The organism is Microbispora catharanthi (genome assembly GCF_006334915.2).
Taxonomy (GTDB): Bacteria; Actinomycetota; Actinomycetes; order Streptosporangiales; family Streptosporangiaceae; genus Microbispora; species Microbispora catharanthi.
Genome location: NZ_VDMA02000018.1, coordinates 1 through 115343 on the forward strand (window position 1 = coordinate 1; position 115343 = coordinate 115343).

100 protein-coding genes (1 of these 100 running past the window's edge) are annotated in these 115343 nt (G+C 71.9%); 46 read left to right on the forward strand and 54 right to left on the reverse strand.

Annotation, left to right across the window (positions count from 1 at the left end; all coding sequences use genetic code 11):
* On the forward strand, positions 1-641 hold a 641-nt coding region (locus FH610_RS29255; RefSeq protein ID WP_139578255.1), incomplete at its 5' end, for a sugar phosphate isomerase/epimerase family protein.
* Between the two features lie 74 nt (positions 642-715).
* On the opposite strand, the gene FH610_RS29260 is transcribed toward FH610_RS29255, so the two are convergent.
* From FH610_RS29260 to FH610_RS29280, 5 genes are all read right to left on the reverse strand, one after another.
* Positions 716-2161, reverse strand: a complete 1446-nt coding sequence (locus tag FH610_RS29260; RefSeq protein WP_139578256.1) for an AAA family ATPase — start codon at positions 2159-2161, stop codon at positions 716-718.
* A 184-nt stretch (positions 2162-2345) separates the two neighbouring features.
* Positions 2346-2840, reverse strand: coding sequence for an MSMEG_6728 family protein (locus FH610_RS29265; RefSeq protein ID WP_139578257.1), 495 nt, complete (start codon positions 2838-2840; stop codon positions 2346-2348).
* A 70-nt stretch (positions 2841-2910) separates the two neighbouring features.
* A complete protein-coding gene (locus FH610_RS29270; RefSeq protein WP_139578258.1) occupies positions 2911-3996 on the reverse strand; it encodes an alcohol dehydrogenase catalytic domain-containing protein in 1086 nt (361 codons plus the stop codon).
* 37 nt (positions 3997-4033) lie between these two features.
* Positions 4034-4228, reverse strand: coding sequence for a ferredoxin (locus FH610_RS29275; RefSeq protein ID WP_030506197.1), 195 nt, complete (start codon positions 4226-4228; stop codon positions 4034-4036).
* Between the two features lie 21 nt (positions 4229-4249).
* Complete coding sequence (locus FH610_RS29280; RefSeq protein WP_139578259.1) at positions 4250-4732, reverse strand: pyridoxamine 5'-phosphate oxidase family protein; 483 nt, start codon at positions 4730-4732, stop codon at positions 4250-4252.
* Between the two features lie 82 nt (positions 4733-4814).
* Here FH610_RS29280 and FH610_RS29285 point away from each other — a divergent pair, with 82 nt between their 5' ends.
* Positions 4815-5444 carry a class I SAM-dependent methyltransferase gene (locus FH610_RS29285; RefSeq protein ID WP_139578260.1) on the forward strand — a complete coding sequence of 210 codons (630 nt, stop codon included), beginning with the start codon at positions 4815-4817 and terminating at the stop codon, positions 5442-5444.
* Positions 5445-5466: 22 nt separating this feature from the next.
* Here the strand turns inward: FH610_RS29285 and FH610_RS29290 are convergent, their stop codons facing one another.
* Entirely contained in the window at positions 5467-5874 is a 408-nt protein-coding gene (locus tag FH610_RS29290; protein ID WP_139578261.1) for a RidA family protein, read from the reverse strand.
* Positions 5875-5972: 98 nt separating this feature from the next.
* Between FH610_RS29290 and FH610_RS29295 the strand changes: the two genes are divergently transcribed.
* Positions 5973-6353, forward strand: a complete 381-nt coding sequence (locus FH610_RS29295) for a winged helix-turn-helix transcriptional regulator (protein ID WP_139578262.1) — start codon at positions 5973-5975, stop codon at positions 6351-6353.
* A 23-nt stretch (positions 6354-6376) separates the two neighbouring features.
* Here FH610_RS29295 and FH610_RS29300 read toward each other — a convergent pair whose 3' ends face one another.
* From FH610_RS29300 to FH610_RS29310, 3 genes are all read right to left on the reverse strand, one after another.
* Positions 6377-7438 carry a prenyltransferase gene (locus tag FH610_RS29300; RefSeq protein WP_139578263.1) on the reverse strand — a complete coding sequence of 354 codons (1062 nt, stop codon included), beginning with the start codon at positions 7436-7438 and terminating at the stop codon, positions 6377-6379.
* Complete coding sequence (locus tag FH610_RS29305; RefSeq protein WP_139578264.1) at positions 7435-8148, reverse strand: class I SAM-dependent methyltransferase; 714 nt, start codon at positions 8146-8148, stop codon at positions 7435-7437. The genes FH610_RS29300 and FH610_RS29305 overlap by 4 nt, the downstream gene beginning before the upstream one ends.
* A gap of 77 nt (positions 8149-8225) precedes the next feature.
* Positions 8226-9467, reverse strand: coding sequence for a glycosyltransferase family 4 protein (locus FH610_RS29310; protein ID WP_240809265.1), 1242 nt, complete (start codon positions 9465-9467; stop codon positions 8226-8228).
* A 255-nt stretch (positions 9468-9722) separates the two neighbouring features.
* Between FH610_RS29310 and FH610_RS29315 the strand changes: the two genes are divergently transcribed.
* Positions 9723-10748: a GDP-mannose 4,6-dehydratase gene (locus tag FH610_RS29315; RefSeq protein ID WP_139578266.1), complete on the forward strand. Its 1026-nt coding sequence runs from the start codon at positions 9723-9725 to the stop codon at positions 10746-10748.
* Between the two features lie 26 nt (positions 10749-10774).
* On the opposite strand, the gene FH610_RS29320 is transcribed toward FH610_RS29315, so the two are convergent.
* Complete coding sequence (locus FH610_RS29320; RefSeq protein WP_205826160.1) at positions 10775-11215, reverse strand: hypothetical protein; 441 nt, start codon at positions 11213-11215, stop codon at positions 10775-10777.
* Between the two features lie 463 nt (positions 11216-11678).
* Here FH610_RS29320 and FH610_RS29325 point away from each other — a divergent pair, with 463 nt between their 5' ends.
* A complete protein-coding gene (locus FH610_RS29325) occupies positions 11679-12911 on the forward strand; it encodes an ROK family transcriptional regulator (protein ID WP_240809266.1) in 1233 nt (410 codons plus the stop codon).
* Here FH610_RS29325 and FH610_RS29330 read toward each other — a convergent pair.
* Positions 12898-14097 carry a cytochrome P450 gene (locus FH610_RS29330; protein WP_205826161.1) on the reverse strand — a complete coding sequence of 400 codons (1200 nt, stop codon included), beginning with the start codon at positions 14095-14097 and terminating at the stop codon, positions 12898-12900. The genes FH610_RS29325 and FH610_RS29330 overlap by 14 nt on opposite strands.
* Positions 14098-14296: 199 nt before the next feature.
* Between FH610_RS29330 and FH610_RS29335 the strand changes: the two genes are divergently transcribed.
* On the forward strand, positions 14297-14638 hold the full coding sequence (locus FH610_RS29335; RefSeq protein WP_139578270.1) for an MmcQ/YjbR family DNA-binding protein: 342 nt from the start codon (positions 14297-14299) through the stop codon (positions 14636-14638).
* Between the two features lie 13 nt (positions 14639-14651).
* Here the strand turns inward: FH610_RS29335 and FH610_RS29340 are convergent, their stop codons facing one another.
* Both FH610_RS29340 and FH610_RS45335 read right to left on the reverse strand, forming a co-directional pair.
* The gene (locus tag FH610_RS29340) at positions 14652-15323 is read right to left on the reverse strand and encodes a FadR/GntR family transcriptional regulator (RefSeq protein ID WP_139578271.1); all 672 of its coding nucleotides are present in this window, start codon (positions 15321-15323) and stop codon (positions 14652-14654) included.
* 96 nt (positions 15324-15419) lie between these two features.
* Entirely contained in the window at positions 15420-18275 is a 2856-nt protein-coding gene (locus FH610_RS45335) for a helix-turn-helix transcriptional regulator (RefSeq protein ID WP_139578272.1), read from the reverse strand.
* A 432-nt stretch (positions 18276-18707) separates the two neighbouring features.
* Between FH610_RS45335 and FH610_RS29350 the strand changes: the two genes are divergently transcribed.
* The 5 genes from FH610_RS29350 to FH610_RS29370 are packed head-to-tail and all read left to right on the forward strand — an operon-like array spanning position 18708 to position 28534.
* Positions 18708-20966: a TOMM precursor leader peptide-binding protein gene (locus FH610_RS29350; protein WP_161628103.1), complete on the forward strand. Its 2259-nt coding sequence runs from the start codon at positions 18708-18710 to the stop codon at positions 20964-20966.
* Between the two features lie 17 nt (positions 20967-20983).
* Complete coding sequence (locus FH610_RS29355; RefSeq protein WP_139578274.1) at positions 20984-22489, forward strand: SagB/ThcOx family dehydrogenase; 1506 nt, start codon at positions 20984-20986, stop codon at positions 22487-22489.
* Positions 22486-23298: a DUF2118 domain-containing protein gene (locus FH610_RS29360; RefSeq protein WP_161628104.1), complete on the forward strand. Its 813-nt coding sequence runs from the start codon at positions 22486-22488 to the stop codon at positions 23296-23298. The genes FH610_RS29355 and FH610_RS29360 overlap by 4 nt, the downstream gene beginning before the upstream one ends.
* Positions 23299-23309: 11 nt before the next feature.
* Positions 23310-25562, forward strand: coding sequence for an NHLP family bacteriocin export ABC transporter peptidase/permease/ATPase subunit (locus tag FH610_RS29365; RefSeq protein WP_139578276.1), 2253 nt, complete (start codon positions 23310-23312; stop codon positions 25560-25562).
* Positions 25559-28534 (forward strand): NHLP bacteriocin export ABC transporter permease/ATPase subunit, encoded by a 2976-nt coding sequence (locus FH610_RS29370; protein WP_139578277.1) that lies wholly within the window; start codon positions 25559-25561, stop codon positions 28532-28534. The genes FH610_RS29365 and FH610_RS29370 overlap by 4 nt, the downstream gene beginning before the upstream one ends.
* A gap of 60 nt (positions 28535-28594) precedes the next feature.
* On the opposite strand, the gene FH610_RS29375 is transcribed toward FH610_RS29370, so the two are convergent.
* The 3 genes from FH610_RS29375 to FH610_RS29385 are packed head-to-tail and all read right to left on the reverse strand — an operon-like array spanning position 28595 to position 30929.
* Positions 28595-28780 (reverse strand): hypothetical protein, encoded by a 186-nt coding sequence (locus tag FH610_RS29375; RefSeq protein WP_030506179.1) that lies wholly within the window; start codon positions 28778-28780, stop codon positions 28595-28597.
* Positions 28777-29613 carry a class I SAM-dependent methyltransferase gene (locus FH610_RS29380; RefSeq protein ID WP_161628105.1) on the reverse strand — a complete coding sequence of 279 codons (837 nt, stop codon included), beginning with the start codon at positions 29611-29613 and terminating at the stop codon, positions 28777-28779. Before FH610_RS29380 ends, FH610_RS29375 begins: the two co-directional genes overlap by 4 nt.
* Complete coding sequence (locus tag FH610_RS29385; protein WP_139578279.1) at positions 29610-30929, reverse strand: cytochrome P450; 1320 nt, start codon at positions 30927-30929, stop codon at positions 29610-29612. Before FH610_RS29385 ends, FH610_RS29380 begins: the two co-directional genes overlap by 4 nt.
* A gap of 237 nt (positions 30930-31166) precedes the next feature.
* Between FH610_RS29385 and FH610_RS29390 the strand changes: the two genes are divergently transcribed.
* From FH610_RS29390 to FH610_RS29400, 3 genes are read left to right on the forward strand one after another with little or no spacing between them, the layout of a single operon-like run.
* Entirely contained in the window at positions 31167-31553 is a 387-nt protein-coding gene (locus tag FH610_RS29390; protein WP_079320571.1) for a hypothetical protein, read from the forward strand.
* 28 nt (positions 31554-31581) lie between these two features.
* Complete coding sequence (locus tag FH610_RS29395) at positions 31582-32526, forward strand: ABC transporter ATP-binding protein (protein WP_139578280.1); 945 nt, start codon at positions 31582-31584, stop codon at positions 32524-32526.
* Positions 32526-33383, forward strand: coding sequence for an ABC transporter permease (locus FH610_RS29400; protein ID WP_139578281.1), 858 nt, complete (start codon positions 32526-32528; stop codon positions 33381-33383). Before FH610_RS29395 ends, FH610_RS29400 begins: the two co-directional genes overlap by 1 nt.
* Positions 33384-33386: 3 nt before the next feature.
* Here FH610_RS29400 and FH610_RS29405 read toward each other — a convergent pair whose 3' ends face one another.
* The gene (locus FH610_RS29405) at positions 33387-34550 is read right to left on the reverse strand and encodes a cytochrome P450 (RefSeq protein WP_139578282.1); all 1164 of its coding nucleotides are present in this window, start codon (positions 34548-34550) and stop codon (positions 33387-33389) included.
* A 90-nt stretch (positions 34551-34640) separates the two neighbouring features.
* On the opposite strand from FH610_RS29405, the gene FH610_RS29410 reads away from it, so the two are divergent.
* From FH610_RS29410 to FH610_RS29425, 4 genes are read left to right on the forward strand one after another with little or no spacing between them, the layout of a single operon-like run.
* Positions 34641-35867, forward strand: coding sequence for a flavin monoamine oxidase family protein (locus tag FH610_RS29410; protein WP_139578283.1), 1227 nt, complete (start codon positions 34641-34643; stop codon positions 35865-35867).
* Positions 35864-36793, forward strand: coding sequence for a Rieske 2Fe-2S domain-containing protein (locus FH610_RS29415; RefSeq protein WP_139578284.1), 930 nt, complete (start codon positions 35864-35866; stop codon positions 36791-36793). Before FH610_RS29410 ends, FH610_RS29415 begins: the two co-directional genes overlap by 4 nt.
* Positions 36793-37578 (forward strand): alpha/beta fold hydrolase, encoded by a 786-nt coding sequence (locus FH610_RS29420; RefSeq protein ID WP_139578285.1) that lies wholly within the window; start codon positions 36793-36795, stop codon positions 37576-37578. Before FH610_RS29415 ends, FH610_RS29420 begins: the two co-directional genes overlap by 1 nt.
* Entirely contained in the window at positions 37565-38278 is a 714-nt protein-coding gene (locus tag FH610_RS29425) for a VOC family protein (protein WP_139578286.1), read from the forward strand. Before FH610_RS29420 ends, FH610_RS29425 begins: the two co-directional genes overlap by 14 nt.
* Here FH610_RS29425 and FH610_RS42990 read toward each other — a convergent pair.
* From FH610_RS42990 to FH610_RS29435, 3 genes are all read right to left on the reverse strand, one after another.
* Entirely contained in the window at positions 38238-38408 is a 171-nt protein-coding gene (locus tag FH610_RS42990; RefSeq protein ID WP_161628106.1) for a hypothetical protein, read from the reverse strand. The two genes, FH610_RS29425 and FH610_RS42990, sit on opposite strands and share 41 nt — an antisense overlap.
* A 124-nt stretch (positions 38409-38532) precedes the next feature.
* Positions 38533-39381, reverse strand: coding sequence for a zinc metalloprotease (locus FH610_RS29430; protein ID WP_139578287.1), 849 nt, complete (start codon positions 39379-39381; stop codon positions 38533-38535).
* 192 nt (positions 39382-39573) lie between these two features.
* A complete protein-coding gene (locus tag FH610_RS29435; RefSeq protein ID WP_139578288.1) occupies positions 39574-40230 on the reverse strand; it encodes a TetR family transcriptional regulator in 657 nt (218 codons plus the stop codon).
* Positions 40231-40437: 207 nt separating this feature from the next.
* Here FH610_RS29435 and FH610_RS29440 point away from each other — a divergent pair, with 207 nt between their 5' ends.
* Positions 40438-41505, forward strand: coding sequence for an acyl-CoA dehydrogenase family protein (locus tag FH610_RS29440; RefSeq protein ID WP_139578289.1), 1068 nt, complete (start codon positions 40438-40440; stop codon positions 41503-41505).
* Positions 41505-42677, forward strand: a complete 1173-nt coding sequence (locus tag FH610_RS29445; RefSeq protein ID WP_139578290.1) for an acyl-CoA dehydrogenase family protein — start codon at positions 41505-41507, stop codon at positions 42675-42677. Before FH610_RS29440 ends, FH610_RS29445 begins: the two co-directional genes overlap by 1 nt.
* Positions 42678-42708: 31 nt before the next feature.
* Here the strand turns inward: FH610_RS29445 and FH610_RS29450 are convergent, their stop codons facing one another.
* Positions 42709-44613, reverse strand: a complete 1905-nt coding sequence (locus FH610_RS29450; protein ID WP_139578291.1) for a hypothetical protein — start codon at positions 44611-44613, stop codon at positions 42709-42711.
* Positions 44614-44896: 283 nt separating this feature from the next.
* Here FH610_RS29450 and FH610_RS29455 point away from each other — a divergent pair, with 283 nt between their 5' ends.
* The 6 genes from FH610_RS29455 to FH610_RS29480 all read left to right on the forward strand — a co-directional run bounded on the left by FH610_RS29455 (position 44897) and on the right by FH610_RS29480 (position 53016).
* The gene (locus FH610_RS29455; protein WP_139578292.1) at positions 44897-45982 is read left to right on the forward strand and encodes an ABC transporter ATP-binding protein; all 1086 of its coding nucleotides are present in this window, start codon (positions 44897-44899) and stop codon (positions 45980-45982) included.
* Positions 45979-46653: an ABC transporter permease gene (locus FH610_RS29460; protein ID WP_205826162.1), complete on the forward strand. Its 675-nt coding sequence runs from the start codon at positions 45979-45981 to the stop codon at positions 46651-46653. The genes FH610_RS29455 and FH610_RS29460 overlap by 4 nt, the downstream gene beginning before the upstream one ends.
* Positions 46650-47312 (forward strand): ABC transporter permease, encoded by a 663-nt coding sequence (locus tag FH610_RS29465; protein WP_139578293.1) that lies wholly within the window; start codon positions 46650-46652, stop codon positions 47310-47312. The genes FH610_RS29460 and FH610_RS29465 overlap by 4 nt, the downstream gene beginning before the upstream one ends.
* A gap of 39 nt (positions 47313-47351) precedes the next feature.
* Complete coding sequence (locus FH610_RS29470) at positions 47352-48272, forward strand: ABC transporter substrate-binding protein (protein ID WP_139578294.1); 921 nt, start codon at positions 47352-47354, stop codon at positions 48270-48272.
* Between the two features lie 255 nt (positions 48273-48527).
* Positions 48528-49727: a cytochrome P450 gene (locus tag FH610_RS29475; RefSeq protein ID WP_139578295.1), complete on the forward strand. Its 1200-nt coding sequence runs from the start codon at positions 48528-48530 to the stop codon at positions 49725-49727.
* Positions 49728-49872: 145 nt separating this feature from the next.
* Complete coding sequence (locus FH610_RS29480) at positions 49873-53016, forward strand: AfsR/SARP family transcriptional regulator (RefSeq protein WP_167538791.1); 3144 nt, start codon at positions 49873-49875, stop codon at positions 53014-53016.
* Here the strand turns inward: FH610_RS29480 and FH610_RS29485 are convergent.
* The 16 genes from FH610_RS29485 to FH610_RS29560 all read right to left on the reverse strand — a co-directional run bounded on the left by FH610_RS29485 (position 53000) and on the right by FH610_RS29560 (position 69246).
* Positions 53000-53749 carry an ABC transporter permease gene (locus tag FH610_RS29485; RefSeq protein ID WP_205826163.1) on the reverse strand — a complete coding sequence of 250 codons (750 nt, stop codon included), beginning with the start codon at positions 53747-53749 and terminating at the stop codon, positions 53000-53002. The genes FH610_RS29480 and FH610_RS29485 overlap by 17 nt on opposite strands.
* Positions 53746-54690 carry an ATP-binding cassette domain-containing protein gene (locus FH610_RS29490; RefSeq protein ID WP_139578297.1) on the reverse strand — a complete coding sequence of 315 codons (945 nt, stop codon included), beginning with the start codon at positions 54688-54690 and terminating at the stop codon, positions 53746-53748. Before FH610_RS29490 ends, FH610_RS29485 begins: the two co-directional genes overlap by 4 nt.
* A gap of 233 nt (positions 54691-54923) precedes the next feature.
* Positions 54924-55697: a Cof-type HAD-IIB family hydrolase gene (locus FH610_RS29495; RefSeq protein ID WP_205826164.1), complete on the reverse strand. Its 774-nt coding sequence runs from the start codon at positions 55695-55697 to the stop codon at positions 54924-54926.
* On the reverse strand, positions 55694-56518 hold the full coding sequence (locus FH610_RS29500) for an inositol monophosphatase family protein (RefSeq protein ID WP_139578298.1): 825 nt from the start codon (positions 56516-56518) through the stop codon (positions 55694-55696). The genes FH610_RS29495 and FH610_RS29500 overlap by 4 nt, the downstream gene beginning before the upstream one ends.
* On the reverse strand, positions 56509-57273 hold the full coding sequence (locus FH610_RS29505) for an HAD family hydrolase (protein ID WP_139578299.1): 765 nt from the start codon (positions 57271-57273) through the stop codon (positions 56509-56511). Before FH610_RS29505 ends, FH610_RS29500 begins: the two co-directional genes overlap by 10 nt.
* The gene (locus FH610_RS29510) at positions 57270-58400 is read right to left on the reverse strand and encodes an ABC transporter ATP-binding protein (RefSeq protein WP_139578300.1); all 1131 of its coding nucleotides are present in this window, start codon (positions 58398-58400) and stop codon (positions 57270-57272) included. Before FH610_RS29510 ends, FH610_RS29505 begins: the two co-directional genes overlap by 4 nt.
* A complete protein-coding gene (locus FH610_RS29515; protein ID WP_139578301.1) occupies positions 58401-60227 on the reverse strand; it encodes an ABC transporter permease in 1827 nt (608 codons plus the stop codon).
* 143 nt (positions 60228-60370) lie between these two features.
* Positions 60371-61030 carry a DUF47 domain-containing protein gene (locus FH610_RS29520; protein ID WP_205826165.1) on the reverse strand — a complete coding sequence of 220 codons (660 nt, stop codon included), beginning with the start codon at positions 61028-61030 and terminating at the stop codon, positions 60371-60373.
* Complete coding sequence (locus FH610_RS29525; RefSeq protein ID WP_139578303.1) at positions 61027-62007, reverse strand: inorganic phosphate transporter; 981 nt, start codon at positions 62005-62007, stop codon at positions 61027-61029. The genes FH610_RS29520 and FH610_RS29525 overlap by 4 nt, the downstream gene beginning before the upstream one ends.
* Entirely contained in the window at positions 62007-63857 is a 1851-nt protein-coding gene (gene iolD, locus FH610_RS29530; RefSeq protein ID WP_139578304.1) for a 3D-(3,5/4)-trihydroxycyclohexane-1,2-dione acylhydrolase (decyclizing), read from the reverse strand. Before iolD ends, FH610_RS29525 begins: the two co-directional genes overlap by 1 nt.
* Positions 63854-64666, reverse strand: coding sequence for a 5-deoxy-glucuronate isomerase (iolB, locus tag FH610_RS29535; protein ID WP_139578305.1), 813 nt, complete (start codon positions 64664-64666; stop codon positions 63854-63856). Before iolB ends, iolD begins: the two co-directional genes overlap by 4 nt.
* On the reverse strand, positions 64663-65538 hold the full coding sequence (locus FH610_RS29540) for a Cgl0159 family (beta/alpha)8-fold protein (protein ID WP_139578306.1): 876 nt from the start codon (positions 65536-65538) through the stop codon (positions 64663-64665). The genes iolB and FH610_RS29540 overlap by 4 nt, the downstream gene beginning before the upstream one ends.
* Entirely contained in the window at positions 65531-66538 is a 1008-nt protein-coding gene (gene iolC / locus FH610_RS29545) for a 5-dehydro-2-deoxygluconokinase (protein WP_139578402.1), read from the reverse strand. The genes FH610_RS29540 and iolC overlap by 8 nt, the downstream gene beginning before the upstream one ends.
* A gap of 35 nt (positions 66539-66573) precedes the next feature.
* Positions 66574-67425, reverse strand: coding sequence for a sugar phosphate isomerase/epimerase family protein (locus FH610_RS29550; protein WP_139578307.1), 852 nt, complete (start codon positions 67423-67425; stop codon positions 66574-66576).
* Positions 67422-68393, reverse strand: a complete 972-nt coding sequence (locus FH610_RS29555; RefSeq protein WP_139578308.1) for a Gfo/Idh/MocA family protein — start codon at positions 68391-68393, stop codon at positions 67422-67424. The genes FH610_RS29550 and FH610_RS29555 overlap by 4 nt, the downstream gene beginning before the upstream one ends.
* 109 nt (positions 68394-68502) lie before the next feature.
* Entirely contained in the window at positions 68503-69246 is a 744-nt protein-coding gene (locus FH610_RS29560) for a GntR family transcriptional regulator (protein ID WP_139578309.1), read from the reverse strand.
* A 202-nt stretch (positions 69247-69448) separates the two neighbouring features.
* Here FH610_RS29560 and FH610_RS29565 point away from each other — a divergent pair, with 202 nt between their 5' ends.
* Positions 69449-70618: an ABC transporter substrate-binding protein gene (locus tag FH610_RS29565; protein WP_139578310.1), complete on the forward strand. Its 1170-nt coding sequence runs from the start codon at positions 69449-69451 to the stop codon at positions 70616-70618.
* Positions 70619-70673: 55 nt separating this feature from the next.
* On the opposite strand, the gene FH610_RS29570 is transcribed toward FH610_RS29565, so the two are convergent.
* A complete protein-coding gene (locus tag FH610_RS29570) occupies positions 70674-71948 on the reverse strand; it encodes a phytase (RefSeq protein WP_139578311.1) in 1275 nt (424 codons plus the stop codon).
* Between the two features lie 196 nt (positions 71949-72144).
* On the opposite strand from FH610_RS29570, the gene FH610_RS29575 reads away from it, so the two are divergent.
* Positions 72145-72606, forward strand: a complete 462-nt coding sequence (locus FH610_RS29575; protein WP_139578403.1) for a flavin reductase family protein — start codon at positions 72145-72147, stop codon at positions 72604-72606.
* 76 nt (positions 72607-72682) lie between these two features.
* On the opposite strand, the gene sppA is transcribed toward FH610_RS29575, so the two are convergent.
* From sppA to FH610_RS29590, 3 genes are all read right to left on the reverse strand, one after another.
* A complete protein-coding gene (gene sppA, locus FH610_RS29580) occupies positions 72683-74374 on the reverse strand; it encodes a signal peptide peptidase SppA (protein WP_139578312.1) in 1692 nt (563 codons plus the stop codon).
* Positions 74375-74465: 91 nt separating this feature from the next.
* The gene (locus FH610_RS29585) at positions 74466-76112 is read right to left on the reverse strand and encodes a glycosyl hydrolase family 18 protein (RefSeq protein ID WP_139578313.1); all 1647 of its coding nucleotides are present in this window, start codon (positions 76110-76112) and stop codon (positions 74466-74468) included.
* A gap of 319 nt (positions 76113-76431) precedes the next feature.
* Positions 76432-76923, reverse strand: a complete 492-nt coding sequence (locus FH610_RS29590; RefSeq protein WP_139578314.1) for a winged helix-turn-helix transcriptional regulator — start codon at positions 76921-76923, stop codon at positions 76432-76434.
* Positions 76924-77017: 94 nt separating this feature from the next.
* On the opposite strand from FH610_RS29590, the gene FH610_RS29595 reads away from it, so the two are divergent.
* The gene (locus tag FH610_RS29595) at positions 77018-77515 is read left to right on the forward strand and encodes a tautomerase family protein (RefSeq protein WP_139578315.1); all 498 of its coding nucleotides are present in this window, start codon (positions 77018-77020) and stop codon (positions 77513-77515) included.
* A gap of 635 nt (positions 77516-78150) precedes the next feature.
* Here FH610_RS29595 and FH610_RS29605 read toward each other — a convergent pair.
* Complete coding sequence (locus tag FH610_RS29605) at positions 78151-78531, reverse strand: MerR family transcriptional regulator (RefSeq protein WP_139578316.1); 381 nt, start codon at positions 78529-78531, stop codon at positions 78151-78153.
* Positions 78532-78741: 210 nt separating this feature from the next.
* Here FH610_RS29605 and FH610_RS29610 point away from each other — a divergent pair, with 210 nt between their 5' ends.
* From FH610_RS29610 to FH610_RS29620, 3 genes are all read left to right on the forward strand, one after another.
* A complete protein-coding gene (locus FH610_RS29610) occupies positions 78742-79683 on the forward strand; it encodes an alpha/beta hydrolase family protein (protein ID WP_139578317.1) in 942 nt (313 codons plus the stop codon).
* Between the two features lie 106 nt (positions 79684-79789).
* Positions 79790-80932: a sensor histidine kinase gene (locus FH610_RS29615; protein ID WP_139578318.1), complete on the forward strand. Its 1143-nt coding sequence runs from the start codon at positions 79790-79792 to the stop codon at positions 80930-80932.
* Positions 80929-81615, forward strand: a complete 687-nt coding sequence (locus FH610_RS29620; protein ID WP_139578319.1) for a response regulator — start codon at positions 80929-80931, stop codon at positions 81613-81615. The genes FH610_RS29615 and FH610_RS29620 overlap by 4 nt, the downstream gene beginning before the upstream one ends.
* On the opposite strand, the gene FH610_RS29625 is transcribed toward FH610_RS29620, so the two are convergent.
* On the reverse strand, positions 81605-82585 hold the full coding sequence (locus FH610_RS29625; RefSeq protein ID WP_139578320.1) for a LysR family transcriptional regulator: 981 nt from the start codon (positions 82583-82585) through the stop codon (positions 81605-81607). The genes FH610_RS29620 and FH610_RS29625 overlap by 11 nt on opposite strands.
* 134 nt (positions 82586-82719) lie before the next feature.
* On the opposite strand from FH610_RS29625, the gene FH610_RS29630 reads away from it, so the two are divergent.
* Both FH610_RS29630 and FH610_RS29635 read left to right on the forward strand, forming a co-directional pair.
* Complete coding sequence (locus FH610_RS29630) at positions 82720-83988, forward strand: MFS transporter (RefSeq protein ID WP_139578321.1); 1269 nt, start codon at positions 82720-82722, stop codon at positions 83986-83988.
* Between the two features lie 46 nt (positions 83989-84034).
* Positions 84035-84667: a cysteine hydrolase family protein gene (locus FH610_RS29635; RefSeq protein WP_139578322.1), complete on the forward strand. Its 633-nt coding sequence runs from the start codon at positions 84035-84037 to the stop codon at positions 84665-84667.
* 118 nt (positions 84668-84785) lie between these two features.
* Here FH610_RS29635 and FH610_RS29640 read toward each other — a convergent pair whose 3' ends face one another.
* From FH610_RS29640 to FH610_RS29655, 4 genes are read right to left on the reverse strand one after another with little or no spacing between them, the layout of a single operon-like run.
* Positions 84786-85940 carry an alpha/beta hydrolase family protein gene (locus FH610_RS29640; protein ID WP_139578323.1) on the reverse strand — a complete coding sequence of 385 codons (1155 nt, stop codon included), beginning with the start codon at positions 85938-85940 and terminating at the stop codon, positions 84786-84788.
* 12 nt (positions 85941-85952) lie between these two features.
* Positions 85953-87371 (reverse strand): S41 family peptidase, encoded by a 1419-nt coding sequence (locus FH610_RS29645; RefSeq protein ID WP_139578324.1) that lies wholly within the window; start codon positions 87369-87371, stop codon positions 85953-85955.
* Complete coding sequence (locus tag FH610_RS29650) at positions 87368-88441, reverse strand: ABC transporter permease (RefSeq protein WP_139578325.1); 1074 nt, start codon at positions 88439-88441, stop codon at positions 87368-87370. The genes FH610_RS29645 and FH610_RS29650 overlap by 4 nt, the downstream gene beginning before the upstream one ends.
* Entirely contained in the window at positions 88438-89328 is an 891-nt protein-coding gene (locus FH610_RS29655; RefSeq protein ID WP_139578326.1) for an ABC transporter ATP-binding protein, read from the reverse strand. Before FH610_RS29655 ends, FH610_RS29650 begins: the two co-directional genes overlap by 4 nt.
* 275 nt (positions 89329-89603) lie before the next feature.
* Between FH610_RS29655 and FH610_RS29660 the strand changes: the two genes are divergently transcribed.
* Together FH610_RS29660 and FH610_RS29665 are read left to right on the forward strand one after the other, a co-directional pair.
* Positions 89604-90959 carry a sensor histidine kinase gene (locus tag FH610_RS29660; protein ID WP_240809269.1) on the forward strand — a complete coding sequence of 452 codons (1356 nt, stop codon included), beginning with the start codon at positions 89604-89606 and terminating at the stop codon, positions 90957-90959.
* On the forward strand, positions 90956-91627 hold the full coding sequence (locus FH610_RS29665) for a response regulator (protein WP_139578327.1): 672 nt from the start codon (positions 90956-90958) through the stop codon (positions 91625-91627). The genes FH610_RS29660 and FH610_RS29665 overlap by 4 nt, the downstream gene beginning before the upstream one ends.
* 79 nt (positions 91628-91706) lie before the next feature.
* Here FH610_RS29665 and FH610_RS29670 read toward each other — a convergent pair whose 3' ends face one another.
* Entirely contained in the window at positions 91707-92432 is a 726-nt protein-coding gene (locus tag FH610_RS29670) for a DUF2306 domain-containing protein (RefSeq protein ID WP_240809270.1), read from the reverse strand.
* A gap of 162 nt (positions 92433-92594) precedes the next feature.
* On the opposite strand from FH610_RS29670, the gene FH610_RS29675 reads away from it, so the two are divergent.
* On the forward strand, positions 92595-93578 hold the full coding sequence (locus FH610_RS29675; RefSeq protein ID WP_139578329.1) for an NAD(P)-dependent alcohol dehydrogenase: 984 nt from the start codon (positions 92595-92597) through the stop codon (positions 93576-93578).
* A 103-nt stretch (positions 93579-93681) separates the two neighbouring features.
* Here FH610_RS29675 and glgB read toward each other — a convergent pair whose 3' ends face one another.
* From glgB to FH610_RS29695, 4 genes are read right to left on the reverse strand one after another with little or no spacing between them, the layout of a single operon-like run.
* A complete protein-coding gene (gene glgB, locus FH610_RS29680) occupies positions 93682-95913 on the reverse strand; it encodes a 1,4-alpha-glucan branching protein GlgB (RefSeq protein WP_139578330.1) in 2232 nt (743 codons plus the stop codon).
* 47 nt (positions 95914-95960) lie between these two features.
* Positions 95961-97310 carry a maltokinase N-terminal cap-like domain-containing protein gene (locus FH610_RS29685; RefSeq protein WP_139578331.1) on the reverse strand — a complete coding sequence of 450 codons (1350 nt, stop codon included), beginning with the start codon at positions 97308-97310 and terminating at the stop codon, positions 95961-95963.
* Entirely contained in the window at positions 97307-99058 is a 1752-nt protein-coding gene (gene treS, locus FH610_RS29690; protein ID WP_240809271.1) for a maltose alpha-D-glucosyltransferase, read from the reverse strand. Before treS ends, FH610_RS29685 begins: the two co-directional genes overlap by 4 nt.
* A gap of 31 nt (positions 99059-99089) precedes the next feature.
* Positions 99090-101138: an alpha-1,4-glucan--maltose-1-phosphate maltosyltransferase gene (locus tag FH610_RS29695; RefSeq protein ID WP_167538793.1), complete on the reverse strand. Its 2049-nt coding sequence runs from the start codon at positions 101136-101138 to the stop codon at positions 99090-99092.
* 380 nt (positions 101139-101518) lie between these two features.
* On the opposite strand from FH610_RS29695, the gene glgP reads away from it, so the two are divergent.
* The 3 genes from glgP to FH610_RS29710 all read left to right on the forward strand — a co-directional run bounded on the left by glgP (position 101519) and on the right by FH610_RS29710 (position 106036).
* Positions 101519-104116, forward strand: coding sequence for an alpha-glucan family phosphorylase (gene glgP / locus FH610_RS29700; RefSeq protein WP_139578332.1), 2598 nt, complete (start codon positions 101519-101521; stop codon positions 104114-104116).
* 65 nt (positions 104117-104181) lie between these two features.
* Positions 104182-105240 (forward strand): glycosyltransferase family 4 protein, encoded by a 1059-nt coding sequence (locus FH610_RS29705; RefSeq protein ID WP_139578333.1) that lies wholly within the window; start codon positions 104182-104184, stop codon positions 105238-105240.
* Positions 105241-105262: 22 nt separating this feature from the next.
* Positions 105263-106036, forward strand: coding sequence for an enoyl-CoA hydratase/isomerase family protein (locus tag FH610_RS29710; RefSeq protein WP_139578334.1), 774 nt, complete (start codon positions 105263-105265; stop codon positions 106034-106036).
* Positions 106037-106074: 38 nt separating this feature from the next.
* On the opposite strand, the gene FH610_RS29715 is transcribed toward FH610_RS29710, so the two are convergent.
* Positions 106075-106950 (reverse strand): alpha/beta fold hydrolase, encoded by an 876-nt coding sequence (locus FH610_RS29715; RefSeq protein WP_139578335.1) that lies wholly within the window; start codon positions 106948-106950, stop codon positions 106075-106077.
* A gap of 3 nt (positions 106951-106953) precedes the next feature.
* Positions 106954-109680, reverse strand: a complete 2727-nt coding sequence (locus tag FH610_RS29720; protein ID WP_139578336.1) for a helix-turn-helix transcriptional regulator — start codon at positions 109678-109680, stop codon at positions 106954-106956.
* 169 nt (positions 109681-109849) lie between these two features.
* On the opposite strand from FH610_RS29720, the gene FH610_RS29725 reads away from it, so the two are divergent.
* The 6 genes from FH610_RS29725 to FH610_RS43930 all read left to right on the forward strand — a co-directional run.
* Positions 109850-110209, forward strand: coding sequence for a hypothetical protein (locus tag FH610_RS29725; protein ID WP_240809272.1), 360 nt, complete (start codon positions 109850-109852; stop codon positions 110207-110209).
* A gap of 6 nt (positions 110210-110215) precedes the next feature.
* Entirely contained in the window at positions 110216-111442 is a 1227-nt protein-coding gene (locus FH610_RS29730; protein ID WP_139578337.1) for a DUF6395 domain-containing protein, read from the forward strand.
* Positions 111427-112281, forward strand: coding sequence for a M55 family metallopeptidase (locus FH610_RS29735; RefSeq protein WP_240809273.1), 855 nt, complete (start codon positions 111427-111429; stop codon positions 112279-112281). Before FH610_RS29730 ends, FH610_RS29735 begins: the two co-directional genes overlap by 16 nt.
* 85 nt (positions 112282-112366) lie before the next feature.
* The gene (locus FH610_RS29740) at positions 112367-113950 is read left to right on the forward strand and encodes a flavin monoamine oxidase family protein (RefSeq protein WP_338104593.1); all 1584 of its coding nucleotides are present in this window, start codon (positions 112367-112369) and stop codon (positions 113948-113950) included.
* Positions 113951-114466, forward strand: coding sequence for a YbaK/EbsC family protein (locus FH610_RS29745; protein ID WP_139578338.1), 516 nt, complete (start codon positions 113951-113953; stop codon positions 114464-114466).
* A 106-nt stretch (positions 114467-114572) separates the two neighbouring features.
* Positions 114573-115343, forward strand: partial view of a serine/threonine-protein kinase gene (locus tag FH610_RS43930; RefSeq protein ID WP_205826166.1) — the 5' portion only. 1527 nt of this gene lie beyond the right edge of the window; 771 of the gene's 2298 nt are visible here — the first part of the coding sequence; it begins with the start codon at positions 114573-114575; its stop codon lies beyond the right edge, outside the window.

The window sequence follows — 115343 nt, forward strand, 5'->3', positions numbered from 1 at the left end:
GCGTCACGACCGTCGTCGGCTTCACCGGCTCGTCGATCTGGCACACGCTGGCGATGTTCCCGCCGGTGCCGCCGTCGATGATCGAGGCGGGTTACCAGGACTTCGCCGACCGGTGGCACCCGATCCTCGACGTCTTCGACGAGGTGGGGGTGCGCTTCGCGCACGAGGTGCACCCCAGCGAGATCGCCTACGACTACCACACCACGGTGCGGACACTGGAGGCCATCGGGCACCGGCCGGCTTTCGGGCTGAACTGGGACCCCTCGCACATGGTGTGGCAGGGCCTGGACCCGGCGAACTTCATCCTCGACTTCGCCGACCGGATCTACCACGTCGACTGCAAGGACGCCCGGGTCGCCACCCGCGACGGCCGGCGGGGCCGCCTGGCCTCCCACCTGGCCTGGGCCGACCCCCGCCGCGGCTGGGACTTCGTGTCCACCGGCCGGGGCGACGTGCCGTGGGAGGAGTGCTTCCGGGCGCTCAACCACATCGGCTACGACGGCCCGATCTCCATCGAGTGGGAGGACGCGGGTATGGACCGGCTGCACGGCGCGCCGGAATCCCTCGCCTACATCCGCTCGCTCAACGCCATCACCCCACCGGCCGCAGCCTTCGACGCCGCCTTCTCCTCCGAGAGCTGACCTCTCTCTCCCCAGCTCTCGCGAGGCCAAGGGCCGGGTGCTCCGTCAGGTGCGCCCGGCCCTCCGGCGTGGCCTCACCCCCACGCCGCGACCACGTCGTCGGCGTCCCACGCCAGGCCGACGCCCTCCACCGAGGGATGGACCCCGGACAGCGACACCACCACGAGGCCGCCCGCCTCCGCGTCGAAGCCCGGCACCTGTACGGCGTCGCGGCGCAGCGCGGCCAGGTCGTGGCCGTCGAACGGCGTGCCGAGCCACTTGATCGAGCCCGCGAACAGCACCCGCCGTGCCACCGGTGCCCGGTCCGCGCCGACCAGGTCCACCTCGGGGGAGAACCGGCGGTTCCACCATCCGCCGACGGCCTCCGCGTCCGGCCAGGGCAGTTCTCCCGCCGCGGCGGCCATGCCCAGCGCCTGTCTGACGATCGGTTCGACGGCCCGCCCCCGCAGGCTCGCCCAGCGTCGCCGTACGAGTCCGAAGGCGAGATCCGGCCGCCCTCGATGCGAATGTTCCGCCGCGGCGCGCAGGACGCCCAGGTACATCCGCAGGTTGTGATCGCGGATGCGGTACAGCGCCGGTTTTCCCGGCTGGACGGACAGCGGCTCGTCCATCGCCAGGACGCGCTTCTCGTCGGTGAGCCTGCGCAGGAGAGGAGAGAGCGAACCGGACTGCAGCGGTCCCTCGCGCCCGCCCGCCGTCGCGGCGACGGCGGCGTGCGTCCTGTCACCGCTGCCGACCGCTTCCAGCACCCGGCGGGCCTGGTCGGGCGACGGGAATTCCGCGAGCAGGACGGATTCGGGCACGCCGAACAGGGCGGACGCCGGATCCTCGCACTCCTGCCGGATGAACTCCAGCGGTGGAGTGCCGTGCGGCCAGGCGCGCAGGATCCCGGGCAGCCCTCCGCTGGCGAGGTACGCGTCGATCGCGTCACCTCCGGTCAGGCCCAGCGCCCCGGCGGTCTCTGCGGGATCGAGCGGGTCGAGCGCCATGGTGTCGGCGCGCCCGTAGAACGGCCGGTCGTAGGCGGTCAGCCGCTCCATCATGTGCAGGTCGCTGCCGAGCAGGAGCAGGAGAACGGGCTTGGCCGACAGGAGTCGGTCCCAGGCCGTCTGCAGCGCGCCGTCGAACAGGTCGTCCTGTTCCGCCAGCCAGGGCATCTCGTCCACGACGACGATCGAGGGGGTCTGCGGGATCGCCGAGTGCAGCACGCGAAAGCCCTCCGGCCAGCTTCCGCTGGTGACGTGGACGACCTGCTCGGGATCGGTGGGCAGGCACGACTCCTTGAGTTCGGCGCAGAACGCCTCGACCGCCTCGACCGGCGACATCCCCTTGGTCGCGGTGAAGAAGAGGTACGGCACCTCGGCCTTGTCGCAGAACTCCTGCACGAGCCGGGACTTGCCGACCTGGCGGCGTCCCCTTATGGCCATGGCGGAGCCGGCGCCCGTCCGGCGGACCCGGTCGAGGCGCTTGGTCAGGGCGGCCAGCTCCCGCCGCCTGCCGATGAAAGGAACCGCACTCATCGTGCCCCTTATGTAGATGACATCTACGTAGATGCAATCTACACACTGACGGTGGGGCGACGGTGCGCGCACCACCGGCGCAGGCACCGTCAACTGCAGCCCACGCTCGTCGAGCTCGAAGAAGCATGGTGATCAGCGCGAGGTCTCCCCGTGCGACCTCCGAGACCAGGATGGTGTCCAGGACTTACACACTGCGGCGGGGTGGGAGCAGGGCGTTGACCCGGTCGGAGTCGGGCCAGACGTAGGGGAGGTCGTCGGGGTCTCCGGGGAACTTCGGGCCGTAGAACTCCGGGTCCTTGCGCAGCAGGGCCGAGCGGTGGCTGAGGTGGAGGGCGGGATCGCCGAGCCACGGCGGCAGTTCGCCCGCCTCCGCGAGTGCCGCCTGGGTGCGGGGCGTCGCGATGCCCCGGCAGTCGAGCAGTTCTCCGGTCATCGTGGCGGCGCAGGTGTCGGCGCGGCCCAGGTCGCACCAGACCATCACGATCTCCAGTCCGTAGCGGACCAGCGCCTCCTCGTATCCGGCCCACATGTGCGCCACCGGATGGTGCCGCCAGCCGTACCCGGGAACGGTGAGCGTGCGCAGGACCTGCAGGGCCTCGACCCGCTGCTTGCCGAGGCGGAGCGGGTCGAGGACGCGGGCGGTGGCCGCGAAGTCCGGGTACGGCAGGAACGTCTGCATGTCGCCGCTCGGGTTACCCCGGCCCGCCGGAGATATCCCCCGCGCCGGGGAGATCTCCGGCGGGGCGGTGTCAGTCGAACAGCACGATCTGCCGGAGCACCTCGCCGCCGCGCAGGGCGTCGACGGCGTCGTTCAGGTCGCCGATCCGGATACGGGAGCTGATCATGCTGTCCAGGTCGAGCTTGCCCGCCTTGTAGAGGTTCACGAAGCGCGGGAAGTCCCTGCGGACGTCGGCGTCGCCGTACAGCGAGCTGAGGATGTTCTTGCCCTCGAACAGCAGGTTGAAGGCGGTCAACGGCACCTGGTCGTCCATGGCGCCCGCGCCGACGACGATGACGTCGCCGCCGCGCCTCGTCGCCTGCCAGGCCGTCATGATCGCGGCCGACTTGCCGACCACCTCGAAGCCGTGGTCGAAGCCTTGGCCGCCGGTCAGCGTGCCGATGGCGTCCATGAGCTGGTCGGGGGTGCAGGCGTGGGTGGCGCCGACCTTCTTCGCGAGCGCGTGCTTGGACTCCAGCGGGTCGATCGCGAGGATCGTGGTCGCGCCGGAGACGCGGGCGCCCTGGATCACCGACAGGCCGACGCCGCCGCAACCGACGACCGCGACGGTCGCGCCGGGGCGCACCTTCGCGGTGTTGAGCACCGCGCCGACGCCCGTCGTGATGCCGCAGCCGATCAGCGCCGCCACCTCGTACGGCACGTCGGGATCGACCTTGATCGCCCCCTGCCACGGCACGATGATCTCCTCGGCCCAGGTGCCGCACCCGGCCATGCCGAACGCCGGGGTCTCGCCGCCGAACAGGAAGCGCGGCTCGGTGAAGCTCTTCATCATGTACGTCATGCAGAGGTTCGGCTGGCCGCCCACGCAGCTCGGGCAGTCGCCGCAGGCGGGCGTCCAGTTGATGATGACGTGGTCGCCCGGCTGCACGGTGGTCACGCCGTCGCCCACCTCGACGACCTCGCCCGCGCCCTCGTGACCGGGGATGATCGGGAGCGGCATGGGGAGCACGCCGGTGAGCACCGAGAGGTCGGAGTGGCAGACGCCGGTGGCCTTCACCCGCACGCGGACGTCACCCGGGCCCACCGGCGTCAGCGTGAAGTCGTCTCTGATGTCGAGCTTTTCGTCGCCGACCGCGTGGAGAAGCGCGCCGCGCATGGGGACCTCCTGGTCTTTCAGTGTTGGGTGCCGCGCGTCACTCGTCCTCGAGCGACAGCGCGGCCTTGGGGCAGGACCGGACCGCGTGGCGGACCCGGTCGAGCAGTTCGGCGGGCGGCTCGGGCATCAGGACGTGGAGGTTGTCCTCGTCGTCGACCTCGAAGACCTCGGGCGCCAGGCCCATGCAGACGGCGTTGGCCTCACACACGTCGTAGTCGACCTTGATCTTCATGGCGCGTCCTCCTCCTGTGCGTCACGTCGCGCTGGAGTTCACGCTATCGCCGCCGAGCTTGCGGTGATCCCAGGAGACGACGCGGGCCGGCTCGACCAGGTAGGCCACGCGCTTGCGCGCGGTGTGCTCGACGTATGCCCGCGCCTCGGGGCCGTCGACGGGCATGCCGGTCATCCGCCGGGTGACGTCCAGGCCGACCTCCAGGACGGCCGCCGGGTCGTCGATCAGCCGCGCCTTGCCGTAGACGAGCACGCCGCGCAGCTGCGCGTACTCGTCCCCGGTCTCGATCAGGCAGCTCACCCGCGGGTCGCGTTCGATGTTGCGGGCCTTCTGCGACTTGGCGTACGTCCAGAATGTGACGCGGCCGTCGTCGAGTCCGTAGAACATCGTGACCAGGTGAGGCGTGCCGTCGGGATTGATCGTGCCGAGCTGGAGCTTGCGGGCGTCCCGCAGGAGCCCGGCGATCTCTTCCTCGCTCATCGCGATGCGGGCGCGCTGGTTCACGAAGCAAAGTAGAACATGTTCCATCAGGGCGGACAAGGGGCAGTCCCGAACATCGTTCGGCTTGTTGGGTAGGGTGCCCGACATGGTGACCCCGATGCCCGACGACCTGCGCCGCGCCGCCGAAGAGGCGCGCGGTTTCATGCCGCCCGCCGAGGGCGAGGCCCTGTACGAGACCGCCTGCGCGTACGGCTCCCGCGGGCCGATCTGTGAGGTCGGCACCTACTGCGGCAAGTCGGCGATCTACCTGGGCGCCGGGGCGCGGCGGGCGGGCACGGTGGTTTTCACCGTGGACCACCACCGGGGGTCTGAGGAGATCCAGCCGGGCTGGCCGCACCACGACCCCGAACTGGTGGACCCGAAGACCGGGCGGATGGACTCGCTGCCGTTCTTCCGCGACACGATCGCCGCCGCCGGCCTGGAGGACGAGGTGATCGCGGTCGTGGGCGCGTCGGCCACGGTCGCCCGTCACTGGTCCACCCCGCTGGCCGTGCTGTTCATCGACGGCGGCCACTCGGAGGAGCCGGTGACGGCCGACTACGAGGGATGGGCGCCGCACGTCATGAAGGGCGGCGCGCTGGTCTTCCACGACATCTACCCCGACCCTGCCGACGGCGGGCAGGCGCCCTACCGGGTCTACCTGCGCGCGCTGGAGTCGGGCGGCTTCCGCGAGGCGCGGGTCGTCGGGTCGCTGCGCGTACTGGAACGCGTCTGACGGCGCGTCCCGCCGGGCGTTCTCAGTCGACGACCGCGGTGGCCTCGACCTCGACCAGATGGTCGGGTACGTCCAGCGCCGCGACGCCCAGCAGCGTGGCCGGCGGCACGGGCGTGATCCCCAGCTTCGCGGCCGCCCGGGCGATCCCCTCCAGCAGCAGGGGCATCTTACGGGGAGTCCAGTCGACGACGTGGACGGTCAGTTTCGCCACGTTCTCGAAGGAACCGCCGGCCGCGGCCAGTGCGGTGGCGACGTTGAGGTAGCACTGCTCGACCTGCGCGGCGAGGTCGCCTTCGCCGACCGTGACCCCGTCGGCATCCCAGGCGACCTGTCCGGCGATGAAGACCAGTTTCGACCCGGTCGCGATCGACACCTGCCGGTAGGCATCGATCTGCGGCAGTCCATCGGGGTTCACCAGAGTGACGGTCATGCGTCCGCCTCCTTCACACTCTCTTGCGGTTACTCGGGAACTGTAGGAGAGTGGCCGCTGACAAGGAAGAACGCACTTTTCAGTGACTGGGGAACCTCATGGTGACCAAGCAGTTCACGGGCTCGCCGGAGGAAGCGGACCTGACGCGCGCGGACTCCCTGGCGCGGGAGATCTTCTCGGACATCGCCAACAAGTGGGCTCTGCTGATCATCGAGTCCCTGGGGGAACGCACCCTGCGCTTCAGCGAGTTGCGGAGCGAGATCGAGGGCATCAGCCACAAGATGCTCACGCAGAATCTGCGCATGCTGGAGCGCAACGGCCTGGTCGAGCGGACCGTGCACCCCACCGTGCCGCCGCGGGTCGACTACGTCCTCACCGAGCCGGGCCGGGCCCTGCGGGCGGTCGTCGACGGAATGTGTGACTGGACCCACCGCTACCTCGGTGACATCGAGGTCTCCCGCAGCCGCTTCGACGCCTGACAAGTGGCGCGGGCGACCGGCTGTCAGGCTCGGGCGCGCTCGCAGCCGCACTCGCCGGTGATGCGGGCCTCCCGGCCGCCGGCGTCGCGGAAGATCCCCGAGCCGGGGGTCGCGCGAGCGAGGGCGTCCGCGGCGAGCACCACCGCGGCGGCCGTGTATCCCGAGCGCTCGTTGGGGAAGTGCCGCTCGTTCACGAACTGCCAGCCGGTCCAGTAGGAGCCGTCCTCGTGGCGCAGGTGCTGCATGTCGGCGAACACCGCCAGCGCGCGGTCCCGCTGCCCGGCGGCGTCGAGCGCGAGCACCAGTTCGCACGACTCCGCGCCGGTCACCCAGGGCTGGTCGGAGACGCAGCGCGCGCCGAGGCCGGGCACGACGAAGGTGTCCCACTCCAGGTCGAACCGCCGGGCCGCCGCCGCCCCGCGCACGGCGCCGCCGAGCACGGGGTAGTACCAGTCCATCGAGAACCGGCTCTTGTCGGCGAACGCCTCCGGATGGTCGGCGATCACGTGGCCGAGCTGGTCGGCGGCGAGCTCCCAGTCGGGCTGCGGGTCGCCCAGCCGCTCGGCGAGCAGCGCCCCGCACCGCAGGCCCTGGTGGATGGACGAGCACCCGGTGAGCAGGGCGTACTCCGCCGGACGCCCTTCGGCGTCGCGCTGCCAGAGGATCTCGCCGCGCGCGGTCTGCAGGCCGATGACGAAGTCGAGGGCCCGCGCCACCACCGGCCACATCGACCGGGCGAAGTCCTCGTCGCCGGTCACCAGCAGGTCGTGCCAGACCCCCACGGCGATGTACGCCGCGTGGTTCGACTCGCCGGCCGCCTCGGCGGGCTCGCCGTCGCGGACCTTCATCGGCCAGGAGCCGTCCGGGCGCTGGTGCCGTACGAGCCAGTCGTAGCCCTTGCGGGCCTCCTCGCGCAGCCCGGCCACGGTCAGCGCCATCAGGCACTCGATGTGGTTCCAGGCGTCGATGTGGCCCTCGGGCCAGGGCACGCCGCCCTGGTCGTCCTGGATCGCGACGATGCTCTCGGCCGTACGTACGACCTGTTCGGCGGTGATGATCCCTGGAACGTCCGGCACCCGCCTCATGCGGGCTTCCGGACGTAGACCACCACGCTCTTGCCGATCAGGGGGTTGAGCACGGCCTCGGCCAGCCGGGTGGCGAGGGGGCGCTTCATGATGTCCCAGACGAGAAGCTCGTGGTAGGCCTTGGCCAGCGGGTGCTGGTCGTCGTTCACCCCGACCGCGCACTTGATCCACCAGTACGGCGAGTGCAGGCCGTGGGCGTAGTGGTGGCCGCCGACCTCAAGTCCGGAGGACTTCAGCTTCGCCTGGAGCTCCGCCAACGTATAAATCCGGATATGTCCGCCGGGGGCGGTGTGGTAGTCCTCCGACAGGGCCCAGCAGATCCGCTCGGGCAGGAAGCTCGGCACCGTGATCGCGGCCCGGCCGCCCGGCTTCAGCACGCGCACGATCTCGCGCATCGCGGCCATGTCGTCGGGGATGTGCTCCAGCACCTCGGCGGCGATGACACGGTCGAACGACGCGTCGGGGAACGGCATGTCGAGGGCGTCGCCGACGACCGTGTCCCCGGTCGCACCCGACGGCACCTCGCCCTCCTTGTCCATCGCCGCGAACATGGCCGCCACGCTCTCCATCTCGGCGGCGTCCATGTCGAAGGCGACCACGTCGGCGCCCCGCCGCAGCACCTCGAAGGCGTGCCGGCCACCGCCGGCCCCGAGGTCGAGGACGCGGTCGCCCGGTCCGACGGGCAGCCGGTTGAAGTCGACGGTCAGCACTCGGTGCCTGCCTTTCGTGAGTTCTGGGGAGTCACCGGTCGTCGAGACGTCACCGGGAGACGCTCATGGGGAGACGCTCATCGGGAGACGCGGCGTGCGGCGATGGCCTCGTGGTAGGCCTCGACCGTGCGGCGGGCGACGACCGGCCACGCGTAGCGCTCCATCACGCGGTCGTAGCCGCGCCGGCCGAACTCCGCGCGCTCCTGCGGGGAGTCGAGCAGGCGGCGCAGCACGGCGGCCAGCTCCTCGGGGTCTCCCGGGGTGACCTGCACGGCCGCGTCGCCGACCACCTCGGGCAGGGCGCCCGTACGCGAGGCGACCAGCGGCGTGCCGCACGCCATGTGCTCGACGGCGGGGAGCGAGAACCCCTCGTAGAGCGAGGGGACCACCGCGACCTCGGAGGTGGCGATCAGCTCGGCCAGCTCCTCGTCCGGGATGCCGTGCACGAACCGCACACGGTCGTGCAGCGACAGCTCGTTGACGAGCTGTTCCGTGGGTCCTCCGGGGGTGGGCCTGCTCACCACGGTGAGGTTGACCTCGCGCTCGGTGGCGAGCTTGGCGACCGCCCGCAGCAGGGTCGCCACGCCCTTCATGGGCGAGTCGGCGCTGGCCACGGCCACGATCGAGTTCTCCCGCTTCGGCAGCTCCGGCCGGGGGTGGAAGAACCGCGTGTCGACGCCGAGCGGGATCAGCCGCATGTTGGACTGCGGCACGTTGAAGTCGCGGTGGATGTCGGCGAGCGACGACTCGCTGACGGTCAGGATCGGGCTCAGCCGGGGCGCGACGATGCTCTGCATGCGCACGAAGCCGTACCAGCGGCGCATCGACAGCCGCTTCCAGCCCTTGGCGGCCTTCAGCTCGATCCGCCGGTCCACGCTGATGGGGTGGTGGATGGTGCCGACCACGGGGAACAGCCGCTGGATGCCGAGCAGGCCGTAGCCCAGCGTCTGGTTGTCCTGGACGACGTCGAAGTCGCCCCGCCGCCTCTTCAGCTCCCGGTAGGCCCGCAGGCTGAACGTCAGCGGCTCGGGGAAGCCCGCCGTCCACATCGTGGCGACCTCGAGCGCGTCGATCCAGTCGCGATATTCGTCGAGCTTCGGCGTGCGGAACGGGTCCTCGTCGCGATAGAGGTCCAGGCTCGGCACCTTGTTGAGGATCACGCCGTCGTCCAGCTCCGGGTAGGGCTGGCCGGAGAGGACCTCGACGTGGTGGCCCAGAGCGACGAGCTCGCGGCTTATGTGGCGCAGGTACACCCCCTGGCCGCCGCAGGTGGGCTTGCTGCGGTAGGACAGCAGCGCGACTCGCAGCCTCTCCGCCAAGAGGCACCCCTTTCCAGCCGGTTTCCAGCCGTGCCCCCGCGGGGCTGCTGCCAGGAACACTACCATTTGACCTTAGATGGGGTAGGTGAGGTGGAAAGGGTCCTCGATCGACTCTCACCCTGCCCGACCTGGGGTGTTAGCTTACTCGAACGAGATTCGGTGTAACACGTTCTAGCGGCGCCTATGTGGGCACGGCCGGGCAGGGCGGTACATTCGCCTCTCATAGGCCAAGTTGGGCGCTACGAGGAGGATCCGTTGGCCAGGCGTGCGCTGATCACCGGCATCACCGGTCAGGACGGCTCCTATCTCGCAGAGCACCTGCTGAGCGAGGGATACGAGGTCTGGGGCCTGGTCCGCGGGCAGGCCAACCCGCGCGTCCCGCGCGTGCGCCGGCTCCTGCAGGACGTACGGCTGGTCCGCGGCGACCTGCTCGACCAGGGATCGCTGATCTCGGCGGTGGAGAAGGTGCAGCCGGACGAGGTCTACAACCTGGGGGCCATCTCGTTCGTGCCGATGTCATGGGAGCAGGCCGAGCTGACCGCCGAGGTGACCGGCATGGGTGTGCTCCGCGTGCTGGAGGCCATCCGCGTCTGCTCGGGGATCACCGCCTCGCGCGGCTCGTCGGCCGGGCAGATCCGCTTCTACCAGGCGTCGTCCTCGGAGATGTTCGGCCAGGTCAGGGAGACGCCGCAGACCGAGCGCACGCCCTTCCACCCCAGGTCGCCGTACGGCGTGGCCAAGGCGTACGGGCACTTCCTCACGCAGAACTACCGCGAGTCGTACGGCATGTTCGCGGTGTCGGGCATCCTGTTCAACCACGAGTCGCCCCGGCGGGGGGCCGAGTTCGTCACCCGCAAGGTCTCGCTCGGCGTCGCGCGGATCAAGCTCGGCATGGCCGCCGAACTTCGCCTGGGCAACCTGGAGGCGCGCCGCGACTGGGGGTTCGCCGGCGACTTCGTCCGCGCCATGCACATGATGCTGTCGGCCGCCGGGCCCGAGGACTACGTCATCGGCACCGGGCGCACGCACTCGGTGCGCGAGCTGGTCGAGGCGGCGTTCGCCGCCGCCGATCTGGACTGGGAGCGGTACGTCGTCTGCGACGCGTCCCTGCACCGTCCGGCGGAGGTCGACCTGTTGTGCGCGGACCCGAAGAAGGCCCGCACCCAGCTCGGCTGGGAGCCGACGGTGTCGTTCGAGGAACTCGTGGCGATGATGGTCGAAGCCGACCTGCGCCTGCTCGCCGACGGCGGCGACCCCGAACAGGACTCCTCCTGGGCCTGACACCCCCGGGAGGGGGCTGGCGGGGGCTACGGCGGAGTGAGAGCCCGGCTCACCGCCTCCGCGACCTTGCCGATGCCGTGTTCGAGACGGCGGAAGTAGGTGGCCCTGGACAGGTGGAGGCGATGCGCGAGGAGGTCGTGGCCTCCGGCGCGGGCGAGGTAGTACAGGCGGAGGATCTCCCCGGCTTCGGCGTCCACGGCGGACGCCGACGACGCGAGTGCCTCCACGGCCTGCCGCAGGAGGTCGGCGAGCGCGGGCGCCGGCCCCGGGCCTGAGACGGCCGTCCGGGCCGGCGTGTGAAGGTCCCGCAACGCGGCGCGGACGAGTTCGGCCGTCCGGCCGGGTTCCTCGGCGCGGGGGTCCTGCATCCGCCGCAGCCACGCGGGCAGGTTCCGTGCCGTGAACGTGCGGGCGAACAGGGCGCTCGGCCGGCCGCACCGATAGAGATCGTGCCTCGTGTCGCCCATGCGGCGCAGGCCGAAGCGCGCCGCCACAGATCGCGCATCCGCACCACCTGGCGTTCCGCCAGGCCCTCGGCGTCGCCCCACAACCGGATCAGGCGGCCGATCGCCTCGTCGTCGCCGTCGCCGGCGCGCCGGACCGAGAACTCGCCGCGCTCGTCGGCGTACAGGTCACGGCGCGCACGCCGGCTCCCCGACAGGTAGAGGACCTGGTCGGCGAGCCGGGCCCGCAGCGGTGGGTCGGCGGTGCGGGCCAGCTGGCGGTGCCGATGCTCGACGGCCCGCGCGGCCATGTCGTCGCGCAGGACCGGGTGGCGCCAGCGATAGGCGAGATCGAAGAGCGTGCGGTAGGGCTCGGCGACGGTCAGCCCGTGACGCCCTCGCCGGGGTCGTCCAAGATTGACATAAAACCTACCAAGTGTGCATGCTTTTCCGCATGTGGCAACCCAGGCCAGATGTCGTGTCTCCGGTGCGGCGCGGGCACGAGCAGACCGTGCTCGGCCTGCTGCGCGCGCACGGCCCGCTCAACCGGGGCGAGCTCAGCCGGCGGTGCGGCCTGTCGCGCACGACCCTGCACGACACTCTCAGCGGACTGCTGGCCACGGGCGCGGTGGTCACGGCGATGCCGGACGAGGCGCCGCGCGGCCGGGGCCGTCCCGCCGAGCGACTGGCCCTCAATCCCGCGGTCGGCCAGGCCCTCGGCATCGACTTCGCCCGCCGCGCGGTGCACGTCGCGGCCGTCGGCGTGACGTACGAGATCGTGGGCGCGGCGGGGGAGGCGCACCCGCCCGGCCTGCCGTGGCCCGACCGGGTGGCGCTCGCCGAACGGCTCGTCCGCGGGCTCGTCGGCGGCGGGTTGTGGCACAGAGCGCTCAAGGGCGTGGGCGTGGGCGTCGTGGGCCCGCTGGCAGGGGCGCGGGACGGGACCCTCTCCGGTGTCGAGGCCCTGCTCGGGGAGCGCTTCGGCGGGCCGGTGCTGCTGGACAACAACACCAGGCTCGCGGCACTCGCCGAGTCGACGTGGGGCGCGGCCGCCGGTGACCGGGACGCGCTCTACCTGCGGCTGTCGTACGGCGTCGGCGGCGGGGTGGTGGCCGGAGGGATGTTGCACCGCGGCGCCGACGGAGTGTCGGGGGAGATCGGGCACATCCCGGTGGACCCGGCTGGGAAACCCTGCGAGTGCGGCGGCACGGGCTGCCTGGAGACCGTCGCCTCGATCAGGGCGGTGCTCGACGCCTACCGCGCCCGGGGCGGCCGCGGCGACGACCTGCCCGCGCTGACGGCCGCCGTGGAGGCGGGCGACCCGATCGCCCTCGGCCTGCTGTCCGACGTGGGCGGCCAGATCGGCCGGGTGCTCGCGGCGCTGTCCAACGCGATCGGGCCCAGGGTGATCGTCGTCGGCGGCGAGCTGGCCGAGATCGGCGCTCCGCTCCTGAGGCCCGTCCGGGAGGCCCTGAACGCGGGCGCGGTGCCGATCTCGCGCCATCGGCTGACCCTGCGCAGGGCGGCGCTCGGCGACGTCGCGGGCGCGCTCGGCGGCCTCGCCCTGGCGCTCGGGGAGTCTCCGCTGCTGTCGCGCTACCCGGCCGCGGAGCCGGAGCCCGGCCCCGCGGATTCACGCGCCGCCGGGTGCGGCAGGGCGCCGGCCCGGCCGCGCCCGGCCCTGACCCCGCTGCCGTCGCTGCCCGTCAGCCGAGGGTGACGGGCAGCGTCTTGATGCCGTTGATGAAGTTGGACCTCAGCCGCGTGGCCTCGCCGGCCTGCCGGATGCCGGGCAGGCGCTGGGCCAGCACCTCGAACAGCACCCGAAGCTCCAGCTTGGCCAGGTGGTTGCCGAGGCAGAAGTGCGCCCCGCCGCCGCCGAAGCCGATCTGCGGGTTGGGGTCGCGGCCGATGTCGAACTCGTCGGGCCGCTCGAAGATCTCCTCGTCGCGGTTGGCCGACGCGTAGAAGACCACCACCTTGTCGCCCTCGGCGATCTTCTGGCCGCGGATCTCGGTGTCCGCCGTGGCCGTACGCCGGAACAGGTTGACCGGGGACACCCAGCGGACGATCTCGTCGGCGGCCGTCCTGGCGAGGGAGGGGTCGTCCACCAGGCGCTTCCACTGGTCCGGGTGCTCGAAGAGGGTCAGCATGCCTCCGGAGGCCGCGTTCCTGGTGGTCTCGTTGCCCGCCACGATCAGCAGCAGGACGAACAGGTCGAACTCGTCCTCGGTCAGCGTCTGCCCGTCCTCGTCGGGCTGCAGGAGCTTGGTGACGATGTCGTCGCGCGGGTCCTGCCTTCGTGCCGCGGCCAGCGCGTGAGCGTACGAGTAGACCTCGAAGGCGGCGGCCTGCCCCTCCTCCGGGCTGGCGGAGTAGTCGGGGTCGTCGCTGCCGATCATGCGATTGGACCACTCGAAGATCTTGTCCCGGTCCTCGACCGGCGCGCCGAGCAGCTCGCAGATCACGTACAGCGGGAGCGGCGCGGCGATGTCCCGCACGAAGTCGACCTCGGGCTTGCCCTGGACCTCGTCGACGAGGGCGTGGCAGATGTCCCGGATGTGCTCCTCCAGCCGTCCGATCTGGCGCGGGGTGAAGCCGCGGTTGACCAGCGAGCGGCGCCGGGTGTGGTCGGGCGGGTCCTGGTTGAGCATCATCAGCCGCTGGAACTCGCGCTGCTCCTCGGGCATCTCGTCGAACAGCGCCAGTTTCCGCGCCGAGGAGAACAGGTCGGAGTGACGGGAGACGTGGACGACGTCGGCGTGCTTGGTGACCGCCCAGAATCCGGGCCAGTCGCCTTGTCCCTCGTGCCGGTAGACGGGCGCGTTGTCCCTGAGCCAGCGGAGCTGGTCGTGCGGCACCCCGCTGTGCGCGTAGCGGTCCTTGTCGACGAGGTTGATTTCCATGGCACTCACCTAATCGGGTTTGGTTGCCCTTGGTAAGAGGGATGATCGCCCTGCCGGCGCTCGGCGAAAGTGCGGTCAAGCGCTTGTTCGCGTTGATTCTGAAACGTGTTCTATTACGTGGGGGACGGCCCGTCAAGCGACCCGCAGGTGACGGATCGTTGCCGCCGCCTTGTCGGTGGGCTCTGGTACGACTGGGCGTATGGGTGTGAGCGTCGAGGAGTTTCTCGCCATGCTGGACCGGTTGCCCGAGGTGAGCAAGGGCGAGGGCGGCGACTGGGTCTCGGTCAAGGTGCGCGGCAAGGGTTTCGGCTACCTGTGGGAGCGCACCGAGACGGTGGGCCTCAAGGCGACGATCGAGGAGCAGATCGCGCTGGTGGCCGAGCGGCCCGAGGTGTTCGAGCCGCAGTTCACCGCCGGACGTTTCGGCTGGGTCGTGGTCCATCTGGCGAAGATCGACGCTGACGAGTTGTTCGAGCTCGTCACCGAGGCGTGGTGCCTCACCGCGCCGAAGTCCCTCGTCGAAGCGCACGAATCCCGGTAGCGGCGGGGCGCCGTCACAGCGAGCGGCGCAGCCACTCCTCGACGCCCGCGATGTGGACGGTGGCCCAGGCCTGCGCGATCTCCGGCCGGCGGCCCGCGATGGCCTCGTAGATGGCGGCGTGCTGCGCCCGCGTCGTCTCGGCCGCGCCCTCCTGGGTGAGGCCGCGCCAGATGCGGGCCCGCGCGGTCGGGCCGGAGATGCTCTCGATGAGCGAGCTGAGCACGGGGTTGCCGGCGCCCTCGGCGATCCGCTGGTGGAACCGCAGGTCGTTGGCGACGAAATCCTCCGTGCTCGGCTCCTCGGGGAACGCGTCCAGGATGTCGCGCAGCTCGGCGATGTCCTCGTCGGTCATCCGGGTCGCCGCCATCGCGGTGGCCGCGGGTTCGAGGATGCGCCGCACCTCGAAGAACTGCAGGACCGTGTCGTCCTGGTGGAAGCCGACCACGAACGACAGGGCGTCCAGCAGCAGGCCCGGCTCCAGGCTGGTGACGTAGGTGCCGTCGCCCTGCCGCACGTCGAGCACGTTGATCAGGGCGAGTGCGCGGACGGCCTCCCGCAGCGAGTTGCGTGACAGCCCCAGCCGCTCGGCCAGGTCCGCCTCCCGGGGCAGCCGGTCGCCCGGGCCCAGCTCACCCGACAGGATCATGTCCTTGATCCTGCTGATCGCCGCGTCGGTGACCGCCACGCCCCGTCCCCCTGCCGCGCGCTTTCGTCCGGGGCCGCGCTCAGCCCGTCTCCCGGGGAATTGTACGGCCGGGCCCTATTCCTTCCTGGCCGGGCCCTATTCCTCCTGGCCGTGCCATTCCTCCTGGCCGGGCAGGGGGCCGATCCCGGCCTGATGGTCACCGAGCCGCTTGATGATCTCGGCCAGCTCGGCGCGGGTGTGGATGCCGAGCTTGCGGTAGATGCGGGCGAGGTGGGTGTCCACGGTCCGTTTGCTGATGGACAGCTCGGTCGCGACCTGGAGGTTGCTCATGCCGCGCAGCACCAGTTCGGTGACCCGCATCTCCCCGGCCGTCAGGGGCGATGGGCCGTCGGCCTGCCCGCCGCGGGCTCGGCCGCCGATCGTCGCGAGGTTGCGCTCGGCGAGCGCGGCGAGCCGTACGGCGCCGCAGCCGTCGGCCAGCACGTATGCCTCGTTGAGCGTGTCGTGGGCGCGGCGCGACTCCCCGGCGGCCTGCAGGGCGATGCCCAGGCGCAGCATCGCTCGGATGCGCTCCATGGCGCCGCCCGGCCCGTCGAGCACTGTCAGCGCCTCGGTGAGCAGGTCGAGCCTTCGACTGCCTTCGGCGGTCGTGCTCGCGATGCTCAGCGCGCGGCCGAGGCTGTCCGGGGCGCCCCAGGCCCGGGCCAGCTCGAGCTCCTCCTCCGCCAGGCGGTGGGCGGTCCCGTGCTGGCCGAGCCGCAGGTAGGCCAGCGCCGCCTGGCCCCGCCAGCCCGCGCACGCCGGGTTGACCACCCCGGCCGACAGCATCTGCCGTCCGGCCTCCAACAGGGCGCGCAGCCCCTCGCGGACGTCACCCCGGGCGATCGACACCCGGCCCCGCGCCTCCAGCAGGGTCCCCTGCAGGAGGGGGTGCACCGGTTCGCGCGCGACCTCGTCGAACAGCGCGTGGGCGACGTCGAGTTCATCGCGCTCGAGGAGCACGCGGGCCGCGCAGGACACGGCGGCGACGTGCAGCCCGGGGGCGTGCGACGCCCGCGCGAAGTGGATGGCCTCGCGGGCGTGCGCCAGCGACGCGCGCAGCTTCCCCTTGCGGTAGGCGACTTCCGACAGCAGCGTGACGGCGAGGGCCTGCCCGGTCATCGAGGCGTGCGCCCGCGCCTCGGCGGCCGCCTGCTCCGACCAGTACGCCGCCTCGTCCACCCGGCCCGCCCACAGCAGCGCCATGACCAGCGTCGGCGGGATCGGCCCGCCCCCGTCGAGACAGCGCCGGGCGAGGGCCAGCGTGCGGTGGAGGTGCCTGCCCCTGGCCGCGCCGGACAACGCGGCGGTGGCGAGGTAGTCCCGCGCCCCTGCGCTCGTGACGGCGCCGGGCTCGGCATTGAGCTGCCGCATCGCCGCGCGTGAGCCGTACGACTGGCCGGTCAGCAGCGCCTGCGCGCTGAGCCGCAGCAGCACCTCGCGGTCGGGGAGCCGGCCGGTCGGATCGTCGTCGAAGCCCCGGGCGATGTCGCAGAAGGCCGAGGCCGCTTCCGGGGAGTTGAGCGTGAGCAGAGCGGTGGCGAAGGGCGCCAGAGAGTCCGCCCGCTCGCCGGTGTCGCCGGCGAGGGCGGTCACGGTGCGGAAGTGCCGCAGACAGGCGGGGATGTCGAGGTGCACCTCGACGGCGCCCAGCTCGGCCGTCACCTGCAGGACGGCCTGGTCCTTGGCCGTGGCGAGCGCCCGGTGGAGATAACGGGTCGCGTCCTCCCAGGCGTTCTCGGAGACCGCCTCCCGCGCGGCCTCGCGCAGCACGGAAACGGCCCACGGGTCGCCGGTGGGGCTCGCCGACAGCAGGTGCCGGGCCGACCGCTTGGGAGGCGAGCCGAGGCGGTGCAGCAGCGAGGCCGCCCGCCGGTGCAACTCGTCGCGCGCGCGGGGGTCCATCCGCGCGAGGATCGTCGACTGGACGAGGTCGTGCGTGAACCGCTGCGGCGGGCTGCCCTCCAGCAGGCCCGCCCCGGCGAGCGCGTGGCCCGCCTCCTCGGCCGCGACCGCGCCGTACCCGGCCAGCATCGCCGCCGTCTCCAGCCCGGCGTACGGCGCGATGACGGCCAGGCTCTGCAGGAGGGCGAGGAGGGACGGATACCTGCCGCTGAGCCATTCGAGGACGGTCTCCGACAGGGCCGTCGCGCCGATCCGCATCACGTGGGGCAGTTCGGACCTGTCCGGCAGGACGTCGGCGGCGGCCAGCCGTCCCGCCGTCTCCAGCAGGAGCAGTGGATTGCCCTTGGTCAGGCGGTGGCAGGCCGTCACGATCTCGTCGTCCACCGGGGCGCCCAGCGCCGACTCCATGAGCGTGGCGGCGCATCTCCGGCACAGCGCCGAGGGCCGCAGCGACCGCGCGTACGGCAACGCCAGGATGTCCCAGATCGCGTCGCCGGCGCTGCGGTCCTCCACGTCGCAGGTCAGGATCATCGCGATGGGCAGGCCGTCGAGTCGCCTGGCGATGTAGGAGCACCACTGCGCCGACTGAGGGTCGGCGTGGTTGAGGTCGTCGACCGCGATGATCAGTGGTTGTCCCGCGGTCAGCGAGCGGGTGGCCCGGTAGAGGTCGTCGAGCAGCGTGGCGGGCACGACGGGCGCGCTCCCGTCGTACGGCACCGCCGCCAGTGCGGGCGCGCGCACGTTCGCGTCGAGGACGGCGGCGGGGGCGCCGGGGTCGGCCCGTTTCGAGCCGCTCATCATCGGATCGAACAACTGCCGGACGATGCCGAACGCGAAGGAGCGCTCGTCGGCGTGGCCCCGGGCGCTGAGCACGACACCGCCCGGTCTGCGCGCCAGCGCCGCGTGCAGCAGCCGGGTCTTCCCGATCCCCCGCGTGCCCTGAATCACCAGTACGGCCGGTCTCCCTTCGGCAAGCCCGGCCAGTACCTCGTCGACGACCCCTAGCTCGTTGTCCCGGTGCAGTAGTACCGGGCGCCCTGAGGCCATCCCTACCCCCGGAGCACATACTGATTTTTCTCGACATACGGATCATGCCGGACAGGGCCAGCGGGTTGTCAATACTTGAAATCGGGATGAGTAAACACAATATTGCTGACTCGTGAAAGCAACCTATTGTCATGATTTCCTGTCTGCCGGATAGGGGAGGCCGCCCGTCCGCGCCGAAACCCCTGCCGCGTCGGCGATGCGGGCGACCGAATTATCGCGGCAGTTCGGCGGCCCAGGCTCCGGAAGGCGGCGCGCATACGTATTCCGCCGCGCCGCCCCGATACGTATCGCCGTACGCACAGGGCCGGGTCCTGCTTTGTGCGCGCCATGCGTACGTATGCGTCGGCGCGGCGACAAATACGTCTTTACTTTCTGCGGAATTTGATGGAATTCTCCGCTCATCGGCTAATCGCGCAGTGAATGGCGGGGGGCATGGAACGGCCACGGCTAAAGGCGCACTTCACCACCGAAGTCCTCGACGACGCGAAAGTCTTCCTTCTGGCGGAAGGCCAGCACTATCTCGTACGCGGCGCGGGCTCGGGCCGCGTCCTTCCCTATCTCGACGGCCGGCACACGGTGATGGACATCGTCCAGGCCCTCGCCGGCGAACTGTCCCCGGCCCAGGCGGTGCTCGCCGTCCGGCGCTACGAGGCCGCCGGTCACCTGGTCGAGGGCCGACCGCCCCTGACCGACCCGGTGCTCGCCTTCTGGGACGCGCAGGGCGTCGACCCCGCGGCCGTCGTCACGGCCCTGGAGCAGACGTCCTTCCGGCTGTTCGCGGGCGCGGGCGTCGACCCCGGCCCGGTCGAGGCGCTGCTGCGCGAGCACGGGCTGCGCACGGATCCGGACGGCGACGGCACGGTCGTGGCGGTGGTCGACGACTACCTGGACCCGGGCCTGGAGGAGCTCAACGCCGAGTGCCTGGCGGCCGGGCGGCCCTGGGTGCTGGTCAGGCCGGCCGGCACCGTGGCCTGGTTGGGACCGCTGTTCCAGCCGGGCAGCACGGGCTGCTGGGCCTGCATGTCCCAGCGGATCGAGGGCAACCGGCAGGTCGAGCGCTACCTCGCGGGCAAGCGGGGGGACGGGCTGCCGCCGTATCACCCTGTGCGAGAGGCCCTGCAGGGCGGCGCCGCGGCGGTGGGCGGGCTGCTCGCGGCCGAGCTCGTGCGGACTGCCGCCACGGGCCTGCCGTCGACCCTGCAGGGCAAGATGATCACTGTCGACCTGCGCACCCTCACCAGCGCCGAGCATCAGCTGATCCGGCTGCCGCAGTGTCCGGTGTGCGGCGACCCCTCGCTGATCCGCGAGCGCGAGCCGAAGGTGACGCTCTCCTCCCGGTCCGCCCGGCACGTGACCGACGGCGGCTACCGGGTCGAGCTGCCCTCGGCGACGTACGCACGGCTGGAGCGGCACATCAGCCCCTACCTGGGCGCGGTCACCCGGCTGCGCCCGTGGGCCGACGAGGACAACGGCGTGACCTACAGCTTCACCGCCGGTCACAACTTCGCGATGCTCGGCGACAACATGGACCTGCTGCGCCGCAACCTGCGCGGGCAGAGCGGCGGCAAGGGCCGGACCGAGATCCAGGCCAAGGTCAGCGCCCTGTGCGAGGCGATCGAGCGCTACTCGGGCGTGTGGCGCGGCGAGGAGCCGGTGCTCAAGGCGGCCCACGCCGACCTCGACGAGGGCCTCGCGGTCCACCCGAGTGACCTGCTGCTGTTCTCCGACAAGCAGTACGGCAACCGGGACGCCTGGAACAGCGACCCCTCGCACCGGCTGCACCTGGTGCCCGAGCGGTTCCGCACCGACCTGCCGCTGGACTGGTCGCGGGCCTGGTCGCTGACCGCCGACGAGGAGCGGCTGGTCCCCGCCGGCTACGCCTGGTACGGCCATCCCGACCTGGAACGCCACTTCTACTGCGTCGGCGACTCCAACGGCAGCGCCTCCGGCAACACACTGGAGGAGGCGATCCTCCAGGGGTTCTGCGAGGTCGTGGAGCGGGACGCGGTCGCGCTGTGGTGGTACAACCGGGTCCGGCGGCCCGCCTTCGACCTCGACTCGCTCAAGGACCCGTACGTCGACACGCTGCGCGAGTTCTACGCCGACATGGGCCGCGGCCTGTGGCTGCTCGACCTGACCACCGACCTCGGCGTCCCGGCCTTCGCCGGCGTCTCCCACCGGCTCGACCACCCGGTGCAGGACGTCATCGTGGGTTTCGGCGCCCATCTCGATCCCCGGATCGCCGCGCTGCGGACGCTGACCGAGGTCAACCAGTTCCTCCCGTCCGTACGCCGCAGGGACGAGAACGGCGAGACGATCTACCACGACGACGACATCGCCACGCTCCGCTGGTGGAAGGAGACCACCCTCGAGAGCGACCCCTGGCTGCTGCCCGACCCCGCGCAGCGCCCCCGCACGCTCGCGGACTACCTGGTGTCCGAGGGCGCCGACCTCGCAGCCGACGTGGAGACCTGCGTCGCCCGGGCCGCCGCGTGCGGCCTGGAGGTGATCGTGGTCGACCAGACGCGGCCGGATCTGGAGCTCAACGTCGCCCGGGTGCTGGTCCCCGGCATGCGGCACTTCTGGCGCCGGCTCGGCCCGGGCCGCCTGTACGACGTCCCGGTGGCCCTCGGCTGGCGGACGGAACCGGCTCTGGAGGAGGAGCTCAACCCCACCAGCGTCTTCTTCTGACCCGATAGGGGGAGCCCATGCACACCGTTCAGGTGCGGCTGCGCCGCGACGCCGGCCTGTCCGAACCGGAGGAGACGCCGGGGGCGGTCACCCTGGCCACGCCGTTCGGCCCCGCCGCGCTGCGGGGCCTGCCTCCGGGCACGGTCGCCGCGCTGCGCGCGCTCGCCGGCGGCGGCGCGAGCGAGGACGAGCTGGCCAGGACCGTCACCGAGCACGACGGCGACGGCGGGCTGTTGCGCTGGCACCTGCTGCTGCGCAAGCTGTCGGCCGGGGCGTTGCTGGAGCGGGCCGTCGTGGTGCCGTCCGGCGGGGAGGTCGTGCCGTCCGGCGGGGAGGCCGTGCCGTCCGGCGGCGAGCCGGTGGCCGTGCTGCGCCCCTACGGCGGCGGCCCGCTGCGCCCGGCCGCGCCGCTCGCCGCGGACGCCCGCGTGCGCCTGTCGAGGTTCGCCGTCGCGGCGCCGGAGGACGGCAGGCTCGTGGTGCGCGCGCCCCGCAGTCCCCTCGGTGTCGAGCTCGCCCCGGCCGCCGCCCCGCTGCTCGGCCTGCTCGCGGACTGGACGACCCCGGCCGGCCTCGCCTGCCCGGGCCTGGCGGCCGGGACCACGGCGGCGGTCCTCGGCCTGTTCGCCGACGCCGGGCTGCTGGTGCGGACGACGCCGGAGGGGGAGGATCCCGAGCGCGGCGCCGCCCCGCTCGCCCAGTGGTCGCCCGCCGACCTGTGGCTGCACACCCGCACCCGGGAGCCGCGCATGACCGGGCGCTACGGCGGGACCTATCCGCTGCGGGGCGTGCAGGATCCGCTGCCGGTGGCGCCGCCCGCCTTCGCCGGCCCCCGGATCGCCCTGGAGCCGCCGGACCTGGACGCGATCGCGAAGACCGAGGCGAGCCTGACCGACGTGCTGGAGGCCCGCCGCTCGACCCGCGAGCACGACGCCGCCGACCCGATCACCCTGGACCGCCTGGGCGAGCTGCTGTACCGCACGATGCGCCAGCGGCGCACGTTCACGGGGGAGGACGGCCAGGAGCTGGCCGACCGGCCTTACCCGTCCGGCGGCGCCGTCCACGAGCTGGAGGTCTACCCCCTCGTCGTCTCCTGCGAGGGGCTGGAGCCCGGGCTGTGGCACTACGCCGCCGGCGCGCACGCGCTGGAGCGGGTGGCCGATCCCGGCCCGGCGACCCGGACGCTACTCGACCGGGCGAGGTCGGCGGCCATGATGACCGAGGACCCGCAGGTCCTGCTGATCGTGACCGCCCGCTTCGGCCGGGTGATGTGGAAGTACGAGACCATCGCCTACTCGCTGATCCTCAAGCACGTGGGCGTGCTGTACCAGACCTTCTACCTGGTGGCCACGGCCATGGGCCTGGCGGTCTGCGGGCTCGGCGGCGGGGACGCGGCGGAGTTCGCCGCGGCCAGCGGGCTCGACCCGAACGCGGAGGGCAGCGTGGGCGAGCTCCTGCTCGGCAGCAGACGGGGCGGTGCGGCGGGGATGCCGCCGGGATGGTCCCCGGAGGTGCCGGCGTGAAGTTCCGGTTGAAGGCCCTGCAGCGGATGCGGGAGCCCGACGAGCTCGACTCCCCGACCCTGCTCGCCTCCCCGCGAGGCTGGATCGCCACGTTCGTCGTGCTCATCGTGGTCGTCGCCGCGGGGGCGTGGTCGTTCGTCGGCCGGCTGCCGGTCACCGTCACCGCCAAGGGGCTGCTGACCCATCCGGCGGGCACCGCCCAGCTGCAGAGCCCGTACACCGGGACCGTGCGGACCATGATGGTGAGTCCCGGCCGGCGGGTGGTGCGCGGGCAGGCGGTGGCGGAGGTCCTGCGGGGCGACGGCACCGTGCGCACCGTGAGCAGCCCGTTCACCGGCGAGGTCGTCACCGTCTCGGCGAGCGAGGGCGCGATGGTCCGCGAGGGCGACGGGCTGCTCGCGATGGAGAGGACCGACGCCCCCCGCGACCGCCTTGTCGCGATGCTGTTCGTGCCGGGCGACCACGCGCTCGGCATCGCCCCCGGCCGTACGGTCGACCTCGCGGTCTCCGACGCCCCGCCCGGCGTGTTCGGGCTGCTGCGCGGCAGGGTGACCTCGATCAGCGCCTACCCGCTGATGGCGGAGGGCGTCGCCGGCCTGGTCGGCGGGGAACTCGCGGCCCGCGGCTACACCACCGCGGAGCCGCCCCGCCTGGTGGTCGTCGACCTCGTCCCCGACCCCGGGACCACCTCCGGCTACTCCTGGACGACCGAGACCGGTCCCCCGATGAAGCTGCGGTCGCAGGTCACGGTGACGGGCACTGTCACGCTCAGCAGCCAGACGCCCTTCAACCTGCTCCTCGGACGCTGAGAAGGAGACGGATGAGCCAGGTCACGGCCCCCCGCGCCGACGCCTCACCGCCCCGCGCACCGCGCGGACGCGGTCCCCGCAAACGGGGCGGCCGGCGCGGGAGCACGCCGACCGTCATCCAGATGGAGGCCGTCGAGTGCGGGGCCGCCGCCCTCGCCATGATCCTCGGCCACTACGGCAGGTTCGTGCCGCTGGAGGAGCTGCGGGCCGCCTGCGCGGTGTCCCGGGACGGCGCGAAGGCGTCCAGCGTGATCGCCGCCGCCCGCAAGTACGGGTTGGAGGCCAAGGGCTTCCAGATGGAGCTGGACGACCTGCGCGACATCGTCAAACCGGCGATCATCTTCTGGGCGTTCCAGCACTTCATGGTCGTCGAGGGCATCCGCACCCGCTTCGGCAGGCCGGTGGTGGCGGTCAACGACCCCGCGAGCGGCCCGCGCCTGCTCGACTGGGACGAATTCGACTCGGGCTTCACCGGCATCGTGCTGACCTTCGAGCCCGGGCCCGGGTTCCGGCCTGGCGGCCGGCCCACCCGCGTGGCCGAGGCGCTGCTGTCGCGCCGCATGCCCTCCGGCCGGGCGCTGCCGCTGGTGCTGCTGGCCAGCCTGCTGCTGGTCGTGCCCGGGATCATCGCGCCGGCGTTCAGCCGGGTGTTCATCGACCACATCCTCACCGGCCGCGACCCCGGCTTCATCCTGCCGCTGCTGCTGGCGATGTCGATGACCGCCCTGGCGATGTTCGTGCTGACCTCGGTTCAGCGGCACTATCTGCTGCGGATGGAGATACGGCTGGGGCTGGTCAGCTCCGCCCGTTTCTTCCGCCATCTGCTGCGCCTGCCGGTGGAGTTCTTCCTGCAACGCAGGCCCGCCGAGGTCGCCAGGCGGGTGTCGGCCAACGACACGGTCGCCGAGATCCTGTCCAGGGACCTGGCGATCACCGTCGTCAACCTCGTGCTGGTGCTCTTCTACGCGGTCGTCCTGATCCGGTACGACCTGCTGCTCGGCCTCATCGGCGTGGGCATGGCGCTGCTCAACATCCTGGTGCTGCGGCAGGTGTCCAGAGCCAGGACCGACGCGGTGGCCGCGCTGCGGGCCGATCTCGGCAACCTCACGTCGGCCACCTTCAACACCCTGCAGCTCGTGGAGACCGTGAAGGCCACCGGCGCCGAGCCCAGCGCGTTCCAGCGGTGGGCGGGCTTCCTGGCCAAGGCCGTGACCGCCCGGCAGCGGCTGGGCGTGCCCAGCGCGGTCATCACGGTCGTGCCTCCGCTGATCGCCGGGGTCAACAGCGGCCTCATCCTGCTCGTCGGCGGCCTGCGGGTGGTGGACGGCGCGGTCAGCGTCGGCCTGCTGGTGGCCTTCCAGAGCCTGCTCGGCGCGCTGTCGCGGCCGGTCACCCAGCTCACCAACCTCGGCGGGCGCCTGCAGGACATCTCGGCCGACATCACCCGGCTGTACGACGTGGAGCGTCATCCCCGCTCGCCCGTCTTCGACCGGCCGGACAGGCCCGCCGGCAGCCGGCTCGACGGGGCGATCACCTTCGAGGACGTGACGTTCGGGTACAACCCGCTGGCCAAGGCGGTGATCAAGGACGTGTCGTTCTCGGTGGTGCCCGGCCGGCGGGTGGCGATCGTCGGGAGCTCGGGGAGCGGGAAGTCGACCATCGGCCGGCTCGTGGCGGGGCTCTACCGGCCGGCGTCGGGCCGGGTGCTGCTCGACGGGCGCGACCGCGAGGAGATCTCCAGGACCGAGCTGGCGGCCTCGGTCGCGTACGTCGACCAGGACATCTCGCTGTTCGAGGGCACGGTGCGCGACAACCTCACGCTGTGGAGCGAGGACGTCTCCGACGAGGTCGTCACCGCCGCGCTGCACGACGCGGCCATATTCGACGTCATCTCCGCCCGCCCCGGCGGGCTCAACAGCCGGGTGCGCGAGGGCGGGCGCAACTTCAGCGGCGGGCAGCGCCAGCGGCTGGAGCTGGCCAGGGCGCTGGCCACGCAGCCGACCCTGCTCGTCCTCGACGAGGCGACCAGCGCGCTCGACCCGGAGACCGAGCGGGTGATCGCCGACAACCTGCGCCGCCGGGGATGCGCCTGCCTGATCATCGCTCACCGGCTGTCGACCGTACGGGACGCCGACGAGATCCTCGTGCTGTACCAGGGCGAGGTGGTGGAGCGCGGCACGCACGAGGACCTCGTGCGCCTCGGCGGGCACTACGCGCGGCTGATAGAGAACGCCCAGCCGGGCGGTGAGGGAGCGGACCAATGAGCGTCTCGACCGTGACGCCGTCCTCGTCGTTCTCGCCGTTCTTCACCGACGCGGCCACGCCCATCGACTACTCGGCCGACCGGCTGCTCGTGCTGGCCGACCTGCGCGAGGTGCTGCTGGTCGAGCGCGGCGCGGTCGACCTTTTCGCCGTACGCCTGGAGAACGGCAGGCCGGTCGGCAGGTGGAACTACCTGTGCCGGGTGCGGCAGGGCGCGCTGGTGCTCGGCTCGCCCCGGGGGCCCAGGCACAGCATCGTCGGGCGGCCGGTGCTCGGCACCCGCGTGTCGCGCCTGCCGCTGGCCCGGCTGGAGGGCCTGTCGGCCCGGCGCGTCGACGGCCCGTCGGAGTCGGGGAAGGCGGTCCGCGCCCTGCCCACCCGCGAGTACGGCCTGGCGGTGCGCCAGTTCGTGCGGGGCCTGGAGGCCGGGGTGGTGGCGCTCGCCGCGTCGATGCGCGACACGCTGCCCCCGCGCGACTTCGTCCCGCTGTCGCCGGACGAGCCCACCGTCGTCCGCAAGGGCGAGGCCGTCCGGTCGGTCGACGGCGTCCGGTGGATCACCGTAGAGGACGGCGTGGTCGAGATGCCGGAGGGCGTCGCCGGTCAGCTCAGCGCGGGCGCCGAGGTCTGCGTCACCGAGCGGGACTGGCTGGCGGCGCTCGGCCCGGCCCGGCTGCGCGCCCGGTCGACCCTCGACCTGCTGGGCGCGGGCGAGCTGTGGCACCGGTGGGTCGAGCACACCACCCGCTTCCTCTACATGATCGACCGGCGGATCGAACGCCGGAACTCGACCGAGCTGAGGGCGCTGACGAGCCGGGCCGAGCGGGGCGGGGACGTGCTGCGCACCACCGCCCGCGGGTTCGACACGCTGGTGCGCGACACCGAGGCGCGGGTCCGCCTCGCCGACGTGGCAGGGGATCCGCCCGCGCTGGCCGCCGCGCGCCTGGTGGCCTCGCACGCCGGCTTCTCGGTGACCGCGCCCCCGCCGGGAGGCGCGCACGGCGGCCGGATCGACCCGCTCCAGGCCATCGCGCTCGCCTCAGGCGTGCGCACCCGCCGGATCAGGCTGGACGACCACTGGTGGCGGCGGGACATCGGGCCGATGGTGGGCTACCGCTCCTCCGACGGGGCGCCGGTGGCGCTGCTGCCCATCGGGTCGCGCTACGTCGTGGCCGCGCCGGGGGAGGAGCGCGTCACCCCGGTCACCGCGGCGGTGGCCGGCACGCTGACCCGGCACGCCGACGTGCTGTACGAGCCGCTGCCGCCGACCGTCACCGGGGTGGGCGGGCTGTTGCGGTTCGGCCTGGCCAAGAACCGCAAGGACCTGTGGACCCTGCTCAGCCTCGGGACGCTGGTGGCCTGCATCGGCCTGCTGGTGCCCGCCATGACCGGCCTCGTGCTCGGCACGTATGTGGCCAGGGCCGAGCGGGAGATGATCGTGCAGGGCGCGCTGCTGGTGATCGCGGGCTCGCTCGTGGCGGCCGCGCTGTCGGTGGTGCAGAACTTCGCCGCGCTGCGCATCGAGGGCAGGTCGTCGGCCCGCCTGCAGGCGGGCGCGTGGATGCGGCTGCTGTCGTTGCCGGCGACGTTCTTCACCAACTACTCCACGGCCGAGCTGGGCACCACGGTCCTCGGCGTCAGCGCGGTGCAGGAGACGCTGTCCGGCGTCATGACGACGGCGGCCCTCGGCCTGTTCGCCGGCCTGGCCAACCTCGTGCTCGTCTATCTCTACGACGTGCGGCTGGCGCTGATCGCGACGGCGCTCGTGCTGGCCGGGGTGCTCGTGTGCGCGGTCGCCGGCTACTTCGAGGTGCGGCTGCAACGCCGGATCTACACCCACGAGCAGCGGCTGTCGTCGCGGGTCTTCCAGCTTCTGACGGCTGTGCCGAAGCTGCGGGTGGCGGCGGCCGAGGACCGGGCCTTCGGGGTCTGGTCGTCGGAGTTCCTCAAGGCGCGCGGCATCGGCGTGTCCGCCCGCCGGGTGCAGAACCTCGTCACGACCTTCAACGCAGGCTTCCCGCTGGTCGCGTCGGTCATCGTCTTCGCCGTGGTGGCCGGGCCGATGCTCGGGGACGTGACCGTCCCCGCGTTCCTGGCGTTCTTCGCCGCGTTCAACCTGCTGCTGGCCTCGGTGCTGCAGTTCACCGGCGCGGCGATCACCGCGATGAGCGTGGTGCCCATGCTGGAGCGGCTGCGGCCGATCCTGGCGGCCGAGCCGGAGGATCACGACGGCAAGGCCGACCCGGGCGAGCTGTCGGGCCGGATCGAGCTGTCGCGGGTGTCGTTCCGGTACGGCGAGGACGGGCCGCTCGTCCTGGACGGGGTGGACCTGTCGGTCGAGCCCGGCGAGTTCGTCGCGGTCGTCGGCCCGACCGGCAGCGGCAAGTCGACGATCCTGCGGCTGCTGCTGGGCTTCGAGTCGCCGACTTCGGGGACGGTCCTGCACGACGGCCAGGACCTGGGCGAGCTGGACATCGGTGCGGTGCGCCGCCAGTGCGGGGTGGTCCTGCAGAACAGCGCGCTGCTCGCCGGCGACATCAAGGCCAACATCATCGGCAGCACCGACCACACGGTCGACGACGCGTGGGACGCCGCCGGCATGGCGGGGATCGCCGACGACATCGCGAACATGCCGATGGGCATGCACACGGTGCTGTCGGAGGGCACCAACACGCTGTCGGGCGGGCAGCGGCAGCGCATCATGATCGCACGCGCCCTCGTCTCGCACCCCCGCATCGTGCTGTTCGACGAGGCGACCAGCGCGCTGGACAACCCCACCCAGAAGATCGTCACGGAGAGCACCCGCCAGCTCAACGCCACCCGGATCGTGATCGCGCACCGGCTCTCGACGATCAGGGACGCCGACAAAATCGTGGTGCTCGACCGCGGGCGCATCGTCCAGCAGGGCAAATACCACGAGCTGCTTGAGGATGCTGACGGGCTGTTCGCCCGGCTGGCGCGACGGCAGATCTGAGGCCCGGGACGTGCACGCCGCCGGCGGACCGGAAACGGCCCGCCGGCGGTTCTCACGTGTTCAGTAGCGGGGCCTGCGGCTCAACACGATTCCGGCGATGAGGAACACCAGGCCGAGCCCGCCGTACACGAAGGCGTGGGTGGTGGCGGGCGGCTTCACGCTGGCGTTGGCGACGGCCAGCCCGAGGCCCACGATGCCGCTGATGTAACAGAAGATCGCGACGAAGATTTTCCAGAAGGGGCTCATGACGTACTCCGTTCGGACTCGGCGGGACCGCCCGGTGCGGTCCCGGCGACGACGAGGCCGAGCAACATGACCCAGGCGTCGGGGTCGGCGCGGAAACGCCGCCACCGGTCGGCCGCCAGGGCGAGCTCGGGCAGGGACAGGGCCCCGGAGGCGACCAGCGGCGCCAGCCGCTCCGGGCCCAGGTGGGGGGCGAACGCCTCGGTGGGGCGGTCGTCGTTGGTGGTGGCGAACGGGCGCAGCACCACGTCGCCGAAGCCCGCACGGCGAAGGAGCCGGGTGAGCTTGCGCCCGATCAGCCGGTCGCCGCCCGCCTGCCGCTGCGCGCCGGTCATGCGGTTGTGGACGCCGGCCATCTCGGGGTACATCGGGTCGGCCAAGCCCCACAGCATCGCGTCCACCTCGATCACGATCAGCCGCCCGCCCGGCCGCAGCACCCGCAGGGCCTCGGCCACCACCGTCGCCGGGTCGGCCACGTGCTGCAGTACGTATCGGAGCAGGACGGTGCCCACGGCCCCGTCGGCGAGCGGCAGCCGTACGGCGTCGCAACCGAGCAGCGGAACCCGCGTTCCGGACGCGTGCGCCAGCAGCGCCGTGTCGATGTCGGCGGCCAGCATGGGCAGGTCCGGCAGGGCGGCACGCAGCCGCCGCGTGACCGCGCCGGAGCCCGCCCCGAGCTCCAGCAGCGGCGCGGGCAGGCCGACGTCGAGCAGGACCCGCAGTTCCTCGTCGAAGGAGAGCTCGGCCTGGGCCTCCAGGCGCGCCAGCTCGCCGCGCAGGCCTCCGGCGGTCGTCGTGGCCGGGTCGTACGACCCGGCGCCCGTCGCGGCGGTCACCGCGGCCTCGGGACCATGAGCATGCCGTGCCGGGGGCGCAGCGTGACCAGGGCCTCGGGCTCGACCGGGAAGCCGGGGACGAGCTCCGGGCGCACGGCGCGCAGCAGCACGGCCAGCACGAGGGTGGCCTCGACCATCGCGAAGTGGCGGCCGACGCACACTCGGGGGCCGCCCCCGAAGGGGAGGTACTGGTGGCCCGCGTGGGTGTGCTCGGCCGCGAACCGGTCCGGTGCGTACGTCTCCGGGTCGGGCCAGTACCGCGGATCCCGGTGGAGTACGTACGGGCTGACGCACACGAGCGTGCCGGGCGGTATCGGGTAGCCGCCGACGACGTCGGCCTCGACGGAGCGCCGGGAGATGAGCCACACGGGCGGGTACAGCCGCATGGCCTCCTTGATCGCCCGCTGGCAGGTCGTCAGCCGGGGCAGGTCGGCCGCGGTGGGGGTCCGGTCTCCGCCCAGCACCTCGTCCACCTCCGCGCGCACCGCCCGTGCGGCGTCGGGATGACGGTCGAGGAGGTAGAGCGTCCAGGTCAGCGCCTTGGCCGTGGTCTCGTGCCCGGCCATGACGATCGTCAGCACCTGGTCGCGCAGGTCGGTCGCGGTCATCGCGTGCCCCGAGGCCAGCATCGCGCCGAGCAGGTCGTGGCCCTCCTGCCCGGTGGCCCGGCGGGCGGCCACGATCGCCCGGGTGACGCCGTCGAGGAACGCCTTCGCCCGGCGGAACCCCTCCCGGCCCCCTCCCTCGGAGGCGGGGTCGAAGTGGCCGATGAAGCGGTTGACCTCGTCCACCGCCCGGCCGAAGCCGTCGCCGACGCCCGCGATGTCCGCGCCGAGCATGGCCCGCGCGATGACGGTGAGTGTGAGAGCGGTCAAGTCGTGGTCGACCCGGACCGCCGCGCCCTCCTCTCCGGCCCGCCGCCACCGCTCGGTCAGGCCGGCCGCGGCGTCGGTCATGACCTGGTCGAACCGCTCGACCTCGGTCGGGCGGAAGGCCGGGGCGATCATCTTGCGCTGCCGGGCCCACTCCTCGCCGCCGCTGGTCAGCAACCCGTTGCCGAGCAGGGGGCGCAGCATGTCGTCGTCGGGCGTGCGGTCCTTGGTGTAGTTGGCGCCGTTGTCCTTCAGCACGTGCCGGGCCAGGTCGGGCCGGTGCAGCATGTAGACGGGCGCTCCCTCGGCCTCGTGCCTCGTCACGTCGCCGTAGGCGGCCATCTCGGTGACGAAGCGCAGCGGGTCCTCCCGCATGCTGCGCAGGCTCTGGGCGCCGTCCGGACCCGGCGGCAGGGATACGTAACCGCTGTGCGTATCGGCCATGCCCACCCTCACTTTTTTGAATACGTATTCGCCGATGAATTGCGCATGCGATTCGGAGTGAATACGTACCCGGTGATATTTCCTGATCGGAGCATAGTCTGCGCCGTTCGCGTCCTCAATACTTATGCGAGTGGCCCGGAAATTAAGTCTGTGCGTTCCCGTCCGGCCGTGTAAGACTTCATTTCGAAAGCAGCGGGACACATTGCCCGCAAAAAAGCCGGGAGGCAGGCTATGTCTTTGGACCCGAGACAGCGCGCGGAATTCGTGAACGCGTACACCCGCGTTCTGATCACGGCGTGGTCGAGTGAGGAATACTCGGCCCGGCTGGACTCCGACCCCCGCTCGGCTCTGGCCGAGTCCGGTCTGGAGCTGCCGGCGGGAGCCGAGGTCGTACTCGTCCGCAACATCCCCGAAGGCCACCACGACAGCAACATCGAGGTACAGGTCGCGCTGTGGGAGCGGGGCCTCGAGACGGGCCGTTTCGAACTGCACATCCCCGAGACGCCGCAGGTCGACATGGCGGAGCTCAACGAGGGCGACCTCGACTCCATCGCGGCCGGCGTGTCCTCGGCCGAGTCGATCGACATCAACTGCTGCTGCTGCCCCTGCTGCTGCTGCACCTGACGATCACGACACACTCGGAGGGCAGATCATGTCCACGATCGCCGAGCAGGCGAACCCCGTACACGTGCGCTCCCTGCGCAAGCGGTACGGTCCGGTGAACGCGGTCGAGGAGGTGGACCTCGACGTGCGGAGCGGCGAGGTGTTCGCCCTCCTCGGGCCGAACGGCGCCGGCAAGACCACCACGGTCGAGATCCTGGTGGGGGTTCGCCGGCGGACCTCCGGCGACGTGCGCGTCCTCGGCCGTGACCCGGCCGAGGACGCGCCCGAGTGGCGCGCGCGGATCGGCGTCGTCCCGCAGACGACGGGGGCGTACACCGACCTGACCGTGCGCGAGGTGGTCGAGCACTTCGCGGCGTTCTACCCCGCGCCGCTGCCGGTGGCCGAGGTGATCGACATGGTCGGCCTCGGCAAGCAGGCGCGCAAGCAGGCGCAGACGCTCTCCGGCGGGCAGGCCCGGCGGCTCGACGTCGCGGTCGGCGTCATCGGGGACCCCGATCTGATCTTCCTGGACGAGCCGACGACGGGACTCGACCCCGTCGCCCGCAGGGAGGCGTGGGACCTCGTCCGCTACTTCACCGACCGTGGCAAGACCACCGTGCTCACCACCCATTACCTGGACGAGGTCGAGGCGCTGGCGCAGCGGGCGGCCGTCATCGTCGGGGGACGGGTCGTCGAGTCCGGCCCGGTCGCGGAGCTGGGCGGCCGGCGCGCGACACCCGCAGCCGTGAGCTTCGCCAGGGCGGACAGGCTCGACAGGAGCCTGCCCGCGCTGCCGGGCGACGCCGTGGTGGAGGAGGCGGAGGGTCTGGTGGTCGTACGCACGCACCACCCCACCGAGGCCATGGCCGCGCTGCTGCCCTGGGCGGCCGCCTCCGGTGTGCGCGAACTGCCGGACCTGCGCATCCACCGGCCGTCGCTTGAGGAGATCTACCTGGACCTCATCCGGAGCAACCAGGAAGGCGGTGTCGTGTGATGAGCGCTCCCAACGCAGCCCTCACCCAGGAGAGGGGCGCGGTGGTGCTCGATCCCGCCCGCTCGATCGTGTGGCGGTCGGCCGTCTCGCGGTCGTCGGTCGAGCTCAAGTCGTTCTTCCGCAACCGGCAGTCGCTGGTCTTCACGCTGCTGCTGCCCATCGTGCTGCTGGTCGTGCTCGGCTCCATCTTCTCGGGGACCGTGCCCGGCACCCACACCGACTTCAAGCAGATGTTCATCGCGGGCATCATCGCCTGTGGCGTGATGAGCGTCAGCTTCAACGGGCTGGCCATCAGCGTCGCCATCGAGCGCGACACCGGGATGATCCGCCGGCTGGCCTCCAGCCCGATGCCGAAGTCCGCCTACTTCATCGGCAAGGTGGTCAGGGTGGCCGTGACCGGCACCCTGGAGACGCTCCTGCTGCTCGCGGTGGCCGTGCTGGCGTTCGGGCTGCCGCTGCCCTCGACCACCGCCCGCTGGGAGACGCTCGTGTGGGTGCTGCTGCTCGGCGCGGTGGCCTGCACGCTGCTGGCCGTGGCGTTCAGCTCGGTCATCCCGAACGCCCGGTCGGCCTCGGCCATCGTCACCCTGCCGTTCCTGGTGCTGCAGTTCATCTCGGGGGTGTTCTTCCCCTACAGCCAGCTGCCGGCGTGGATGCAGACGGTCGCGGCCCTGTTCCCGCTCAAGTGGATGACCCAGGGACTGCGCTCGGTGTTCCTGCCCAACGATTTCGCCCACGTCGAGCCCGCGGGCGTGTGGGAACTCGACCGCGTGGCGCTCGTGCTGGCCGCGTGGTGCCTCGCCGGGCTCGCGCTGAGCTTCCTGACCTTCCGCTGGCGCGGGCCCAACGTCCGCTGACCGTCAGGAGAGCCGGATCCGGAACTCGCTCAGCCGCCGCGGCACGAGCACAGGCGCCCAGGCGGGCGGGGCGCCGTCCGGGCGGATCGCGGGGAAGCGCTCGGCCAGGCCGCGCAGCAGCAGCGCGCCGGCCTGCCGGACGAGGGGCGCGCCCAGGCAGAAATGGGTGCCGGCGCCGAAGGCGAGGTGGGGATTGGGAGACCGGGTCAGCACCAGGTCGCCGGGGCGGTCGAAGACGGCCGGGTCCCGGTTGGCCGCCGCGACCACGGCGAGCACCCGCGCCCCGGCGGGAATGGCCGCGTCCCCGAAGGACACCTCCGCGGTCGTCACCCTCGCCGTGAAGGGGATGGGCGCCTCCAGCCGCAGCAGCTCGTCGACCGCCGTACGGGCGAGGTCGTCGCCGCCCTCGCGAAGGGCGGCCAGGGCCTCGGGGCGAGGCAGCAGCCAGAACAGCGCGTTGCCCACCATCTCGGCCAGCGGGCGCCAGCCGCCGACGACGGCCAGCGAGAGGATGCCCAGCATCTCGGGCCGGGTCAGCCGCTCGTCCGCGGCCAGCCGCCCGATCGACCCGCCGGGCCCGCGCGCCACGTGCGCGTCCAGGAAGCGGGTCAGCTCGCCCATCGCCACGCGGCCCTCCCGTGCGGCCTGCGGCCCGGCCAGCGGGTCGAGGTTGACCGAGGCCCGCCGCGCCAGGTCCGCGAAGGCCGCCTCGTCCTCGCGCGGCACGAGCAGCGTCCGGGCCAGCACGCCGGTCGCGAACGGCTCGCCGAGGTCACGGGTGACCTCGGCCGCGTCCGCCAGCCCGTCGAGCAGGCCGTCCACGACGGCGGCGATGCCGGCGGCGAGCTCGCGTACCGCGGCGGGGCCGAGCAGGGCCATGCCGGGGCCGCGCAGCCGATTGTGCTCGGGCGGGTCGGTGGTCAGCATCGAGGCGGGCAGGTCGTCGTCGCGCACCCGCTCGCGCTGTCCCAGGGCGGCCGAGAACCGGGGGTCTTTGAGCGCGCTCGCGCAGTGCTCGTGCGCCGTGAGCAGCCACATCCGGGACGTGACGTCGAAGTGGACCGGATCGTTGGCCCGCAGCCAGTCGTACGCCGGATACGGGTCGGATCTGCCCGCCGGCGAGAACGGGTGGGCCAGACCGGCCGGAAGCCGGCGGAGAGCGGTCATCGGCGGTCCCTCGGTGCTGAGCTCACAAGATCACAGGTCACAAGATCACGGCACGGCCACGCTACTACAGAGCGGTCGCCGCCGGGATGAATGCGAACAACTGCGGACCGAACGGGCCGATGGGAGGCAGCGATGCAGGTCGATGTAGTGGTCGTGGGCGCGGGCGTCAGCGGCCTGACCGCCGCACGGCGGCTGCGCGCCGCCGGTCTGGCCGTCACGGTGGTGGAGGCCAGAGACCGCGTCGGCGGGCGGGTGCGCACCTACCGGCCCGGCGACGGCGGCTCCCCGATGGAGCTGGGGGCTCAGGTCGTCCACGGCGACCGCAACCCCGTGTGGGACGTGCTGGAACCGGACGCGGCCGAGCCGGTGCGGCCGGGCACGGCCCTTGTCGCCGCGGCGGGGCGGGTGCTGCCGCTGGGCGTGCTCGCCCGGCGGGGACGGCCGCCGTGGGCGGTCGAGCAGAGCCTGCTGCGGGACCCGGGGGAGGACGTGCCCGTCGCAGGGCGGCTCACCTCCGGCGACCAGGCCGAGTGGCTGCGGCAGAACTGGGCGGCCGACCCCGAGTCCCTCAGCGCGGTGGGCATGGCCGCCGGACACCGAGCCGACGACGTCGGAGAGGGCCGATTCGCCGTCCGCGGAGGGTTCGACCGGCTGCCCGGCCTGCTGGCCGATGGGCTCGACGTGCGGCACGGCAGCCCGGCCAGGAGCATCGCCTGGTCGCCGGGCCGGGTGGAGACCCGCCTCGACGAGGGCGCGGTGACGGCCGCGGCGGCGGTGGTGACCGTGCCTCCGCCCGTGGTCGCGGGCGGAGCGCTCGCGATCGCGGACATGCCGGCCCGCAAGCGGGCGGCGGCCGAGTCGCTGCGCCTCGGCGACGCCTGGTGCGGGGTGGTGACGCTGTCGCGGCCCGCCCCGGAGTCGGCCGTCGTGTTCGACTCCGAGGGCGGGCTGGGCTTCGTCACCTGCACCGCCGGCAGCACGCGCGTCCTGGTGGTGGCCAAGGCCGGGGCCGCCGCGCGGGCGCGCGAGGCGGCCCGCGGAGGGCCGCCCCCGCTGGGCCGGGTGCTGCCCTGGGCCGCCGACGCCCGGTGCGAGCACGTCGAGGCGGCCGACTGGGGGGCGGACGCCTGGGCGACCGGTGCGTTCACCTATCCCCGGGTCGGCGGCCTGTGGGCGCGGGCGGCGTGGGCGGAGCCGATGGGCGGCACGGTGTTCTTCGCGGGCGAGGCCACGGCGGCCGGTGTCCCTATGGTTCAGGCGGCCATGGCCAGCGGTGACCGCGCGGCCGGAGAGGTCCTGGAGGCGGTAGGGCGATGATCGGGAAATTACACACGGGCTGGTATTTGCTGGCGTTCGAGGAGGAACTCGCCGAAGGGCTGAACCCCCTGCTGCTCGGCGGGCGCAGGCTGCTCGCCGTACGGGACGGGTCGCGCGTCCGCGTGTTCGACGGGCTGTGCCCGCACCGGGGTGCGGCCCTCGGCCACGGCGGCACCCTGGACGGCGATTGCGTCATCTGCCCCTTCCACGGCAAGCGGGTGGCACTCGGGGACACGGCGCGACGCTGGTCGGTCGCCGAGTACGCGGTCGAGCAGGCGGGCGCGGCGGTGTTCGTGCGGCTGTCCGCGGATGACGACCGGGGCTTCCAGCGGGCCATCAAGGAGGTGGCCGACGGCAACATCGTCGTGGGCGCGGTGATCCAGCCGGTGGCGGTCCCTTCGGAGTACGTGGTGGAGAACGCCTTCGACGCCGAGCACTTCCACCAGGTCCATCTCGTGCCCCGGGTGATCGGCATGCGGGTCTCGCCCTGCCCCGACGGCGAGCTGGCGATCGAAGGGGAGTTCCGCACCAAGGCCCCGCCGTGGGAGCGGGAGCGCCGGCTCGACTTCGCCTCCCGGTTCTACGCCCGGGCCTTCAGTCCCAGCCTCGTCGTGACCGAGCTGGGCACCGCGGAGGCGCCGTACACGATCATCACGGGCGCCGTGCCCACCTCTGGCGGCTGTGTGGGGCGGGTCGCCATCGCACTGCCGCCGGAGCGCGCCGAGGCGCTCGACGCGCTGGTCCACGGCGCGCGGTACGCCTTCGAGCAGGACCGCGTCGTCTGGGACCACCTCGATCCGGACGCGCCGCAGCGCTACGACGCAGGTGACCGGCCCGTGCTGGCCTTCCGCCGGTTCTGCGCCACCTTCGGCGCCGTTCCACCGGCCGGAACCCCTTCCGCGGCGGTGACGGGGGAGCCGGTGTGATGCGGGTGCACACGAGCGGGAGCGGCCCGGCCGTGCTGTGGCTCCACGGCTACACGATGGACTCCTCCACCTGGCGCGACCTGTGGGCGCTGCTGCCCGGCCGGCGGCACGTCGGCGTCGACCTGCCGGGCCACGGAGGGTCCGGCCCGATGCGGCCCGGCACGACGCTGCCGGGCCTGGCGGCCGAGATCGCGGCCGTCGCGCGGGCCGAGGGGGCGCACGACGTCGTGGCCCTGTCCTTCGGGTCGCTGGCGGGGATCCAGCTCGCCGTGGACGCCCCCGACGTCGTACGGCGCCTCGTCGTGGCGGCTCCCACCATCGCGGGCGCCCCCAGCGAGCCGGGGACGGCTCCGCGTTATCGCGAGCTGATGGCGTTGCGGCGGGCCGGCGCGGACGGCGCCGCGCTGGCGGACGTCTGGATGTCCTCCCCGCCCGACATCTTCCGCGGCACCCAGGCGCACCCCCGGCTGCGGGCGAGCCTGCGGACGGTCATCGCCCGGCACGGCTGGGACGAACTGCGCACGGGCGCGATGGCGGCGTTCCACCGGCACACGCACACCGACGAGGCGCTCGGCGCGATCAGGGCCGACACGCTGGTCCTCGTCGGGGACGCCGAGATGCCGACGTTCGCGGCCAACGCCGACCGGCTGGGCGCGGTCGTCCCCCGCTGCCGGGTGGTCGAGATGGCGGACGCCGGCCACCTGTGCCTGATCGAGCGCCCGGCGGCCGCCGCGCGGCTCATCTGGTCCCATCTGGAAAGGAGCCGGGTAGGTGCCCAGGCGTGAGACGTACGCGCAGGGCTCGCCCTGCTGGGTGGACTACATGGCGGCCGACCCGGAGGGAGCACGGGAGTTCTACGCGAGCCTGTTCGGCTGGACCTTCGACGAGCCCGAGGAGTACGGCTATCGCCTGGCGCGGCAGGCCGGGGAGGTCGTCGGAGGATTCGGCCGGGTGCCACCGGGACGGGGGTTGACGCCCACCTGGAACACCTACCTGGCGGCGAAGGACGCCGACGCGGTGGCCGGGCGGGTGACCGAGCTCGGCGGCACGGTGGTGTTCGGGCCGCTCGGCGCCGGCGAGGACGGGCGGTTCCTGTTCGCGGTCGACGCCACGGGCGCGTCGGTCGGTTTCTGGCAGGGGCACTGGGCGGAGGGCATCGTCCTGGTCGACGAGCACGGCGCGACCTGCGGCCACGAGCTGTGGGCGGCCGATCCCGCCGCCGCCCGCGCCTTCTACGCGGGGCTCTTCGGGGAGGAGCCGGAGCACGGACGGCAGGTGCGCGGCGTGCCGCACGGCGTGTCCCCGCAGTGGGTGTCGTATTTCCTCGTGGACGACGTGCCCTCGGCGGCCGTGGCCGCGGAGCGGGCGGGCGGCCGGGTCGCCGAGGCGTGGGACGACGGGCGTGAGGCGGTGGTGCGCGACCCGTGGGGCGCGCTGTTCGGCGTCAGGGACGGCCGGTCCCGCTCCGCGGACGGAACCAGATGAAGAACGCGGCCACGAGGAGCGCCCCGACGATCACGACGACCAGGCCCACGGTCTTGTCGATCATCAGCGACACGACGACCGCGATCGCGTACACCAGCGGCACGATAAGGCGGATGTTGCCCAGTCCCATGACGGCTCCCCGAGGAAAAAGAATTCGGCGAACGCATCATCGGGCCATGTCCCGGGGGCCGTCCAGGGTGATTCCGGTTATTACGCATCCGGATCCCGGGACGTACGTATGCGTATTCCGAGGGTCAGATATCCAGGCCGGGCCGCAGCACGAGCAGATAGAACGCGACCACCGCTGCGTAGCCGAAAAACGCCCACACGGGAAGCCGCCAGCCGGTGCCCGGCCTCTCCTTGCGTTCGTACGGCCGGCCCGCGCCGGGCGTCATGAATCCGACCAGCGCCATTCCCGGCCCCCAGCAGCCGAGGATGCCGTAGAAGACCACCTCGGGGTCGCCGCCGAGACCGGCGGGCACCAGCAGCGCCAGGCCGATCAGGTAGGGGATCCACAGGCGAGTCACGGCCGCCTTGCGGGCGCGTGGGGTGTCCAGGGGCACGCTCGCGGGCAGCGAGTCGAGGTACATCCGGCTGAGCGGCCGCGTGACCAGGTAGAGAATCGCCATCGCGGCGGCGGCGACGAGGAACTGGACGGCGACGGGCACATGGTAGAGACGGGCCAGAACCCCGGTGTCGCCCACCGCGAGCAGCGGTGTGACCACCAGGTAGCCCAGGAACGCCACGACGCCGGTCATCGCCAGCCACATCAGCAGCAATTGCGGATAGGAGGGCCCGCGACGGCGGTACAGCGCCCAGCAGACGAGGCCGGTGACGAGGCTGCCGACCGGACCGGCGGCGGCCACCATTGCCTCCAGCGCGCGTTGCGGCGAGGGCACGTGCAGCTCGACGAACTGGCCGATGGCAGGATGGAACCCCGCCGCGCGGGCGGCCAGCGCGTGTGATCCCTCGTGCAGGAACACCTCGACGAGTTGCGCCGTCGCGTACGACAGGGAGAGCGGCCCCCAGGCCGCGCGGGCGGAGGGGATGCGCGGAGCGGCGGCGTCCCGCTGGGCCGCCGGGATCTCGGGGGTGCTCGTCACCCTGTCATGGAACCAGAACCGGCAGGGCCGGTCCAGGCGCTTTCCCGCAATTGGAATTTTGTTCCAATAAGACTGGAACTCGTTCTAGTGGGAGACGACGGCCCGCCCATCTGGCATATCCGTCTTACCCGTGGCCGGGGACGTCGTGTCACCGCAGGGTCGCGCGAATTCCATCGCGTGGCCGAGGAAAATCTAGAAACCCGCCAGCAGCCGCTCGGCGGCGATCTCGATGCGGTGCTGGATCTGCTCATAGGTGCGCCGCCCGCGCAGCATCTCCAGCAACTCCTGCACCCAGACTCCCGACAGGGAGCCGGCGAGCGCGAGCTGGTCCTCCGCGGGAAGGTTCACCGTGCGGCCGTCGGCGGCGACGCGCAGCAGCAGGCTCGCCATCCGGTCGCCGAACGGCGCCTCCACCTCCGCCATGATCAGGGAGCGGATGAGCGCGTCGGCGAGTTCCGGCTCGCGCATCAGGCCCCGGGTGGCCCGCATCAGCACGTCGACCGCGCGGCCGGCGGGGTGGGCGGCGTGTGGCGGGCGCCGCTCGATGCTGGACTCCAGCAGGTCGATCTCCTCACCGACCACCGCCACGACCAGGTCCATCTTCGAGGGGAAGTAGCGATAGAGCGTTCCCAGGGCGACGCCCGCGCGCTCGGCGACGGTGCGCATCTGCATCGCCTCGACGCCTCCGCGGGAGGCGAGGGCGGCCGCCGCCTGGACGATGCGCCGGCGCCGTTGGTGCTGGCTCCTGGTGCGGACCCCGGGGGTGGCCGGGGCCGGATGGCTGCCCGTGGCGGAGGGCCCTTCGGGAAGCGGCGGTGGAGCGTCGGCGACTGCATGCGAAGTGCGCATAGGAACACGTTATCTGATTTCCGCTCCTTCCGGATGGTTACCCGTCAGTCACAAAAGCGCTGGCGGCTATATGACTTTGGCGTTTCAGTCACGTGTCGTCGCCGGTTCGTGAGCCTCCCTCTGGACAGAGATTAGAATCCGTTCTAGTTTGCGGTTCTGGGGGGATCCTGCCCCGCAGACAGGTCCGTGGAACACGCGGGAGGTCCGGTGGACTTCGATCTCGACGAGACCCATGCGGAGTTGCGCGCGCTGGCCGCGTCTGTGCTGGACCGAGAGGCGGACCAGGCCAGGATCGAGGCGCACGAGCGCGGCGGCCGGCCGTACGACGCGGGGGCGTGGAAGGCGCTGGCGCAGGCGGGCCTGCTCGGCGCGTGCCTGCCTCCCGAGGCGGGCGGGGCCGGGCTCGGCCCGCTCGCCATGGCGGTGATCCTGCGTGAGGCGGGGGCCCGCGTCGCGCCGGTCCCCGCGCTGCCCGGCCTGATCGCCGCGCTGACCGTCGCCGGGCACGGGACGGACGCGCAGCGGCGGGCGCTCGCGCCGTTCGCCGAGGGGGAGGAGGTGCTGACCGTCGCCTTCCGCGAGGCCGGGGCGGGCCCGGGCGACCCGCCGGCCGCGATCGCCAGGGACGGCAGGATCACCGGACGGCCCGGAATCGTCCCGTACGCCGCCGAGGCGTCGTCCATCCTCGTGCCCGCGCTCTCCGACGGCGAGGCCGCGCTCTTCCTCGTACGGCCGGGAGCCGCGCGACTGCGGCCGGTCCCGACGGCGGCCGGGGAGCCCGCGGCCGTGGTCATCCTGGAGGACGCGCCGGGCGAGATGGTGGGGGAGCCGGACGGCGCGGCCGTCGCCGCGCTGCGGCTGAACACTCTGGCCGCCGTGACCGCGACCGCCTCCGGGGTCCTCGCCGGCGCGCTCGCGCTGACCAAGGGACACATCGCCACGCGCAGGCAGTTCGACCGGGTGCTCGCCGAGTTCCAGGCCGTGACCATGCAGATCGCCGACGTCTACATCGCCGCACGCGCGCTCGACGTCGCCATGTGGACGGGGGTCTGGCGGCTGGGCGAAGGGCTGCCCGCGGAGCGGGACCTGGCCGTCGCCGCCTACAACGCGGCCGCGGACGCCGTACGGGCGCTCTACACCTGCCAGCACCTGCACGGCGGCGTCGGCCTCGACCTGACCTATCCGCTGCATCGCTACTTCGGCCTGGGCAAGCACCTCGCCCATCTGCTCGGCGGCGAGCAGGCGCAACTCGACCTGATCGGAGCCCTGGTCTGATGTTCATCGAGTTGACGGCGGAGCAGCGGCGGCTCCGCGACGACCTGCGGGACTACTTCGCGTCCTGCCTGACCGGCGAGCAGCGCGCCGAGATCGCCCGCGACCCGTTCGGCGAGGCGTACATGGCGCACTGCCGCAGGCTGGGCCGTGACGGCAAGCTCGGCCTCGGGTGGCCGAAGGAGTACGGCGGGGGCGGCTACGGCCCGGTGGAGCAGCAGATCTTCGCCAACGAGGTCACCCGGGCCGAGGTGCCGTACCCACTGATCACGTTGCAGACGGTCGGCCCGACGCTGATGCGGTATGGCACGGACGCGCAGAGGGAGTTCTTCCTGCCGCGCATCCTCGCCGGGGAGTGCCACTTCGCGATCGGCTACAGCGAGCCGGAGGCGGGCACCGACCTGGCCTCGCTGCGGACGACGGCGGTGCCGGACGGCGACCACTACGTGGTCAACGGCCAGAAGGTGTTCACCACGGGCGCGCATCACGCCGATTACGTCTGGCTGGCGGCGCGCACCGATCCGGCGGCGAAGAAGCACCGCGGGATCACCATGATGATCGTCGACTGCGCGGACCCCGGGTTCTCCTGGACGCCGATCATCACGATGGACGGCCGCCACCACACCAACGCGACGTACTACTCGGATGTGCGCGTCCCGCGCGACATGGTCGTCGGCGAGGTGGACAAGGGCTGGGACCTGATCGTCAGCCAGCTCAACCACGAACGCGTCACGCTCGGGCCCGCCGGCAACATCGGGCACACCCTCGACCGTTTCGCCCGCTGGGCGAAGACCGGCCGGGGGCGCGACGGCGCGCCGCTGTGGGAGCACCCCGACGTACGGCGGGCCGTCGCCGAGGTGTACGCGTACTTCCGCACGAACGAGCTGCTGAACTGGCAGGTCGCGGCGTCGATGGACCTCGGCTGGCTGGGCGCGCCCGACGCGTCGGCCACCAAGATCTACGCCTCGGAGCGGGTGCAGGACGTCGGCCGGATCGTCGGCGACGCGCTGGCCCGCTTCGGCGATCCGTACGACGAGGAGACGCGCGACCTGATCGAGCGGGTGGACCGGGGCGTCAAGGGCGCGCTCGTGCTCACCTTCGGCGGCGGCGTCAACGAGGTCCAGCGTGAGTTGATCGCGATGCTCGGGCTCGGGCTGCCCAAACCGCCACGATGAGCACGCGCCCGGCGGTAGGGGCGTTCCGGGCTCAGGGGGTGAAGACCGTCGGCACGTAGAAGAAGACGATCAGCGCGATGATCAGGCAGATCAGGATGCCGACGACCTCCCACAGCCAGTCGAAGTGCCGGTCACCCTTGACCCGCCGACCCTTGCTCGTGCCCTTGCTCACGCCGTTGCCGCCGCCGGACGACTTGCCGGCGTGCCTGGTGCCCGTGCTCCTGCCTGTCGTGTGCTTGCGGCCCGGACGGCGGGAGGCGGCGGCCGGAGGGACGGGGACCGCCGCGGCGGCCGGGTGGACCAGGGCGCCGGTCTCCGTCGCCGACGCCTCGGCGGCATGCTCGCCGTCCGTCTCCGCCGGCGACTCCTCGGCTGCGGGAAAAGGCTCGGCTGCAGGGAAAGGCTCGGCTGCGACGAAGGGCTCGGCCGGGAGGAAAGGCTCGGCCGGTCGCTCGGCCTCCTGCGGCGCGGACGCGAACGTGTCCGTGGGGGGAGCGGCCGGGTAAAGCGCCTCGGAGGGCGGTGTCAGCGGAGATTCGTCGGACGGCTCCTCGATCCGCGGGAAGGCGTCGGTGGACTCGGCCTGCCGGGACGTGCCCGCCGCCTCTGCCGTACGGAACGCGTCGAAGGGCACGGCGAAGCGGAGCGTGTCGAACAACGCGTCCAGCGGCTCTGCCGGGCGGGGTGTGTCGGCGGTCCCGAAGGCGTCGAACGGCTCCGCGGGGCGCGGGGCGGTGCCGAAGGCGTCGAAGGGCTCCGCGGGGCGGGGTGTGTCGGCGGTGCCGAAGGCGTCGAACGGCTCCGCGGGGCGCGGGGTGGTCCCGAAGGCGTCGAACGGCTCCGCCTGGCGGGGTGCGTCGGTGGTGCCGAAGGCGTCGAACGGATCCGGACGGTGGGAGGAAGCGGTGGTGCCGAAGGCGTCGAACGGCTCGGGGGTGATCTTCGCGACGTCCGGGGCAGGTGGCGGCGTGGCGGGCGCGGTCTGTGCGGATTCCCGCGGGGACGCCTGCGGCTCCACAGGCGCGGCCAGGGCCGCCGGTCGCTCCGCGGGCGCGGGCCGCCCGGTGCGCTTCCTGCGCAGACGGCCCTCGCCGAGCGAGTTCAGCAGCGCCCCGCGCAGCCGGGGCATGGGCTCGGTCGTGGCCTCGTGCTTGGCCTTGCGCCGGGGGCCCTGCGGCTGTGCGATGGCGTCGGTGTTGACCACGCACGTGTTGGTGACCTGGTCGGGGTCGCTCAGCGGCAGCGGCCAGGTCGGAGTGGTCGGCCACAGCCTCTTGGTAACCAGCCCGGAGGACTGTTGCCCGCCCGTCGTGGCGCTCCCCGGCTCCTCGTACGGCAGCGCCGCCAGCACCCGGTCGCGTACGGACGCGGCCGGTCGGCGCCAGGGCAGCCGGGCCAGCACGTCGCCGACGGGGGAGACGCCGATGGCGTCGTAGACCTCCGTGACGGAGGCGAGCACGAACGGCGCCGACCTCGCGGCGGTGACCGCCGTCTCCAGTGTCTGGGCGAAGCGGCGCGTCGCCCCCGCGATCAGCTCCTCGGCGGTGTCGGCCGCCACGTCGAGGACCAGCGCCAGTTCGGGCGCCGTCAGGCCGCATACCTCCGACAGGAGCAGGACCTCACGCTGGTGCGGCCGGATGTCCCGGAACACCCGCTCGATCAAGGCGGTGGCGGGGTCGGCGACGGAGTCGACGGCCGGCAGCGCGTAGCTGACGTCCCGGCGGTAGATCTCCCGGCGCGCCAGCACGTACAGCGCGGCGCGTGCGGGCGGCTCGGCGGTCGGAGCGGTGGTGAAGACGGCCACCACGGCGTCGGCGGCGGACGCGGTCTCACCGAGCTGGTCGTGGCAGTACGCGAACAACCCCGCCGCGTGACGCTCGTAGAGCTCGGCGATCAGCTCGCTCCTGGAGCGCTGACCGGTGAGCGGTGCAGTCACGACCGGCTCCTCTGAGTTTCGTGCTGGTCCGTATCGGAGGGACGCGGCGGAGGGACGGGAGAGGTGTGAGAGTAATCATGCCAACACATCACCGCGCCACGCATCATGAGATGCCCTATTGATAGATATCTAGGCCCGGATATCGGAGGTTCCCACCGTAGGCTGGCCGCCGGGTGGTGTGTCCGGAACGGGTCGCGTTGGATATCCGGGGGGTTCACGGGGAAGAGCGAGTGGGCCTCCCGGTGTTGGGTTGATCGCACACTCTTTCGAAGGGCGAGATGGCGTGATCACGTTCGAAGACGTCACCAAGCGCTACCGGGATGGAACGGTGGCCGTGGACGACCTCAGCCTGGAGGTGCCCACGGGTGCGATCACCGTGTTCGTGGGCCCCTCCGGCTGCGGCAAGACCACGTCACTGCGGATGATCAACCGCATGATCGACGCCACCTCCGGCCGCATCACCCTGGACGGTCAGGACGTGCGCGAGATCGACCCGCCCACGCTCCGGCGCGGCATCGGGTATGTGATCCAGCAGGCGGGCCTGTTTCCGCACCGCAAGATCGTGGACAACGTGGCGACGGTGCCGTACCTGCTGGGCTGGAGCAAGAAGAAGGCGCGCACCCGCGCGATGGAGCTGCTCGAGCTGGTCGGGCTCGACCCCGGCCTGGCCGGACGCTATCCCTTCCAGCTCTCCGGAGGGCAGCAGCAGCGCGTCGGCGTGGCCCGGGCGCTCGCGGCCGACCCTCCGGTGCTGCTCATGGACGAGCCGTTCAGCGCCGTCGACCCGATCGTGCGGGCCAGCCTCCAGGACGAGCTGCTGCGGCTGCAGTCGGAGCTGCGCAAGACGATCGTGTTCGTCACCCACGACATCGACGAGGCGGTCAAGCTCGGCGACACGGTGGCCGTCATGCGCGTCGGCGGTCGGCTGGCCCAGATGGCCGGCCCGGCCACGCTGCTCACCGAGCCCGCCGACGACTTCGTCCGCGAGTTCCTCGGCCGCGACCGCGGCATCCGGCGGCTGTCGTTCATCTCGGCCAAGGAGGTGCGGCTGAGCCCGTCGCCGTCCGATCTGGTGACCGACGAGGACGGCAGGGCGCTCGGCTGGCGGACCGCGGACGGGCTCGCGGCGCACGGCACCTTCAACCCCGAGACCGACTCGCTGCGCGTGGCGCTCGACGCGGCGTTGCTGTCGCCCAACGGCACCGCGGTCGCCGTGGACGAGGAGGGCCGTGTGCGCGGCGTGGCCGGCCGGGACGCGATCGACGAACTGCTCGCCGAGTACGCGCCGCCCGCCGCGGGCCGCGCCCCGGGCGGATCGAGCGGCGGCTCCTCCTCCGGCGCCGGCGACTCCGAGGGGGCGCCCGCGTGACCGAGGAGCCCCTGGTCCGCTGGGACTGGATCGCGCGCAACTGGGCCAACGGAGGCCCCACCGCGATCAGCGCCCTGCTGGAGAACCACGTCGTGATGGCCTTCCTGCCCGTGCTTTTCGGGCTGGTCGTGGCCCTGCCGCTGGGCCTGGCCTGTGTGCGCTGGCGCTGGCTCTACCAGCCGACGGCCGCGCTGATGAACGTCACCTACTCGCTGCCGTCCCTCGTGCTGTTCTCGATCTTCCTGTCGGTCACCGGGCTCACCCGGTCGACCGTCGTCATCCCGCTGACGTTCTTCGCGCTCGCGGTCCTGATCCCCGCCGTGGTGGACGGCCTGGCCTCGGTGCCCGATCCCGTACGGCAGTCGGCGGTGGCGATGGGGTTCCGGCCCGCGCGCCGGCTGCTCCGGGTCGAGTTGCCGGTCGCGGTGCCGGTGGTCCTGGCCGGGCTGCGGGTCGCGACCGTGTCCAGCATCAGCCTGGTCAGCGTGGGCGCGCTCATCGGCCAGGGCGGGCTGGGCAACCTGTTCATCGACGGCTGGCAGCGGCAGTTCTACACGCCGATCGTGGTCGGGATCGTGCTCATCGTCCTGCTCGCCGTGCTCGCCGACGGGCTGCTCGTGCTCGCCCAGCGGCTGCTGACCCCCTGGTCCCGGGCGAGGAGGACGGCGTGAACTGGCTGGCCGACTTCTTCGGCGACGCGGGGCACTGGTCGGGCCCGGACGGCATCCCGGTCCGGCTGCTGGAGCACCTGGAGTTCTCGGCGGCGGCCTTCCTCGTCGCGGCGCTGATCGCCGTGCCGCTCGGCATGCTCATCGGCCACACGGGCCGCGGCGCGCTGCTCGTCGTGGTCGCGGCGAACGCCGCCCGGGCGTTGCCGACGCTCGGCCTGCTCGTGCTCGTGGTGCTGCTGGCGGGCGTGGGGACCGTCCTGCCGGTGCTGATCCCGCTGATCGTGCTGGCGGTCCCGCCCATCCTGGTGAACACGTACGAGGGCGTGCGGGGGGTGGACGCCGACCTGCGCGACGCCGCGTACGGCATGGGCCTGCGCGGGCGTCAGGTGCTGTTCCGGACGCTGACCCCGGTCGCGCTGCCGCTGATCCTGCTGGGCCTGCGCCTCGCCGCCATCCAGGTCGTCTCGACCGCCACCGTCGCGGCGTTCGTCGGGCTGGGCGGGCTCGGCCGGTTCATCATCGACGGCCTGGCCACCAAGACCTATGCGGACGTGATCGGGGGAGCGGTCCTGGTGGCCGCCCTCGCCCTGGCCGTCCAGTTCGCCTTCGTCCTGCTCGACCGGGTGGCCGTCTCACCCGGTGTCCGCCAGGTCCGCTAATTCCGTTATTATCGCCCTAAAATGAAGGGATTTTTTGGTATGAGACGTATCTTCGGCGTCGCGGCGGTCGCCCTGACCGCGGCGCTCACGTTATCGGGCTGCGGGGGCTCCGACCCCCTTTCCACGACCGCGTCCGCCGCGCCGTCGGCGTCGGGCTCGGGCGACGCCGCCGCCGCGAAGGTCGTCGTCGGCTCCTTCAACTTCCCCGAGAGCGTCCTGCTCGCCTCGATGTACGCCCAGGCCCTTCAGGCCAAGGGGGTCACGGTCGAGGAGAAGCCCAACATCGGCAGCCGCGAGGTCGTCTACGACCAGGTCAAGAGCGGCGGCCTGACCGTGCTGCCCGAGTACGCCGGGTCGCTGCTGGCGTTCGTCGACAAGTCGAGCACGGCCAGGACCAAGGACGAGATCCTCGCGGGCCTGAAGGCCAAGCTGCCCGCGGAGCTGGAGGTCCTGGAGCCCGCCGCCGCCGAGGACAACAACTCGCTCACGGTCACCAAGGCCACGGCCGACAAGTACAAGCTCAGCACCATCGAGGACCTCGCCAAGGTGGCGAAGGACTTCGTGGTCGGCGGTCCGCCGGAGTTCAAGCAGCGTCAGGAGGAGAACTTCAAGAACGTCTACGGCCTGGAGTTCAAGCAGTGGAAGCCCACCGGGGACACCACCGCTGACGCCATCAAGAGCGGCACGGTCCAGGTGGGCAACGTGTTCACCACCGATCCCAAGATCGTGCTGAACGACCTCGTGCCGCTGCAGGACAACAAGAACGCCTTCGGCTCGGAGAACGTGACGCCCCTGGTCTACAAGGCCGGGGTGAACGACACCGTGACCTCCACCCTGAACGCGGTCTCCGCCAAGCTGGACACCCAGACGCTGGTCTCCCTGATGAAGCGGATCTCCGTCGACAAGGACGACCCGCCCGTGGTGGCCAAGGACTGGCTCACGCAGAACGGCCTGCTCTGACAGCGAGCATGTAGGTGAACGCCTCCCGGCGGAGCAGGGCTCCTGCTCCGAACCGGGAGGCGTTCGTCTGCGCTCACCGGATGGCGATCGGTCCGATGCGGTGTCGTGTCAGCGGCCGCGTCAGCACGGCGACGGCCCGGTGTCAGCGCGGCCGGCGATCGTGGATGCCATGAACGGCTCAGCGATCGCGGCCCCGGGGCCGCGAAAGGCTTCCGAAGACAACGCCGTGCTCGGCGCCTGATGAGGGGAATGGCCATGGAACACACCGTCACGACGATGCCGATCACGCGTCAGCCCGGCTGTCCCTTCGACCCGCCGAGGGAGCTGATCGACGCCCGCGAGCACGGCCCGATCAGCCGCTTCCCCTTCCCCAGCGGGCACCAGGGCTGGCTGATCACCGGATACGACCTGGTCCGGTCGGTCCTTGCCGACCCTCGGTTCAGCTCGCGCAAGGAGCTCATGCGCCACCACCCGCTGATCGACTACGGCGAGATCGAGGTCCCCCCGGCGCCGCCCGGCGAGTTCCTCCTCATGGACGAGCCGCAGCACGGCCGCTATCGCAAGCCGCTGGTGGGCAAGTTCACCGTACGGCGGATGCGAATGCTCACCGAGCGCGTCGAGCAGGTCACCGCCGACCACCTGGACGCCATGGAGAAGGCCGGGCCGCCAGCGGACCTGGTGACCGCGTTCGCCAAGCCCATCCCCGCCGTCATCATCTGCGAGCTGCTGGGCGTGCCGTACGAGGACCGGGGCTCCTTCCAGGACAACATCGACAAGTTCCTCGGCGGGGAGGTCGGCGACGAGGAACTGATCGCGGCCTACACCGCGACCCAGCGATATCTCGCGGAGCTGGTGGCCGCCAAGCGCGCCAACCCCACTGACGACGTGCTCAGCGACCTCACCGACAGCGACCTGACCGACGAGGAGCTGCAGGGGATGGCCCTCATCCTGCTGTCGGCCGGATTCGACACCACTGCGAACATGCTGGCGCTGGGCACCTTCGCGCTGCTGCAGAACCCGGACCAGCTGGCCGCGCTGCGCGGCGAGCCCACGCTCATCGACCAGGCCGTCGAAGAGCTGCTGCGGTATCTGAGTGTCGCCAAGCAGTTCCACAGGGTCGCGCTGGAGGACGTCGAGCTCGGCGGCCGGACCATTGCGGCCGGGACGACGGTCATCCTGTCCCTCAACACCGCCAACCGCGATCCCGAGCGCTTCCCCAACCCCCACGTGCTCGACCTGCGCAGGCAGGACGGCGGCCATCTGGCCTTCAGCCACGGCATCCACCAGTGCCTGGGCCAGCAGCTCGCCCGCGTCGAGATGCGGGTCGCCTTCCCCGCGCTGCTCAACCGCTTCCCCACGCTGCGCCTGGCCGTACCGGCTGAGGAGGTCGATCTGCGGCCGGAGACCGCGGACATCTACGGGGTGAAGAGCCTGCCGGTCACCTGGGACGTGTGACCGCTGGATACGGCCGACCCACGACCGACCCACGCCTGACCCGCAGTCGGATCGGACGATCGCGATTTCCCCCGTCGCCGCAGGTGGGCGGGGTGCGCGCGGTGGCGGTTAGCCGATGTCGCCACGGCTCGGCACAATTGCTGACGTGCGAGTCGAACTGCTCGGACCGTTCGAGGTCCGCAACCGCGACGGGTCCGTGGTGGAGGTTCCCGGGATTCGGCTGCGCGCACTGCTCGCCGCGCTCGCCCTCGAACCCGGCCGGATCGTCTCGCGGGCGAGGCTGGTGGACTGGATCTGGGGGCCACGGCCGCCCGCGGACGAAGCCAATGCCCTGCAGGCGTTGGTGTCCAGGCTGCGCAGGGTGTTGCCGGACGGTGTGATCGAGGCGGACTCCGGCGGCTACCGGCTGGCCGTGGCGCCTGATGCCGTGGACGTGTGCCAATTCGAGCACCTGGTCGGTCAGGCCCGCGCCGCCGACCCCGCGGCGCGGGCCGATCTGCTGCGCTCGGCCCTGGCACTGTGGCGCGGTGCGGCCATGGCGGACATCGCGCTGCGAGACAGCGACGCGTTCGACGCCGTGGTCGCGCGTCTGGACGAACTTCACGTCGCCGCGCTCGGGGACCGGGTGGACGCGGACATCCGCCTCGGCCGTGGTTCGGAGCTGGTCTCCGAGTTGACCGAGCTGGTTGCCGCGTATCCCCTGCGGGAGGGGTTCGTGGCGGCCCTGATGCGAGCGCTCGCCGAGGCGGGACGTACGGCTGAGGCGTTGACCGTGTACCAGCGGACGCGTGAGCGGCTCGCCGAGGAGTTGGGCGCCGACCCGTCGGCCGAGCTCTCCGCGCTGCACACCGCGTTGCTGCGGGGCGAGCTGGGCGCGCGGGCGGACAACCACAGGACGAACCTGCGCGCCGAGCTGACGAGTTTCGTCGGCAAGGACGACGACGTCTCCGCGGTGGCCGGTCTGGTCGTCAGGCACCGGCTGGTCACCTTGGCGGGGGCGGGTGGCTCCGGCAAGACGAGGCTGGCCACGGAGACCGCGCGGACGATGCTCGCCGAGCTGCCGGACGGGGCGTGGCTGGTCGAACTGGCCTCGGTGCGGGCGGGCGGTGACCTGGCGCAGGCCGCCCTCACCGCGATCGGCCTGCGTGACCAGGCACTGCTCGGTGCCGCACGGGGTGGGGAACCGATGGATCAGCTCGTCGCCGCGGTCCGGGAGCGCGCGATCTTGTTGATCCTGGACAACTGCGAGCACGTGATCGAGGCGGCCGCGGCTTTCGCGGATCGGCTGCTGGGGGAGTGCCGGAGGCTGCGGATTCTGGCCACGAGCAGGGAACCGCTCGGTATCACCGGGGAGGTGCTGTGGCAGGTCGAGCCGCTCGCGCTGCCCCCGAAGGGAGTGGACCCCTCCGAGGCCGGGTCCTCGCCCGCGGTGCGGCTGCTGCGGGACCGCGCGGATCTGGTGCGCAAGGACGTCGGCTCCGACGCGCACACCCTGTCGGCCATGGCGCGGATCTGCCGGGCGCTCGACGGGATCCCGCTGGCGATCGAACTGGCCGCGGCACGGCTGCGCACCATGTCCGTCGATCAGCTGGCACGCCGGCTCGATGACCGGTTCCTTCTGCTGACCGGCGGCAGCCGTACGGCGCTGCCCCGGCACAAGACGCTGCGCGCGGTCGTGGACTGGAGCTGGGATCTGCTGACCGAGGCCGAACGCCGCGTGCTGCGGCGGCTGTCGGTGTTCTCCGGAGGGACGAGCCTGGAGGCGGCCGAGCGGGTGTGCGGGGACGAGGCGTTCGCCGGGGAGCAGGTGCTCGACGTGCTGACCGCGTTGATCGAGAAATCGCTGCTGCTCGCCGACGGCGAGGGCACGCCGCGCTACCGGATGCTCGACACCATCAGGGAGTACGCGGCGCACCGGCTCGCCGAAGCCGGGGAAACCGAGTCGGCGCGCCGGGCGCACCTCGCCTACTTCACCGAGCTGGCAGAGACGGCCGATCCGCACCTGCGCCGGGCCGAGCAACTGGAATGGCTGGCCAGGCTCGAGGCCGAGCACGACAACATCAGCGCGGCGCTGCGCGGGGCGATCGCCGAGGGATGGGCCCAGGAGGCGATGCGGCTGGTCGGGGCCGCGGGCTGGTACTGGTACCTCGGCGGGCACAGGGCCGAGGGCACCGAGTTGAGCATCGCGGCGTCCTCGATGCACGGTGAGGTGTCCGACGAGGTGCGGGCGATGGCGTACCTCATCGTGACGATGTTCCTGACCTCCGGGGTCGGCGGCGACCAGTATCAGGCGCGGGAGTGGATCCACGAGGCGCACCGGCTCGCCCAGCGCAGTGGGTATCGCCACCCGCTGCTCGGGTTCGTCGGGGTGCTGGAGCGGATGCTGCAGGGCCCGGCGGAGTTCCTCCCCGCGTTCGAGCCGCTCATCGCCGACGAGGATCCGTGGGTGCGCGCGCAGGCCAGGCTCGCTCGTGGCCGGCTCCGGCTGATGCTCGGCGGTGACGAGACCGATGTGGACGTCGACGCCGAGATCGCCCTTGCCGAGTTCCGAACGCTGGGTGAGCGGATGGGGATCTCGCTGGCGCTGACCTTCCTGGCCGATCGGCTCGCCATGCGCGGCGAGTTGGCACGCGCGTGTGAGCATTTCGAAGAGGCGATCGTGGCGCTGACCGAGGTGGGCGGGACCGAGGACGTGGTCGGCCTGCTGGCGCGGCAGGCTCAGCTGTACTGGCTGCTCGGCGACGAGCGGTCCAGCGCTCGCGCCATGGCGGAAGCGCAGCGGTGCGCGGGCGGGATCGCCTGGCCGGACTCGCTTGCCGAGCTGGCGCTTGCGCAGGCGCAGCTGGCGCGCCGGCGCGGCGAGCCGGACCAGGCACACGAGCATCTGGCCACGGTGCGTGCGGTGCTGAACGACGCGGAAAGGGGCGACTCCGTCCGTGCCGCGATCATGGATCTGTACGGCTACCTCACCGAGGATCTCGACAAGGCCCGCGCGTATCGGACCGAGGCGCTCCGCGCGGTCATGAAGTACGAGTATCCGCCGGCGATCGCCGAGGTGCTGATCGGTATCGCGGATCTCGCGCTGCGCCAGGGAGACTACGAGCAGGCCGCGCGACTGCTCGCGGCGAGCGACGCCGTGCGCGGCACGCCGGATCGTTCGCATCCGGACGTTTCCAGGATCGCCGCGGACGCGCGGAATCGCCTCGGTGAATCCGTGTTCACCGAGGCGATTCGTGACGGCGGGAGGCGGGACTGGCGCGAGCTGGCCGAGATCACGCTCGCTTGTTGAACGACGCGCGTGCCCACAGGTAGCCGACCAGCGTCAGCCCCGCACACCAGGCGATCGCCGTGATGGCCGAGCCCGCAGACGGCGCGCCGGTCAGCAACCCGCGCAGGGTCTCGATGATCGGGGTGAACGGCTGATACTCGGCGAACTGCCGCGCGCCGGGACCCATCTTGCCGGCCGGCACGAACGCGCTGCTCAAGAAGGGCAGGAGCATCAACGGGACGGCGGCGAGGCCCGCGCTCTCCGGCGTCTTCGCCGCGAGACCGAACGCGACGGTCAGCCAGCCGATCGCCAACACCGTCAGCGCGACGATGCCGATCACGCCGAGCCATTCCGCGAAACCCGCCGACGGCCGGAATCCCATCAGGAACGCGACCCCGGTGACGAACGCGATGGCCACCAGGCTCCGCAGCATGGTGATGATCACGTGTGCGTTCAGCACCGCGGCCCGGGACACGTCCATGACGCGAAGCCGGTTGATGAATCCGGTCGTCATGTCGGAGTTCACCGCGATCGCGGTGGCGCCGATGCCGTAGCAGATGGTCGTCAGCATCAACCCCGGCGTCGCGTAGTCGGCGTAGTCGACGCCGACGCTGAACGCGCCGCCGAACACGTAGACCATCAGGAACATCAGAAAGACCGGCATGACGATGCCGTTGAACAGCGCCACCGGATTGCGCATCGTGTGCCGGAAGTTGCGCCGCAGCATGGTCGTGGAATCCGCGATGACCTTCATCGGGCGTTGACCTCCTTGTTCGCGGTGCCGGTAAGGGCGAGGAAGACGTCATCCAGGTCCGGGGTGTGCACCGACAGCTCCTCGACGTCGACGGAGTGCGCGTCGAGCTGTTCGAGCAGCGCGCGCAACGACCTCACTCCACCGTCGCCGGGCACCTGCAGGGTCAGCTCTTCGTCGTCCCTCGTCGACCCGGGCAGGATCCGTGCCGCGGCGTCGAGTTCGTCCCGGCCGGTGAACCGCAGCCGGACATGGCTGCCGGGAACCCGGCGCTTGAGCTCGTCGGCGGTGCCCTCCGCGACCAGCCGGCCCTGATCGAGCACCGCGATGCGGTCGGCGAGCTGGTCGGCTTCCTCCAGATACTGGGTGGTGAGGAAGATGGTCGTGCCGCCGGCGACCAGTTCCCGGATGATCTCCCACATCGTGCGGCGGCTGCGCGGGTCGAGTCCCGTCGTGGGCTCGTCCAGGAAGATGATCTGCGGCTCGCCGACCAGGGTCATGGCGAGGTCCAGCTTGCGGCGCATGCCGCCGGAGTAGGACGCCGCCGGTTTGCCCGCCGCTTCGGCCAGATCGAACCGGTCGAGCAACCGGCCGGCGATTCGTCTGCCCTCCGCCTTGGGCAGGTGCAGGAGATCCGCCATCAGCAGCAGGTTCTCCTCGCCGGTGAGCAGGTCGTCCACCGAAGCGAACTGCCCGGTGACCCCGATCGCCGCCCGCACCGCCTTGGTCTCCGTCGCCACGTCGTGCCCGGCGACGACCACCGTGCCGGCGTCGGGGGCCAGCAGCGTGGTCAGCACGTTCACCGTCGTGGTCTTGCCGGCGCCGTTGGGCCCGAGCAGGGCGAAGATCGTGCCGGACTTGACGTCCAGGTCGATGCCGTCGAGCACGACCTTGTCCTTGTAGGCCTTTCGCAGTCCCGAGGCCGCGATCGCTGATCCGTTCATGGCGTTCACGATCGCCGACCGCTCTGATACCGGCCCGTTGCCGTGCTGACGCGGCCGCTGACACGGACTGTATTGCCCGCTGCGCTCGTCGGGGCGCTCTTATCCGCCGTCTTCCCTCGTCACGTGCTCGCTCGTTCCTCGCTGCGCGCGTTCCTCAGTCCAGACCGGCGGCGCGCCCCTCCGGCTCGCTCGGGTTGCCCGCTTCGCTCGTCGCGGTGTTCGGTTGCTCCTGCTTATCGGGACAGGGCGAGGTTCACCACGTCGGCGACGGCGCCGTCGGCGCAGGCGCCGACCACGACGTCCGCCGCGGCCCGGACGTCCGGGTGGCCGTCGCCGACCGCGACCCCGAGCCCGGCCAGCGCGATCATGTCGATGTCGTTGGGGTTGTCCCCGACCGCGGCGATCTGCTCGAGCGGCACGCCGTGGGCCGCCGCCAGAGCGCGGAGCGCGGTGCCCTTGGTCGCGCCTTCGGGCAGCACCTCCAGGTAGGTGGCCTCGGACCGGACCGTCACGGTGCCGGGGATCGCCAGGTCGGGGAGCGGGTCGCCGATCAGCATGCACTTGGTGATCCCACCGGGCGGCAGGGCCGACCAGTCGCCCGGATCCCGCAGGTCGATGCCGTCGCGCCGGGCGTAGTCCCGCAACTGCGGCACGTCGTGCACGGCCAGCGCCTCGCCGCCGCAGAACGCCACCGGATACACGCCCTCGGGGAGGTCGCCGAACATCTCCAGCAGCGTCCGCCACGCGCCCGGCGGCAGGTGACGGGAGCGCAGCACCGCTCCCGTGCCGAGGTCCACCGTACGGGCGCCGTTGTAGAGGATCGCCGCCCCGTCGAGCCCCAGCTCGTCGTAGAACGGCCGGGCCGACAGCTCCATCCGCCCGGTCGCGATGACGACCTCCCCGCCCGCGGCGCGGAAGCGGCACAGCGCGTCCCTGCTGGCGGGCACCATGGCGAGGTCGCGCCCCACGAGCGTGCCGTCCAGGTCGGTCACGATCCAGCGGATCACGAGGCCGCTCCCGCCGCGACCGCCGCCGCGATGTCCGGGAAGACCTCGGCCATCACCGACCCGGCGAGGTCGAACCCGCCGACGCACGCGATGTAGCCGCCGGGGGTGAAGACGCTGCCGGACAGCGGGACGAACACCCCGCCCGCCTGCGCGACCAGGAGCGACCCGGCCGCGACGTCCCAGGCGTTGATGTTCGTGCCGTGCGCGACGTCGGACCAGCCCCCGGCGACGTGCGCGAGCTTCAGCGCCGCGCTGCCGGGACGGCGGGTGGTGGCGAAGGCGTGCTGGATGCGGGCGAATCGATGCAGCGCGTCGTCGCCCCCCGCGCTGATGTCGCGGGGGGTGGGGTAACTCGACAGCAGCACGGCCTCCCGGTCGGTGCGGGCGCCGGAGCTGCGCAGCGGCACGCCGTTGCAGAAGGCCCCGCCGAGCGAGGCGGTGTACTCGTCGTCGCGCACGGGGTCGTAGACGACGCCCGCCACCACCTCGTCGTCCACGGCGGCGGCGATCGAGGTGCAGAAGAACGGCAGCCCGGCCGCGAAGTTCGCGGTGCCGTCGATGGGGTCGACGTACCAGCGGACCTCGCCCTCGCCGCGTACGCCGCCCTCCTCGCCGACCACCACGCTGCCGGGGCACAGGCGGTCGATGACCTCCCGGATGCGTGCCTCGGCCGCCTTGTCGTGCTCGGTCACCGGGTCGTGGAAGTCGCGCTTGGTGGTGATCTCGGGCCGCGAGCGGAAGGCGTGGCGGAGCATGTCGCCGACCGATCTGGCCGCCCTGACCGCGATGGCGGCCAGCTCACGTGAGGTGTTCAGATCCATGTCTCCTCCAGAAGGGTCAGCAGGCCGCGCGGGTCCTCCACGGTCGCCTGGGGGCTCTGGCGCACCCGGTAGGGGATCTTGTCGGTGCTGCCGGAGACCATCAGGACGGTCGCCCCGACTCCGGCGCGGGCGCCGCACACCACGTCGCGGTCGTAGTTGTCGCCGACGTACCAGACCTGGGCGGGGTCGGCGCCCAGCGCCCGGCAGGCGATCCAGATCATCTCGGGGTTGGGCTTGCGCACGCCGACCTCGTCGCTGTAGACCTGCACGGCCACTTGGCGGTCGAGCCCGGCCGTCGTCATGAAGTCGCGGTGGACGACGCCGCACAGCGCGTTGCTGACGACCGCCGGAGTGACGCCGTTCGCCCAGCAGGCCTCCAGCAGCTCCTCCATCCCCGGCCGGAGCTTGCGCCCGCTGCGCAGCTCGCCCATCCGCCGGCACAGCGGGGTCGCCTCGGCGGTCACCAGGGTGCGGGCCTGCTCGGGCCAGTCGCCCCCGACGTAGTCGGCCCAGAACTCCCGGTGCGTCATCTCCTCGGGCGCGAAGCGCCGGGAGGTCGAGTCCTTCCAGTACTTGTCGGCGCGCGCGCCCGCCCGGATGTCGGTCTCGACCTCCTCGACGGTGAGGCCGTCGAACCCCGCACGGCGCAGGAGCCCGTGCACCTCGGCGGCGAGCTCGGCCGCCCAGGACGGGCGGCGGGTGGTCTCCACGATCACACCGCCGAAGTCCAGCAACAACGCCACGGGCCTGATCACGCCACCGCCCCCTTCGCCGGAGACGCGGCTCCGTCCCAGGCGGACAGCCGCGCGCCGTCCGCGCCGAACAGGTGCATCCGCTCGGTCCAGCAGGTCACCACGTCGCCGGGGGCCGCCTCGACCGGGGTGTAGGACACCGCGTAGAGCTCGGTGTCGAGCACGCGCAGCCGTACGGTCCAGGACGACCCGGCGGGCAGCACGGCCTCGACGACGGCCTCCTCGCACCAGGTGGCGCCGGGCGGCGGCCCGAGGCGCAGCGCCTCGGGCCGGATGCCGACGGCCGTCGGCGAGCACTGCGCTCCTTCAAGACTCCCGGGCACACGGGACTCGGCGAAGCGCAGCAGCGACCCGGCCAGGCCGGCGGGGGAGGGCCCGACGTCGACGATCGCCATCGGCGGGCTGCCGACGAACTCGGCGACGAAGCGGTTGGCGGGCCGGTCGTACATGTCCATGGGCGCGGCCACCTGCTGCAGCTCGCCCTCGTTCATCACCGCGACGTCGGTGGCCATGGTGAGGGCCTCCAGCTGGTCGTGGGTGACGAAGACGATCGTCGCGCCGGACTCCTCGTGGATGCGCTTGAGCTCGGCGCGCATCTCCAGGCGCAGCCGGGCGTCGAGGTTCGACAGCGGCTCGTCGAGCAGCAGCACCGACGGGTTGACGGCGAGCATGCGGGCGAGCGCGACGCGCTGCTGCTGGCCGCCGGACAACTGGGAGGGATAGCGGTCCATGGCGGCGTCGACGTGCACCATCTTCAGCGCGGCCTCGGCCCTGGCCCTGCGCTCGACGGCGGGCACCTTGCGCATGCGCAGGCCGAACTCCACGTTGTCGCGCACGGACAGGTGGGGCCACAGCGCGTAGTTCTGGAAGACCAGGCCCATGCCGCGCTTTTCCGGCGGGACGTACAGGCCGCGCTCGACGGAGTCGAGCACCCTGTCTCCCACGGCGATGGTGCCGGCCGTGGGCTGTTCGAGACCGGCGATCATGCGCAGGGTCGTGGTCTTGCCGCAGCCGGAGGGCCCGAGGAGGCACATGAACGCGCCGTCGGGGACGGTGAGGTCGAGGTTCCTCACGGCGTGCTCGCCGCCGCCGTAGCTCTTGGCGACTCCGGTCAACGTGATGGCTGGCATCTATCCTCCTAGCCCGGACGCCAGGCTGCTCTTGGTCAGCCGCTGGGTCAGGTACGTCATGGTGAAGGAGACCAACGCGATGACGAGGACGACCGCGTTGGCGAGCTGGGTGTATCCGTAGTCCACGAGGCCGATCGACAGCGTCGTGAGCAGTTCGGTGCCGGTCGTGGTGAGCATGACCACGATGCTGAGCTCCTTGAGCCCGGAGATGAACGGCAGCACGATCCCGGTGACGAGCGCGCCCTTCTGGATCGGGAAGATGATCCGCCCCATCCGCTGGAACCAGGGCGCGCCGGCGATCTGCGCCGCCTCCTCCGGCTCGCGGCCCAGCTGCGTCATCGCCGCGATGCCCGAGCGCGAGCTGTACGGCAGGTGGGTCACCGCCATGACCAGGATCAGCAGGAACGTCGTGCCGTACAGCGCGGGGATCGGGCCGCGGGCCACGGCGAACAACGACAGCGACGCGGCGGCGAACGCGATGCCGGGGACGAGATAGGGCAGGAAGGAGACCTGGCGGAGGAAGAAGGCGACGCGCGGTGCCGTCCCGCGCACCACGACATACCCCACCAGCAGCCCGGCGACCGCGCAGATCACCGAGGCCAGGCCGACGATGCGCAGGGAGTTCCACGCCGCCGCCCACAGCTCGGAGCCGCGGAAGACGCCGTGCGGGAACCCGACCGCCCCGGGCAGCCGCTCGGCGAGCCAGTAGTCGAGGGTGAAGGTCGACAGGTCCAGCGGCGTACGGGTGACCGTGGACAGCAGCAGCGTGAGCACCGGGACCAGCACGCTCACCCCGAAGACCACCAGGCCGAGCGCGAACGCCGGCCAGCGCACCCGGCGCAGGTCGCTCAGCCGGTCCATGCCGCCCTTGCCGCCGACGGTGACGAACCGGCGGTGCTCGCGGGTCATCCGGGTGTCGGCGAGCACGATCACCACCCCGATGACCACGATGACCGTGGCGAGCACGGACGCCACGCCCGTGCTGCGGTCGCGGATCGACTGGAACAGCCCCGTCGACAGCACCCGGAAGTCGGCGGGCAGCCCCAGCACGTACGGCGTGCCGAACGTGCCGAGCACCCGGCCGACCACCAGCAGCACGGCCGACGACAGCGCGGGGAGCATCAGCGGGATCACGATGCGGCGCACGACCGTGCGCTGCGGCGCGCCGAGGATGCGCGCCGAGTCCACGAGTTGCGCGTCGATGCGCCGCAGCGCGTTGCCGACCAGGAGCAGCACGAACGGGTAGTAGTGCAGCCCGAGGGTCACGATGATCGGCAACGCGCCGTACGCCAGCCAGTCGGGCGTGTGCACGCCCTGCGCCTGGAGGAACCCGACCTGACCGCCCGCGCGCTCGTTCTTGAACAGCGTGAGCCACGCCAGCGAGAAGGTCCACGACGGCAGCATGTAGGGGACCACCAGCGCGCCCGCCAGCCACTTGCGCCCCGGCACGTTGGTGCGGGTCACCAGCCACGCCATGCCGCCGCCGAGCACCAGGGCGAACAGCACGGTGCCCAGCGCGACCACCAGCGTGTTGAGCAGCGGCTGCCAGAACAGCAGCCCGCTGATCTGGGAGCGGAAGACCCGCCAGAGGTAGTAGCCGGTCCACTCGCCGGCCGCCTGCCCGGCGTGCACGTCGTCGCCGTACTGCAGGCGGAAGGCGTCGGACAGCACGGCGACCAGCGGCGCCACGACGAGATAGCCGAGCACGACGACGAGGATCAGCCCGAGCGCGGCGGTCGGGTCGTGGCGCAGGACGCGGAGCCGATAGAGCAGCCTGCGCGATCTGGGTGGTCGGGGCGGTGTCTCCGCCTTGGTGACAACAGCCATGGGGGGTACTTCCTTCGAGGTCGGGGACCGCCGCGGTGCGGGGCCCCGCTTTCAGGGTTGGCGGGAAGTCGGGAAGGGGCGGGGAACGGGCCGTCGGGGTTTCGGGCGCGGCGGAGCGGGGTTTCCGCCTGGTGGGACGCGGCTCAGTGGCTGCGTTTGAGCATGGCGTCGGCGAGCGCGTCGGCGGCCTCGCCGAGCCGCCGGCCCACCGCGTCGAGGCGGCCCAGCAACTCGCGCTCGCGCAGCGTCTCCATCCGCAGCGGGCCGCTGAACAGCTCGGCGAGCCGGGCCTGGCACAGCTGCCGCAGGCGGTTGCAGCACTTGCGGGTGGCGAGCACGGCGACGGTCACCGACCCGGGGTCGTCGAGCATCTTCAGCACGGCCGCGTCCAGCTCGGCCAGGCCGTCGATCACCGCCTGCAGCGGCTCGACCGCGAAGCCGAGGTCCTCCGGCCCGAACAGGTCGGTCTCGCGTACGTAGTCGCGGAGGTGGTCGAGGACGTCGTCGATGGACCGGGAGAGCCGGAACAGGTCCTCCCTGTCGATGGGGGTGGCGAGCACCCGGCGCAGGGTCTCCACGAGCTCGCCCCGCGCCGCGTCCCCCTCGTGCTCCACCTCGGTCATCCGGGCCCGCGCGGCCGGCCGGTCCGTCGCGCCGGTGGCGGTGGCGCGGGCGAGCCCGGCTCCGTCCCGCGCGACCGCGATCTGCCCGCGGACCAGGTCGACCACCCGCCGTGCCGACCGCCCCCGCAGGTCGTCCCAGGCCCGCGAGAACCGGCGGGCGCGCCCGCGCACGCCGGTCACAGCAGCCTGAGCGTCAGCCCCGCGAGGCAGCCCAGCGCCAGCGACGACGGCAGCGTGACCAGCCACGCCGTTCCCATGTTCACCACTGCCTGCCATCGCACCCTCCGTGCTCCTTCGCTTGCCGCCACGCCGACCACACCGGCCGTGATGGACTGGGTCATGCTCACCGGGCTGCCGAGGGCCGAGCTGCCGAGCACGGCGCCGGTGGCCGCCGTCTCCGCCGAGACGACGTGCAGCGGCCGGGTGATGACCAGGCCGCGCCCGAGCCGGGCGCCGACCCGGGGGAGACCCGCCAGCGCCCCGGCGAGGAAGAGCGCCGCGAGGACGGCCATCCACACCGGCGGGACGTGGACGGGGCCCACCCGGCCGAGCCCGCCGCGGCCCACGCCGATCGCCACGCTCGCGACCGCGATCATCTTCTGGCCGTCGTTCACCGCGTACGCCAGGCACTGGGCCGCGTACGCCAGCAGGTGGGCGGTGCCCACGAGCCGGGGCATCCGCTGGTAGGACGGCACCCGGCGGGACGCCGTCCCCAGCAGGTAGCCGAGGACCAGCCCGGCCAGGGGCGCCCCGGCCCCGACCGCGAGGACGGTGGCCACCCCCCGCCACGCCACCGGCAGCCCCGCGCCGAGCCCGGCGCCGGTGATGCCGCCGATCACGGCGAGCGTGAGGCTCGTGGGCAGGCCGCGGCCGGTCAGGATCGCGACCACCGTCACGGCGACCACCACTCCGGTGAGGAACGCCGTCGCCCCCTGCCCGGTGTCCAGCCCCGCCAGCCGTTCCGTGAACGTCCGGGCGACCGTGACGCCCAGCACGTACGGCCCGGCGAACAGGGCCGCGGTGAGCAGGGCGGCGGCCGTCCAGCCCGGTGAGCGGGGGAAGCGCAGCCCGAGCCCGATCAGGGTCGCCCCGTCGTTGGCCCCGCTGATCAACGTGAAGAGCACCGCCGCCGCGGCGAACGCGAGCGTCCACCCCATCAGAGGTAGGGCCGCTGGTCACGCTTGGCCTCGTCGTAGCGCTCGCGCGCGGCGCGTGCCTCGGCGAGCCCCGACACCTCGGCCACCGGCACGTCCCACCACGCCTCGGCGGCGGGCGCGGGGCCGGGGACCGTCTCGACGTAGACCACGGTCGTGCGGGGCGACGCGACGGCCTTGGCGAGCGCGGTGCGCAGGGTCTGCGGATCGGCCGCCGTCAGCACGTCGGCGCCGAGGCTGGCGGCGTTGGCGGCGAGGTCCACCGGCAGCCGCTCCCCGTCGAGCCGGCCGTCCGGGCCGCGCTTGCGGTAGGCGGTGCCGAGCCGGAGCGCGCCGACCGACTCGCTCAGCGCGCCGATCGAGGCGAAGCCCTGGTTGTCCACCAGGACGATGACGAGCTTGACGCCCTCCTGCACGGCGGTGGCGATCTCCTGGGCCATCATCAGGTAGGAGCCGTCGCCGACGAGCACGAACACCTCACGCTCCGGAGCGGCGAGCTTCACCCCCAGCCCTCCGGCGATCTCGTAGCCCATGCAGGAGTAGCCGTACTCGACGTGGTACTGCCCGGGGTCGGAGGCACGCCAGAGCCGGTGCAGGTCGCCCGGCATCGACCCGGCCGCGTTGACCACCACCCCGCCCGCGGCGACCTCGTTGAGGACACCGAGCACCACCGGCTGGGTCAGCTCGGTCCCGCCGTAGAACCGGTCGGTCTCGGCCTGCCACCCGGCCGCCAGCTCGGCCGCCCGGCCCGTCCAGTCGGGGTCGGCCCGCCAGTCCACGTCGTCGAGTGCCTTCAGGGCCTCCCGTGCGTCGGCGACGAGCGTCTCGGCCGCGTGCTTGGCCGCGTCGAACGCCGCCACGTTGACGTTGAGGAACCCGGCCTGCCGGAACAGCGTCCGCGAGGCGGTGGTGAAGTCGCTGTAGCGGGTGCCGATCCCGATGACCAGGTCGGCCTCGCGGGCCAGGGTGTCGGCCGCGCGGGTCCCGGTGTGCCCGATCGCGCCCACGGCGCACGGGTGGTCGTACGGCAGCGCGCCCTTGCCGGCCTGGGTCTCGGCCACCGGCACGCCGTGGCGTCCGGCGAAGCGGGCCAGCTCGGCGCAGGCGCCGCTGTACCTGACCCCGCCCCCGGCGACGATCAGCGGGCGGCGCGAGCCGCGCAGCAGCTCGGCGGCCCTGGCCAGGGCGGCGGGTTCGGGGACCGGCCGGGCCACGTGCCAGACCCTGCGGGCGAACAGCTCCTCGGGCCAGTCGTACGCCTCGGCCTGCACGTCCTGCGGCAGCGCCAGCGTCACCGCGCCGGTCTCGGCGGGGTCGGTGAGCACCCGCATGGCCCCCAGCAGCGCCGCCGGAAGCTGCTCGGGCCGGTTGACCCGGTCCCAGAAGCGGCTGACGGGCTTGAGGCAGTCGTTGACGCTGACGTCGTACGACCGGGGGTCCTCCAGCTCCTGCAGCACCGGCGAGGCGACCCGGGTGGCGAACAGGTCGCCGGGCAGCAGCAGCACCGGCAGCCGGTTGATCGTGGCCAGCGCGGCCCCGGTGACCATGTTGGTCGCGCCCGGCCCGATCGAGCTGGTGCAGGCGAGTGTGGACAGCCGGTCGGACTGCCGGGCGTAGCCGACGGCCGTGTGCACCATCGCCTGCTCGTTGCGGGCCAGATAGTAGGGCAGCGGGTCGTGGGTGCCCGCGCCCTGCTCGGCCAGGGCCTGGCCGATTCCCGCGACGTTGCCGTGCCCGAAGATGCCGATGCAGCCGGCGATCAGCCGGTGCTCCACGCCGTCGCGCTCGGTCCACTGCTGCGCGAGGAAGCGCACCAGCGCCTGCGCCACCGTGAGCCTCGTCGTGTTCGTCATGAGACACCTCCCAGCCGGGGATCGACGGGCTGGTCGGCCCACGAGTCGCGGATCCAGGCGTGCCTCGGGTCGTCGGAGAAGGCCATGGACCGCTTGTCCGCCGGGCCGGCCAGGACGTTCAGGTAGTAGAGGTCGTAGCCGGGGGCGGCCATCGACGGGCCGTGGTAGCCGTGCGGGACGAGCACCACGTCGCCCGCCGACACCTCGGCCAGCGTCTCGTGCGTGCCGTACACCCGCTGGTAGCCGGGGCCGCCCTCGAAGTAGTAGATCTCCTCGAGCACCGCCTCGTGCTCCGACGGCGTGTCGTGCTTGTGCGGCGGATAGGACGACCAGTTGCCGCCCGGCGTGATCACCTCGACGGCCACGAGCTTGTCGCAGTCGAAGGCCTCGGGGGAGCAGAAGTTGTTCACCTGCCGGGTCGCCTGCCCCGCGCCCCTGATCTCCACCGGCACGGCGTCGGCCGGGCCATACCTGATGGGGAATCGGCGGGTGGCCCGGGCGGCGGGGAGCGCGATCCTGCCCCTGCCGGTGATCGTGACCCGGGCGTCGATCGGCAGGTACGCGAAGTCGGTCGGCCCGGAGAACACCGAGGGGCGTCCGGTGAGCGACAGCCGCAGGCCGTCGGCGACGAGGTCGCAGGCGCCGGCCAGCGGCAGGACGAGCATCTCCTCCTCGCCGGTGGACAGCTCCACCGGCCGGTCCGCCAGGTCCACGACCCGCAGCCCGGCGTACGTCCAGCTCGCGGCCTCGGGGGTGATCTCGACGTCCCAGGGGCCGGAGGCGGCCGTGCCGTGAGGAATGTAGGTCATGTGGTCTCCAGCAGGGTGACCGCGGCGTCCACGGCCGCCGCGACGTCGTCGTCCGGTGGGTAGAGCAGCGCCCGCCCGGCGACCAGGCCGCGCACGCCCGGCAGGCGCAGGGCCTTGCTCCAGGAGTCCCAGATCTCGTCGGAACCGGGCTCGCCGCCGAGCAGCAGGACGGGCAGCGTCGTGGCCTCGAGGACGCGGTCCATGTCCTCGGTCACCGGGAGCTTGAGCCAGGTGTGGGCGGAGGTCGCCCCCAGCCCCTGGCCGACGCTGATGGCGCGGATCATCGCCTCGGGCGACAGGTCGTGCCGCACCACGCCCCCGACACGATGGGACCAGAACGGCTCGATCATCGCCATCAGGCCGTGCCGCGCGAGCTGGGTGACGGCCTGCCCGCAGCTCGCCAGCGTGGCGACGGTCGCGTGGTCCTCCAGCCCGATGCGGCAGAGCATCTTGCCGCCGTCGAAGCCCATCGCCGCGAGCGAGTCGGCGTCGTAGGCGGTGAAGCGGTCGTCGAACTCGAACGCCGCGCCCTGGACGCCGCCCCGGTTCATCGAACCGATCACGATCTTGTCGTCCAGGGCGCCGAGCAGCAGCAGGTCCTCCACAACGTCGGGAGTGGCGAGCAGCCCGTCCACGCCGGGCCGGGCCAGGGCGGTCGTCAGCCGGTCGAGCAGGCTGATCCGGCTCTCCATCGCCATCGGACGCCCGGCCACGCCGAGCGCGCCCCGGGCCGGGTGGTCGGCCGCGATGATCAGCAGCCGGTCGCGGCCGCTCCGCAGCGGACGGCGCCTGCGGGCCGCGGCCGCCTCGGCCACCCGCTCCGGGTGCCAGGCCCGGTCGTCCAGCAGGCGGCGGTAGTCCTCTTCACGCATGCCCGGCGTCCCCCCTTCCTGCTTCTCCCTGAGGGGCGTCCCCCTGGATGACGTTCCCCGGGTCCGGGGGGAGTCCCCGTGCGGAACCCCGCGTCACGACGGTCTCGATCTCGCCGAGGGTCGGCATCGCCGGAGCGCAGGCCAGCCGGCCGGCGACGATCGCGCCCGCGGCGTTGGCGAACCGCAGCGTCCGCTCCAGCGGCCAGCCCGCGAGCAGCGCGTGGCACAGCGCTCCGCCGAAGGCGTCCCCGGCGCCCAGCCCGTTGACCACCTCGACGTCGACGGGCGGCACCTCGGCCGTCTCGCCGGTCGTCATGCCCAGCACCCCCGCCGATCCCCGCTTGATGATCGCGAGTTCGACCCCGGCGTCGAGCAGGGCCCGGCCGGCCGCCTCGGGATCGCGCAGGCCGGTGGCCACCTCGGCCTCGTCGAGGTTGCCGACCGCGACCGTCACGTGTTCGAGCGCCTCGCGCACGTGCCGCCGGGCCGTACGCGGGTCGGACCAGAACATCGGCCGGTAGTCGAGGTCGAGCACGGTGTGCGGGGCGCGTCCCCGGGCCTTCAGCGCCGTCAGGTGCGCGCCACGCGACGGCTCGTCCGACAACCCGGTCACGGTCGTCCACAGCAGCGCCGCGCCGGTGACGGCGGCCAGGTCGAGCTCGGTGGGAAGGATCTCCAGGTCGGGGGCCTTGGGCCAGCGGTAGAAGAACAGCGGGAAGTCCTCCGGCGGCCGGATCTCGCAGAACGTCACGGGGGTCGGCAGGCCGGGCACCGCGGTCACGTACCGGTCGTCCACGCCGTACTCGCGCAGCGCGTCGTGCACGAACCGCCCGAACGGGTCCGCGCCGGTGCGGGTGATCACGGCGCTGCGGCGGCCCAGACGGGAGGCGGCCACGGCCACGTTGGTCGGGCTGCCGCCCAGGTATTTGCCGAAGGTCGACACCTGCCGCAGGGAGACCCCGACCTGCAGGGGGTAGAGGTCGACCCCGACCCTCCCCATGGTCAGCACCTCCGGCGCCGCCGTCTCAGTGCCGCTCACGCGTCCTCCGGGGAGGCCAGGCCCGTGAGGTAGGCCAGGCTCGCGCGCACGTCCGCCAGAGGATCGGCGTCGGCCGACGTGAGGATCACGTCCTGCTCCATGACGTACCAGCCGGTGTAGCCGGCGGCCGTCAGGCCGGACACGATGCCCGCCACGTCGACGTCGCCGCGGCCGAGCGGACGGTACATCCCGGCCCGCACCGCGTCGGTGTAGGTGAGCTCGCCCGCCCTGACCCGCCCGGCGAGGTCCGCGTCGACGTCCTTGAGATGCGCGTGGGCGATCCGCTCGGGGGCCTTCCTGACGACGTCGAGCGGATCGGCGCCGCCGGCCAGCAGGTGCCCGGTGTCCAGGCAGAGGGAGACGGCCGAGCCTTCCAGGACCCGCTCCACCTCCTCGCCGGTCTCGACCATCGTGCCCACGTGGGGGTGCAGGGTGAGCAGGTGGGAGATCTCCCGGTCGATCCGGTCGAGGTTGGACAGCAGCGTCCGCCAGCCCTCGTCGTCCAGGGCGGGGCGTCCGTCGTAGCCGTCCACCCCGGTCGCGGCGGCCAGCACGACCACCGCGTCCGCCTCGAAGGCGGCCACCGTGTCCCGCAGGGCGGGCAGCGGGTCGTGCGCCGGGTCGTGCAGGACGACCGGGACGAAGCCGCCGATCGCGCGCAGGCCGTAGCCGCCGAGCAGGGCGGCGCGGCGGTCCGGCTCCGGCGGCAGGAACCCGTCCGGGCCCAGCTCGGTGGCCGTCAGCCCGAGCGCGGCCATCTCGGCCAGCACACGCCCCGGGGTGAGCTGGTGACCCCAGCCGGGCACCTCGCAGACTCCCCAGGAGATGGGGGCGGCGGCGATCCTCACTTCGTCACCTCCGTCACGCGGACGGGACGGTCGGTCCGGCGGGACAGGTCCGCCGCCTCGGCCACGTACAGCGCGGCCAGGGCGTCGCGGACCGTGCAGGGGCTCTCCCGCTCGCCCCGCGCCGCCTCAAGGAAGGCGGTCATCTCCGCGACGTACGCCTCCTCGAATCTGGCCTGGAAGTCCGGCCAGGGGTCGCCGTCCGGCGCGAAGCCCTCGGCCGAGCGCAGCGGGGTGCGCCCGCCGAGCCCTGCCGCCCATGCGCCGCGGGTGCCGGCCAGCTCCATCCGCACGTCGTAGCCCGCGCCGTTGTAGCGCGAGCCCTGCAGGGTGGCCAGCGTGCCGTCGTCCATCGTCAGGATCGCGGCGCTGGTGTCCACGTCGCCCGCCTCGGCGAAGTACTCCTCGCCGCGGTTGGCGCCGGTCGCGTAGACCGTGTCCACCTCGCGCCCGGTGACCCAGCGCAGGATGTCGAAGTCGTGGATGTGGCAGTCGCGGAAGATGCCGCCGGACAAGGGGATGTAGCCGGCGGGCGGCGGCGCGGGATCGGCGGTGATCAGGTGGACGCGGTGCAGCACGCCCAGATCGCCGGAGCGCAGCGCGTCGCGGGCGGCCAGGTAGCCCGCGTCGAAGCGGCGCTGGAAGCCGATGTGCACGACGGCGCCGGTGCGCTCGACGGTCTCGGCGACCCGCAGCGTCTCCTCCGCCGTGGGCGCCGCCGGTTTCTCGCAGAACGCCGGGACGCCCAGCTGACAGGCGCGATCGAGCGCCTCCGCGTGGGTGGACGTCGGGGTCGCGATCACCACGGCGTCCGCGTCGAAGGGGTCGCCGACCGTCGCGGACAGCCGTGCCGCCACCTCCTCCGCCCGGCTCCGGTCCACGTCGGAGACCACCAGCTCGTCCGCGAGACCGGCAAGGGTGGCGGCATGGAAGACGCCTATGCGGCCAAGGCCCAGCAAACCCACACGCATGTGTCAGCTCCTCGTCCAGGGGCCTCCAGTTCTAGATGAGCGGAAGGTAAAGGTCAATAGTTTGTCCTGACATTCGGATGAACTATCATCCCGATGAGAAAAGCGTGACTCAGCGCTCGACGAGGGTGACCTCGAGGGAATAGTGCGAGGCGCGGTACACGTGCGAGCCGTGCTCGACCGCCCGGCCCTGGTCGTCGTAGGTGGTGCGGACCATCGTGAGCAGCGGGCAGCCGCGCCGCTCCTCCAGTAACCGGGCCTCCGCCGGGGAGGCCGCGCGGGCGCCGATGCGCTGGTGTGCCACCCGCATCCGGATGCCGGTCTGGCGCAGCATCTCGTAGAGCCCGCGCTCCATCAGCGACTCGGCCGTCAGCGGGGCCAGCCCGACCGGCAGCCAGTTGTGCAGCAGGGCGAGCGGCTCTCCCATGGCGAACCTGATCCGCTCCAGCCGCAGCACCTCCGTGCCCGGTTCGACGCCCAGGGCGGCGGCGACCTCCTCCTCGGCCGGTACGGTGTTCAGGGACAGCACCCGGGTCTCCGGCTCCTGCCCGGCCCGGCGGAGGTCGTCGTACAGGCTGGTGAGCTCGACCGCGCGCTTCACCTGGCCGTGCACGACCTGGGTGCCGACGCCGCGTTTGCGGACGACCAGGCCCTTGTCCACGAGGAACTGGATCGCCTGGCGGATGGTGGGGCGGGAGAGGCCGAGTTGCTCGGCGAGCTGGATCTCGTTGTCCAGCCGGGAGCCGGGGGGCAGCTTGCCGGCCTGGATGGCCTCCGTGATCCGCTCGGCCACCTGGAAGTAGAGGGGCACGGGGCTCGACCTGTCGAGGTCGATGTCCAATCTGGTGACTGTCACGACTCGACGGTAGCTGACATCAGAATGTCTTGACCAATGCCACAGTGGCCTGATTAACAGAAGATGTCCAGTTCGCAACTGCGGTCATTATGTCTTGACAAACTGTTCACGTGACGTTCATCGTGGAGCACACCGCGGCGCCGGATCGGGGCTCTGGGCGGCGCCCGACGACCCCCCGAGAGGCAAGAGGAGTGACGCCACCTTGAGGCGTACCCGGAAGATCGTTCCCCTGGCACTGCTCGCGCTCGCCGTCGCCGCCTGCGCGCCCTCCACCGGCCCGGACGCGCCGTCCTCGGCGACGAGCGCCGAGCCGTTGCCCGGCCCCTCGATCGACGCGTCCCTCGACCTGGACGCGCTGGTCGCCGCCGCGAAGAAGGAGGGCGGCCTGCTCGTCTACGACTCCAGCGGCGACATCGAAGAGGTGGCCAAGGCCTTCACCGCCAAGTACGGCATCCCGATGGAGGGGGTGAAGTCCGACACCCCGCAGACCGCCGAGAAGATGACGAGGGAGCACGCGGCGGGCAACGTCACCATCGACGCGGCCATGTACGAGGACGGCGGCGTGCTGGTCGGGCAGCTCATCCCGCAGGGCGTCGCGCAGACGTGGGTGCCCGCCGACCTGAAGGACCAGATCCCGGCCGAGAGCCGGAACCCGCTGCTCGCGCTGTCGAAGGCCACGGTCTTCGCTTACAACACCAAGCTGTCGCCCGGCGGATGCCCGATCAAGAACGTGTGGGACCTGACCGAGCCGGAGTGGGCGGGCAAGCTCGTCATGCAGGACCCGCTCGGCAAGCCGACCGTGCTGTCGTTCTTCACCCAGCTCGACGCGCACGGCAACCAGGCGCTGGAGCAGGCCTACCAGGCCAAGTACGGCAAGCCGCTGCAGACCGAGGAGAAGAGCGCCGCCTACGAGTGGGTCAAGCGCATCTCGGCCAACAAGCCCGTGCTGACCGGCTCCGACGAGGACATCTCGGCCGCGGTGGGCGCGCAGAACGCCACCGACAAGAAGATCGGCTTCATGTCGATCTCGAAGTTCCGCAACAACGAGGACAAGGGATACGCCCAGGCGACCTGCGAGGGGATGACGCCGTTCGTCGGCTTCAGCTACCCCAAGTACGTCGCGATCGCCGCCAAGAGCAAGCACCTCAACGCGGCCAAGCTGTACGTCCACTTCATCATGACCGAGGAGGGCGTGAAGCACGAGATCGGCGAGGGCGGCGTCTCCGGCAACAGCACGGTGAAGCCTTTGGTCACCCCGGACGGCCTGAGCGACTGGAAGGGGCAGCTCTTCCACACCGACCCCGCCGGGCTGCTCGGCGACCTGCGCAACCGGCAGACGGCCTCGGACTTCTGGCGCGTCAACCACGGCTGACCCGCTGAACGGAAAGGCCCCCGGGGATACCCGGGGGCCTTCTGATGCGCCCGCGTCAGTCGCGCGGGTCCCAGCCGTCGGTGTCCACGTCGAGGTCGAGCTCGTCGGCGATGTCGCCCCACTTGGTGAACTTGAAGCCGGTGATCTCCCGGTCGGGCTCGGCGGGGGTGTTCTCCCCGTCGTGCGCGACGAACACGCCCTCGACGAAGTCGCCGAGCGGCACGTTCAGCACGGTCGAGCCGTCGCTGTGCTCGACGCCGTCGCGGCCGTCCTTCTCACCCACGCGGAACTGGCCGAGGTAGGAGTTGGACCCCTCCCTGCGGTAGACGGCGAAGGTGCTGTCGCCCTGGCTGGAGGCCAGCAGGTAGCCCTTGCCGTCCTCGCGGTAGTAGATCGTCAGGCCCTCGGCGTCCGCCGCCAGGTGCGTGCCGCCGTAGCCCGGGTCGGCGCCGGGCGTGCACTCGTCGGCCTCGGCGTCGTACGTGCCCGGCACGCCGAACTCCTTGGTCTTGTCCACCAGCACCGGCGTGCCGGTGAGGTCGGCCCGCATCCGCCAGATGCCGACGTCCTCCTGGGCGGCGTAGAGCACGTCCTTCTCCTGGTCCACGACCATGCCCTCGACCTGCGGCTGGACTCCGGGCTCGTCGCACGGGGCCCAGCTCTGCCCGTTGGGCAGGGCGAACGACGCGGGCAGGTCGAGCGTCCTGACCAGCTGGTAGCCGACCTTCCCGCCCGGCTTGGGCAGCAGCTTCACCAGCCCGACCGAGGTCCGGTGCCGCCGGCTGACCAGCGCGTAGGTCCCGGTGGAGTCGGTCCAGGTGGCCAGGCCGTACGCCGTCTCCTTCTCGTCGACCTGCTCCTGGGTGGAGTTGAAGACGAACGGCGCGGCCGGGTCGGTCACGTCGGTGAGCCGGCCGTGGGAGATGGCGTAGATCCTGAGCTGGTCGCGGCCCCGGTCGGAGACCACCGCGAGGTCCCGGTCGCCGAAACCGTAGGCCACGTCGACGTTGTTGAACCTGCCGACCTCGTCGTCGGGGCCCGGCGCGGCGGGCGCGGGCAGGTGCTGGACCTGCCGTCCGTCGAGGTCGTAGACGAAGAGCCCGGCCTCCTTGGCGGTGCCGATCACCACGCTGTCGTCCGAGTCGTGGGGGTCCACCCAGATGGCGGGGTCGTCGCCGTTGGCGTTGCCGCCGGCCTCGTCGTCGTACAGGGCGGGGGTCTCCACCTGCGGGTACACGGTGGCGGCGCCGCTGCTCGACGCGGGGACCGCCGCCCCGCCTATCAGGGAGATCGTCAGAGTGGCAAGGAACAGCCCGGACAGGGGACGCATCGCGCCTCCTCGGTTGGGGGATGATGTCGCCTCGACCGTAATGACCAATTAACACCAATGCAATAGGTCATGCTTATGTCATGACATACACACAGCTAAGAGGTCGGTTGCGCAGGCCCGGCCCCGATGGCACAGTCGCACGCCGGAGGGGAAGGAGCTGGGTGTGGGACCTGGGCAGGGACTGTTCACCGAGGCCATGGGGCAGCTGGCCGCGGGCGTGGCGGTCGTGACGGTCAAGGACGACCGCGACGACCTGGGCACGACGGTCGCGACCCTGATGTCGGTGTCGCTCGACCCGCCGCTCGTGCTGATCAGCCTCGACTCGGCCGGATATCTCGCCGAGGTGTTGCTGCGCAGGGACCGCTGGGCCGCGAGCGTCCTCGCGGACGGCCAGCAGGCGGTCGCCTCCAGGTTCGCCGCGGCCGGGCGGCCGGGCGCCCGGCTCCTGCTGGCCGGGGTCGCCCACCATCGCGGCGCGCACAGCGAGGCGCTGGTCGTGGAGCGCGGGGTGGCGGCGATCGAGGCCGAGACGATCCAGGTCGTCCCGGCCGGCGATCACACGCTGTTCATCGGGGAGGTCCTCGGCGTCGACTACGTCGACGCCTCCAAGGCCCCGCTCGTACGGCTTCGCTCCCGCTACCGCATCGTCCAGGCGTGAGCCGGCCGGGCTGCCGTACATCTGTGACGGTCACGCGGCACGGGCTGAATCCCCGGCCTTCAGGCCGGGGAGCGGGTCAACGGATCGTCCAGTAGCCGGGCAGCACGAGCGGGCCGTACGCCGGGAGGCCGAGCTGCCCGGCCATCCGCGCCAGCGGCCCCCACGCCTCCAGACGCACCCGGGCGAGCGCGGCCGACTTGTCCTCGCTGGACTCCGGCGGGCGCAGCCGCTCCAGGGGATGCATGCGGGGATAGGTCCGTACGGGGGCGTCGCCGGGCAGCCCGGCCCGGCGGCGGGCCAGGGCGAGGGCGTCCTCCAGGCCGCCGAGCTCGTCGGCGAGACCGGCCGCCCTGGCGTCGGCGCCGGTCCACACCCGGCCCCTGGCCAGCTCGTGCGCCCGTTCCTTGGTGAGGTCGCGGCCCTGCGCCACCTTGCCCACGAAGTCGTCGTAGATGCGGTCGAGCCAGGCGTTCACCCGCTCCCACTGGTCGTCGGAGAACGTGGTGGACGGCGAGAACATCCCGGCGTTGGCACCCTCGGCGACCGACTCGGTCACCACGCCGAGCTTGCCGAGCAGCTCGCCGACGACGGGCTTGCCGCCGAACACGCCGATCGAGCCGGTCAGCGTGCCCGGCTGGGCCACGATCACGTCGGCCGCCATCGACACGAAGTAGCCGCCGGAGGCCGCCACGTCGCCCATCGACACGATGACCGGCTTGCCGGCCCGGCGCGCCAGCACGACCTCCCGCCAGATCGCGTCGGAGGCGACGTACGACCCGCCGGGGCTGTCCACGCGGAACACGATGGCCTTGACCTTCTCGTCCCGGCGGGCCGAGCGCAGGGCGGCGCAGATGGTGTCGGAGCCTATGGCGCCCCCGCCGCCCAGCGGTGAGCGGCCGCTGCGCCCGAGACGGATCATGCCGTTGCCGTGGACCAGGGCGACCGTGGCCGCTCCGGGGTGGGGGAGCCTGCCGGACAGCGCGCTCTTGGCGTACCGCGACACGTAGAGCAGGTGCGCGCCGTCGTCGACGGTCTCGGCGTAGACCTCGTCGCGATACTTCAGCCCGTCCACGAGCCCGGCCTCGACGGCCTCCGACCCGATGAACGGGCCCTGGTCGATCAGCTCACGCACCCGCTCGGGGTCGAGGCCGCGCCCCTCGGCGACGCCGGCGACGATCTGCTCGGTGACCGACTCGGCGATGCGCCCGGCCGACTCGCGGTGGGCGTCGGTCATGTGGTTCTGGGTGTAGGTGTTGGCCGCGGTCTTGTACTCGTGCCGCTGGCCGATCTGATACTGCACCCCGGCCTTGGCGAGCGCGTCGCGCAGGAACCGCTGCTCCAGCGCCACCCCGGTCAGGCCCACGTCGCCGGAGGGCTGGAGGTAGACCCGCTCGAAGGCGCTGGCCAGGTAGTAGGGGACGGTGCCGGCGCCGAACTCGCCGAACGTCTCGGCGAACGCGACGGTCCGCTTGCCCGCGGCGCGCAGCTTGACCACGGCCGTGCGCAGCTCCTGCACCATGCCGAGGCCGAGAGGGTTGCCGCCGATCTTGACGATCAGCGCGGTGACGCGAGGGTCCTTGCGGGCGCGGCGCAGGCCCGACAGCACCTCGGCGAGGCGCGCCTTGCGCATGGACAGCAGGGCGGTGACGGGGTCGGCGGGCGGACCTTCCGACAGCCCCTCGGTCAGGTCCAGTTCCAGCACGAGCGGTGCGGTGCGGCGCTGCCGCAGCTTGCCGACCGTTTCTACGATCGTCCTCGTCGCGTCCATAAATGCCACCATAAGCGAAGGTTTCGCCAGGATGGCCGGATGATCAGAGCCCCCGCGCGAGACGCGCGGGGGCCCGATCGGCTCGAAGCGGTTACTTCAGGCCATTGGACATGGCGCCGATCAGTTCACCGTTGGAGGTGTCGCCGCTGAACTCCCAGAAGAAGGCCCCGCCGAGACCCTGGTTCTTGGCGTAGGTCATCTTGCCGCCGATCGTGGCGGGGGTGTCGTAGCTCCACCAGTTCGAGCCGCACTTGGCGTAGGCGGTGCCGGCGACCGTGCCGGTGGCCGGGCAGCTGGTCTTGAGGACCTTGTAGTCCTCGATGCCCGTCTCGTACGTGCCGGGCGCGGCGCCGGTGGCGGTGCCGCCGGGCGCGTCCTGGGTGACGCCGGTCCAGCCGCGGCCGTAGAAGCCGATGCCCAGCAGGATCTTGTTCGCCGGGACGCCCAGGCTCTTCAGCTTCTGCACCGCGTTGTCGCTGTAGAAGCCCGCGACCGGGATGCCGGAGTAGGACGTGAGCGGCGAGTGCGGAGCCGTCGGGCCCTTGGCGTCCCAGGCGCCGAAGAAGTCGTAGGTCATGACGTTGTACCAGTCGACGTACTGCGCCGCGCCGCCGTAGTCGGCGAGGTCCATCTTGCCGCCGGAGTTGCCGTCGGCGGTGATCGCCGCGGTGATCAGGTAGTCCTTGCCGAACTTGGCGCGCAGCGCGGCCATGAGGTTCCTGTACGCCGCAGGGCCGCTGCTGTCACAGCTGAGGCCGCAGGCGTTCGGGTACTCCCAATCGATGTCGATGCCGTCGAACACGTCCGCCCAGCGCGGGTCCTCGACCAGGTTGTAGCAGGAGTTCGCGAACGCGGTGGGGTTGGCCGCCGCCTGCCCGAAGCCACCCGACCAGGTCCAGCCGCCGAAGGAGTAAAGGATCTTGATGTTCGGGTACATCGCCTTGAGCTTGCGCAGCTGGTTGAACGCGCCGCGCAGCGCGTTGGGGTTGTCCCAGGTGTCGGCCTTGCCGTCCACGCTGTTGGCCGTGGTGTAGGCCATGTCGTAGTCGGCGTAGGAGTCGCCGATCGCGCACTGGCCGTTGGTCACGTTGCCGAAGGCGTAGTTGATGTGGGTGAGCTTGGCGGCCGAGCCGCTGCTCACGATGTTCTTCACGAAGTACTGCCGGCCGTAGACGCCCCAGTCGGTGAAGTAGCCCATCACCTTCTTGCCGCCGGGCGGCGGGGGCGTGCTCGGGCTCGCCGAGGGTGATGCGGAGGGAGACGCCGAGGGAGACGCGGACGGCGAGGCCGAGGCGGACGGGCTGGGGCTCGGGCTCTTGCTCGGGCTGGCCGAGGGGGAGGTGGTCGGCCCGCCGGCGCAGGGCGCGCCGTTCAGCGTGCAGTTCAGCGGGGTCGAACCGCCGGGCGCTCCGATGAAGCCGAAGCTCGCCGACGCGCCCGCCGCGAGGCCGCCGCTCCAGGAGGGGTTCTTGAACGTGTAGTGGTTGCCGCTCTTGGTCATGGTGGTGTCCCAGGCCGAGCTGATCGTCGCGCCCGACGGCATGTCGACCTCGACGGTCCAGCTCGGCAGGGCGTCCGACCCGGCCTTCACGGTGAACTTGCCCTGGAAGCCGGATCCCCAGTCGGAGTCGACGGCGTACGTGGCGGTGGCGGGGGTGGCGGCGGTCGCGGTCCCGAGCGCGAGCGGCGCGAGTAACGCGGCGCCCGCGATCACGGACCCTAGGAGGATCTTTCGCAACGGAGCTCCTGCTCTTGGGGGGGAAAGGACAGGAAAGTTTCCTATTAGTTAGGAGAGTAAGCACAGACCGCGAAGGGGTCAACGCCCTCGTGGCCCTCTAAGCGTCGTTTAAGCCTCCGCTAAGGTCGCGGCGCCGTCTTCGGTGACGACCGGGCCTGCTCCAGTGCCGCGACCGACAAGATCCGCCCGGGGCAAAGATCGGCGGGAGGGGCACCAGCGTGCCACGGCATCCAACGTTTGCCCCATGGCCCAGGCGTCGGCCCCACTGCATGGATCATGCTTCTCGCGATAGGAGCTGCTCAGTACGATCCTGGGGATCTCAGGAGCTTTCCACGAAGCGCGCGCCCGGCCCGGGCGTGCGGCAGACGTCTTCCGGGGCGAGGTGGCTGTGCCCCGCAGCGCACTCGAGGACGACCTTGACCGGCTCGTCGCAGGAGCTCGCATCGTCGACGGGCCGGTGCCGGACGATGACCGACGGGCCCTGCGGGTCGGCGAGGTACGTGTCGCCCCATTCCAGGAGCGCCACGAGCGTGGGCCGCAACGCCCGGCCCTGCTCGGTGAGCTCGTAGGCGAAGCGCTGTCGATCCCCAGGCTCCTGATAGGGCACGCGGCGCATCACTCCCGCGGTCACCAAGGTCTCGAGCCGAGTCGCCAGGAGATTCCTGGCGATCCCGAGGCGGGAGTGGAACTCTCCGAACCGGCGCGCGCCGTCCAGCGCTTCACGAACGATCAGCAGCGACCAGCGCTCCCCCACCACCGAGAGGGCGCGCGCCACCGAGCAGTTCACTGGGTCGATTCGCCGCGTCTCCATGGGACGAGTGTACCCATCTGGGTTTACAAGCTGTACTTAGCCTTCGTAGACTCCAGCCTGAGTTGAAGAACTAAACTCATAAAGGAGATCGACCATGCCCATGCTCGACGTGTACATTCCCGAGGGCGCGCTCCAGCCGGACGCCGAGGCGGCGCTGCTGAACCGCATCACCGAGATCCTCGTCCGCAACGAGGGATTCGACCCCGCCGACCCGGTGAGCCGTTCCGTCTCCTGGCTCTGGCTGCACCGACCGGCCGGCATCTACGTCGGCGGAGAACCCGCGGACGCACCTCGCTACAAGGTCGTCCCGTCCGTCCCCGAGGGCCAGCTCGACGAGCAGAAGCGTGCGAGCGTCATCGCCGAGGTCACCGAGGCAATCCTCGACGCGGAGAACGGCGCCTGGCCGCGTGACGCCAGCCGGATCTGGGTATTCCCCACCGAGATCCCCGAGGGTCACTGGGGCGGCTGGGGCCAGATCAGGCCGCTCGCAACGATCCTCGCCCGACTCACCGGCGACGACACCAAACGGGCCCGTACGCTCGCGCGTGAGCGGATCGCTGCCACCCGAGCCGAACACGCCCGCCTGCCCTGATGAGCGGCGAACGAAGTGGGGATCGATGCGGCCGGTGACACAGTCGTTAGGATCAGCCCGACTCAGGCGACGTTGGCCTTGGCCACGACCTCGCGGAGGCGTTCGTCGGCGGCGTGCTGGTTCCGCCAGATGATGTAACGGCGGATCATGCTGCCCTGCTCTTTGTGGGTGGCGTGGTCGGTGCCGTCCAGGGTGAAGTAGCGCAGGGCGGTGAACTGGGCCTTGGGAGCCAGGAGCTGTTGGTCGGCGTGTAGGCGAGTTCGACGTTGTTCGCCGCGGCCCAGTCGCCGACGCGGCTGTCCTTCTTCGTGGTCAGGTGCGGGGAGAAGTTGTCGAGCACGAACGCGATGCGGATCTCGGGTAGAGACCGCGCAGATAGCGGCAGAATTCTAGGAACCTGGTCCGGTGCTTCCTTGGCTTGATGTGGCCGTAGAGCTTGTCTTTGCCCAGGTCGTAGGCGGCGAACAGGTGTCTGACCCCGTGCGGGTGGGTGTAGGTCGCCCGTCGGCGGGGCCTCGGTTCCCGGCCGGGGTCCTTGTGCCGCCCACCGCGCTCGGCCCACTGCCGCGCCGCACGGATCAGCATCCGAACGGCGCGTCACGTCACTACGGGGCAAACGTTCTCTGATGCGGCTACTAGGGAGTGGTTTCCTGCCGGCAGGAAGTGCCGGTGACCATGTTGACGGTGGCGGCGGTGATGACCGAGTCGAGCCGGTCCCGGGCGCGCAGGAGATCGGTGATGCGCCGGTCGACATGCTCGCGCTCCGCCGCCAACCGCTTGAGCAGAGTGGGAGTGGCGCGGCCGTCGACGACGCACGGCAGGAGCTCGAGGATCGTCTTGCTGGACAGCCCGGCGGCGTACAACTCCTGGATCAGCTGGACCCGGTCGACCGCGCTCTCGGGATAGTGGCGCTGGCCGCTGGGGCTGCGCTCGGCGCTGAGCAGATTCTGCTCCTCGTAGTAGCGCAGGGCCCGGACGCTGACGCCGGTCCGGGCGGCCAGTTCTCCGACGCGCATCTCGTCTCCTGTGTGACATTCATCACGCGACTTGCCTCTGACGTCAACGTCAGGTTTTAGCGTAACCGGCGTGCGCCTCACCGGAGGACTTTCTCCTGGTTGGTCTCCTGACGCACAAGGGCTCGAGCGAGAGGGGCGCGTGAAACGCGTCCTCCACCAGCAGACAGCCTGACCCCATCCACACGCACCACGCCTGGAAGAAGCACACGCATGCCCACGTACAAGACGACCGGCCTCACCGGCCCCGCGTCCACTCCGACCGTGTCGGTGAAGCCGGTCGTGCTGCCCGCACCCCAGCGCGGCGAGGACCTGCACGTACGCGTCTCCGCGCCGGTCACCGGCACCAATCTGCCGATCGTGCTGTTCGCCCACGGATTCGGCTCGAACCTGGACGGCTACGCACCCTTGGTCGACCACTGGGCCTCCCATGGCTTCGTGGTGATCCAGGCCACTCACCTCGACTCCAGGCGCCTCGACATCGCCGCGGACGATCCCCGCAGGCCCGAGATGTGGCGCCACCGCGTGCAGGACATGAAGCGGATCCTCGACGAACTCGACACCCTGGAGGCATCCGTGCCCGGCCTGGCCGGCCGGGTGGACCACAGTCGCATCGTCGCGGCCGGACACTCCTTCGGCGGCCAGACCGCGGGCATACTCGTGGGTCTGCGCGTCATGGACCCGAAGACCGGAACCGCGCAGGACATGTCCGACCCCCGGGTCATGGCCAGCGTCCAGCTGGCCACAGCGGGCAACGGCGGTGACGAACTGACTCCCCTCGCCCACGAGAGCGCTCCCTGGCTGCGCGACCAGGACTTCTCCCATATGACCGCACCCGGACTCGTCGTCGCCGGCGACAAGGACGAACTCCCGCTCTCCACCCGGGGACCGTCCTGGATGACCGACCCCTACACCCTCAGCCGCGGCGACAAGAGCCTGCTGACGGTCTACGGCGGCCGGCATTCTCTCGGCGGAATCTCCGGCTACGAGGCAGCGGAAACCACCGACGAGAATCCCGGCCGCGTCGCCCTCGTCCAGCAGGTCACCCTCGCCTACCTGCGCCACGTCACCGGCACCGACCACACCGACTGGGAAACGGCGCAGGCCGTCCTCGCCGGTGATTCCCACCCGCTGGGACGACTGGAATCGAAGTAACCACCTGCCCAAGCGACGTTCGGCCCTGCGAGCCGGCCGGGGACCGGACGTTTCTCCGCGACGGTGCCTGTTCTGCTCCCCATGCCGGCTCCCGTACCATGATTCGGTGCACGGCTTCGTCCGCTCCGTGTGGTTTGAGCCCCGTCCTCCCGATCCACCCATACGCGTGTGGCGGGACTGGGCGCTCGTCGGGGTGCTCGTGCCGCTCGCGGTGCTCGAAGGGGTGCTGCGGCCGGACCTTCCGTGGCGGCCCTTCGCGGTGGCCGTCACCGCCGGACTGGTGCCCACCCTGCTGTGGCGGCGCACCCGGCCGCTGGCGATGCTCACGATCTGCTTCGTCGTCACGGGTGTGATCCCGATCCTCGTGACCGGCGCGACGCTCGACGCGTACACGCTGGGATACATGCTGATCCTGCCGTACGCGGTGTTCCGGTGGGGGTCGGGCAGGGAGATCGTGGCCGGCCTGGGGATCATGCTCACCGCGTCCGGTCTGTCCGCGCTCGTCGACCACACCGCTCTGCCCGACGTGATCGGGCCGTTCGCCGTCATGCTCGCGACCACCAGCCTGGGCGGCGTGTTCCGCTATCGCGCCGGGGCGAGGATGCGCGAGCTGGACCAGGTCAAGCTGCTGATGCGCGAGCAGCTCGCCCGCGACCTGCACGACACGGTCGCGCACCACGTCTCCGCGATGGCCATCCGCGCACAGGCGGGGCTCGCCACGGCGGCGTCGCGTCCGGACGCCGCGGCCGAGGCCCTCCGCGTGATCGAGGCCGAGGCGGCACGGGCCCTCGACGAGATGCGTGCCATCGTCCGCGTCCTGCGCAGGGACCGGCCGGCGGAGCTGACCCCCGGCCTGCGCATCGCCGAGCTCGAACGGCTCGCGAGCCGGGGCGGCTCCCACCACCCGGCGGTCGAGGTGGAGATATCGGGTGACCTGGACGGCCTGTCGCCGTCGGTCGAGTCCGCGGTCTACCGCATCGCGCAGGAGGCGGTGACCAACGCCGTACGGCACGCGCGTCGCGCCACCAGGGTCGAGGTGCGCGTCGCCGCCGACGAGACGGCGGTGCGCCTGTGCGTGCGCGACGACGGCGACGGGGGCTCCACCCGTCCGGCCGCGCCTCCGGGATACGGGATCATCGGCATGAGCGAGCGCGCGAACCTGCTCGGCGGCACGTGCGTGGCCGGCCCGGACCGCGATCGGGGGTGGACGGTGACCGCGGTGCTTCCCCGGGCCGGGGCCGCGACATGAGCGAGCGGAGCGAGCGAGTCGGTGGGCACGGCGTCCGGGTGCTGATCGCCGACGACCAGGAGATCGTCCGCACCGGGCTCTCGATGATCCTCGACGCCCAGCCGGACATCGAGGTCGTCGCCACGGCCGCCGACGGGCGGCGGGCCGTCGAGCTCGCGCGGCGCCTGCGTCCCGACGTGTGCCTGTTCGACATCCGCATGCCGGGGACCGACGGCATCGAGGCGACCCGGTCCCTCGCCGGACCGGACGTCGCCGACCCCCTCGCCGTCGTCGTAATCACGACGTTCGACCTGGACGAGTACGTCTACGCCGCGCTGAGAGCGGGGGCCCGGGGGTTCCTGTTGAAGAACGCCGGCGCCGACATGCTCGCGCAGGCCGTGCACGCCGCCGCCGGCGGCGAGGCGCTCATCGCCCCGAGCGTCACCGCGCGGCTGCTCGGGGCCTTCGCCCGCACCGGCCCCGCCTCGTCACCCGCGCAGCCCATCGAGGCGCTCACCTACCGGGAGGAGCAGATCCTCGCCGCCGTGGCGCGCGGCCGGACCAACGTGGAGATCTCCGCCGAGCTGCACATCTCGCTCAGCACGGTCAAGACCCACGTCGCCAGCCTGATGGCCAAGCTCGGCGCCCGCAACCGGGTGGAGATCGCCATCTGGGCCTACGAGACCGGTCGCGTCAGGAGCTGACCGCGGTCCCGGCTCTGGCGCGCGGCGGCGGCGTTCCGCGCGAGATCGCCCAGTCCGGCGCCCAGGTCCCGGCGGCGTCGTGGCCGGCCGCCGTGGCGGCGAGGTGGGCGCGGAGGGTGGCCAGCGCGGGGTGGGGGTTGTCGCGGTGCCACAGGAGCGAGTGCGGGTAGACGGGCACGGGGTCGGTCACCGGGATGCGGCGCAGGCCGTGGCCGGCGGGCCAGACGAGGCGGGTCTGCCCGCCCATGAAGGTGGCCAGGGCCGGGGTGTCGGCGATGGTGTCGAGGAGCGCGTCGGAGCCGAAGTTGGGGCCGGTCGCCTCGATGGTGAGGCCGAACTCGGCGACGAGGTCGTCGTAGTAGGCGGTCCACTCGGTTCCGGGGACGAGGCCGGGCATCCAGATCCGGTGCTCGGCGAGCTGGGCGACGGTCACCGACCGGGCGCCGGCCAGCGCGTGGCCGGGGCCGATGAGGAGCTGGAGCGGCTCGTCGAGCACCCGGACGGACTCGATCTCCTCGGGAAGGGGCCGGCCGGGCATGGCGACGGCGCGGAAGGACGCGTCGATCGCACCGGACCGGATGGCGGCGACGGCCTTCTCGATATCGAACAGCATCACCACGTCGAGGTCGATCTCGGGGTGCGCGCGGTGGAAGCCGCGCATCAGGCCCGAGGCCGCGCTGCGCGAGGCGAGCATGTCGACGCGCAGCGGACGGCGGCCGGTGCGCACGGACGCGACGGCCCGGTCGGCGGCGCGCAGCAGCTCCCGGGCGTGGGGCAGGAACGCCTGCCCGTCGATGGTGAGCTCGGCGCCGCGCGGCGTGCGGGTGAACAGCCGCACGCCGAGGTCGCGCTCCAGCGCGGCGATGCGCTTGGAGACGGCCTGCTGGGTGACCGCCAGCTCGGCGGCGGCCTCCTGGAACTGCCCCGCGTCGGCGACGGCGACGAAGGTCCGGACGGTGTCGAGGTCCATGCGGACACCCTATGGATACAACCGCCGGTTGTGCCGGGGCGGCCTCGCGGTTGTTTGATCCCCAGGCACGGTGCTCGCTTTGATACTTCCGATCGCGGATCGGTTGTGCGAGTGAGTGACGAGGGGCGTCGGACATGGGGAACGGGCACCGGCTGGGACGGCGGTTCGGGTGGCTCTGGGCAGCGTACGGAACCAGCGCGCTCGGCACGTGGCTCGCCTTCGGCGCGTTCCCGCTGATCGCGGTCCAGGTGCTGCACGCCGGGCCGGCGCAGGTCGCGGCGTTGGCCTCCGTGGGGGCCGCGGTGGGCGCGGCCGTGGCGGTGCCGCTGGGCCCGTGGGTGGAGTTCCGCCGCAAGCGGCCGGTGCTGGTCGGGACGGACCTGGTGCGGTTCGCGGCGCTGCTGACGATCCCCGCCGCGTTCGCGCTCGGCGTGCTCTCCTTCGTCCAGCTCCTGCTGGTCTCGGTCGTCGTCGCGGCGGCCGACATCACCTTCCGCGCGGCCTCCGGCGCGTACCTGAAGACGCTGGTGCCGGCCGGGGACCTGCTCGTCGCCAACGCCCGATTCGAGTCCACGGCCTGGACGACCACGATCATCGGACCGCCGCTGGGCGGCGCCGCGATCGGGCTCCTCGGTCCGGTGGCGACGGTGGTGGCCGACGCGGTCAGCTACCTGCTCTCGGCCCTGGGCATCCGCGCGACGGGCGGCCGGGAGCCGCGGCCCGAGCGCAGGGAGGCCACGCGCCTGCGGGCCGGGGACCTGCTCGACGGCTGGCGGTACATCCTCGCCGACCCGACGCTGCGTCCGCTGTTCTTCAACACCGCCGTGTTCAACGGCCTGGTGATGGCCGCCGACGCGCTGCTGGCCGTCCTGATGCTCGGCCGGCTCGGGTTCGAGCCGTGGCAGTACGGCCTCGCCTTCGCCGCGCCCTCGATCGGCGGGCTGCTGGGTTCGCGGCTGGCCCGGCGGCTCGTCACCCGGTTCGGGCAGCACCGGGTCCTGGTCGTGTCCGGGGCGCTGCGCGCCCTCTGGCTCGTCGGCCTGGCCTTCGTGGGTTCGGGCGCCGGAGGGCTGCTGCTGGTGATGGGCGTCGAGCTCGGGCTCATCTTCTGCTGCGGGGTCTTCAACCCCGTCTGCGCGACCTACCGCCTCGAACGCACCGCGACCGGCCGGATCGCCCGCACACTGTCCGCCTGGACGGTGACGACCAAGGCCTCGACCGCGCTCCTGACCGCCGTCTGGGGCGTGCTGGGCGGACTGCTCGGCCCGCGCACGGCCATCGGCCTGGCCGGCGTGCTCCTGCTGACGACCCCGCTGCTGCTTCCCCGGCGTGCCGCGGCACCCCCCGCGGAGCCCCCCGCCGAGCCCCCCGCCGAGACGGAGCCCGCACCGAGCCGCGCCTGACGGGCCGCCACGGCCGTCTCGCGATTTCATCACCCAAGGAGAGAAAATGCCCGTCACGACCCCGGCACTGGACCCCCGGACGGCCGCACTGCTCGTCATGGATTACCAGCAGGCGATCCTGGCCTCGCTCCCCGGCCCGGCCGACCCGGAAGCGCTGCTGTCACGGGTGGCCGGCGCCATCGCCGACATGCGCGCGCACGGCGCCGCCATCGCCTACGTGCGAGTCGGATTCACCGAAGCCGACTGGGCGGCGATCCCGCCGGCCAACAGGACTTTCTCCTTCCTCGGCCGGCAGCGCCTCATGCACCACGAGGATCCCGGGACAGACATCCACCACCGGCTCGCTCCCGAGCCCGGCGACATCGTCGTCCGCAAGACCCGCTACGGCGCGCTGTCCACGACAGACCTGGACCGGCGACTGCGGGATCGCGCAATCACCACCCTGGTCATCGCCGGGATCACCACCAGCGGCGTCGTACTTTCCACCGTCACCGACGCCGCCGACCGCGACTACCGGCTCTACGTCCTGTCCGACTGCGTCGCCGACCCGGACCCGCACGCCCACCAGGCCCTGATGACCGGCGTCTTCCCGAGGCTGGCCCACATCATCGACACCGCAGAACTGCGCTCACTCCTGCACCAGGGTCATCCCGATCGGGTGGAGACCGGCCGGGCATGAGGCGGGCCGGCCCGGCGGCACCTCGCGACGTCGTCGAGCCATGATCGGGGAGGCCACGCATCATCCGGCAGCGGTTCGCCGGTCTCCAGCAGCGCCTTCAGGCTCGCCCTGCCGGGTCTCAGGACGGAACGCAGTTCTCGGGACAGAATCTGGCCTCGGGGTAGCGCGAGGACGGCTTGTCCAGGAGGGATTGCCGCTTGCCATTCAGATGCTGGTCGAGGAAGGCCGCCACGTAGGTGCGGGTGAGCTCGGCGGCACGCGCCGCGGGCAGGACGCCGGGGAGGGGTTCGATGCCGAGGGCGTCCTCCAGCAGTGGGGTGTCGGTGAAGGACTGGTGTTCGGCGCCCGTCAGCACGATCCAGCGTTTCCATCCGGTGAGCAGCTCCCAGTCGCGGTCCCATGTGGGGGCGGGACCTCCGGAGACGTGCTGCGCCGAGCCCAGGAACATGAACGGCCGGGAGAGGCCGCTCTTGGGGATGCGGGCGTAGCCGGTGCCGTCCATGTCGACCCCGGCCCGCACTCGGGGATCTTCGAGCATGGCCGCCACGGCGCTGGACCCCCCGATCGACTGCCCGGCCATGGCAATGCGGGAGCGGTCGATCCGGCCGGAGCCGTCCCACTTGGAGGGCAGCTGGTCGAGCACGAACGAGACGTCGGCGGCCCGTCCCTGAACCAGCCCGGCACCGAAGCCGGGATCGGAGTTGCTGTCGCAGGCGAGGCATTCGGCCACCCGCCCGTCGGGGAAAGTGGTGGCGTAGCTTTCGTAGGTGTGGTCGATGCCGGCCACGACATAACCCCGGCTGGCCAGGTCCTCGGCCAGGGAGGTGAGGGTGCTCGTCGGCTTGGTGAAGCCGGGAGAGAGCACCACCAGCGGCAGCATCGTGCCTGCGGGTTCGGCGTCTTTGATGGCGTTCGTATGAGTCTTGCTCAGCGTGTCGTACGGCGCGCTCGCGATTCCGGCGCCTTTCAGGAGGAGTTCGGATTCCTTGGGCGTCATGTACGCGGCGCGCTGCCCGTCGCGCTGCTTGGTCGGATACCACAGGGTGACCTTGAGCTCTCTGGCTTTGGCGTCGAGGTTCCAGGGGTCGGGGCGGGAGGTGTCCTTGAGATAGAGGGCGGTGATGCCGACCGGGTGGGGGCCGGTGGGGGCGGGCAGGGTGGCGGGGCCGGTCGGCGTGGGTGACACGGCGGCGGCTCTGGGTGGGGTGGGTGCGGAGCAGGCGGACGTGGCGAGGAGGGCCAGCCCTGCGGCGACCGCCAGGAGGTGTCTCATCGGGAGGTCCGTTCACTTGTGCAGCAGGGTCAGGGCCTTGGCCAGGGCGGGGTCGCGCCCGGCGGCCGCGTCCTTGGGGGTCAGGGGCACGTGGTGGTCGGGCGGCACGCCGATGCGGTCGATGACCTCGCGGTTCGGTCCGAGGTGGTGTCTGGCGGGCAAGCTGAGGATGGTGTTGTTGGCGAGCAGGTACGGCTGTGCCGGCCCCGAGATCATGCCGGCGGTTCTGGTGCCGACCAATCGGCCGATGCGCAGGTCCTTGACCGCGGAGGCGAAGTGCTCGCACGCCGAGGCGCAGCCGCGGTCGGTGAGCACCGCCAACGGCAGGCCGAGCAGTTCTACGGTGTCGTCGGTCCGCAGGCTCTGGCAGGTGTTGCCCGCGGTGCAGTGATAGGCGGTGACCTCGCCGTGGACGAACGCGCTCAGCAGCCGGGTGGCTTCCGTGGTGCTGCCGCTGCTGTTGCCGCGCAGGTTGAGCACAACGCCGGACAGTGTCCGGTCCTTGCGCAGCCGGGAGATCGCCCGCAGGATCCGGTCCGCGGAGTCGGGCAGGAAGCTGGTCACCCGTACGTAGGCGATGTCGTCGTTCAGCAGCTTCGACCGCACCACTTGCAGGGTGGTCAGGTCCCGCTGGTAGAGGCCGGGCTGGAGTGTCACGCTCCAGCGGCGGCCGGTGCTGTGCCGCAGGAGTCTCAGCTCGACCGGGTGTGTCTCCGGATAGCGCGGATAGAGGGCGGTGATCGCAGGGGTGGCTTTGCCGTCGATGAAGGGTGCCGATCCGTTGATCGATTCGATGATGTCACCGGGCCGCAGCCCGGCTGCCTGCGCCGTGCCGCCCTGCACGGTGGCGACGAACAACGGTGGTACGGCGGCGTCGAGGTTGCCGTCCGTCTGCGAAGCATCGACGTTCGCCTCGAGACCCAGGCCGTAGCCGTCGCCGTCGTAGTAGTCCGGCGGCTGCTCGACGTCGTGCGTCCAGGAGGCGTGGTCGTCATCGAGGGCGGCCACGACGGCCTCCAGGGTGACGACGGCGAGCTTGTCGCGCAGATCGGGCACCTGGCCGGTGATCTTCCGGTAGACGGTTTCGAAGGCGGCCCAGTCGGCTTTCCGGTCGCCGTTCAGCGTCGGCATGGTCGCCTCGGGCAGGTCGCGTCCGTTGCGGTTGAGCTCCTGGGTCAAGGCGGCGAATCCGGCGGTGAGCAGGGAGCGGGCGTCCAGTTCGGCGCCGCTGTCGTAGTTGCCGAGGATGCAGAAGTAGGCCTGTTCGATGACGTCGATCGTGGTGGCGGTCTCCTTGCCAGGGGTGCCCTTGGGGGGCGCGCAGACCGTACCGGCCGCCGTGCTGGTTTCGCCGCGCGGTGGCGTCGGTGCCGTGCAGGCCGCCGCCAGGAGGAGGGCGAGCCCGGCGGCCGCGACCCTGACGGCGGTCATGACAGGCCTCTGCCTACCCGCCGGAAGCAGAGCCAGGCGAGAGCGAGGGTGAGCAGGGCGTAGATCCCGGTCTCGATCCACTGCAACGGCCAGAAGCGCTCCAGAGGCTGGTAGGTCGCCTGCTGCCGGTAGCCGAGCCGGTTGATCTCGGCTGTGCACGCGTCGGCGCCCAGTCCCCTCATGGGGGCGCAGGGTCCCGACGTCGTGGAGACCGGGACAGACCGCGCGATCGTCGAGGACGGCCCCGAGGCCCCATCGCCGACGACGACGCGTCCGGACGGATCGACCAGGTCGCTGGACAGGACCCAGGCACCCGCGTGGCCGGGCACGGCCGACGTGCTCAGGAAGATTTGCATGGCTCCGCCTTGCCGGCCGTGCGGCACGATGCCTTCCACGTTGGTCCGGCCGAGCTCGAAGGTCGACGTGGCCGGGGGCATCAGGTGGGGCCGGACCAGTAGAGGCATGGCGAGCTGGATCGCGGCGAAGGCGGCCAGGGTGAGGGCCATGGCGGGCAGGGTGCGGCGCACCAGCACGCCGACGGTCACGCCCAGGACGAGGGCGAAGGCCGCGTACGCCATCGGGGCGATGCCGCGCGCGCCGAACACCAGAGGAGCCATTTGGGCCATTTCCGGAACGGCTGACTTGTCCAGGGGGTCGGACCACCAGGTCACCGCAAGACCGCACACCCCGGCGGCGGCCATGGCGACCAGGCCGGTGAGCCCGAGCTTGACGGCCAGCCAGCGGGCGCGGGTGACGCTCTGGTTCCACACCAGCAGGTGGGTGCCCGCCTCCAGCTCACGGGTGACCAGCGGGGCGCCCCAGAAGAGCCCGGCCAGCGCCGGCAGGATCAGCACGACGAGGGTGAGGGCCAGGAAGGGGATCTGGTACTCGCCGAAGAACCGGTCGAAGAAGTCGGTGCAGGTGTCGTTCGGGGCGCAGTCGGCGATTCCGGCGGCGTAGCGGGAGGCCAGGCCCGGGCCGGTCACGGCCAGGGTGATACCGAGGACGACGAGTACGGCGGCCGTCATGACGGCCGAGCCGCGGAACTGGCGCCAGGTCAGCCAGATCATCCCCGCACCTCCTGGGCGACCCGCCGGTGCTCGGCGGTGTGCTGGTCCATGTAGGCCAGGACGAGGTCTTCCAGGCTGACTCGGCTGACCGTCCAGGCGGGGTCGTGCGTCGGGGCGCCGGCACGGACCACGAACGTGCTCTGCCGGTCGGTGTGCCGGGCGGAGACCACGTACTGGTCGGCGGGCAGCCTGCCGGGGTCGCAGCGCGGGCCGGTGAGCCGGTGGTGGGTGGTCAGCAGATGGTCGGTCCTCCCGGCGATCTGGACGCGGGAGTCGACGAGCACGACCAGGTAGTCGCAGACCTGTTCCAGGTCGGATACCAGGTGGGAGGAGAGCACCACGCTCAGCTTGTGTTCGGAGGCGGCCTCCCTCAGGTGCTGCAGGAACTCGTGACGGGCCAGCGGGTCGAGGGCGGCCGCGGGCTCGTCCAGGATCAGCAGGTCGGGCCGTTTGGCCAGGCCCAGGGTGAGGGCCAGTTGGGCACGTTGGCCGCCCGACAGTTTGCCTGCCCGATGCGCGGGGACGAGGCCGAGCCGCGCGATGCGTTCGCGCGCCATGCCGTCGTCCCAGCGGGGATTGAGCCGTGCTCCCAGCCGCAGATGTTCGGCGACGGTCAGGCTCGCGTAGACCGGGGTGTCCTGGGCGACGAACCCGACCTTGGCCAGCTGCGCGGGCGTGCCTCCCGGCCGGCCGCCGAGCACGGCGATGCCGCCCGCCGTGGGTTCGAGCTGGCCGCAGGCCAGCTTCAGCAATGTGGACTTGCCGGCCCCGTTGGGGCCCACCAGCCCCACGATGTGGCCCGCCGGGATGTCGATGGTGCACTCGCGCAGCGCCCAGCGTCTGCCGTACTTCTTGCCCAGTGCCTGGGCTCGCAGGACAGCGGTCACGCTATGTCCTCCTGAGCAGAGGTTCGAAAGGATGGTCATGAACAGCGCCTCGATCGTTGAGGCCGCCATGCGGGGCCGCGGCTGCACCGGGGCCTCGTGCCGGGAACGAAGCTAGGCGCCGCTCCTGCCGTCGCGCTTCGGCCGTGCTGCCGAGATCACCTAGCGCTTGAGAACGAGGGGCGGCCAGGTCATCCCTGCGGCCTAGTCCCGAAGAACGTGCAGCCCCGTCACGACGGCCGATGTGGCACATATGGGGCAGGCGTGACAATGTGCCGGTGGAGACCAGCGAACGACGGCCGTGGTGGCGGCGGGTGCTCGACCTGTACAGCCGGCTGAACGAGGACGACTCGGCTCGGGATGCGCCAGGGCGGGGCGGCGGCGGGTCTCCGGGACTGTCTCTCCGGGCCCTCGCCTTCGACGTGGTGGTCGCGATCGTCCTGACGGTCCTCGCGGTGACCGTGGCGGCGCAGTATCCAGCGATCGGCGCCGCCGCGCGCCAGCCCGGAGTGATCGAGAGCCTGCGGCTGCGGGCTGACCCCCCACCGCCTCCCCGCGTCCTGCCCCTGAGCCCGTCGGAGCTCGTCGGTCATCCGCGTGTCGAGCTTCCGTCCCACGAGGCGCCCGCGTTCCTCGTGGCGCTGACGGCGTTGCCGCTGGCGGTGAGGCGCCGGTATCCGCTCATCGCCTTCTGGGTGGTGCTGCTGGCGGCGCGGGCCACACACGCGGACGCGACCTGGATCACGGTCCTGACGTGCACGATCGCCGCGTACGGCGCCATCGTCCACAGCCGCAACCGGGTCCTGGCGATGAGTGGCCTGGTGCTCGCGGGCGGGCTCCTCGGCGCCGGGTTCGGGGACATCACGCCCGCACTGCCGGGCTGGATGGGGCCGTTCTTCGCCCTGCTGAGCGCCGGCGTGCTCGGGAACTTCGTCCGCTTCTGGCGGCGCCGGCTCGCCGATGTGCGGCAGGAGCAGGAGGACGCCATGCGCCGGGCCGTCGCGGAGGAGCGCTCCCGGATCGCCGCCGAGCTCCACGATGTGGTGACCCACAATGTCAACGTGATGGTGATCCAGGCCGGCGCCGCCCGCAGCGTCATGGACGCGGAGCCGGAACAGTCGAAACAGGCTCTGCTCGCGATCGAGTCCGGCGGCCGGGCCGCCATGGCCGAGCTGCGCCATGTCATGGGCCTGCTGGCCGGCCCGGGCGGCGAACGCCTCGACGGGCCGTCCGACGGGCTCGAACCCCAACCCGGGCTCGACCAGCTCGACGCCCTGGTGGCACGGGTCCGCGCCGCCGGAGTGCCGGTGGAGGTCGCGGTGTCGCCGCCCGGGCCGCTGCCTCCCGGGATCGACCTCGCCGCCTACCGGGTCGTCCAGGAGGCCCTCACCAACACGATCAAGCACGCGCCCGGGGCCGCCGCGTCCGTGACGATCGGCCATGACGGTGACTGGCTGGAGATCGAGGTGACCGACACCGGCGGCACACGCGGCGCCGAGCCCCGCACCGGGGGTGGCAGGGGGCTGATCGGGCTGCGCGAGCGGCTCGCGGTCTACGGCGGGACCCTCGACGCCGGACGGACGGCCGGGGGCGGATTCCGGGTGAAGGCCCGCGTCCCGTGGAGGTCCGCATGACCGAGCGGTTGCGCGCCGTCATCGCCGATGACCAGGCACTGGTCCGCACGGGATTCCGCATGATCCTCACCGCCAACGGCATCGAGGTGACGGCCGAGGCCGCCAACGGGGAGGAAGCCGTCGCCGCGGTCCGCCGCACCAGGCCCGACGTCGTGCTCATGGACATCCGGATGCCGCAGATGGACGGCCTCGAAGCCACCCGTCGCATCCTCGCAAACGGCGGCGAGGGCACCCGCGTGCTGATCCTGACCACCTACGACCTCGACCACTACGTGTACGCCGCGCTCACCGCGGGCGCGAGCGGGTTCCTGCTCAAGGACGTCTCACCCGAGCACCTGGTGGCCGCGGTACGTCTGGTGCGCTCCGGCGACGCTCTGCTCGCGCCCACCATCACCCGCCGCCTGGTCGAGCGATTCGCCCGCCGCGACAACGCCAAGCCCACCCTCCACCGCGACCTGTCCGACCTGACGCCTCGCGAACTGGACGTGCTGCGCCTGCTGGCCACCGGCCTGAGCAACGCGGAACTCGCCGGCCAGTTGTCGCTCAGCGTGGCCACGGTGAAGACCCACGTCGCCGGCATCCTGTCCAAGCTCGGCCTGCGCGACCGTGTCCAAGCCGTGGTGGTCGCCTACGAGACCGGCCTGGTCTCTCCCGGCGGCACCGGCTGACCTGAACCCGCCTGGACACAACTCCCGAGACCGGGATCCGTTCCGGAGCGATCCGCGTCGCCGCATCCGGCGTGGCGGATCACCGGGGACGGCTGCTGACGCCAACCCGAGCGGTGGGCCTCCTGGAAGTGACCGACCCACTCGCCCTGCGGACGGCCCACTCCGCGACGACGAGGTTGATCACCCATCCGGCGCCCATCAGCAGCGCCCGGGGGAGCGGACCGGGCTCGCCGGCCAGCGCCATCCAGGGACCGACGGTCAGCAACTGGGTGCCCGCGCCCATGCCGATCGCGTAGCCCCGCGTCATCCAGGCGCGATGACGGGCGACGTCCCGGCGCCGGATCGCCGCGAAGCCGAGGACGAGGGACACGATCATGAGAGTGCCGAACACCAGCCGCAGGCCCACGAGGAGGGCGCTGTCGTTGGCCAGATGGGGATAGAACAGCGTCATCCACAGACCCGTGAACGCGCTGACGATCCCGGACGGAACCACGAGCCGCCCGGCGGCGCGGTGCCAGGCGGGCCTGCGGCGGCGCAATCCGTGGGCGAACTGGAGGGCCCCCAGGACGCTGAAGAGGGTGACGGAGATGATGTGCGCGACGACGGGTGCGGGCGTCGCGAAATACCGGACGCTGTCCTGGGTGATCGGTCCGCCGCCGGCCAGTTGCCCCAGCCGGGTGGAACCGGCGATCACCGGGACGGCGCTGAGCGCGATCAGCGCGGCGGGCACGAGCCACCCCGCCCTGCGGTTCCTGCCGGATGAGTCGCTCCGCGCGAGCGTGGGCCGTTCCATCGATTCGGTCATGCGCCGATCGTGGTCCCCGAGGGGACGGTGGTTCATCGGCGGAACGGCCGGATCCGTGCCGCCCGATCGGCTGCCGATCGGGCGTACTTTCGGCCGATACGCCCTGCGTGCGGCGCTTCTTACGCTGGCACTCCCCACCGCCGAGGTGACGAGGAGAATGCGATGAAGGCGTACGTCCTACGCTCGTACGGTCCGTCCGACGTCCTGGAGCTCACCGACGTCGGCACGCCCGTGCCCGGCCCCGGTGAGGTGCTGGTCCGGGTGCGCGCCACCTCGGTCCAGCCGTACGACTGGCACCACATGAGAGGCGAGCCGTACGCCGCGCGTCTGATGGGCGGCACACTCGGCCCGCGCAGACCGCGAATCGGCATCCTGGGCGCCGACGTGGCGGGACAGGTCGAGGCCGTCGGCTCCGGCGTCACCGCGTTCCGCGTGGGCGACGAGGTGTTCACCCTGCTCACGCAGGGTGGCTTCGCCGAGTACGTGTGCGTACGGGAGAGCGCGCTGGCCCGGAAGCCGGAGAACCTGTCGTTCGAGCAGGCGGCCGCGGTGCCGATGGCGGCCGTCACCGCACTGATAGCACTCGATCAGGGACGGGTCCAGGCGGGGCACGGGGTCCTCGTGAACGGCGCCTCGGGCGGCGTGGGAACCTTCGCCGTGCAGCTCGCCAAGGCGTTCGGCGCCGAGGTCACCGGTGTGTGCAGCGGCCGGAACGCCGACCTGGTGCGGTCGATCGGCGCGGACGAGGTCGTCGACTACACGAAGGAGGACTTCACCCGGCGCGGGCGGCGTCATGACCTGCTGGTCGACATCGCGGGCACCCGCGCGCTGCCGGCCTGCGCGCGGGTGCTGAAGCCCCGGGGGACGCACGTCGTCGTCGGCGGGCCGGCCGGACGATGGCTGCAACCGGTCGGTCACATGATCGCGACGCTCGCGGTGTCGCCGTTCGTGTCCCAGCGCGTGGTCGTGGCTCAGGTGGCCTACGGCGAGAACGCCCGGGGCGACCTGATGCGGCTGACCGACCTCATCGAGGACGGCAAGGTCACCCCGGTGATCCACCGCAGCTATCCGTTCCACGAGATCGCGGCGGCCATCGGATACGTGGAGCAGGGGCACGCCGCAGGAAAGGTCGTCATCACGGTATGAGCCGCCGGTCGAGGCTCTCCCCGGCCCGCCGCCCGCGCTCCGCCGCGGCGCTCCGCGACCGCAAACCGGGGGAGCCGCGCGCGACGGGCACGGTCGGCAGGGCTCAGGACTCGGCGACCAGGCCCTCGGGCTCGGCCTCCGCGTCCTCGGCGGCCGTCTCGGCGCGCTCCTCCATCTCCGGGCTCACGGCCGTCGGGCTCTCCACCGGCCGCAGCCAGACGACGCCGAGCGGCGGCACGCGCAGCCGGGTCGAGCAGGGCAGCCCGTGCCGCGGCTCCTCGACCGACTCGACCGCGCCCATGTTGCCGACGCCGCTCCCGGCGTACTCGTACGCGTCGGTGTTGAGGATCTCCTCCCACCGCCCGGGGGTGGGCAGGCCGAGGTGGTAGTCCTGGTGCGGGGCGCCGGAGAAGTTGGCCACGCAGGCCAGCACCGAGCCGTCCGCGCCGTACCGCAGGAACGACAGCACGTTGCCCGAGGCGTCGTCGGCGTCGATCCAGCGGAAGCCCTCGTGGGTGTTGTCACGCGAGTACAGCGCGGGCGACTCCCGGTAGACGTGGTTCAGGTCCTTCACCAGGCGGCGTACGCCCTGGTGGTAGTCGAAGTCCAGCACCCACCAGTCGAGGCCGTTCGCCTCCGACCACTCGGCCCCCTGGCCGAACTCGCCGCCCATGAACAGCAGCTGCTTGCCCGGGTGGGCCCACATGAAGCCGTACAGCGCGCGCAGGTTGGCGAAGCGCTGCCACTCGTCGCCCGGCATCTTGCCCAGCAGCGACCCCTTGAGGTGGACGACCTCGTCGTGCGACAGCGGTAGCACGAAGTTCTCCGAGAAGGCGTACATCAGGGAGAACGTCATCTGGTGGTGGTGATACTGCCGGTAGATCGGCTCGCGGGACATGTAGCTGAGCGAGTCGTGCATCCAGCCCATGTTCCACTTGAAGCCGAAGCCGAGCCCGCCGAGGTGGACGGGCCGCGACACGCCGGGCCAGGCGGTCGACTCCTCCGCGATCGTCATGATCCCCGGCTCCTCGCGGTAGACGACGGAGTTCATCTCCTTGAGGAACTCGATCGCGTCGAGGTTCTCCCTGCCGCCGTACACGTTGGGCGTCCACTCGCCCTCGCGGCGCGAGTAGTCGAGGTAGAGCATCGAGGCCACGGCGTCCACCCGCAGGCCGTCGACGTGGAACTCCTTGAGCCAGTAGAGCGCGTTGGCCACGAGGAAGTTGCGCACCTCGTTGCGGCCGAAGTCGAAGACGTACGTGCCCCAGTCGGGGTGGGTGCCGCGGGCGGGGTCGGCGTGCTCGTAGAGCGGCGTGCCGTCGAAGCGTGCCAGCGCCCACTCGTCCATCGGGAAGTGCGCGGGCACCCAGTCGACGATGACGCCGATGCCGGCCCGGTGCAGTTCGTCCACGAGGTGGCGGAAGTCGTCGGGGGAGCCGAACCGCGAGGTCGGGGCGTAGTAGGAGGTCACCTGGTAGCCCCACGAGCCGCCGAAGGGGTGCTCGGCGACCGGCAGGAACTCCACGTGCGTGAATCCCATGTCCTTGACGTACTCGACCAGCTCGCGGGCGAGCTTGCGGTAGGACAGGCCGGGCCGCCAGGAGCCCAGGTGCACCTCGTAGGTGCTCATCGGCTCGGCGAGGGCGTCGCGCGACGGCCGGGCGGCCATCCACTCCTCGTCGCGCCACTCGTACGCCGAGCTCTCGACGATGCTGGCGGTCGCCGGGGGCACCTCGGTGCGGCGGGCCATCGGGTCGGCCTTCTCCCGCCAGATCCCGTCGAGGCCGAGGATCTGGAACTTGTACCGCGTGCCCTCGCCGATCCCCGGGAGGAACAGCTCCCACACGCCCGACCGGCCGAGCGAGCGCATGGGGTGGGCGGCGCCGTTCCAGTGGTTGAAGTCGCCGATCACCCGCACGCCCTGGGCGTTCGGCGCCCACACCGAGAAGGCCGTCCCGTCCACGTCCTCGTGACGTACCACCCGCGCCCCGAGCACCTCCCACAGCCGTTCGTGCCGGCCCTCACCGATCAGGTGGAGGTCCAGCTCGCCCAGCGTCGGCCAGTGCCGGTACGGATCGTCCGTCTCGTACGGCGGGGCGTCTGGATAGGTGATGCGCAGGCGGTAGTCGGGGACCTTGTCGAGTCCGGGCAGCGTCACCTCGAACACCCCGAACGCGAGGTGGCTCATCTCGTGCGCCGACCCGTCGGCCAGCACCTCGACCTTCTCCGCGAAGGGGCGCAGGGCCCTGATCGTGACGCCGTCGGGCCCGGGATGGGCCCCCAATATGGAGTGGGGGTCGTGATGAGCGCCCCCCGCCAGCCGGTCCAAGTCCATGTCGCCCAACCTGCCCTAGATATATCCCTCCGAACACCCTGATCTTGTCAGCGAAAGGCCGCGAGCGGGATGGGCAGCCACGAGGGGCGGTTGCGCGCCTCGTAGACGACCTCGTACACCGCCTTGCTCAGTTCGAGCGCGCGCAGCAGCACCGCGTCGTCGCCGCGGATGCGCCCGCCGCCCTCCGAGTAGCCGGCCAGGAACGCGGCCCGGTTGCGCTCCGACCACTCCCTGGCCCGGTTCTCCAGGTTCCCGGCGTCGGGGCGGTCGGCCAGCAGGTGCCGTGCGGCGTAGTCGAACGAGCGCAGCATGCCCGCCACGTCACGCAGCGGCGAATCGAGCGCCCGCCGCTCGGCCAGCGGCTGGCCCGGCTCGCCCTCGAAGTCGAGCACCACCCAGTCGGTCATGGTCCGCATGACCTGACCGAGGTGGTAGTCGCCGTGCACCCGCTGCACCGGGATCTCGTGACCGAGATCGGACAGCCGGTCGAACGCGTCGGCGGCCACGTCGGCGTGCTCGCCGAGGCGTGGCACCTCGGCGACCGCCTTGTCCAGGCGGCGGCGGAACCGCTCGGTCATCCGCTTGATCTCGGGCGGCTCGATCGTCCCCGTGGGGAAGGCCCGCGCGAGTTCGCGGTGCACCTGCGCGGTGGCCAGCCCGAGCCGCCGCGCCTCGGCGGCGAAGTCGCCTCCGGCGTCCTCCGCCGGCATGCCCTCGGGGCACGCGTAGAGGTCGCGCACGCTGGTCAGCGCCATCGACCAGCCCTCGTTGGCGTTCTGCAGGTACTCCTGCATGATCGCCAAGGTCGTCGGCTCGCCCTGGAGCTCGGTCTCGATCCAGCCGTACGGCCTGGCCACATGAGCCGAGCCCGCGTCCGCGAGCGCCGTGATGATCTCCAGCTCGGGGTTGACCCCCGGGTTGAGCTGGCGGAACAGCTTGAATATGTACTTGTCGCCGTACACCAGCGAGGTGTTCGACTGCTCGGCGGTCAGCACGAGGCTGCGTTGCGAGGCGTCGATCTCCGCCCCGTGCGCGAGGTGGAAGCCGACGCCGTCGAACCGGCGGTCGGCGGCCATCCCCTCCAGCAGGTGCCCCGTCAGGGCGGAGTCGTGCAGCGCGTCGTATATCTCGACCTCGCGGCCGCCCCGGCGGCAGGCGCCGATCCGGACGTGACCGAGCCGGTCGGGCAGGTGCTCACGCAGCCCGACCGGGATCTGGTAACGCGTGTGGCGCTCGCCCTGCCGCACGCACACGATCAGATGGAGCAGCGCCGGGTCACCGGCGGCGATCTCGATCTCGGAGTCGATGGACAGGTCGTCGATGGCGCGCCCCTTGCCGGCGAACCACCGTTGTCCGGTGATCCAGCCGGCCAGGAGCCCCTGAAGTGAAGTCGTCACTCCTCCTTCGTGCCGGCCGTCCTATGCGTGACGGGCAGTGTGAACCAATAGAACCCATGCCCAGGAAGCGTCAAAAGATACGGAAGCTCGCCGATCGGCGGAAAAGGAACTCCGCCCATGCACTCGACCGGCGTGGATCCCTCGAACCTGCGCAGGTCGAGCTCGACCGGCTGGGGGAAGCGCGACAGGTTGTTGACGCACAGGACCCGGTCGTCGCCCAGCTCGCGCACGAACGCGAGCACGCTCGGGTTGGACGAGTTCAGCTCGGTGAACTCACCGAGGCCGAACACGGGGTGACGCTTGCGGATCTCGATCATCCGCTTGGTGAAGTGGAGCAGCGAGCTGGCGCTCTTCTGCTGCGCCTCGACGTTGATCGCCTGGTACCCGTAGATCGGGTCCATGATCACCGGTAGGTAGAGCCGGCCCGGGTCACAGTTCGAGAAGCCCGCGTTGCGGTCGGGCGTCCACTGCATCGGCGTGCGGACGCCGTCCCGGTCGCCGAGCCAGATGTTGTCGCCCATGCCGATCTCGTCGCCGTAGTACATCACGGGCGAGCCGGGCAGGCTGAGCAGCAGCGCGGTGAACAGCTCGATCTGGTTGCGGTCGTTGTCGAGCAGCGTCGCCAGCCGGCGGCGGATGCCGACGTTGGCCCGCATGCGGGGGTCCTTGGCGTACTCGGAGTACATGTAGTCGCGCTCTTCGTCGGTCACCATCTCGAGCGTGAGCTCGTCGTGGTTGCGCAGGAAGATGCCCCACTGGCAGTTCTCGGGGATCTTGGGCGTCTGGGCCATGATCTCCGAGATCGGGTAGCGCGACTCCCGCCGCACGGCCATGAAGATGCGCGGCATCAGCGGGAAGTGGAAGGCCATGTGGCACTCGTCGCCGCCGGTGACCGGGTCGCCGAAGTACTCCACCACGTCGGCCGGCCACTGGTTGGCCTCGGCCAGCAGCACCCGGTCCGGGTAGATCCGGTCCACCTCGGCCCGCACCCGCTTCAGGTACGCGTGGGTCGCCGGGAGGTTCTCGCAGTTGGTGTCCTCCTGCTCGAACAGGTAGGGGATCGCGTCGAGCCGGAACCCGTCGATGCCGAGGTCGAGCCAGAAGCGGATGACCTCCATCATCGCGTCCTGCACCGCCGGATTCTCGAAGTTGAGGTCCGGCTGGTGGTGGAAGAACCGGTGCCAGTAGTACTGCCCCCGGACGGGGTCGAAGGTCCAGTTGGACGCCTCGGTGTCGATGAAGATGATCCGGGCGTCCTTGTACCTCTCGTCCGTGTCGCTCCAGACGTAGAAGTCGCCGTACGGGCCCTCGGGGTCGTGGCGGGACGCCTGGAACCACGGGTGCTGGTCGCTGGTGTGGTTCATGACCAGGTCGGCGATGACCCGGATGCCCCGCTTGTGCGCCTCGTCCACGAGCCTGATGAAGTCCCCCAGATCACCGAAGTCCGGAAGGATCTTCATGTAGTCCGAGATGTCGTACCCGCCGTCCTTGAGGGGGGACTCGTACAGCGGGAGCAGCCAGAGGCAGTCGATGCCGAGCCACTGGAGGTAGTCCAGCTTCTCGATGAGGCCGCGGATGTCGCCGGTGCCGTCGCCGTTCGAGTCGGCGAAGCCCCGGATAAGCACCTCGTAGAAGACAGCCCGCTTGTACCAGCGCCGATCCCGTGGTTCCTCCTCGGTGAAGGTGTTCGGGACGGGCTGGGTGTGGCTGGGCTGGATGTGGCTGGGCTGAGGTGTCGTCGAGCTCACCTTTTGACTCCCCGGATGTGCCGAGCTGCGCTCACGGGCGGTGCGCTGACCCGTGGCGGAGCGTGAGAATGTGTGCGGGATGGACGTGCGGATCGAGGCGCACGTAGTTCGCCTGCCCCCAGCGGTACGACTCGCCCGACAGTTGGTCGTCCACGACGAACTCGGCATGCCAGTCGAGACCGAGGGCGGGCATGTCCAGCCGGACCGTCGCCTCGTGTGTGTTGTGTGGATCCAGATTGACGACGGCCAGCACGACATCGCCTAGTCCGTGCCGTCGTGAGGCCGTGTCATAGGCGCCGGGCAGCCGCTTGGAGAAGCAGATCACGTTCGGCTGGTCGACGTTGTGAAACCGTAGGTTACGCAATTCCTGGAGCGCCGGGTGTGCTCTTCTCAACAAATTGAGCTGGGTAATGAACGGGGCAAGGCTGCGGCCCTCACGCTCCGCCTCCGCCCAGTCACGCGGCCGATACTGGTACTTCTCGCTGTCGAGGTACTCCTCGCTGCCCGGACGGACCGGTACGTTCTCGGCCAGTTCATACCCGGAGTAGACCCCCCAGGTGGGCGCCATCAGCGCCGCCAGGACCGCGCGGATCTTGAACGCCGGCATGCCCCCGTGCTGGAGGTACTCGTGCAGGATGTCGGGCGTGTTGACGAACAGGTTCGGCCGCAGGTAGTGCGAGGTCTCGTGGGACAGCTCCCGCAGGTACTCCTCCACCTCGGGCTTCGAGTTGCGCCAGGTGAAGTACGTGTACGACTGGTGGAACCCGATCTTGGCGAGCGTGCGCAGCATGGGCGGGCGGGTGAACGCCTCGGCGAGGAACAGCACGTCGGGGTCGGTCGCGTTGATGTCGGACAGCAGCCGCTCCCAGAACCGGACCGGCTTGGTGTGCGGGTTGTCCACCCGGAAGATCCGCACGCCGTGGTCCATCCAGTGCCGGACCACCCGCTTGATCTCCGCGTAGATCCCCTCGGGGTCCTTGTCGAAGTTCAGGGGGTAGATGTCCTGGTATTTCTTCGGCGGGTTCTCGGCGTATGCGATCGAGCCGTCGGCCCGGATGTTGAACCACTCCGGGTGCTCCTTGACCCAGGGGTGGTCGGGGGAGCACTGGAGCGCGAGGTCGAGGGCGACCTCCATGCCCAGCTCGCGTGCCTTGGCGACGAACTCGTCGAAGTCCTCGATCGTGCCCAGATCCGGGTGGATCGCGTCGTGCCCGCCCTCCTGCGCGCCGATGGCCCAGGGCGACCCGGGGTCGTACTGGTCGGGGGTCAGGGTGTTGTTGCGGCCCTTGCGGAACTGCGACCCGATCGGGTGGATCGGCGGCAGGTAGACCACGTCGAAGCCCATCTGGGCGACCGCCGGGAGCCGCTTGGCCGCCGTCCTGAACGTCCCCGACTTTGGCGCGACGCCCTCCTGCCCCACCACGGCGCCCTCGGAGCGGGGGAAGAACTCGTACCAGGAGCCGAACAGCGCCCGCCGCCGGTCCACCCGTACGCGGTTGCGGCCCGACCGGGTGAGCAGGTCGCGCAGCGGGTGCGCGGCGATCAGCGCGGCCGTCTCGGGCAGCTGGGTCACCGCGAAGCGCGCCCTGGGGTCCACCGCCTCGTCCCGCAGGCGGGCCGCGAGGGCCAGCAACGCGGCCCGGTGCCCGCAGGTGCCGCCCGCCTCCGTCGCCGCGCAGTCCGCCGCCCGCACGCCCTTGGCCGCCCGCTCGAACAGCCGGGCGCCCTCCTCGCACATGAGGTCGGCGTCCAGGTCGCGCGGGATCTTGATGCCCGCGTCGTGCGTCCACGTGGCGATCGGATCACTCCAGGCCTCCACCCGGAACTGCCACAGGCCCTCGGCGGGCAGGGTCACCTCCACGCTCCACCGGTCGGTGCCGGGCGCGACCTCGCGCATGGGCAGCATCCGGCCCGGCGTGCCGCTCGGGTCGATCAGCACCACGCCGGCGGCGACCGCGTCGTGTCCTTCGCGGAACACCGTCGCGCTGATCTCGAAGGTCTCTCCCGCGGCGGCCTTGGCGGGCCACTGGCCGCAGTCGACGACGGGCTGGATGTCCTGGATGGGAATGCGTCCGATCATCGTCACTTCGTACTCGGGGGCGGCACACCGGGTGCCGCCGGGGCTTGCGGGGCAGGAACAGCTGTGGTCGGGCGGGCAGCACGGGAAGCAGGAGCCGCTGGCCGCGGTCCTTCCTCGTCCATACACAGGGGTTGCCCTAATAGTCCACTCTTACCCCTGCCGAACGAAAGACCGCTCGCCGTGTTTGGGACGGCGTCCCCGGGAGATCGATCATTGCGTGCCGGCCGTCGTCGTCCGGCGCGGACATCACCAGGTCAAGGGTACTTTGGTGAGGTTTGAACCGGTTTGATGGTGGTGAGAGCGTTCGAGAACTGGCATCGCAGTACGACAAGTTTGATTCGGTCGCGCGTCGTGGCGCTGAGTAACTAGGGTCTGGCCCCGTGAGAGCTATCCGCAGGTTCACTGTCCGAACCGTTCTTCCCTCACAGCTCGCACCTCTGGGCGAGTTGGTCCAAAACCTTCGATGGTCGTGGCACCCCGAGACCATGGACCTGTTCGCCGAGGTGGATCCCGAGGTCTGGGAGCGCGTCGATCACGACCCCGTCGCGCTGCTCGGCGCGGTCGAGGCCGACAGGCTGCGCGAGCTCGCCCAGGACCGGCGCTTCCTGCGCCGCCTGGCCGACGCCGCCGACGATCTGCGCGAGTACATGACCGCCCCCAGGTGGTACCAGTCGCTGGAGAGCGCGCCGAAGGCGATCGGCTACTTCTCGCCCGAATACGGCATCTCCGCCGCCCTGCCGCAGTATTCCGGCGGTCTCGGCATCCTGGCCGGCGACCACCTGAAGGCCGCCAGCGACCTCGGCGTGCCGATCCTCGGCGTCGGCCTGCTCTACCGGCACGGCTACTTCACCCAGTCGCTGTCCGCCGAGGGCTGGCAGCTCGAGCACTACCCCTCCCTCGACCCCGGCGGCCTGCCGCTCACCCTGCTCAAGGAGGAGGACGGCGCGCCGGCCCGCATCAAGATCGGCCTGCCGGAGGGGCGCGTCCTGCACGCCCAGATCTGGGTGGCCCAGGTCGGCCGGGTGCCGCTGCTCCTGCTCGACTCCGACGTCGCCGAGAACGACACGGTCGCCAGGGACGTGACCGACCGCCTGTACGGCGGAGGCGGCGACCACCGCCTGATGCAGGAACTGCTGCTCGGCATCGGCGGCGTGCGGGCCATCCGGGCCTACTGCCGGATCACCGGCCACCCCGAGCCCGAGGTGTTCCACACCAACGAGGGCCACGCCGGCTTCCTCGGCCTGGAGCGCATCCGCGAGCTCACCGAGGCCCGGCTGTCGTTCGAGGAGGCCCTGGAGGCCGTACGCGCCGGGACCGTGTTCACCACCCACACGCCCGTCCCCGCGGGCATCGACCGGTTCCCGGCCGAGATGATCGCCCGGCAGTTCGGCGGGTCCAACGCCTGGCCGACGGTGTCGGTGGACCGCATCCTCGAACTCGGCGCCGAGCCGGACGGCCCCGAGGCCGACAAGTCGGTCTTCAACATGGCCGTCATGGGCATGCGGCTGGCCCAGCGGGTCAACGGCGTGTCCGAGCTGCACGGCCACGTCAGCCGGGAGATGTTCCAGGGCCTGTGGCCGGGCTTCGACGTGGACGAGGTGCCGATCGGCTCGATCACCAACGGCGTCCACGCCCCGACGTGGGTCGGCCGGGAGATGATGGAGCTCGCCGGCAAGGAGCTGCCCTCGCTGATCGACGAGGCGCAGGGCTGGGAGGGCGCGCACAGGCTCTCCGAGGCCGACATCTGGGGCATCCGCGCCAACCTGCGCGCCCGCCTGGTCGAGGAGGCGCGTCGGCGGCTGCGCAAGTCGTGGCGGCAGCGCGGCGCCAGCGAGGCCGAGCTGGGCTGGGTGGACGAGGCGCTCGACCCGGACGTGCTGACGATCGGCTTCGCCCGCCGGGTGCCCTCCTACAAGCGGCTGACTCTCATGCTGTGCCAGCCCGACCGGCTCCGCAGGCTGCTGCTCGACCCGGACAAGCCGGTGCAGATCGTCATCGCCGGCAAGGCGCACCCGGCCGACGAGGGCGGCAAGAAGCTCATCCAGCAGATCGTCCGCTTCGCCGACTCCGAGGACGTGCGGCACCGCATCGTCTTCCTGCCCGACTACGACATGGCGCTCGGCCAGCTCATGGTGACGGGCTCCGACGTGTGGATGAACAACCCGCTGCGCCCGCTGGAGGCGTGCGGCACGTCCGGCATGAAGGCGGCGCTCAACGGCGGCCTCAACCTGTCCATCCGCGACGGATGGTGGGACGAGTGGTACGACGGCAACAACGGCTGGGCGATCCCCAGTGCCGACGGCGTGGACGACCCCGAGCGCCGCGACGAGCTGGAGGCCACGGCGCTGTACGACCTGATCGAGCGTGAGGTCGCCGACCGCTTCTACGACCGGGCCGCCGACGGCCTGCCGCGGCGCTGGCTGGAGATGGTCAAGCACACGCTGAGCTCGCTCGGGCCGAAGGTGCTCGCCGGGCGCATGCTGCATGACTACGTCACCGACCTGTACACCCCGGCGGCGGCCTCCGCCCGGTCGCTCGCGGCCGACGGCTACGGCAACGCCCGGCTGTTCGCGGCCTGGAAGCTGCGCGTGGCCAAGGCGTGGCCGGGCGTGCGGGTCGAGCACGTCGAGGCGACCGGCGTGGGGGACACCCCCGAGCTGGGGGCCCGGCTGGAGCTGCGGGCCACGATCGCCCTGGGCGAGCTGTCGCCCGAGGACGTTCAGGTCCAGGCCGCCTACGGCCGCGTGGGCGCACATGACGAGCTGCTGTCACCCGGCTACGTCACGCTGAAGGTCGACTCGGTGGGCGACGACGGCCGGGCGCACTACACCGGCGTCGTGCCGCTGGACCGCACCGGCGCGTTCGGCTACAGCGTGCGCGTGGTCCCGTTCCACCCGCTGATGGCGTCCGCGGCGGAGCTCGGCCTCATCGCCGTGCCGGAGGAGCCGGTCGGCATGACCAACGGCACCCTGCGCTGAAGGGGTCCGGCCCGGTCACCCCTCTCGCCTGCTTCCGTCGCAGGTGAGAGGGGTAGACCTGCACCATGGCACAGGCCCTGCACATCGGGATGGTCGCCCCGCCGTGGTACGACGTGCCGCCCCGCACGTACGGCGGCATCGAGGCGGTGATCGCCGGTTTGGTCGGCGGCCTGCGGGCGCGCGGGCACCGGGTCACCGTCATCGGGGCCGGCCGCGACGTGGATCTGCGGACCTACGACGAGCCGCCCTCGGCGCGGATCGGCGAGCCGTTCCCCGAGGTGGTGCACGCGGCCGAGGCGGCCCGCCTCCTGCGGGGCCTGGACGTGGACATCGTCCACGACCACTCGCTGGCCGGGCCGCTCACGGCCGCGGGGCGGCTCGTGCCGACGGTCGTCACCTGTCACAACGACGTGAGCGGGGAGCTCGGGAACTACTACCGGAGCCTCGGCGCGGACGTGTCCCTGGTGGCCATCTCCTCGGCCCAGCGCGCCCACGCGCCCGACCTGAACTGGGTGGGGCGGGTGCACAACGCGGTGGACGTCGCGGCGTGGCCGTTCCGGGAGCACAAGGACGACTGGGTGCTGTGGCTGGGACGGCTCAGCCCGGACAAGGGCGCCCACCTCGCGATCGAGGCGGCGCGGGCGGCGGGGCGCCGCATCCTGCTGGTCGGCAGGCGAGCCGAGCGGGCGGAGCAGGCCTACTTCCGCGAGCGGGTGGAGCCGCTGCTCGGGCCCGACGTCGAATACCTGGGGGAGGCGGACGGCCCGCTCAAGAACGAACTGTTCTCCCAGGCCCGGTGCCTGGTGCTCCCGCTGTTGTGGGACGAGCCCTTCGGCATGGTGATGATCGAGGCGATGGCCTGCGGCACGCCCGTGGTGGCGCTGCGGCGGGGCGCGGTGCCCGAGGTCGTGGCGGACGGGGTGACCGGCTACGTCCGTGACACGCCCGACGAGCTTCCCGCCGCGATCGAGGCGGTCTCCGCCCTCGACCCGCACGCGGCGCGCGACCGCGTGGTCCGGCACTTCGACGTGCCCGTGATGGTCGAGGGATACGAGCAGGTCTACCGGAATGTCACGGCCGCGACGCCGGCCACTCCCCGGCGGCCCCTCCCGCTCGGCCGCTGATCGCCCCTTTATCGTGGGGGCCATGGGTGAATTCGTCAGGGTGGAGATCTCCGAGCACATCGCCACGATCCGGCTCGACCGGCCGAAGATGAACGCGCTGAACCGGCAGGTCCAGGAGGAGATCGCGGAGGCAGCGCGACTCGTGGACGCCGATCCGAACACGCACGCGGTCATCGTCTACGGCGGCGAACGCGTCTTCGCGGCCGGCGCCGACGTCAAGGAGATGGCGGTCATGTCCTACGCCGACATGGCCGTGCACTCGCGCACTCTGCAGGACTGCTTCACCGCCGTCGCGCGGATCGGCAAGCCGGTGATCGCGGCGATCACCGGGTACGCCCTGGGCGGCGGCTGCGAGCTCGCGCTGTGCGCCGACTTCCGGGTCGCCGGGCAGAGCGCGAAGCTCGGCCAGCCGGAGATCACCCTCGGGATCATCCCCGGGGCGGGCGGGACCCAGCGCCTGCCCCGGCTCATCGGGCCCGCCCGAGCCAAGGACCTGATCTTCACCGGGCGGCACGTGGACGCCGCCGAGGCGCTCGCCATCGGCCTGGTCGACCGGGTGGTGCCCGACGGCGAGGTCTACACCGCGGCGCTCGAACTCGCCGCGACCTTCGCCGAGGGACCGGTCACCGCGGTCCGGGCGGCCAAGCTCGCGATCGACCACGGCCTCGAGGCCGACCTCGACACCGGCTTGGAGATCGAGCGGCTCCAGTTCTCCGGCCTGTTCGCCACCCAGGACGCCCGGGAGGGCATGACGGCCTTCGCCGAGAAGCGCCGCCCCAAATTCACCGGCAGCTGAGTTCACCGGCGACCGACACCCGGCCGACCGGAACGGGGTCACCCGGCCGACGTGTGGGCGAGGATGGCGTCGGCCAGTTCGGCGTGCACCTCGGGCGGCAGAGTGTGGCCCAGGCCGGTGACCGTCGTCAGCCGGGCACCGGGGATCCGCTCGGCGATGACGGCGCCGTGGCCCGGCTTGGCGGGCTCGTGCGTGCCCTCGACGACCAGGGTGGGCGCCTTGACCCGGTGCAGGACGCCCACCGGCTCGAAGTCTGGCTTCGCCGCCGCCGCCAGACGGTGGTTGGCCGCCGCGTCGAGGTCCCGCGCCCGGTCGTACAGGCGTTCCTGCAGCCTGCGCGAGGCGTCCTCGTCGAACGGCAGCCCGGTGCCGTGCAGCACGCGGTCCTCCGCGATCATGCGCTCGATCCGCTCCCGCCGGTCGCGCGGCGGCGGCGCCGCGATCAGCTCGCGGTAGAACGCGACGAACTCCGGCGTGGGCTCGGGCAGGCTGCCCTGGGGCTGCGGCTCGCCCATCAGCGCCCGCATGAGCACCGCGCCCTCACCGCCGCCGAGCGGCGATGAGGCGATGACGGTGAGCGTCCGCACGCGCTCCGGCCGCTCCACCGCGATCAGCTGCCCGAGCAGCCCGCCCGCCGAATGGCCGACCAGATGAGCGCTGTCCAGCCCGTGCGCGTCCATCACCCGCAGCACGTCGTCCTTGATGTCGTCCCATGTGTACGGATCCTTCGAGAAGTCGATGACGTCGGACATCCCGGTGTCGCGGTGGTCGTAGCGGATCACGCGCCGGCCGCCGGCGGCGAGCCGGCCCACGAACTCGTCCGGCCACAGGATCCCCTGCGACATCGAACCCATCACCAGCACGATCGGCGCGTCGGCCGCGGCCCCGAACTCTTCACTCCAGATGTTTGGCATGGGCTAAAGCATGTCGTCCGGGGCCGCCGGCGCCTTCCGTAGAACTACTAGCCGCGCCAGTTCCGTACGTGAGGTGATGCCGAGCTTCGGATAGATCTTGTACAGGTGGTATTCGACCGTGCGCGGGCTGAGGAACAGCCGGGCGGCGATCTCCTTGCTGGTCGCGCCGCCCGCCACCAGGGTGGCGATGCGCAGCTCCTGCGGGGTGAGCGTGTCCAGCACCGTCCCCCGCACGCCGGGGATCGCCTCGGGAACCGCGGCCGTGTACTTCTCGACGTCCTTCGCGGCCGTGCTCGTCTCTACCGGGACGCTCTCGCCCGCCGCCCGCAGCTCGCCGTACGCGCGCCGCGCCCACGGCGCGGCTCCCGCGCGCTGGAACGTCTCGAACGCCGCGCGCAGGTGTGCCCTGGCCTCTCCCGGCCGGTGGGTGCGGCGCAGCCGCTCGCCCAGCAGCAGCCCCGTCCTGGCCGCCTCGAACGGGTTGTCGTGCAGTCGTGACGCCTCGCCGAGCGCCTCGACCGCCTGGTCGTCCGGCAGGACCAGGCCGCGGCACCGGGCGAGCAGCGCCCGGGACTCGGCCGTCCCCGCGTGGGCCGACCAGCGTTCGTACGCCTCCAGCGCCTTCCGGGCGGCGTCCGGGTCGCCGGCGCCCACGGCGGCCTCGATCCGGTCCGGCGTGCTCCGCCAGACCACCGTCGGATGACCGGCTCCAGGACCCGCGGCGACGATCGCCGTGAACCGGTCGTGCGCGGCGGCGAACCGGCCCAGGCACAGGTCGAGCATGGCGAGGGCGTACGCCGCGAGTCCGGCGCGCAGGCCCACCCGGTGCGGGACGGCGATGGCCAGCGCCTCCCGGGCGTACCGGGCGCAGGGCTCCTCCTCGCCCCGCAGGGCCGCCACGGCCGCGAGGTTGGCCAGGTGCGCGGCCACGGTGTTGGCGTATCCGGCCTCGCGAGCCAGCTCCAGGCCCTCCTCCGAGACGGCCCGGCTCTCCGCGAGGCGTCCCGCGAGCCGTTCCGCGGTGGCGACGAACTCCAGCACCACGGGCAGCTGGCCGGTCATCCCGGAGACTCTGGCCACCCGGCCGGCCCGCTCGGCCAGCTCGGAGGACAGGTCCACCTCGCCCAGATGGCTGGCCGCAGCCGTCGCCCACAGGAACTCGGCCGCCTCGCGCAGCTCACCCGTACGGCCGAGCGCCCGTTTGAGCAGGTCGTGCCCGCCGTCGCCGGCGAGCGTCGCGCCGACACCCACGACCACGTCGCGCAGGAACCCCTCGGGGAAGGCGGCCGCCCGCCGTCCGATCTCCACGATGGCCGCCGTGTTGCCGACGTACGACGCCGCCTCCGAGGCGTCGGCCAGCATGTCCAGAGTGTCGCCGGCCGCGAGGATCCGCACGGCCTCGGCGGCGTTGCCGGAGTTCAGCTCGAACCGCCCGCGTAGCTGGGCGATCTCCATGGTCAACGCGGTGTCCGCCCCGGCGAACTCGCGAGCCTCGGCCAGCAGGGACTCCGCCTGGCCGGGACGGCCTCCGAGCCACGAGGCCACGGCGGCGTCCTTGAGCCGCCGGGCGCGCACGAGCGGTTCCGGGGTGAGTTCGGCGGCCCTGGTCAGGGCGGTGGCGGCGGCGCCGTACCCGCCCCGGTCCCGGGCCCGTTCCGCGGCCCGCGTGAGCGCGGCGGCGACCGATTCGTCCTGGCCGAGCGCGGCCCCGGCCAGATGCCGGGCCCGACGGTCCCCGTCCGACACCTCGGCCAGCGCCGCGTGCGCCTCGCGGCGTGCGGCGGGGGAGGCCGCCTCGTACACCGCCGACCGGATCAGCGGATGGCGGAACCGCACGTGCGTCCCGGACACGCTCGCGAGACCGGCGGACTCGATCTCGGGCAGCGCCGCTTCTCCCGCCCCCAGCCGGTCGGCGGCCCGCAGCACCAGGTCGAGATCGCTCTCGACCGCCGCCAGCAGGGCCGCCAGCCGCGCCCCTGCGGACAGCGCGGCCACCCGGTCGCCGAAGAGCCGGTTCCCGCCGGGCAGGGGGTCGGGCAGCGGTTCCCGGCCGGCCCGCTGGGCGGGGGTGAGCAGGCGGGCCGTCTCGCGCAGCGCCAGCGGGTTTCCCCCGGTCAGCGCCACGAGGTCTCGCCTGACCGGCGCCGCGAGCGGAAAGCCGGCGTCGAGCAGTTCGGCGGCCGCCGGTTCGGCCAGCCCGGCGATCTCCAGCGCGGGCAGGCCCTTCACCGGCGTGTCGCCCCGTACGGCCAGCGGCATCGCGATCGGCTCGGTGCCGAGCCGCCTCGCGGCGAACAGCAGGGCGTCGGCCGACGGCCGGTCCACCCATTGGAAGTCGTCGACCACGCAGATCAGCCCGTCCGGCGCGGCGGCCTCGGCCAGCAGCGACAGCACCCCGGCCGCCAGCAGGAACCGGTCCCTCGAACCGGCAGGAGCCAGCCCGAGCGCGCCGCGTACGGCCTCGGCCTGCGGTTCCGGCAGCACGTCGAGCAGCCCGGTCACCGGCAGCAGCAACTGGTGCAGGGCGGCGAACGCCAGATCGGCCTCCGCCTCGACCCCCGTGGTCCGCAGCACTCGCATGGTCCCGCCGCGGGAGGCCGCCAGGTCGAGCAGCGCCGTCTTGCCGACACCGGCCTCGCCGCGCAGCACCAGCGCGCCCCCGGAGCCTTTCCTGGCCCGATCGATCAGGTCGTCGATCGCGGCCGTTTCCACCGATCTGCCGTAAAGCACAACCGCAGACTGTATTGCGTGGCGAGGTCGCGTCCGACGCCCCTGACCGGTGTCCCTGTGCGGTGTCCCTGCACGGCGAGACGGCCGGATGGCTGTCTCTCGGCAGGCTCTGAGCAACTCTGCACTTTGTGTCAGGAAAGGATGCACAATGCCGCTATCGTGGCGGCTCATGATGCGGTTGCGAGTGCTGGGCCTGTCACGGCTGCGCCGGGCGCTGCTGTCCCGGCTCGACTCTCGGTATGTCACCAAGTCCGACCACCGGCAGGACCTGAAGGACGCCCTCTGGGAGGTGCAGATGCTCCGCCGGGAGGTCGTGGCGCTGCGGGACGAGGTCGACCGGCTGCGGCGTGCCCCTGTGAAGCCGCCCGCGGCGCCCAGGGCGACGGCGGACCCCAAGGCGGCCGAGGCGCACCGGCTGGCGACGGAGACCGCTCAGGCGGTGGACACGCTGCTGCAGAGCGAGATGCGCATCTGGCAGGCGATCGACGACCTGTCGGCGCGGGTCGGCGCTTCCGGGCGGGCGGGGTAACCGGTCGTGCGGGTGCAGTGGACGAGTGACGCGGATGTCTGGCGGCTGGTCTTCCTGCTCGACGCGGAGGACGAGACCGCGGGGGCCTGCGCCGACGGCCAGGCCGTCGAGCTGCGGACCAACTCCTGCCACGTCCGGATCGGGGACGCCGGCGCGTCCCCGCATCCCGACCTGCTCGCGGTCGCCGCGTGGACCGTCGTCGCGCCGTGGACCAGGCGGCGGGTGACCTTCGACCGGCCGATCTCCGCCGGGCTCGCCGAGGCGCTGCGCACGGGGTGGGGAGTGGACGCCGGGCCGGTCGGGGCGGACGCCAGGAGCGGCACCCGTCTGGCCATCTCCTACAGCGGGGGCGCGGACTCGATGGCGGTGGCCGCGATGTTCCCCGACGCGCCGTTCGTGCACTTCCAGCGGGTGAGCCACCCCCGGGTGCCCAACCGGTGGACGCACTACCGCTCGGACGTGCTGGCCCGGCTCGCCCGGCGGACCGGCCGGGAACTCCACATCGCGCAGTCGGATCTGGAGTTCCTGCTGAGCCGTCCCCGGCCCGGCTTTCCCGAGCACCACGCCGTCACGGTGGGAGCGCTGCTCCTCGCCGACGACCTCGACCTCGGGGGCGTCGCGCTGGGCTACGAGCTCGGGTCGCGCTGGCTCGGTGGCGACCGCTACGTCCTCCGCTACACCCCGGACAACCCCATGTGGGCGCAGGAGGGGAAGTGGGGGCGGCTGTTCACGGCGGCCGGGCTGCCGATGGTGCTTCCCGTCGGCGGCGTGAGCGAGGCCGTGACGATGCGTGTCGCCCTGGAGTCGGATCTGCGTGAGCACGTCCGCTGGTGCCTGCGCGGCTCCGGTGACGGCCCCTGCGGGCTGTGCGGCAAGTGCCTGTACAAGGAGCTGATCCAGGCCGCGGTCGAGCGCCGTCCGATGCGCACCACCCTGACCGCCGAGAGCACTCCTGCCCGCTCCTGGCAGAAACCGCCGCCGTACGGCGGGCAGGAGATGCTCGAGTACGGGTGCGCCCGCGTGCCGAACATCGCGCAGACGCCGTTCGCGAAGGCGGCGGAGCACCTCCAGGCGACCGAGGAGTCCACGCGCTGGCTGGACCACTGCTACCGGCCGGCCGTCGACGAGGTCCCCGAACCGTGGCGCGAGCAGGTCGCCGCCTTCGTCAGTGAAAACATCGGGCTGATGACCGAGGACGAGGCGCTCCGGGTGGAGACATGGGGGGAACGATGAAGATCTACCTGTCGGTGGACATGGAGGGGGTCACCGGGCTGACCGATCCCGAGGAGATGCACCTCGGAGGCCGGGGGTACGAGCGCGGCTGCGAGCTGATGACCGGGGACGCCAACGCGGTGATCCAGGGTGCCTTCGACGCGGGCGCCGCGTCCGTGCTGGTCAACGACGCACACGGCTCCACCAAGAACCTCAGGATCGACCTGCTGGACGAGCGGGCCACGCTGATCAGGGGCCCGGGCAAACCGCACCGCATGGGGCAGGGCCTCATCCCCGACATGGCCGCCGCCTGCTTCGCCGGCTACCACGCCCGGGCCGGCGTGCCGCACGGGGTGCTCAACCACACCTGGATGGGCAAGGAGATCCAGAACGTCTACCTGAACGGCGAGATCTGCGGCGAGACCCGGCTGGTGGCGGGCTTCGCCGGCTCGATGGGCGTGCCGGTCGCGCTCGTCGCCGGCGACGAGGCGGTGTGCGAGGAGGCCAGGGAGCTGCTCGGCGAGGTCGAGACGGTCGCCGTGAAGAAGGGCATCGACAAGTTCTCCGCCGAGCTGCTGCCCCCGGCCGTCGCCTGGCGGCGCATCCGCGAGGGCACGGCCCGCGCCCTGGGCAGGCTGGCGGACTTCCGGCCTTACGTGGTCGAGCCGCCGTACACGCTGGGCGTCGAGTGGAACTCCACCGCCATCGCGGCGGCCTGCTCGATCGTGCCCGGCGTGCGGCTCGCCGGGCCGCGGCACACCGAGTTCACCACGAGCGACTACCACGAGGTCATGGGGCTGTTCGGCATCTTCTCGATGATCGGCGGCCAGGTGGCCTGCGGCAGCGGCCGGTACGGCTGACGCCGTTCTTCCCCCAGCACGGCTGACGCCGGTTCACCCCCGATCACGGCCGAAGCCGGTTCCCCCAACGACGAAGGCAGGCAGGGTGGCTAGCAGTGACCGCGGGACGCGGGAGCGTACGGGGGCGCTGACGCGGCGCGCCTTCCTGGTGGGCGTCGGCGCGGCCGGAGGCGCCGGAGCGATGTACGCGGCGATGGGCGCGCTCGGGCTCGCACCCGACGACCAGCAGAAGGACTACACGCCGCCGAGCCGTTCCGACTTCGCCCTCAGCGGGAGGGGCGCCGGCTCCGTGGTGATCCTCGGGGCGGGGATCGCGGGCCTGGCCGCCGCGTACGAACTGGGCAAGGCGGGCTACGACTGCACCGTCCTGGAGGCCCGCGACCGGGTCGGCGGGCGCAACCTCACGCTGCGCGGCGGCGACCGGCTGCCCGAGTTGTCCGGTGCGACGCAGGAGGCGCGGTTCGGGGAGGGCGTCTATTTCAACGCCGGGCCGGCCCGCATCGCCCAGTGGATGGTCACCCTCGATTACTGCCGGGAGCTGGGCGTCCCGATCGAGTTGTTCGTCAACGACAACTCCAGCGCGTACGTCTACAACTCGGGCATGAAGGCGCCGGTCCGGGCGCGTACCGCCCGTGCCGACACGTACGGTTACATCAGCGAACTGCTGGCGAAGGCCACGAACGCGGGCGCGCTGAACCGGCGGCTGACGGCGGGGGACAAGAACCGCCTGCTCCATTTCCTGTCGGAGTTCGGCGACATCGGCAGGACCTACACCTACACCGGGTCGGAGCGCAGAGGGTTCTCCGTGAACCCGGGCACGGGCGCGGGCGTGCCGCTGGGCTCGCCGCCGCCCCTGTCGGAGGTGCTCGGTTACGGGCTCGGCCGCTCGATCACGTTTCCGTTCGGCTACGAGATGGCCATGCCGATGTTCCAGCCGGTCGGCGGCATGGACGCGATCGCGGCCAAGCTCGCCGACGCAGTGGGCCGCGACCGCATCCGCACCTCGGTCGAGGTCAAGAAGATCACCAACCTGCCCGACGGCGTGGAAGTCGAGCACACGGGCGGCGCCACCAAGGCGGACTTCTGCATCGCGGCCCTGCCGCCGCACGTGCTCGCGCGGATCCCCGGAAACCTGGACGCCCGGGTCGTCGCGGCGCTGCGGACGCCCACCCCGGTGTCGGGCGGGAAGATCGGGCTGGAGTACCGCCGCCGCTGGTGGGAGACCGACGAACGGATCTACGGCGGCATCACCGAGACCGACCTGGACATCGCGCACATCTGGTACCCCTCGTACGGTTTCCACGGCACGCGTGGGCTGGTGGTCGGCTACTACAACCTCGACGAGGACGCCGAGGCGTACGCCCGTCTCACCCACGCGGAGCGGCAGCGGCGGGCGCTCACCCAGGGCAAGAAGATCCACGGCGAGAAGTACCGGTCGGAACTGCTGTCCAGCGTCTCGATCGCCTGGCAGCGGCAGCCGCACATCGAGGGCGCGTGGGTCGCCTGGCCCTCCTACGAGGGCGCCTTCGCGCTCCTGCAGCGGCCGGCCGGCCGTGTGTACTTCGCGGGCGACTGGCTCACGCACCTCATCGCCTGGCAGGCGGGGGCGCTGGAGTCGGCCCGTAATGTGGTCACCCAACTGCACCAGCGCGCTGTCAAGGAGGGCTAGATGCCGCTCGAATGGGTTTCCGCGTCCGACCGGCCGGACCTGCTCGCCGATCCCGTCGCCAAGGCCGTGGCCGGTCTCGACGTCAAGGTGGAGGTCGCCGAGATCGATCCCACGCTCTCCGACACCGCCGCGTTCTGCGAGCGGTACGGCGTGGCGATGGAGGACTCCGCCAACTGCGTCATCGTCGCCGCCAAACGGGGCGGGGAGACGCGGTACGCCGCCGTCATGGTGCTCGCCACCGGGCGGGCCGACGTCAACGGAATCGTGCGCCGCCATCTGGACGCGCGCAAGGCGTCATTCGCACCGCAGGCGGAGGCCGTCGAACTGACCGCAATGGAGTACGGCGGCATCACCCCGATCGGTCTTCCCGAGGGCTGGCCGGTGCTCGTTGACGAAAACGTGACCCGGCGGCCGTTCGTCGTGATCGGCAGCGGCGTCCGCCGCTCCAAGCTGGCGCTTTCCGGCGAGGCGCTGGTCGCGGCGACGCGGGGGGAGGTCCTCGCGCTCACCATTTGACCGCTTCCCTGGAAACCGTTGGCGCCTTTTCTCCGTTGTGCTGAGCGGAGATGTGGCGCGATGGTTCACTCATGGGCGTTCTTTTAGTCGGTATGGTGCTTAGGCAATGAATCAGGACGACCGACTGGGCCCGTACCGGCTGCTGAGGCGGCTCGGTGAGGGCGGCATGGGCGTGGTTCACCTCGCTCTCGACCCGCAGGGCAGGCAGGTGGCCGTCAAGGTCCTGCGCTCGGAGGTCGCGGGCGACGACGTCGCGCGCAGGCGTCTGTCGCGCGAGGTCGAGACCATGCGGCGGGTGCGCGGGCCGAACATCGCGGAGGTCGTCGACGCCGACGTAACGGGGCGCAGGCCGTACATCGTCACCCGCTACGTGCCGGGACGGCCGCTCGACGAGATCGTCAAGAACGACGGCCCGCTGCCCCTCGACGCCCTGCTCAAGGTCGCCGTCGGGGTGGCCCAGGCCCTCACCGCCGTGCACGCCGCCGGGGTGATCCATCGCGACCTGAAGCCGGGCAACGTGCTGATGCTGGACGGCCAGCCGGTGCTGATCGACTTCGGCATCGCCCAGGCGGTCGACGCCACCCGGCTCACCCAGACCGGCATGTTCATCGGCACGCCCGGCTACCTCGCCCCCGAGATCATCGAGGGCCACGAGGCCGGGCCGCAGGTGGACGTGCACGCCTGGGCCGGCACCGTGCTGTACGCCGCCACCGGCCAGCCGCCGTTCGGCAAGGGCACGCTGGAGATGATCTTCTTCAACATCACCTCCGGCCGGGCCAACGTCGAGGCCGCCCCTCCGCCGATCCAGCCGATGCTGCGCGCCGCGTTCAACCGCGACCCGGCCAGGCGGCCGACCGCGGCCGAGCTCGTACGGCAG

Excerpts from the sequence above, each read along its gene's own strand:
- FH610_RS29260 (WP_139578256.1), bottom strand. The coding sequence starts at position 2,161 with ATGAGTGCGGTTCCTTTCATCGGCAGGCGGCGGGAGCTGGCCGCCCTG.
- FH610_RS29265 (WP_139578257.1), bottom strand. The coding sequence starts at position 2,840 with ATGCAGACGTTCCTGCCGTACCCGGACTTCGCGGCCACCGCCCGCGTC.
- FH610_RS29270 (WP_139578258.1), bottom strand. The coding sequence starts at position 3,996 with ATGCGCGGCGCGCTTCTCCACGCGGTCGGCGACGAAAAGCTCGACATC.
- FH610_RS29275 (WP_030506197.1), bottom strand. The coding sequence starts at position 4,228 with ATGAAGATCAAGGTCGACTACGACGTGTGTGAGGCCAACGCCGTCTGC.
- FH610_RS29285 (WP_139578260.1), top strand. The coding sequence starts at position 4,815 with ATGGTGACCCCGATGCCCGACGACCTGCGCCGCGCCGCCGAAGAGGCG.
- FH610_RS29290 (WP_139578261.1), bottom strand. The coding sequence starts at position 5,874 with ATGACCGTCACTCTGGTGAACCCCGATGGACTGCCGCAGATCGATGCC.
- FH610_RS29295 (WP_139578262.1), top strand. The coding sequence starts at position 5,973 with ATGGTGACCAAGCAGTTCACGGGCTCGCCGGAGGAAGCGGACCTGACG.
- FH610_RS29300 (WP_139578263.1), bottom strand. The coding sequence starts at position 7,438 with ATGAGGCGGGTGCCGGACGTTCCAGGGATCATCACCGCCGAACAGGTC.
- FH610_RS29320 (WP_205826160.1), bottom strand. The coding sequence starts at position 11,215 with ATGGGCGACACGAGGCACGATCTCTATCGGTGCGGCCGGCCGAGCGCC.
- FH610_RS29330 (WP_205826161.1), bottom strand. The coding sequence starts at position 14,097 with ATGGAAATCAACCTCGTCGACAAGGACCGCTACGCGCACAGCGGGGTG.
- FH610_RS29335 (WP_139578270.1), top strand. The coding sequence starts at position 14,297 with ATGGGTGTGAGCGTCGAGGAGTTTCTCGCCATGCTGGACCGGTTGCCC.
- FH610_RS45335 (WP_139578272.1), bottom strand. The coding sequence starts at position 18,275 with ATGGCCTCAGGGCGCCCGGTACTACTGCACCGGGACAACGAGCTAGGG.
- FH610_RS29350 (WP_161628103.1), top strand. The coding sequence starts at position 18,708 with ATGGAACGGCCACGGCTAAAGGCGCACTTCACCACCGAAGTCCTCGAC.
- FH610_RS29355 (WP_139578274.1), top strand. The coding sequence starts at position 20,984 with ATGCACACCGTTCAGGTGCGGCTGCGCCGCGACGCCGGCCTGTCCGAA.
- FH610_RS29365 (WP_139578276.1), top strand. The coding sequence starts at position 23,310 with ATGAGCCAGGTCACGGCCCCCCGCGCCGACGCCTCACCGCCCCGCGCA.
- FH610_RS29370 (WP_139578277.1), top strand. The coding sequence starts at position 25,559 with ATGAGCGTCTCGACCGTGACGCCGTCCTCGTCGTTCTCGCCGTTCTTC.
- FH610_RS29375 (WP_030506179.1), bottom strand. The coding sequence starts at position 28,780 with ATGAGCCCCTTCTGGAAAATCTTCGTCGCGATCTTCTGTTACATCAGC.
- FH610_RS29385 (WP_139578279.1), bottom strand. The coding sequence starts at position 30,929 with ATGGCCGATACGCACAGCGGTTACGTATCCCTGCCGCCGGGTCCGGAC.
- FH610_RS29395 (WP_139578280.1), top strand. The coding sequence starts at position 31,582 with ATGTCCACGATCGCCGAGCAGGCGAACCCCGTACACGTGCGCTCCCTG.
- FH610_RS29400 (WP_139578281.1), top strand. The coding sequence starts at position 32,526 with ATGAGCGCTCCCAACGCAGCCCTCACCCAGGAGAGGGGCGCGGTGGTG.
- FH610_RS29405 (WP_139578282.1), bottom strand. The coding sequence starts at position 34,550 with ATGACCGCTCTCCGCCGGCTTCCGGCCGGTCTGGCCCACCCGTTCTCG.
- FH610_RS29410 (WP_139578283.1), top strand. The coding sequence starts at position 34,641 with ATGCGAACAACTGCGGACCGAACGGGCCGATGGGAGGCAGCGATGCAG.
- FH610_RS29415 (WP_139578284.1), top strand. The coding sequence starts at position 35,864 with ATGATCGGGAAATTACACACGGGCTGGTATTTGCTGGCGTTCGAGGAG.
- FH610_RS29420 (WP_139578285.1), top strand. The coding sequence starts at position 36,793 with ATGCGGGTGCACACGAGCGGGAGCGGCCCGGCCGTGCTGTGGCTCCAC.
- FH610_RS42990 (WP_161628106.1), bottom strand. The coding sequence starts at position 38,408 with ATGGGACTGGGCAACATCCGCCTTATCGTGCCGCTGGTGTACGCGATC.
- FH610_RS29435 (WP_139578288.1), bottom strand. The coding sequence starts at position 40,230 with ATGCGCACTTCGCATGCAGTCGCCGACGCTCCACCGCCGCTTCCCGAA.
- FH610_RS29445 (WP_139578290.1), top strand. The coding sequence starts at position 41,505 with ATGTTCATCGAGTTGACGGCGGAGCAGCGGCGGCTCCGCGACGACCTG.
- FH610_RS29470 (WP_139578294.1), top strand. The coding sequence starts at position 47,352 with ATGAGACGTATCTTCGGCGTCGCGGCGGTCGCCCTGACCGCGGCGCTC.
- FH610_RS29475 (WP_139578295.1), top strand. The coding sequence starts at position 48,528 with ATGGAACACACCGTCACGACGATGCCGATCACGCGTCAGCCCGGCTGT.
- FH610_RS29485 (WP_205826163.1), bottom strand. The coding sequence starts at position 53,749 with ATGAAGGTCATCGCGGATTCCACGACCATGCTGCGGCGCAACTTCCGG.
- FH610_RS29490 (WP_139578297.1), bottom strand. The coding sequence starts at position 54,690 with ATGAACGGATCAGCGATCGCGGCCTCGGGACTGCGAAAGGCCTACAAG.
- FH610_RS29500 (WP_139578298.1), bottom strand. The coding sequence starts at position 56,518 with ATGGATCTGAACACCTCACGTGAGCTGGCCGCCATCGCGGTCAGGGCG.
- FH610_RS29510 (WP_139578300.1), bottom strand. The coding sequence starts at position 58,400 with ATGCCAGCCATCACGTTGACCGGAGTCGCCAAGAGCTACGGCGGCGGC.
- FH610_RS29515 (WP_139578301.1), bottom strand. The coding sequence starts at position 60,227 with ATGGCTGTTGTCACCAAGGCGGAGACACCGCCCCGACCACCCAGATCG.
- FH610_RS29525 (WP_139578303.1), bottom strand. The coding sequence starts at position 62,007 with ATGGGGTGGACGCTCGCGTTCGCCGCGGCGGCGGTGCTCTTCACGTTG.
- iolD (WP_139578304.1), bottom strand. The coding sequence starts at position 63,857 with ATGACGAACACGACGAGGCTCACGGTGGCGCAGGCGCTGGTGCGCTTC.
- iolB (WP_139578305.1), bottom strand. The coding sequence starts at position 64,666 with ATGACCTACATTCCTCACGGCACGGCCGCCTCCGGCCCCTGGGACGTC.
- FH610_RS29540 (WP_139578306.1), bottom strand. The coding sequence starts at position 65,538 with ATGCGTGAAGAGGACTACCGCCGCCTGCTGGACGACCGGGCCTGGCAC.
- iolC (WP_139578402.1), bottom strand. The coding sequence starts at position 66,538 with ATGGGGAGGGTCGGGGTCGACCTCTACCCCCTGCAGGTCGGGGTCTCC.
- FH610_RS29555 (WP_139578308.1), bottom strand. The coding sequence starts at position 68,393 with ATGCGTGTGGGTTTGCTGGGCCTTGGCCGCATAGGCGTCTTCCATGCC.
- FH610_RS29570 (WP_139578311.1), bottom strand. The coding sequence starts at position 71,948 with ATGCGTCCCCTGTCCGGGCTGTTCCTTGCCACTCTGACGATCTCCCTG.
- FH610_RS29575 (WP_139578403.1), top strand. The coding sequence starts at position 72,145 with ATGGGGCAGCTGGCCGCGGGCGTGGCGGTCGTGACGGTCAAGGACGAC.
- sppA (WP_139578312.1), bottom strand. The coding sequence starts at position 74,374 with ATGGACGCGACGAGGACGATCGTAGAAACGGTCGGCAAGCTGCGGCAG.
- FH610_RS29590 (WP_139578314.1), bottom strand. The coding sequence starts at position 76,923 with ATGGAGACGCGGCGAATCGACCCAGTGAACTGCTCGGTGGCGCGCGCC.
- FH610_RS29595 (WP_139578315.1), top strand. The coding sequence starts at position 77,018 with ATGCCCATGCTCGACGTGTACATTCCCGAGGGCGCGCTCCAGCCGGAC.
- FH610_RS29605 (WP_139578316.1), bottom strand. The coding sequence starts at position 78,531 with ATGCGCGTCGGAGAACTGGCCGCCCGGACCGGCGTCAGCGTCCGGGCC.
- FH610_RS29610 (WP_139578317.1), top strand. The coding sequence starts at position 78,742 with ATGCCCACGTACAAGACGACCGGCCTCACCGGCCCCGCGTCCACTCCG.
- FH610_RS29620 (WP_139578319.1), top strand. The coding sequence starts at position 80,929 with ATGAGCGAGCGGAGCGAGCGAGTCGGTGGGCACGGCGTCCGGGTGCTG.
- FH610_RS29625 (WP_139578320.1), bottom strand. The coding sequence starts at position 82,585 with ATGGACCTCGACACCGTCCGGACCTTCGTCGCCGTCGCCGACGCGGGG.
- FH610_RS29630 (WP_139578321.1), top strand. The coding sequence starts at position 82,720 with ATGGGGAACGGGCACCGGCTGGGACGGCGGTTCGGGTGGCTCTGGGCA.
- FH610_RS29635 (WP_139578322.1), top strand. The coding sequence starts at position 84,035 with ATGCCCGTCACGACCCCGGCACTGGACCCCCGGACGGCCGCACTGCTC.
- FH610_RS29640 (WP_139578323.1), bottom strand. The coding sequence starts at position 85,940 with ATGAGACACCTCCTGGCGGTCGCCGCAGGGCTGGCCCTCCTCGCCACG.
- FH610_RS29645 (WP_139578324.1), bottom strand. The coding sequence starts at position 87,371 with ATGACCGCCGTCAGGGTCGCGGCCGCCGGGCTCGCCCTCCTCCTGGCG.
- FH610_RS29650 (WP_139578325.1), bottom strand. The coding sequence starts at position 88,441 with ATGATCTGGCTGACCTGGCGCCAGTTCCGCGGCTCGGCCGTCATGACG.
- FH610_RS29665 (WP_139578327.1), top strand. The coding sequence starts at position 90,956 with ATGACCGAGCGGTTGCGCGCCGTCATCGCCGATGACCAGGCACTGGTC.
- FH610_RS29670 (WP_240809270.1), bottom strand. The coding sequence starts at position 92,432 with ATGACCGAATCGATGGAACGGCCCACGCTCGCGCGGAGCGACTCATCC.
- FH610_RS29675 (WP_139578329.1), top strand. The coding sequence starts at position 92,595 with ATGAAGGCGTACGTCCTACGCTCGTACGGTCCGTCCGACGTCCTGGAG.
- glgB (WP_139578330.1), bottom strand. The coding sequence starts at position 95,913 with ATGGACTTGGACCGGCTGGCGGGGGGCGCTCATCACGACCCCCACTCC.
- FH610_RS29695 (WP_167538793.1), bottom strand. The coding sequence starts at position 101,138 with ATGATCGGACGCATTCCCATCCAGGACATCCAGCCCGTCGTCGACTGC.
- FH610_RS29705 (WP_139578333.1), top strand. The coding sequence starts at position 104,182 with ATGGCACAGGCCCTGCACATCGGGATGGTCGCCCCGCCGTGGTACGAC.
- FH610_RS29710 (WP_139578334.1), top strand. The coding sequence starts at position 105,263 with ATGGGTGAATTCGTCAGGGTGGAGATCTCCGAGCACATCGCCACGATC.
- FH610_RS29715 (WP_139578335.1), bottom strand. The coding sequence starts at position 106,950 with ATGCCAAACATCTGGAGTGAAGAGTTCGGGGCCGCGGCCGACGCGCCG.
- FH610_RS29725 (WP_240809272.1), top strand. The coding sequence starts at position 109,850 with ATGATGCGGTTGCGAGTGCTGGGCCTGTCACGGCTGCGCCGGGCGCTG.
- FH610_RS29735 (WP_240809273.1), top strand. The coding sequence starts at position 111,427 with ATGGGGGGAACGATGAAGATCTACCTGTCGGTGGACATGGAGGGGGTC.
- FH610_RS29745 (WP_139578338.1), top strand. The coding sequence starts at position 113,951 with ATGCCGCTCGAATGGGTTTCCGCGTCCGACCGGCCGGACCTGCTCGCC.